Origin of the sequence: Gardnerella sp. DNF00109 (assembly GCF_049262845.1) — a bacterium.
Classification (GTDB): Bacteria; Actinomycetota; Actinomycetes; order Actinomycetales; family Bifidobacteriaceae; genus Bifidobacterium; species Bifidobacterium vaginale.
On record NZ_CP058406.1, the window covers coordinates 1384116 to 1499458 of the forward strand.

The 115343-nt window shown below is 43.0% G+C and carries 83 protein-coding genes, 8 tRNA genes and 1 pseudogene (2 of these 92 cut by a window edge); 7 read left to right on the top strand and 85 right to left on the bottom strand.

Annotated elements, in window-relative coordinates; translation table 11 throughout:
• The 3 genes from HXT20_RS05425 to HXT20_RS05435 form a co-directional block, all read right to left on the bottom strand.
• A protein-coding gene (locus tag HXT20_RS05425) for a glycoside hydrolase family 25 protein (RefSeq protein WP_422114304.1) crosses the window boundary here: on the bottom strand, positions 1-1714 show its 5' portion. Its footprint begins 188 nt before the window's first position; the window shows 1714 of its 1902 coding nt (coding positions 1-1714); its start codon is at positions 1712-1714; its stop codon lies beyond the left edge, outside the window.
• Between the two features lie 172 nt (positions 1715-1886).
• Positions 1887-1960 (bottom strand) — tRNA-Gly (locus tag HXT20_RS05430).
• 216 nt (positions 1961-2176) lie between these two features.
• Positions 2177-2653 (bottom strand): holo-ACP synthase, encoded by a 477-nt coding sequence (locus HXT20_RS05435; protein WP_004573780.1) that lies wholly within the window; start codon positions 2651-2653, stop codon positions 2177-2179.
• 574 nt (positions 2654-3227) lie between these two features.
• Here HXT20_RS05435 and HXT20_RS05440 point away from each other — a divergent pair.
• Positions 3228-12425 carry a Rib/alpha-like domain-containing protein gene (locus HXT20_RS05440; RefSeq protein WP_422114305.1) on the top strand — a complete coding sequence of 3066 codons (9198 nt, stop codon included), beginning with the start codon at positions 3228-3230 and terminating at the stop codon, positions 12423-12425.
• A gap of 1203 nt (positions 12426-13628) precedes the next feature.
• Here HXT20_RS05440 and pulA read toward each other — a convergent pair.
• From pulA to HXT20_RS05460, 4 genes are all read right to left on the bottom strand, one after another.
• Positions 13629-19658, bottom strand: coding sequence for a type I pullulanase (gene pulA / locus HXT20_RS05445; protein ID WP_422114468.1), 6030 nt, complete (start codon positions 19656-19658; stop codon positions 13629-13631).
• 595 nt (positions 19659-20253) lie between these two features.
• Positions 20254-29814, bottom strand: coding sequence for a fatty acid synthase subunit beta domain-containing protein (locus HXT20_RS05450; protein WP_422114306.1), 9561 nt, complete (start codon positions 29812-29814; stop codon positions 20254-20256).
• 142 nt (positions 29815-29956) lie between these two features.
• Positions 29957-31609 carry an acyl-CoA carboxylase subunit beta gene (locus tag HXT20_RS05455; RefSeq protein WP_422114307.1) on the bottom strand — a complete coding sequence of 551 codons (1653 nt, stop codon included), beginning with the start codon at positions 31607-31609 and terminating at the stop codon, positions 29957-29959.
• Complete coding sequence (locus HXT20_RS05460; RefSeq protein WP_422114308.1) at positions 31606-33453, bottom strand: biotin carboxylase N-terminal domain-containing protein; 1848 nt, start codon at positions 33451-33453, stop codon at positions 31606-31608. The genes HXT20_RS05455 and HXT20_RS05460 overlap by 4 nt, the downstream gene beginning before the upstream one ends.
• Before the next feature lie 150 nt (positions 33454-33603).
• Here HXT20_RS05460 and HXT20_RS05465 point away from each other — a divergent pair, with 150 nt between their 5' ends.
• Positions 33604-34257 (top strand): biotin transporter BioY, encoded by a 654-nt coding sequence (locus HXT20_RS05465; RefSeq protein ID WP_422114309.1) that lies wholly within the window; start codon positions 33604-33606, stop codon positions 34255-34257.
• Between the two features lie 258 nt (positions 34258-34515).
• Here the strand turns inward: HXT20_RS05465 and HXT20_RS05470 are convergent, their stop codons facing one another.
• The 4 genes from HXT20_RS05470 to HXT20_RS05485 all read right to left on the bottom strand — a co-directional run bounded on the left by HXT20_RS05470 (position 34516) and on the right by HXT20_RS05485 (position 40313).
• Positions 34516-34974: a Panacea domain-containing protein gene (locus HXT20_RS05470; RefSeq protein ID WP_004116604.1), complete on the bottom strand. Its 459-nt coding sequence runs from the start codon at positions 34972-34974 to the stop codon at positions 34516-34518.
• Between the two features lie 310 nt (positions 34975-35284).
• A complete protein-coding gene (locus HXT20_RS05475; RefSeq protein WP_174190899.1) occupies positions 35285-36946 on the bottom strand; it encodes an ATP-binding protein in 1662 nt (553 codons plus the stop codon).
• Positions 36947-37288: 342 nt separating this feature from the next.
• Complete coding sequence (locus HXT20_RS05480; protein WP_422114310.1) at positions 37289-38584, bottom strand: hypothetical protein; 1296 nt, start codon at positions 38582-38584, stop codon at positions 37289-37291.
• A 493-nt stretch (positions 38585-39077) separates the two neighbouring features.
• The gene (locus tag HXT20_RS05485; RefSeq protein ID WP_004116253.1) at positions 39078-40313 is read right to left on the bottom strand and encodes an ROK family transcriptional regulator; all 1236 of its coding nucleotides are present in this window, start codon (positions 40311-40313) and stop codon (positions 39078-39080) included.
• Positions 40314-40548: 235 nt separating this feature from the next.
• Between HXT20_RS05485 and HXT20_RS05490 the strand changes: the two genes are divergently transcribed.
• Positions 40549-42057, top strand: coding sequence for a xylulokinase (locus HXT20_RS05490; protein ID WP_422114311.1), 1509 nt, complete (start codon positions 40549-40551; stop codon positions 42055-42057).
• A 196-nt stretch (positions 42058-42253) separates the two neighbouring features.
• On the opposite strand, the gene mmsB is transcribed toward HXT20_RS05490, so the two are convergent.
• The 52 genes and pseudogenes from mmsB to HXT20_RS05750 form a co-directional block, all read right to left on the bottom strand.
• Entirely contained in the window at positions 42254-43483 is a 1230-nt protein-coding gene (gene mmsB, locus HXT20_RS05495) for a multiple monosaccharide ABC transporter permease (protein ID WP_004116257.1), read from the bottom strand.
• 66 nt (positions 43484-43549) lie between these two features.
• Positions 43550-45094, bottom strand: a complete 1545-nt coding sequence (locus HXT20_RS05500; RefSeq protein ID WP_032836432.1) for a sugar ABC transporter ATP-binding protein — start codon at positions 45092-45094, stop codon at positions 43550-43552.
• A gap of 131 nt (positions 45095-45225) precedes the next feature.
• A complete protein-coding gene (locus tag HXT20_RS05505) occupies positions 45226-46338 on the bottom strand; it encodes a sugar-binding protein (protein WP_116772978.1) in 1113 nt (370 codons plus the stop codon).
• A 220-nt stretch (positions 46339-46558) separates the two neighbouring features.
• On the bottom strand, positions 46559-47908 hold the full coding sequence (gene xylA / locus HXT20_RS05510) for a xylose isomerase (protein WP_004116263.1): 1350 nt from the start codon (positions 47906-47908) through the stop codon (positions 46559-46561).
• A gap of 757 nt (positions 47909-48665) precedes the next feature.
• On the bottom strand, positions 48666-50786 hold the full coding sequence (locus tag HXT20_RS05515; protein ID WP_285060154.1) for a glycoside hydrolase family 36 protein: 2121 nt from the start codon (positions 50784-50786) through the stop codon (positions 48666-48668).
• Between the two features lie 49 nt (positions 50787-50835).
• Complete coding sequence (locus HXT20_RS05520; protein ID WP_004116267.1) at positions 50836-51885, bottom strand: LacI family DNA-binding transcriptional regulator; 1050 nt, start codon at positions 51883-51885, stop codon at positions 50836-50838.
• 84 nt (positions 51886-51969) lie between these two features.
• The gene (locus tag HXT20_RS05525; protein WP_020760477.1) at positions 51970-52743 is read right to left on the bottom strand and encodes a carbohydrate ABC transporter permease; all 774 of its coding nucleotides are present in this window, start codon (positions 52741-52743) and stop codon (positions 51970-51972) included.
• A 128-nt stretch (positions 52744-52871) separates the two neighbouring features.
• Positions 52872-53759, bottom strand: a complete 888-nt coding sequence (locus HXT20_RS05530) for a carbohydrate ABC transporter permease (protein ID WP_004573746.1) — start codon at positions 53757-53759, stop codon at positions 52872-52874.
• A 133-nt stretch (positions 53760-53892) separates the two neighbouring features.
• Entirely contained in the window at positions 53893-55236 is a 1344-nt protein-coding gene (locus HXT20_RS05535; RefSeq protein WP_020760201.1) for an ABC transporter substrate-binding protein, read from the bottom strand.
• Positions 55237-55822: 586 nt separating this feature from the next.
• Complete coding sequence (locus HXT20_RS05540) at positions 55823-57298, bottom strand: hypothetical protein (RefSeq protein ID WP_422114312.1); 1476 nt, start codon at positions 57296-57298, stop codon at positions 55823-55825.
• Positions 57299-57914: 616 nt separating this feature from the next.
• Positions 57915-58000: transfer RNA gene (locus HXT20_RS05545), tRNA-Ser, on the bottom strand.
• Positions 58001-58099: 99 nt separating this feature from the next.
• Positions 58100-59032: a tRNA pseudouridine(38-40) synthase TruA gene (gene truA, locus HXT20_RS05550; RefSeq protein WP_422114313.1), complete on the bottom strand. Its 933-nt coding sequence runs from the start codon at positions 59030-59032 to the stop codon at positions 58100-58102.
• A 98-nt stretch (positions 59033-59130) separates the two neighbouring features.
• On the bottom strand, positions 59131-60447 hold the full coding sequence (locus HXT20_RS05555; protein ID WP_422114314.1) for an Mbeg1-like protein: 1317 nt from the start codon (positions 60445-60447) through the stop codon (positions 59131-59133).
• Positions 60448-60600: 153 nt separating this feature from the next.
• A complete protein-coding gene (gene rplQ / locus HXT20_RS05560; RefSeq protein WP_004114389.1) occupies positions 60601-61035 on the bottom strand; it encodes a 50S ribosomal protein L17 in 435 nt (144 codons plus the stop codon).
• Between the two features lie 79 nt (positions 61036-61114).
• Positions 61115-62110 (bottom strand): DNA-directed RNA polymerase subunit alpha, encoded by a 996-nt coding sequence (locus HXT20_RS05565; protein ID WP_004114387.1) that lies wholly within the window; start codon positions 62108-62110, stop codon positions 61115-61117.
• Positions 62111-62189: 79 nt separating this feature from the next.
• Positions 62190-62588: a 30S ribosomal protein S11 gene (gene rpsK / locus HXT20_RS05570; RefSeq protein WP_004105468.1), complete on the bottom strand. Its 399-nt coding sequence runs from the start codon at positions 62586-62588 to the stop codon at positions 62190-62192.
• A gap of 83 nt (positions 62589-62671) precedes the next feature.
• Entirely contained in the window at positions 62672-63049 is a 378-nt protein-coding gene (rpsM, locus tag HXT20_RS05575; protein ID WP_004105472.1) for a 30S ribosomal protein S13, read from the bottom strand.
• A gap of 132 nt (positions 63050-63181) precedes the next feature.
• The gene (rpmJ, locus tag HXT20_RS05580) at positions 63182-63295 is read right to left on the bottom strand and encodes a 50S ribosomal protein L36 (RefSeq protein WP_003842636.1); all 114 of its coding nucleotides are present in this window, start codon (positions 63293-63295) and stop codon (positions 63182-63184) included.
• A gap of 21 nt (positions 63296-63316) precedes the next feature.
• Entirely contained in the window at positions 63317-63535 is a 219-nt protein-coding gene (gene infA, locus HXT20_RS05585) for a translation initiation factor IF-1 (protein ID WP_004105485.1), read from the bottom strand.
• 148 nt (positions 63536-63683) lie between these two features.
• Positions 63684-64244, bottom strand: coding sequence for an adenylate kinase (locus HXT20_RS05590; RefSeq protein ID WP_004114385.1), 561 nt, complete (start codon positions 64242-64244; stop codon positions 63684-63686).
• 63 nt (positions 64245-64307) lie between these two features.
• Entirely contained in the window at positions 64308-65648 is a 1341-nt protein-coding gene (gene secY, locus HXT20_RS05595; RefSeq protein WP_004116039.1) for a preprotein translocase subunit SecY, read from the bottom strand.
• A 202-nt stretch (positions 65649-65850) separates the two neighbouring features.
• Complete coding sequence (rplO, locus tag HXT20_RS05600; RefSeq protein WP_004114381.1) at positions 65851-66306, bottom strand: 50S ribosomal protein L15; 456 nt, start codon at positions 66304-66306, stop codon at positions 65851-65853.
• 2 nt (positions 66307-66308) lie between these two features.
• Positions 66309-66491: a 50S ribosomal protein L30 gene (rpmD, locus tag HXT20_RS05605; RefSeq protein WP_004114379.1), complete on the bottom strand. Its 183-nt coding sequence runs from the start codon at positions 66489-66491 to the stop codon at positions 66309-66311.
• Positions 66491-67219: a 30S ribosomal protein S5 gene (rpsE, locus tag HXT20_RS05610; RefSeq protein WP_004114377.1), complete on the bottom strand. Its 729-nt coding sequence runs from the start codon at positions 67217-67219 to the stop codon at positions 66491-66493. Before rpsE ends, rpmD begins: the two co-directional genes overlap by 1 nt.
• A complete protein-coding gene (gene rplR, locus HXT20_RS05615; RefSeq protein ID WP_004114376.1) occupies positions 67216-67587 on the bottom strand; it encodes a 50S ribosomal protein L18 in 372 nt (123 codons plus the stop codon). The genes rpsE and rplR overlap by 4 nt, the downstream gene beginning before the upstream one ends.
• Before the next feature lies 1 nt (position 67588).
• Complete coding sequence (rplF, locus tag HXT20_RS05620; RefSeq protein WP_004114374.1) at positions 67589-68128, bottom strand: 50S ribosomal protein L6; 540 nt, start codon at positions 68126-68128, stop codon at positions 67589-67591.
• 16 nt (positions 68129-68144) lie between these two features.
• Positions 68145-68543 carry a 30S ribosomal protein S8 gene (gene rpsH / locus HXT20_RS05625; protein ID WP_004114372.1) on the bottom strand — a complete coding sequence of 133 codons (399 nt, stop codon included), beginning with the start codon at positions 68541-68543 and terminating at the stop codon, positions 68145-68147.
• 82 nt (positions 68544-68625) lie between these two features.
• On the bottom strand, positions 68626-68811 hold the full coding sequence (locus tag HXT20_RS05630) for a type Z 30S ribosomal protein S14 (protein ID WP_004114370.1): 186 nt from the start codon (positions 68809-68811) through the stop codon (positions 68626-68628).
• A gap of 1 nt (position 68812) precedes the next feature.
• Complete coding sequence (gene rplE, locus HXT20_RS05635; protein WP_004114368.1) at positions 68813-69385, bottom strand: 50S ribosomal protein L5; 573 nt, start codon at positions 69383-69385, stop codon at positions 68813-68815.
• On the bottom strand, positions 69382-69717 hold the full coding sequence (rplX, locus tag HXT20_RS05640; protein WP_004114367.1) for a 50S ribosomal protein L24: 336 nt from the start codon (positions 69715-69717) through the stop codon (positions 69382-69384). Before rplX ends, rplE begins: the two co-directional genes overlap by 4 nt.
• 1 nt (position 69718) lies before the next feature.
• Positions 69719-70087, bottom strand: coding sequence for a 50S ribosomal protein L14 (gene rplN / locus HXT20_RS05645; RefSeq protein WP_004114366.1), 369 nt, complete (start codon positions 70085-70087; stop codon positions 69719-69721).
• A 90-nt stretch (positions 70088-70177) separates the two neighbouring features.
• Positions 70178-70444, bottom strand: a complete 267-nt coding sequence (gene rpsQ / locus HXT20_RS05650) for a 30S ribosomal protein S17 (protein ID WP_004114365.1) — start codon at positions 70442-70444, stop codon at positions 70178-70180.
• Between the two features lie 2 nt (positions 70445-70446).
• Entirely contained in the window at positions 70447-70698 is a 252-nt protein-coding gene (rpmC, locus tag HXT20_RS05655) for a 50S ribosomal protein L29 (protein WP_004105502.1), read from the bottom strand.
• Positions 70698-71117 carry a 50S ribosomal protein L16 gene (gene rplP, locus HXT20_RS05660; RefSeq protein WP_004114362.1) on the bottom strand — a complete coding sequence of 140 codons (420 nt, stop codon included), beginning with the start codon at positions 71115-71117 and terminating at the stop codon, positions 70698-70700. Before rplP ends, rpmC begins: the two co-directional genes overlap by 1 nt.
• Positions 71118-71121: 4 nt before the next feature.
• Positions 71122-71937, bottom strand: coding sequence for a 30S ribosomal protein S3 (gene rpsC / locus HXT20_RS05665; RefSeq protein ID WP_004114360.1), 816 nt, complete (start codon positions 71935-71937; stop codon positions 71122-71124).
• Between the two features lie 2 nt (positions 71938-71939).
• Positions 71940-72299 (bottom strand): 50S ribosomal protein L22, encoded by a 360-nt coding sequence (rplV, locus tag HXT20_RS05670; protein ID WP_004114358.1) that lies wholly within the window; start codon positions 72297-72299, stop codon positions 71940-71942.
• Positions 72300-72315: 16 nt separating this feature from the next.
• Positions 72316-72594, bottom strand: a complete 279-nt coding sequence (rpsS, locus tag HXT20_RS05675; RefSeq protein WP_004114357.1) for a 30S ribosomal protein S19 — start codon at positions 72592-72594, stop codon at positions 72316-72318.
• Between the two features lie 15 nt (positions 72595-72609).
• A complete protein-coding gene (gene rplB / locus HXT20_RS05680) occupies positions 72610-73440 on the bottom strand; it encodes a 50S ribosomal protein L2 (RefSeq protein ID WP_004114355.1) in 831 nt (276 codons plus the stop codon).
• Between the two features lie 34 nt (positions 73441-73474).
• On the bottom strand, positions 73475-73771 hold the full coding sequence (gene rplW, locus HXT20_RS05685; RefSeq protein ID WP_004114354.1) for a 50S ribosomal protein L23: 297 nt from the start codon (positions 73769-73771) through the stop codon (positions 73475-73477).
• 5 nt (positions 73772-73776) lie between these two features.
• On the bottom strand, positions 73777-74442 hold the full coding sequence (gene rplD / locus HXT20_RS05690) for a 50S ribosomal protein L4 (protein ID WP_004114353.1): 666 nt from the start codon (positions 74440-74442) through the stop codon (positions 73777-73779).
• Positions 74443-74447: 5 nt separating this feature from the next.
• Positions 74448-75098, bottom strand: coding sequence for a 50S ribosomal protein L3 (gene rplC / locus HXT20_RS05695; protein ID WP_004116043.1), 651 nt, complete (start codon positions 75096-75098; stop codon positions 74448-74450).
• A gap of 15 nt (positions 75099-75113) precedes the next feature.
• On the bottom strand, positions 75114-75422 hold the full coding sequence (gene rpsJ, locus HXT20_RS05700) for a 30S ribosomal protein S10 (RefSeq protein ID WP_003808013.1): 309 nt from the start codon (positions 75420-75422) through the stop codon (positions 75114-75116).
• 365 nt (positions 75423-75787) lie between these two features.
• Positions 75788-78493, bottom strand: coding sequence for a bifunctional acetaldehyde-CoA/alcohol dehydrogenase (gene adhE, locus HXT20_RS05705; protein ID WP_246979510.1), 2706 nt, complete (start codon positions 78491-78493; stop codon positions 75788-75790).
• Between the two features lie 372 nt (positions 78494-78865).
• Entirely contained in the window at positions 78866-79354 is a 489-nt protein-coding gene (gene rpsI, locus HXT20_RS05710; RefSeq protein ID WP_004114350.1) for a 30S ribosomal protein S9, read from the bottom strand.
• 20 nt (positions 79355-79374) lie between these two features.
• Positions 79375-79824: a 50S ribosomal protein L13 gene (rplM, locus tag HXT20_RS05715; protein WP_004114349.1), complete on the bottom strand. Its 450-nt coding sequence runs from the start codon at positions 79822-79824 to the stop codon at positions 79375-79377.
• A 266-nt stretch (positions 79825-80090) separates the two neighbouring features.
• The gene (gene malQ, locus HXT20_RS05720; protein ID WP_422114315.1) at positions 80091-82259 is read right to left on the bottom strand and encodes a 4-alpha-glucanotransferase; all 2169 of its coding nucleotides are present in this window, start codon (positions 82257-82259) and stop codon (positions 80091-80093) included.
• Between the two features lie 109 nt (positions 82260-82368).
• Positions 82369-83037, bottom strand: coding sequence for a hypothetical protein (locus HXT20_RS05725; protein ID WP_004138770.1), 669 nt, complete (start codon positions 83035-83037; stop codon positions 82369-82371).
• Positions 83038-83131: 94 nt separating this feature from the next.
• Positions 83132-83773 carry an IMPACT family protein gene (locus HXT20_RS05730; RefSeq protein ID WP_020759949.1) on the bottom strand — a complete coding sequence of 214 codons (642 nt, stop codon included), beginning with the start codon at positions 83771-83773 and terminating at the stop codon, positions 83132-83134.
• Between the two features lie 78 nt (positions 83774-83851).
• On the bottom strand, positions 83852-84145 hold the full coding sequence (locus tag HXT20_RS05735) for a metal-sensitive transcriptional regulator (RefSeq protein WP_004114342.1): 294 nt from the start codon (positions 84143-84145) through the stop codon (positions 83852-83854).
• Between the two features lie 180 nt (positions 84146-84325).
• Complete coding sequence (locus HXT20_RS05740; RefSeq protein WP_422114316.1) at positions 84326-87637, bottom strand: hypothetical protein; 3312 nt, start codon at positions 87635-87637, stop codon at positions 84326-84328.
• Positions 87638-87957: 320 nt separating this feature from the next.
• A tRNA-Ser gene (locus HXT20_RS05745) sits at positions 87958-88044 on the bottom strand.
• 119 nt (positions 88045-88163) lie between these two features.
• Positions 88164-89100, bottom strand: a pseudogene (locus HXT20_RS05750) (EamA family transporter).
• Between the two features lie 113 nt (positions 89101-89213).
• On the opposite strand from HXT20_RS05750, the gene dinB reads away from it, so the two are divergent.
• Positions 89214-90548 (top strand): DNA polymerase IV, encoded by a 1335-nt coding sequence (gene dinB, locus HXT20_RS05755; protein ID WP_004573715.1) that lies wholly within the window; start codon positions 89214-89216, stop codon positions 90546-90548.
• Here the strand turns inward: dinB and fdxA are convergent.
• The 10 genes from fdxA to HXT20_RS05805 form a co-directional block, all read right to left on the bottom strand.
• On the bottom strand, positions 90545-90865 hold the full coding sequence (fdxA, locus tag HXT20_RS05760) for a ferredoxin (protein ID WP_004114327.1): 321 nt from the start codon (positions 90863-90865) through the stop codon (positions 90545-90547). The genes dinB and fdxA overlap by 4 nt on opposite strands.
• Before the next feature lie 180 nt (positions 90866-91045).
• Positions 91046-92656 carry an APC family permease gene (locus tag HXT20_RS05765; RefSeq protein ID WP_004116076.1) on the bottom strand — a complete coding sequence of 537 codons (1611 nt, stop codon included), beginning with the start codon at positions 92654-92656 and terminating at the stop codon, positions 91046-91048.
• Positions 92657-92869: 213 nt separating this feature from the next.
• Entirely contained in the window at positions 92870-94153 is a 1284-nt protein-coding gene (locus HXT20_RS05770; protein ID WP_101886617.1) for an FAD-binding protein, read from the bottom strand.
• Between the two features lie 88 nt (positions 94154-94241).
• Complete coding sequence (gene rpmG, locus HXT20_RS05775) at positions 94242-94412, bottom strand: 50S ribosomal protein L33 (protein ID WP_004114322.1); 171 nt, start codon at positions 94410-94412, stop codon at positions 94242-94244.
• A 50-nt stretch (positions 94413-94462) separates the two neighbouring features.
• A tRNA-Met gene (locus HXT20_RS05780) sits at positions 94463-94536 on the bottom strand.
• Between the two features lie 4 nt (positions 94537-94540).
• Positions 94541-94612 (bottom strand) — tRNA-Thr (locus tag HXT20_RS05785).
• Position 94613: 1 nt separating this feature from the next.
• Positions 94614-94695 (bottom strand) — tRNA-Tyr (locus HXT20_RS05790).
• Between the two features lie 128 nt (positions 94696-94823).
• Positions 94824-95918 (bottom strand): histidinol-phosphate transaminase, encoded by a 1095-nt coding sequence (hisC, locus tag HXT20_RS05795; protein ID WP_004573708.1) that lies wholly within the window; start codon positions 95916-95918, stop codon positions 94824-94826.
• A 148-nt stretch (positions 95919-96066) separates the two neighbouring features.
• Positions 96067-96360 carry a co-chaperone GroES gene (gene groES / locus HXT20_RS05800; RefSeq protein WP_004114319.1) on the bottom strand — a complete coding sequence of 98 codons (294 nt, stop codon included), beginning with the start codon at positions 96358-96360 and terminating at the stop codon, positions 96067-96069.
• A 192-nt stretch (positions 96361-96552) separates the two neighbouring features.
• Entirely contained in the window at positions 96553-97596 is a 1044-nt protein-coding gene (locus HXT20_RS05805; RefSeq protein ID WP_004114317.1) for a hypothetical protein, read from the bottom strand.
• Positions 97597-97836: 240 nt separating this feature from the next.
• Between HXT20_RS05805 and HXT20_RS05810 the strand changes: the two genes are divergently transcribed.
• Both HXT20_RS05810 and HXT20_RS05815 read left to right on the top strand, forming a co-directional pair.
• Positions 97837-98013, top strand: a complete 177-nt coding sequence (locus HXT20_RS05810; protein WP_004114314.1) for an FmdB family zinc ribbon protein — start codon at positions 97837-97839, stop codon at positions 98011-98013.
• 171 nt (positions 98014-98184) lie between these two features.
• On the top strand, positions 98185-98856 hold the full coding sequence (locus tag HXT20_RS05815) for a hypothetical protein (RefSeq protein WP_014554343.1): 672 nt from the start codon (positions 98185-98187) through the stop codon (positions 98854-98856).
• Positions 98857-98863: 7 nt separating this feature from the next.
• Here HXT20_RS05815 and HXT20_RS05820 read toward each other — a convergent pair whose 3' ends face one another.
• The 9 genes from HXT20_RS05820 to HXT20_RS05860 all read right to left on the bottom strand — a co-directional run bounded on the left by HXT20_RS05820 (position 98864) and on the right by HXT20_RS05860 (position 109028).
• The gene (locus tag HXT20_RS05820; protein ID WP_004114310.1) at positions 98864-99067 is read right to left on the bottom strand and encodes a hypothetical protein; all 204 of its coding nucleotides are present in this window, start codon (positions 99065-99067) and stop codon (positions 98864-98866) included.
• Positions 99068-99091: 24 nt separating this feature from the next.
• Positions 99092-102913 (bottom strand): hypothetical protein, encoded by a 3822-nt coding sequence (locus HXT20_RS05825; RefSeq protein WP_004573706.1) that lies wholly within the window; start codon positions 102911-102913, stop codon positions 99092-99094.
• A gap of 18 nt (positions 102914-102931) precedes the next feature.
• Positions 102932-104374, bottom strand: coding sequence for an FHA domain-containing protein (locus HXT20_RS05830; RefSeq protein WP_422114317.1), 1443 nt, complete (start codon positions 104372-104374; stop codon positions 102932-102934).
• 489 nt (positions 104375-104863) lie between these two features.
• A tRNA-Gln gene (locus tag HXT20_RS05835) sits at positions 104864-104935 on the bottom strand.
• 40 nt (positions 104936-104975) lie between these two features.
• A tRNA-Glu gene (locus tag HXT20_RS05840) sits at positions 104976-105048 on the bottom strand.
• Between the two features lie 186 nt (positions 105049-105234).
• A complete protein-coding gene (gene gltX, locus HXT20_RS05845) occupies positions 105235-106797 on the bottom strand; it encodes a glutamate--tRNA ligase (RefSeq protein WP_004116095.1) in 1563 nt (520 codons plus the stop codon).
• Positions 106798-106824: 27 nt separating this feature from the next.
• The gene (locus HXT20_RS05850; RefSeq protein ID WP_422114318.1) at positions 106825-107772 is read right to left on the bottom strand and encodes a hypothetical protein; all 948 of its coding nucleotides are present in this window, start codon (positions 107770-107772) and stop codon (positions 106825-106827) included.
• 90 nt (positions 107773-107862) lie between these two features.
• On the bottom strand, positions 107863-108495 hold the full coding sequence (locus HXT20_RS05855) for a histidine phosphatase family protein (protein WP_248898801.1): 633 nt from the start codon (positions 108493-108495) through the stop codon (positions 107863-107865).
• Positions 108496-108518: 23 nt separating this feature from the next.
• Entirely contained in the window at positions 108519-109028 is a 510-nt protein-coding gene (locus HXT20_RS05860; protein ID WP_016636012.1) for a GtrA family protein, read from the bottom strand.
• A gap of 136 nt (positions 109029-109164) precedes the next feature.
• Here HXT20_RS05860 and HXT20_RS05865 point away from each other — a divergent pair, with 136 nt between their 5' ends.
• Entirely contained in the window at positions 109165-109512 is a 348-nt protein-coding gene (locus HXT20_RS05865) for a phenylpyruvate tautomerase MIF-related protein (protein WP_004114298.1), read from the top strand.
• Between the two features lie 121 nt (positions 109513-109633).
• On the opposite strand, the gene brnQ is transcribed toward HXT20_RS05865, so the two are convergent.
• From brnQ to valS, 3 genes are all read right to left on the bottom strand, one after another.
• Positions 109634-111190: a branched-chain amino acid transport system II carrier protein gene (gene brnQ, locus HXT20_RS05870; RefSeq protein WP_013399771.1), complete on the bottom strand. Its 1557-nt coding sequence runs from the start codon at positions 111188-111190 to the stop codon at positions 109634-109636.
• A gap of 215 nt (positions 111191-111405) precedes the next feature.
• A complete protein-coding gene (gene argS / locus HXT20_RS05875; protein WP_119675923.1) occupies positions 111406-113202 on the bottom strand; it encodes an arginine--tRNA ligase in 1797 nt (598 codons plus the stop codon).
• 167 nt (positions 113203-113369) lie between these two features.
• A protein-coding gene (gene valS / locus HXT20_RS05880; protein ID WP_004116108.1) for a valine--tRNA ligase crosses the window boundary here: on the bottom strand, positions 113370-115343 show its 3' portion. It continues 795 nt past the right edge of the window; the window shows 1974 of its 2769 coding nt (coding positions 796-2769); the start codon falls outside the window, past its right edge; the stop codon is at positions 113370-113372.

Below are 115343 nucleotides of genomic sequence, written 5' to 3' on the forward strand. Positions count from 1 at the left end.
TAGCACCTAGTAAAACATTGCTACCGCGCCAAGCCGCATAAGTGCCAGAAATCACGGTATCACCTGTAAAAACAGGAGCCGGTGCATTTTGAATCTCATAATGGAAAGCAATTGTTTTGTTACCCAAAGGCTTCTTAGTGAACGAATCACGAACATCACAGTGAAGCCAATAATCACCGTTGCTTGTCACCCAAGAAGCCCAATTGCTAACAGACCAGTCAGAAATAGTCTTCCACTGCTTATTAAGCAAATCGTAAGCAAGCCAACGGTATTCCATATGATTGTAAATACTACTACTTGCTGCAGCGCCTACAGCTATATCGTTACTGCGAATAATCCACGTAAAATCGATGTGAGCGCGGCTTGTAGGCGTAGTTGGCCTAGTACCAAATGCATTTAAATCAACATTACCTTGAATTCCAGATACAGAACCGCTAGAAGTGTACTGCCAGCCGCCTAATGGTGTTGTAATGTTAAAAAGCGTAGTGGCACCATAGCTAGCAACCCAGCTTGTACGATCGTGAATATATTGGGAATTAAGCGGACCGTTTAAATAATTAGCATAAGAATAAACACCTAGATTAGTGTATCCAGCAGAAGCCAGCTGATTCCACCACGATGCGACAATATTCTGATAAACGTATGGATCAGTAGGTGGTTGATGCCCTGCCCACTCCCATCTTTCCAAATCGTAGTAAACAGGGTATGAAAGGTCACTTGGATTAACTCCAGCACCTTGCAAAAGCCTTGCCACATCGGCACCTTCGGAAGCGCCATCAGAAGGCGTTTCAGCGTAGGAATAAACATAAACTCCAAAAGGAATACCTAAACGCTTGCATTCGTTGATATTTCGTACAGCATACTTATCGTAGCCATTATCCCAACCGTAGCTGATGCGAATTATTGCACCTTCTACTCCAGCGGCTTTAGCAGCAGCCCAATCAATTTCATGCTGATGTTCAGAAACATCTATAACACCTCTAGCGTTATAAGCAAACATGTTTCCGTTGCCATCAAAGAATGATTGAGAACCATTGTAATCTTCCCATTCCACACCATAATTTGTTACAGGCAAATAGGCTTTGCGAACAATACCATCAGTTGTTGTGGCTGTTTTAGAAGACAATATTGTTGAATCTTTTGCTTTAGCAGAAGATTTAGACTCGTCTGGAATAGGCTGATTTGAGCTTATTAGACGAACTTTGGAAGGATTGGCAGAATTCGTAGAATTGTAGCGCTTAATTGCTTTTCGCAAATCTCCAACAGTAATAGGCGTAAAACGTCTTCCATCGCTCTTAGCAAGAGGATCTGGCTGCTTGTCTTTAGTGCCAATAATTTTAGGATCAGTAACAATATCGCCAGTTTTAAGAGATTTCAAATGACCAGTAGATGTAAGAGCATATTTTGAAGAAACTACTTCGTCACTATTCTTAAATGACGACGCCACTTTTGAAGGCAACTTAAAATCAGGATTATTGGCATCACCATCGGCAAAACCATTCAAACGATTATCTTCAGCAGAATTACTATTCCCATTATCTGCACTTTTTATTGCATTATTTTTGGCACTTCTTAATGAACTTCTTGATGAACTAGAAGCAGAGCCTTCAAAAACACCACGTCCTTCAACATTAATAGATGGAGAAACGTTCATAACAAATGCAGCAGCAACAGAAACTAAACTTGCAATTACACGTACAATAATTTGTCCCACAACTCCTCCAGAGATATGCTTTTACGTGTTTTTACCTCATACAACCATAGCAATATGCGCAAACAGTAAAGAATCAAATCGCAAATCAGAATAACGAAAAAACACAAAAATAACTATGACTAATCACGATATATTTAGAACAATCGGAATCAAAGAAATCACAGAAATCAAGTGGAGCGGATGACGGGAATCGGACCCGCGTCATCAGTTTGGAAGACTGATACTCTACCATTGAGCTACATCCGCAATTGCACGTAATGGAATTTTTATAAGACCCCAAAACAGCGACTCGAACAATTATACAGATGATTTTGACATAAAACAACTAACGACACTCCACTTAGATTCTCAAGAGCGTTGTACCACACAATTAACATTCCCGTGTTTGTTCCCTTTTTATGCAAATACGACAACAAACGCGGGAAAAATACACAAAACCATACAGTGCAAATTGCAAAATATCTAAGCTATTTCTAGAATCACAAACGCAGATGCGATTGCAGATGCGTCTTCAAGCAAACCATCGTGGCTCAAAGAAACATGCCATCTAATAGAAAAGCCATTCTGTGCATTAATCATAGGAACCGTGCCTAAAGATTGCATAAGCTTTTCATTAACAGCATCATCAAGATGAACACTTGGGCAACCATAAGAATCATCTAAAATCTCAATACTCGCCCACGGTGTGTTATCTAGCGTGTAAGGATATTTTGCATCTCCAAACGAAGATAAAGCCTCACACCAAGATTTTATAACCGCCTCTTTTCCAGCCCAGCGCGCTGCAATATGCATCGCCTCAGCGTCGTTTTTTGAGTGCGCTCGCATGGCGCACTGTCTAAGCTCTCTCTGAGAAAACAGAGCACGCCAACCATCGCCATCATGCATCTGCTGAGCGAATTGTGCAACGTTTACCAAGTCGTGCCCTATTCCTGCAATCATACACACCTACTTTTAGTACATATACATACTTTTTTATGTTCTACGCAAAAATACTATATAAAATCTTGTATAAAATATATTTAAATCAACAATCACTTGCACGCTTTTACTGCAGTAGCAAACGCCGAAAAAGTCACCGGCAAATGTTTTCCAAAACTACAAAAACGACAGCAAACGCCAGAAAATTACGCACGCTACTACCTGCTTAAGCATGTGTACAAGAAACGCTACAAGTGTGATTAATTCATATGCGAATAAATTACTATAAAACGATAAAATTTTAGATAATTTTAAACAATCCGTCGTTATGACAATATTTTATACATAGAGCACCCCCCCCCCCCCGCAGGAAATTTTACAGTTATGGAACACTTAACAATAAAAAAATTACGACAAAATAGTAAAAATACGATATAATATTATGCAGCATGTATATAAGCGTACTTATTGTCTACCGTTGCTTTATGCAAACACAGAATTCGTATTTGAAGAAGAACTAGACACAAGTTTATATACGACACACATTAAGGAACGTTAAATTAAGAAGCACAAGAATAAAGGATTACGGATTATTATGGCAAATAACAACCGCAAAAAGCATGCACGCGAGCAAGTTGAGAGCTCGTTTAAAAACGTTGATTCATCTTCTGCGTATGCAACCATGCGCAAGGTTTCATTGAGCACACTTGCCACAGTTCTCACTGCAGCAACCTGCTTGGGTGGTCAGCCAATCCTCGCATCCTCTAATATTCTTCTTCCTCCAACTACGGCAGCTTTTGCGCAAGAAGTGCGTAACGCTGATCCTACTCCTTGGCTGCATACGCCAAACATTCTTGAGTTCCAAAGGTATCGCTTTGCTAACAGCAATGGAACAATCGGTCAAATAGGATCCGACGGTTTGGGTGATTACAGTAATACTACTAAAAAGTCGGATATGTATGCACACCTTGAAGAAAACAACGGTGCTAAGTATTTAGTCTTCGATGTGTTCTTTAACAACGACGGTAAAGATATGACTGGCGCTTCCAAGCAACAACAGTATGTTTGGCAAATTCCTTTTGCAGTTGCTGACTTAAATAATGGTTATTACAATGGAGACACATTAAGTGATTTAAGCTTTGATTTTTATAAACGAAATGGCACTAGTCCACAAACAACAAACGCTGTTCTTTCACGCGATTTTTCATTATTCACTAAAGAAAATAGCCAATCAGCAACACTTAGTAAGCCTTTGCAAGATGACCAGCACCTTGGAAATTCTATTTACAAAATAACCTTAGGCATAAGAGGAGGAAACAGCAACAAGCAAGATTTGAGTGATACTTTCCACAAGAATGCAGGCGACGGGGTTATTAGCAATGCTACAACATTAACAGGCGTATATAAGGGCAAGAGCTACGGCATCGGCTTAAGAACTACGAACGTCGACTATGCAGTACACATGCATTGCAAAGTAAAGTTACGTCAAGGAGTCACTCTTGATGACATTCAAGATGCTTATACATGGGCAAATACAAGTACTTATGGTAGAACGACTAACTCAGCATACACCTTTATTTCTGGTCGCGAGCGCTGGAAAGAACCAAATCTTAAGCGCACAAAAAGCGATAACACTGCTCCAAAGCTGTATTTTAATGGCAAAGAGATTAGCGATTCCAACAACAGCATTACCGTGTATCAGGGAGATATTCCTACAATCACTTTCGGCACATCAGATGACAGCGGAAAGGTTAATAGCTTCTCAGTTAAGGGTCTTCCTAACGGTAATGGAGATGTCACTGAAAACAGTAATGGCATGGAAGCAACTGAAGCTAAGCATCACAACCATGTTGTTAATAGAGTTAAGTTTGAATATAAGAACGGCAACACGCCAGCAAATACTGACTACACGGTTACTGTCTCTGCAACCGACGCTTCTGGAAACAAAGCAGAAAAACAAGTAAAAATAAAACTTGAAAACCTTAATAAAAAGTACAAGGAGCCAACTGCTACACCAATTACTGTTGATTGGGGGCATAAGGCAACTAATGAAGAATTAAAGAAACATGTTTCTAATATTGAAGGCGGTGGACAACTAGATTTCAATACTTTCCCAGAGACTAAACTACCAGATATAGCTTTTAATGGAAAAGACACTGCTACAACATCCACATCAGCAAAAGTAATATATTCAGACAATTCGTACCATATTGTTAAGATTCCTGTAATTGTCAGAAAGCCGCTCGCATTGCAACACAAAAGCGAGCTGAAAGATCACGAAGTTAAAGTAAATGTTGGCGACCCTCTTACTAAAGCAGGAAACAAGGTTGACGCTAAGGAATATCTTGGTATAACCGATAAGAAGGTTAAAGATAACATCAAGAGCGCAGAGTGGGTTAATGGCGAGCCTTCCACAGCTGTTGCCGGAAAAAGAGAGTACACTGCTAAAGTCACGTTTAGCGATGGCAGTACAGCGGAAGAAAAGGTTACTTTCACAGTTCGCCCTAAGAAACCTACAATTGAAACTGATTTGACTGGTGTTGCAGGCGTAAAAGGCAAGGAAGTTGTAGTTGACGCTGGTCCTGGCACAGCTGGAAGCACTGTAACGCTTAAAGATAGCAAGGGCAATCAAATTGGAACTGGAAAAGTTGGCAACGATGGCAAAGTTACGATTACAGTTGCTAACGGCATTCCTGAAGGAAGCATTACTGCAGTAACTACTACTGCAGATTCCGTAAGCTCTGACGCAAGCGACGCTAAGAAGGCTACTAAGGATGACAAAGCTCCAACGCTTACTGCTGATAAAGATAGCGTTACCGTAAAAGTTGGCGAAGATCTGAAAATTCAGCTTACTGCAAAAGATGATGTAAAGATTGAGTCTATTGACACAGCAACAGCAACGATGGCTCTGTTTAAAAATGACCCAACAAAGCTGCTTAGTAACCCAACTCGCGCTGGAGTCAAGTACGATTCTAAGAATAATACAGACACACAGAAGAAACTTACTTATACATTCTCTGGCTTTAAGCCTGAAGAAGTTGGCACTTATACTCTTACGTTCTCCGCAACTGATGCCGCTGGTCACAAAACAGAAAAAACTGTGACTGTAAAAGTGGAGAAAAAAGAAGACATTAAGTCAAAGAATATTGCTGTTGACTTAGGTCACAAGCTCACCGAAAAAGACGCCGAAAAAGCTATTGCCAACGGAAGAAAGCTTAAAAAAGCAGGCGCAACCTTCAAGTGGAGCACTGAAACTGGCGGAACTCCAGACACTTCCACTGTTGGCAAGGAAAAGACTGGAAAAGTTATTGTAACTATTCCTACTAACGACAAAAATCACCCACGCGTTGAAACTGTTGCTGTTAAGGTAACTGTTAGGGATAACGAAAGTCCTAAAGTTGCGATTCAGCAAAAGGGCGACGGTGGTACATATAACACCATTGATCCTGGATATCCAGATGGTCCAAAATACCCACCAGTATTTACTATCACTACGTACCGCGGTGATAAAAACGATATTAAGATTACCGCAACAGACAATAGCGGAGAAGTTACAACTCTTACTTTAACGCCTAAAACTCCAGGCGAGACAGAAAAAGCTCCTACTGGAACTGGCGCAACTGCAGATCCTAAGACTTTGACGCTTGACGGCACTACTCCACTCAACACTAAGCCTGGCGAGTATACGCGTACCTTAAAAGCGGTGGATCCTTCGGGCAATCCTAATGAAGTAACTGTTAAGTTTATTGTTAAGCCGCAATCCGACAAATATGGTGATGTTAAAGGCACGCCTGTTACGTACAACATGGGCAGCGGCACAAAGCATCCAGATCCTAAGAGCGGTATTGATCCAGAAGCAGTGAAGAAACTGCCTAAGGACGCTAAGTATTCTTGGGCTAAGGAACCAGATTGGAATAAGCCTAGCAAAGATACAACCGCTACAGTTCGCATAACGTTCCCAGACGGCTCAACTAAAGACGTGGAGACAAAAGTTACCGTTAATGACAATATCGCGCCTGTTATTGATAACCCTGCTACAAATCAGGTGAAACATGACGATAAACAAATGTACTACCAATTTAAAGTACATAAAGATAAGCCTTTTGATATTGAAATTAAGTCTTACGATAACAGCGGCAAGATTAGTAGCGCAACAATATCAACATTCCCAGGCTACGACGGAAAAATCACTGTTGACAATCAAAACGGAAATTCTGCAGAAAAGCCTGCAACTATTCATATTAAGGGCACTGGAAAGCGAGATCCGAATATAACCAATTCGTCAGACAATAAGTGGTCTCGTGAGCTTGTTGTTACAGACGAAGCTGGCAACGAGTCTAAGCTTAAGGTTCAGATTTCCGTATACACGGATGCTGAAGAGCATAAGGCTACCGCATCTAAAGTTGATAATCCTAAAAATAAAGATGCAATTAAAAACGCTATTAAAATCACTAAATATGACAATCCAAATACGCCAATCAATAAGACTGGCATAACATTTGACGTTGGAGATATTCCTACCCAAGATGGAAATTACGCTATTCCTGTAACTGTTAAATATCCAGATGGATCTTCCAGCAAGATTGAAGTGCCTATTGTCGTTAATAGGGAGTCCAACAACTATGACCCTGTTGGTAAAACTATTACAGTTCCATGGAATTCAAAAGAAGATCTTTCCAATAAGATTAAATCCTTCGGTGAAAGCAATGGCTTGAAGTGGAACGGCGACTCTCCAAAGCAAGATCCAACAGTAGAAATCGTCAACACGAAAGACGTTCCAAGCACCGATAAGCCTGGCGAAAGCCAAGTGCAGGTTAAGGTTACGTATTCGGATGGCTCTAGTGACGTTGCAACAGTAACTGTTAAAGTGCTGAAGCCACAAAGCGAAACTTATACGCCAGAAGGTCAAACAATTAACATTGACTACAATAAGACGCCGAATACAGGTATATCCAGCAAGATTACCGGCGTTGGCAAGGATAAAGGCATTAGCTTTGGTAAAGATAAGCAAGGCAAAGATATAACGCTTCCAGAAGGCGCAAGTATTGCTATTGACGACAAAGCTAAGACTGTTCCAGATGGCACTCAGCCTGGTACTTTCGATATTCCTGTAACCATTACATATAAGGATGGCTCTAAAGATCACGCAACAGTAAAGGTTACTGTAGGAAAGCCTCAAAGTGAAACTCATACGCCAAAGGTTGACGGCGGAATCACTAAGAAGTATGGAGAAAGTGGCCCTTCTGACAATGACATCATTGCTAAAGTCACTGTTCCAAACAAACCAAATGGTACAACAATTACAGTTGATAAAGGTCAAACACCTATCGACACTAAGACTCCTGGAACCGTAAACGTTAAGGTTACTGTTAAGTATCCTGACGGTTCTGAGGATCACGTGGAAGTTCCTGTAACAGTTGGCGAGCCAGATAACGAAACCTACAAGCCAAGCGCAGAAGCTATCAACAAGAAGCGTAATGAGAAAGCTCCTGATGCTGATGAAATCAAGAAGGCTGTAAAGACTTCTACAGTTAAGAACAAGACTGCTCCAAAGGAAACAAAAGTAGAGCTTGTAGATCCAAAAACTCCTCTACCAACTACAGATAAGACTGGCACAACTAACGTACCTGTTAATGTCACATATCCAGATGGTTCCAGCACTGTTGTGCAAGTGCCTGTAGTAGTTACAGATACCGATGCCACTGCAAACACTCCTGCAGTTGACCCTGTAGAAGAGCCGTATGGCACTGGTAAAGAAAAGACCAAGAAAGCTGTTACGGATGCTGTAACTGTTCCTGATTTTAAGCCAAAGAAGGATGGCGATAAGCCAAAAGTCACCATCACCAGCAAAGATGAGGATATTCCAGACGGCACAAAGCCTGGCACTTATCACGTTAAGGTTAAAGTCACGTACCCGGATAACACAACTGATGAAGTTACTGTTGATGTGACTATTAAGAACAAGCAGTCGGATACTTTCGAGCCAAAGGTAACACCTGTTGTTAAGCCGTTTGGCAAGCAGGTTACATCTGATGATGTAACAGGCAATGTAACTGTTCCTAATTGGTCAAAAGATTCAAAGGAACAACCAAAGATTGAGTTGAACGAGCCTAACACAAAGCTTCCAGATGGTAAGACTCCTGGAAACTCTACTGTTAAGGTTAAAGTCACCTACCCAGATGGCACGACTGACATTGTTGACGTGCCAGTAACTATTAGCAATAAGCAGTCTGAACTTTACCCACCTAAGGCAGATAATCTTGAAAAAGATAATGGTCAAAAGCCTTCGGACGACGAAATTATCGGCAAAGTAAGTGTTCCTACCTGGCCAACGAACGAAACAAATAAGCCAACTTACTCTATTGCTGATGGCGATAAGTCTAAGATCCCTAATGGAGATAAGGCTGGCAAGTTTGAAGTGCCTGTAACAGTTACGTATCCGGATGGATCAACAACTGTTATTAACGTACCTGTAACTATCAAGGCTCCAACTGCTACAGCTAAAGTTGTGACTGTGCCAAAGGGCGTGGAGCCTAAGCCAGAGGACAGCATTGTCAATAAGGATAAGTTCCCTAATGGCACTAAGTTCGAGTGGGATAACAACGGAAAACCAGACACATCTAAGGAAGGTAACAGCGTAAAAGGCAAAGTAAAGATTACTATTCCTGGATCTGATACTCCTCAAGAAGTTGAAGTAAAGGTTAACGTTGTTGACCCAAGTGCATCTGAAGTCAACGTGCCACAGGGCAAGGATTTGCCAGAAGCTAAGGATGTTATTAAGGATTCTCACGATACTAGTAAGTTCCCTAATGGCACTACGTTCGAGTGGAAACCTGAAGATAAACCAGATACTAACAATCCTGGCGCAAAGAATGGCAAGATTATTGTTACTATTCCAGGTCAAAAGCCTGTGGAAGTGTCTGTAACAGTGAACGTTTTGCCAAAGCCAGAAGCGAATGTTGTGAACGTTCCACAAAATGGCACATTGCCAGAAGCTAAGGATGTTATTAAGGATTCTAGCGATACCAGTAAGTTCCCTAATGGCACTAAGTTCGAGTGGGAAGATAGTGGCAAACCAACTACAGATACCGTTGGAGAAAAGACAGGCGGTAAAGTAAAAGTCACCATTCCAGGTGTAAATGGCAAGTCTGGTTATACGATTGATGTTCCTGTAACTGTGAACGTAAACCCTGCGCCTATAGCAAAGGTAACCACCGTTGCACAGAACAGCAATCCTGATCCTAAGAACAGCATTGATAACAGCACCAAACTCCCTAAGGGAACCACCTTCGAGTGGAAGAAAGATGCTGCTCCAAAGACCGACAAGCCAGGCACTGCTAGTGGCACAGTGATTGTCAAGATTCCAGGGCAAGCACCTCAAGAAGTGCCAGTAACAATTACTGTGACACCAGAACCTGTCGCAAACGACGTAACTGTGTTGCAAAAGAAGAATGGTGACACAACTGACACTACTCCTAAGCCAGAGGATGTTATTAAGAATCATAAGGATCTACCTAAGGATGCTAGTATTTCTTGGAAGAAGAAGCCTGATACATCAAAGACTGGCAACCAACCAGGCGTTGTGACCGTTAAAGTGCCAGGCGAGCCAGATGTTGACATTTCAGTCAATGTGTTCGTTGTGCCAAATCCAGCCGGTAAAACGGTGAGCGTACATGTTGGTGATTCTCCAAGCGCAGAAAACAGCATTGCCAATAAGGATGAGTTACCTAACGGAACCAAGTTTGCTTGGGCAACTAACGGTACTCCAGATACCAAGACAGCTGGAAACAATAAGAGCGGCACTGTCGTGGTAACTATTCCGGGTATCGCAAATCCTGTGAACGTACCAATAACAGTAAACGTTGTGGCACAGAACAAGCCATTTATCAACGATGGTAAAGCCGAAAACAAGCCTGGTGATAAAGGTTCTGCAGATAATGGCAAGACAACTATTACTGGTAAGGGAACTCCTGAAGCCACTATCAAGGTTCAAAACAGCAATGGCACCGCATTGAAGGATGGCGATAAAGAAATAACTGTCACTGTAGATAAAGATGGCAACTTTACCGTTGATGTTCCTCATCAGACCCCTGGCACAACACTCAAGCTTGTTCCAAACAAGGGTGGAGTTGATGGTGATGCAACTACTGTAACCGTCACTGCTAAACCACAAAAGCCAACGATTACGGTACCAACCGACAACCAGAAGAACGACGGAAACGTAACTGTAACTCCGCCAACTGATGACACAACGGTTGTAAAGATTGAAATCAATGCTAAACCGAATTCAATCAATGGTCCAGAACAGCCAGTTCGCACAATTATTGCCAAGAAGGATAACGATGGTAAGTGGAAGATTGACGGAGACGCTCCAGATGGCGTAACTGTTAATCCAAATACTGGCGTTGTTACGATTCCAACAAAGAATTTGGAAGACGGCAGCACTATTACTGCAGTATCTAAGAACAAGACGGACAAACCATCTGATCCTGCTACTGCTGTAACTGGCTTTAAGACTCCACAGATTAGTGAGCAAACGCTAAAAGACAATCCAGATGATTCTACTAAACAAATCATCACTGGAAAGACTCTTCCGGGCGCAACAGTAACTGTTACCGATAACAATGGCAATCAAATCGGAACTGGTACCGCAGATAAAGATGGCAACTTCACTATTACTATCGACAAGCAAAAGCCTGGTGCCATCGTCACCCTCACACCAACCAACGGTAAGGGTGATGGTGCAAAGACGGGCGATAGCGTAAATATTACTATTGGCGGAAATATTACTAAGCCGAATATTGACACTCCAACCAATGGTGGTGCTAGCGTGACGCCTGATCTCACGGATACGCGCGTGAACAAGGTTGTAGTTACTTACACTCCAGAAGGCAGTGAAACAACCGCAACGATTACTGTTGTTGCTGAAGGCGACAAGCATGAGTGGAAGATTGACGGAGACACTCCAGAAGGCGTAACCGTTAATCCGCAAACTGGCGTTGTTACGATTCCAGCAAACAAGATTAAGCACGGTAGCACTATTACTGCGCAATCAGAAGACAGTAGCGATAAGACTGGCAAAAGCAAGTCAGAAGTGGTAACTGCTAAAGTTGGCGAAAAGGAGAAGCCTGCACCAGAACCAACGCCAACGCCTGCGGGTGAGCCGACTATACTCACGCCACAAGATGGTGTTGAGCAAGGTTCCGCAACTGTTACCCCACCAGCAGATGCTGATACTCTAGAAATCACGTATATTCCAGAAGGCGATACAACGACTCCTGTAACAATTACCGTGAAGAAAGATAAGAATGGTAACTGGACTATTAACGGTAATACTCCAACCGGCGTGACTGTTGATCCTAAGACTGGTAAAGTCACCATCCCTGCAACCCAAATCAAGGATGGTAGTACGATTACCGCGCAAGCCAAGAAGAATGGTCAACCATCCAACAAGGCAAACGGTAAAGTAGGAAACAACCCAACCAAGAAACCAACACCAACGCCAGAACCGGCACCGACACCGGAACCAGCACCTGCGCCAACCCCAGAACATGAATCTGGTTCTCATGATTCTGATGAACACACTGGCAACAGTGAAAACAACAGGAATAAGAGCAATAACACTCAGTTACAAGCTCCTAAGTCTCCTGCACATCACTCCTCCGGTCATGTTGCGCAATCAAAGTTAACCAATACAGGCTCTGCAATTGCTGCAGCAAGCACTGTTGCTGCACTCGCAGGCGCAATAGGTGCTGCACTCGCAGTCATTATTCGCAGGAAGAAGCGCGACTAAACGTTGGTGGTGCAACAAATATTAAAATTGAATAAATAATATACATATGCTCCGTGATAAAAGGGTTCGCAAAATTTACGACAACTCTTCAACCACGGAGCATTGTTATATCTGTAAAGCTATAGAACTGTAGGCTACAGAGGTATAAGCTACAGAGATATAGGTGCGACAAATAGATGCCGTTAAATGATCTGGGTACTGGTAGCGGGTACTGGTAGCGAAATAGCATACCACTGCGATAATGACAGCGTACTACTGGCATTAGGTAATATCAGGCGACATACGCAATGCTACACGTACTAAATATGGCATACTGAACTACAGAGCTACTTACGTAATTTTTAACGCAACTCCAATCGCCTTACATTTTCCTGCAAATGTGGTCAAATAAAGCCAGAGCGAAAACAGATGCCGTGGAATAACACAGCAAATGTTTCCACATAACGCCAAAACGACTACAAACGCCGGAGAAAATTCCCCGGCGTTTGTAAGTAAGCAGCAGCTCAGCAGTAGCAGCCGCTGGCATCTAGGCGAGCGTCTGGGTTTAGAGCGTAGTACGGTTTCCTTACTTGGTATTGCGCGAGGTTTGAGTATTTCTCTCCTCGCAAATCCCGTCGCTACTCTCCTCTTTTATTGCTCGTATAGAAATACATCAAACCTTCTGAATATCTAGAACTTTTGCGTGGTTTTTATCACCGAGATTCTCGATTTTTCTTGCTACTTCAGCGAATCACCATCAAAGAGCTGCGAATCGACTTGCTTGAGCGCTTAAAGCGTAGCGCGCGAATGCACTTCGATTCGCTGAGCTTGCTCAAAGTTGAAAGCAAAGTGTGCTTTCAACGCAAGCGAAGACGTGAGCGCGCTGTAACGCGCGAGCGATACGCTTCATTCAGTGCGAAAAATCTCGAATCTATACCTAACTTGGCGCAACCTTGTAGTGCGTTTGTACCTGATTTACGGCGTGTCGTCATACAATCGCACTACAAGGTTGATCGTCGTTCGCGCGGATTAGCCGTGTGATTCCGAACGTCTATTAGTAGCCGCTCGGCTGATCTGGCGCGTAAAGTCCACTGGACTTTACGTTTAAGCCAAATCACGCTTTGAAGGAGCTTGAAATGCGTTATGAAATTTCAAGCTCAGTCAAAGCAAACGCACTACAAAAGTGCTCTCGCGCGCGACGCTTTAAAACTCAAAGCCACAAATCTATCTAAATGCAACTTTATAACGAGCAATAGCTGCAACAAATGTAAGTATAATGAACAGCGCAAAAGTATAAACAATGTTGCTTCCTGTTTGAAGCATAGATCCACCACGCTTTGAAACACCATTATCTACAACAGTTACTTCAGTCCATGCGATTTGTTTGCCACTCTCGTCTACAAGTAGAACAGTGTGTTTACCAGAGTATCCAGCTGGGAATATTGCATCGAATTGAGGCACGCCATTCACCATTCGTACAGTAACATACTTTGAACCGTCGGAGCCTTTAAGCAATCGCGGAGACGAGTAGATGTATGCGTAAGCATATGCAATACCTTCACGATTCAGACGTTCAATAAACTCGCCGTTTTGAATGCGAATGTTTACTTTGTTCACAACTCCAGCATTCGCAACATTATTGTCTCGTACTAGCAGAGTTCCTCTTAGCTCTGACTTAAGCTGCTGCACTGTTGCCGGTGCAGTAGGAGTTGGAGCAGCTGATGATGGCTTAGCAGGCGCAGATACAGCAGAATTTGAGGAAGATTCAGGTTTTGTTTTAGCTGGTTTAGACTGATCTGAATTTTCATGCACATTCTGCTTAGGTTTTGAATGAGTTTGATATTCAGAAGTAGAGTGAGACTCAGCATTAGGCTTAGATTCAATACTATTATTAGGTTCATGAGCAGGCGTATTAGACTTAGAGCCTTGCTGGGATGCAGAACCTGATTCGGAATTACTAGGAGCAGTACCCACATCTGGGACTAAAGTATGTGGAGCAGGATGATTTTCAGTATCAGAGTCTCCAGGAGTTTGCTCACGACCAGGCGTAGATGAATTTGGCTCATGAGTTCCAGGATGAGTTTCTCCAGGAGTTGGAGTTGGAACTGGCGCTGGCTGAGGAGCCGGATTCACAGGATTAGAACCAGGCTGAGGATGAGGGCCAGGCGCTGGAGCCGGATTTGGCACTACAGGACCAGGAACAGGTGGCTGAGGTGATGGAGTAACAGTACCAGGAGTTTGTTCATGCCCAGGAGTAGATGGATTCGGCTTCTGCGTACCAGGCTTAGATTCATCCTTCAACTTATTGATATCCAAAGGATTCATCTTATATTTGAGAACATCATCAACATTAATATTTGCAAAAGGATTGTCGTTCTTCTTTTCAGCATCCTTCACAAGTACTGAAGTCGAAAGAGCAGAAACCTTGTAATTTCCATTGTCATCTACAATAATTTCAGGAACGCTAGATTCTTTAGCCTTTCCATCGGCAATGCGCACGCGATACTTTCCTTTGCCAATATTCACAGTAAATTCACCACTATTAGCATTGAAAATAAACACATACGTTTTACCGTTGTTGTCAACACTAAATGCGTTAATACCATCGCTGCTCTTAATCCAATGCATATTATTGTTAACATCAGAATATTCAGAATCTCGTAAAGCTGGAATCTCGTTTCTTAGCTTTATCAACGCTTTGAAGTACTCGACAGCATCTTCATTCGTTTTAACTAGATCCCACTTAACGGAATTGTCACCGTCGCCAGCATTGTAACTATTAGCATTACCATTCTTGCTTCGTAAGAACTCTTGACCAAGCTCAAAGAATGGCATGCCATGCGCAAACATTACAAGCGAATTAGCAAGCATTACTCGCTTCTTAAGATTCTCTTCTGTCTCATTAGGCAAGGATTTCTTCAACTTATCGTAAAGATTAAGATTGTCGTGAGCTTCAACATATTGCACAGTCTGACCAGCATTCGCGTAGCGCCTACCAGTGCAGCTTGCGTTTCCAGGCTGGCAGCCGTAAAGATTTTGCATTACAAGATTGTCGCTGCCTCTGTTTCCAGACACGAATCCAGCAACATCATCATCTCCTTGACCCTTTACAGCATCACGGAAGGAATCGTTAAAGAACGCAACGCCATTATTTTCAGCAAGCTTATACGCATTAGGCTGAATAGTGCGGTTTTCATAAGGCAATTGGCTCATATCCCAGCCTTCGCCAAGAATAATCGAGTTCGGGTCAATTGCATGAACAGCTTCACGCACTTCCTTAATGGTTTCAAGGTCAATCAATCCCATCAAATCAAAACGGAAGCCGTCAATACCGTACTCTTTAGCCCAATACTTTACAGAGTCAACAATATACTTTCGCATCATTTTGCGCTCTGAAGCAGTATCGTTTCCGCAACCAGATCTATTAGACAAGCTGCCGTCATCGTTGTAACGGAAGTAGTAGCCTGGCACAGTTTGGCCAAAAGCGTTCTTTTGCGCGTTATAAACGTGGTTATAAACCACATCCATAATCACGCGCAAGCCAGCCTTATGCAAACCTTCAACCATTTGCTTTAGCTCCGTAATACGCGTAGCAGGATTTGCTGAATCAGACGCATAGGAGCCTTCTGGAACGTTGTAGTTTATTGGATCATAGCCCCAGTTTTGATGAGGATTATCTTTGTCGTTCTTATCAACATAACTCAAATCTCCTGCTTCATTAACAGAACCAAAATCATACATTGGCATGATTTGCACATGAGTGATGCCGAGGGACTTCAAATAATCAAAGCCAGTTGTCTTGCCATCTTTTTTAGCACCAGATTGAATTACACCAAGATACTTTCCGCGCTTTGCAACATCTACGCCAGAACTTTCATGAATCGAAAAGTCGCGAATATTCATTTCTGCAATAGTCGCATCAGTTGGACGCTTTCCAAATGATGCCTTACGAGATACAGGTGTTGCCATGTTGCCACCGAATACAACGGATCTCATTCCATTTCGCACAGCAGCTTTTGCATAAGGGTCTGGAGAATTATTAACAGTGCCATCTGCAAAATAAACCTTGTATGTATAAGCAGTGCCAGCTTTTGCATAACTCGTAGTAATACTCCACACGCCAAGCTTTCCATCTTCTGTGCCAAGAGTCATATCTTGCTTTTTATCTTCTTGCGCTTTTTCATCAGTTGACTTATAAGTTACTAACTCCACTTTTGCAGCAGTTGGCGCCCAAAGCTTGAAAGTCGTAGAACCATCTTTTACAACAGCACCCAAGTCATCGCCTGTGTACGCATACTTTTGATCAAACTCATCAGTGCGAACAATCTTAGAACCTTTAACAGTTGAAGCAGACACTGTTTTAGGCATTCCACCAACACCCTTAATGTTGATTTCATACATTTTCTTAAGATCTAATTCGTTCTTTGCAGTGATTACGATCCTATTATCCACAACAGCAACTTGCGAAATATCTACTGTCTTGTGTTGATTTTTCTTTGAATCTGTAACATCAGTTACAGTAACATTTTTCTTCTCAACTTCCGAAGGGTCGCCGCTCACGTTTACAGTAAATTCCTTAAAAGACGTAATATCAGCATTAATAGCATTAGCCTTCGTGTTGATTACGTTTGGGCTTAAGTAAACTCTACTATCGCCCTGCATAAGCCAGATTTCAGCATTACCAGTGTTACCATCTTCGCTTAAGGTAATTGCTTTTGCAGGAATTGGGCGATCGCCTTCGCCAGGATCTTTAGAAACCCAATCGTTGCCTTGCATAGAATAGCGCACAATAAACTTTGAATCTTTTATGCCAGAATCATTGTGGAATGTATATTCTGCAATCTTACCGAAATCATCATGAGCCGTAAAATCTTGCTTTACGCCCTTCTCACTACCGTACCAAGTCCAAAGATTCCAACCAGCGTAATCCTTATTTGTTCTGCGGTAGTGAACAGTAACATTTAATGTTTTAATGCTATTAAGCTTGTTAGAGACTTCAGATGGAGGTTCTGCAAAAGTATTTGAATCTCCTCCGTAAACCCAAGCTTCGCCAACACCATCTTCGATTTGCCAGATATTACGATCTCCGCCGTCCTTATGCCAGTCCTGACCATCAACGGGTTTCTCGGTAATAATAAATCCGACTTTTCCGCTCTCGTAAGTGCCATCAGCTTCAACTGCGTAAGTCTTACCAAAAGCGTCTTGACCATTGAATTCATGCCAAGCACCTTTTATCTCTTGACCATCTGCATTTTTAAGACCCCAGATATAGACGCCCATATGGCGATTGTCACCATATTTTTGCTTATAGTGAATAACAATCTTTGTCTTTAATTCAGTAGGCTTTGAAGATGTGTCCTCAACCTTGCAAGGAATGCTAGCAGATTCAGAACCTTTCCAATCGGCATCTACTACATAAGTTTTCGAACCAGCTTGAATTTCAAAGTTTGCTCCAGACTGATTGTTCTTGTTATACCAATTACTTCCACCGTCATTAAATACAGCAGTAATTTGCTTGCCATTATTAGGAATTGTTCTTGCAAACCAACCATCGCAAACTTTGCGCATTGGTCTACCAGGAACTGCAGTCCAAGATCCATTGCCGATTTGATAATGAATATTTACAGAACTTGGATTACCTGCTTTATTTTTAGCATTAAAATAGACAGTTGTTGACTGGTCTTTAGCATCGTCAACATTGTATTTTGGATCAGATTCATCACGTGCTGGACCAGCTTTACTAGCGCTATCTGCTTTAGAATCCACATGCAAAGCAATTGCAGAATAAGGAGCAATAGTCGCAGCAACCTTGCCATCTGTAACTTTAACAGTCTTAGAGCAATTCCCCGCAGCATAAACGTTGCAATACTCACCATTTGGCAAATCAGTAGTATACAAAACTTTCTTTGCGTTTGGAGTATTGTTAATTGCTAAGAAGCCCTTGCCTGCGCGGCTAAATGCAATGTTATTATTGTCACTCTCCTGCCAATTAGTGACTTGAGCACCATTTACAGCATTAAAGAAGCCAACCATTCCACGAATCGAAGTCCAACGCTGAGTGCACTGCCAACCAGTTATTGGAGAACAATCTACATCTTCAACTTTATCTTCAGTCGCTCCAGGCGCACCATCATCCTTATGACCATTCTCAAACCTATACCCCGAGTAAATGTTTGGGTTTCCATATGGGTAGCCAAGCATAAACGCGTTTGCAAGCTCGTAGCGAGGACCATCCTTATAGGTAAGCGTGCGCACATAATTTTCGCGAGGAGTATCCCAATTAGTAACAAAAATCGAAGCTTTATCACTTGGAACAAGTCCATTAGTAATATTCTTTAGATTCGAAATTGAACCATAAAAATTGCTCTTTAATCGGTAGGAATACTGGAATTCGTTGACTTCACCTTCGTTTAAATGCTGATCTGGCTGTATTTCTTTAGCTTCAGAAGGATCACCAATCGTCTCCTGCATCCACCAAATCTTGTCAGGCGTAGTGTGCGCAGCATCAGCAGCAGCTTTCTTAATCGCAGCCATATCTGTTGGAGAAATATGTTTTACTGCGTCGATACGGAAGCCAGCAACACCAAGCTTGAGCAAATGAGCAAAGTACTTACCTAAAGTCTCTCGCACATGCTGCTTTGACGTATCCAAATCAAGCAAGCCAACAAGCCTGCGATTCCACACTTCCTCAGCATTGTTATAGTGCTCAATATTCCTAGCATCTTGATGGAAATCATCCTTTTTATATCCAGCATCTGGGAAATCTTCTTTAGCAGCGCTATATTGGCTTCCACCAACACCCTCTGTATGAGTGTCACCAGCACCAGTCATGTGATTAATAACAGCATCCGCAATGATTTCAACGCCTGCAACTTTGCAAGTGTCAATCATGCTCTTAAACTCATTTTCAGTACCGAGTTTTGACTTTAATTTATAGCTCACAGGCTGGTAAGAAGTCCACCACTGAGTACCCTTTACATGCTCATTTGGAGGAGACACCTGCACATACTTAACACCCTCAGGACCATAAGTTGTTTTGCATTCTTGAGCAATACTCTTCCAATTCTGCTGGAATGCAGTAACAATAACGCCCTTACGGTTAAGAGTTAGATTGCTAGATTGAGGATTACTAGATTCACTACTAGACTCACTACTAGCGCTTGCATTGCCAACAACAGCAAAACCTGTTATTAACATTGCACTCGCTGCAATCATAGAAACTATTTTCGACGCAAGGTGGCGATGAGTGACCATCTGCATATCCTTTCCTCCGTTGGCACAAACATGCTTCTATATTGTTTTATTCCATGCAAAACATGAAAACTATAGGTGACACAACTATGTTTCACTTCTTATTACAACCAACTTTGGTTTACACATAAGATTGCTTATTTTGAACGCAAATCGCCATAAGCACATTGAATTTTTCGCAATTTTGCACGTAAGGAGCTATTGTAACACTTTTGCAATTTTTACAAAAGTCAAAAATACAACTGCGATATTAGTTGCACATGTAGTGCGAACCCGCACAAGCTTGTGTGCGAATCGACTTGCATGGGCGCTTTGACTGATCTTGAAATTGCATAACGCATTTCAAGCTCCTTCAAAGCGTGATTTGGCATGTAAAGTCCAGTGGACTTTACATGCCAAATCAGCCTAACGGCTACTAATAGCCGTTAGGAACAGCGCGGCTAATCCGCGCGAGCAACATTTCCGCATTTTGTTGTTGATTTTGCCGTTTTGAGCAACATTCTCGGGAAAAATCTCCCGACTTTGTAGCTCAACACGCCGATTTGAGCAACATTCTCGGGAAAATCGCTATTGCAGATTAGCCACACTCATGTCTACGCTAGCAGTAGTAGCCGCTTGCATCTAGGCGAGCGTCTGGGTTTAGCAGCATAGCTTTTTCTGCTTCGTGACCATCGTAGCGAGTGCCATCCGGAAGGCGCGTGCCATCCTTCAGCAAGTGACGATTCTCAACAGGCTCGAACAAAGCAGATCGACCCATCATGCCTTCCTCAAATCGTCTCTGGCCCGCAGCCAAACGCGCATTCGCCTTGGTACGCCAATTCTTAAGCGCATCCGCACCAGCGCTAGCTGCCACAGAAGCCTCAAACGCACCAGGGTGAACTAATGCCACAAATCCGCTAACGTGACCGAAGCCGAGCGAAGTTGCGAGAGCAGCCTTCACTGCACAAGAACCTGCACCATCACCAATGCGCATCGGCTCACGCAACCAAACCATGTGGTCGTCGCGCGCAAGCTTAGGATCCACGCAGTCAAGTGATGCGTTTCCAGGGATTACGCCACTTCTAAACAGTTGTGTCAAACCGTTGATTTGGAAGATGCACGCACCACCCTTTGCATGTCCGGTCAGCGTCTTTTGGCTGATTACGAACAGTGGATTTCCGTCCGTGCGTCCGATTGCGTGCGCAAGAGTATTGTGCAGCTCGGATTCGTTCGGATCGTTTGCATTCGTAGAAGTATCGTGCTTAGAAACCACAGCAATATCGTCCGGAGTAACGCCGAGAGCTGCCAAATCACGCACGAGCTTAGACTTAGCTCCACCCATGCCCGCAGCCAAAGCACCCAAGCCCGGAGCAGGAATAGAAGTGTGAATGCCGTCAGCATACGAATGAATGAATCCGACTACGCCAGCAACAGGTAAACCAAGCTTCAAAGCAATATCGCCGCGCGTAACCAAAATCGTACCGCCGCCTTGTGCTTCAAGGAAGCCGCCGCGTCTGCGATCGTTTGCGCGAGAGAAGAATCGTGGATCGATGCCCTTCGCATACATTTCTTCGCTATTGGCAGTTGCGTTCATATTGCCGAAGCCAACTACGGATTCCACACCGATATCGTCAATTGCGCCAGTTACTACGAAGTCAGCTTTGCCGAGAGCAATCTTGTCGACGCCTTCTTCGAGCGAAACCGCTGCAGTTGCGCATGCAGACACCGGCTGAACCATATTTCCGTAGCCGCCGATATAGGTTTGCATTACGTGAGCTGCAACAACGTTTGGAAGCGCCTCTTGCAATACGTCCGTAGGAATTTCGTGGTTAAGGAAGCGATCCAAGTACAGTTTGCGCATTGAACTCATGCCGCCGAAACCGGTTCCTTGCGTGGAAGCAACCATCGACGGATGCACAGATTGCAAAATCTCCGAAGGCGTGAAACCAGCAGAAATATAAGCGTCTACAGTTGTGACAATATTCCACAGCGCAATCGTGTCAACACTTCCAACCATTGAAGCTGGAATACCCCACTTCAGCGGATCGAAGCCCTTAGGGAATTGTCCACCGACGGTTCTGGTCATTGCAGCCCTACGCGGCACGCGAATCATAGAACCTGCCTTGCGCGTAACAGTCCATTCGCCAGATTCTGCATCGCGAGCAATCTCAGTGTGCGATTCGTCAAGCGCCACGTATTCGCGCGCAATTGTTTCTGTTGGAACGCTGAAACTCACGTCGTGATCGAGGAAGATTTCTGCTTCTTCTTCGTTCGCTCCATCCTTGTAGTCGCCGCCCATGCCGGTTTCGAATGGTCGAATACCGGAGCGCGCCACTACTTCATCGCGATATTTCTCTGCAATATCTTCTTCTGGAACAAGCGTGCCGTCCGCATCATACCAGCCTGGCTTTGGTGAATCCTGCCAAGTAAGCAAGCCCATATTCCAAGCCAATTCCAGTACTGCTCCTGCAGAAAGCTCCACGGATCCATCTTCGCGAATTCCAAGTTCTGCTTCGAAACGAGTACGTCCAGAACCCCATGGTCCAAGTTCGCCGACTGAGACGATTACAATTTCGTCTTCTGGACGCGCTGTTACGTTCTTCCAATCAGCCAAGTTGACTCGCGGCTGAGTTGGCACGTAAGGCGTTGGAAGTGCTTTGTTGGTTGATTTAGCAGTTGATTTAACAGAAGATTCTGCAGCTTCTTCTGCAGCTTCTTCTGCAGCTTCCGCAGCTTCAGCACGCTTCTGATCTTCCAGTGCTTCTGCACGAAGAGCATTCAAATCAAGAGGCTCCTTGCCTAATCCACCCGTAAGATCAACGTTCAAAGGCGCGATTGCGGCCTGTTCGCGCGCTTCCTTCGTGCACAAATCGAGCAAACGATCTGCCATTTCTTGCGTTGAGTAGGTAGTTAATCCATGACGTTCAACTACAGCCACAAGCGGATCATTTCCACCCATTAAGCCGGTTCCACGCACCCATCCAATCTTAGGATGCGCAAAAGTCACGCGATCCGACCACACACTTTCTGCATGCGCACGGTTCACAATCGCGTCGAAAGCACTCTTGACTTCGCCGTAAGCACCATCGCCGCCGAACATACCTCGGTTTGGAGAGCCAGGTAACACAACGTGCATACGATGTTGTACATCTGTATCTGCTCCAATCTGTGCAAATCCGGCGATTGCACGCTCCACACCCCACAGCATCAAGCGCGATTGCGATTCAAAAAGCGAACCAGAATCAGCCAAAGTACCGTGAACTGGTGGAGCTGCAAACGGGAAGAACATGCTCGGCTCGTAAGCAGGCTTCAAAATAGTAGTAGTTGCGCCGCTAACTTTCTTCGAAACTGTGCCAACCCACTTTACAAGCGCGTCAACATCGCGATAACTAGACAAGTTTGCTGGAACAAGCCACAACTTTGCGCCCATTTGAGCGTTTTCGCGATACGCTTTCTTCGCCCAAGACTTAACGCTCGGCTTGAAACTGTGCGAAGTTGCGATAACCGTAGCTCCACCCTTAAGCAAGCCCGTTACTACGCGAGCAGCAATCGAATTAGGAGCAACGCCTGTAACTACTGCAACTTCTCCTGCAAAACGAGTTGCTTGAGCAGTATCGGCGTTGTTTTGCGCAAGTTTAGTGCGAGAATCGCGAACAATACCATTAAATATTGTTGCAAGATTGTTTAATTCGCGAGATTTAGAAAGACTTGCAAACCACTCAGCTTCCGAAGCTACTGCTTCCCCTGCACCAAGGAAACTACCAAAATCATTTAAGATTTCAGAAACTTCATTTACCTGAATATCAACATTCTTTCCAGCATACTTGTAGTACAAGCGAGCAACGTCTTCGCGAGCCGAAGCCCAGCGGTCGTCGAAAAGAATTGCCTTTCGCTCATCAAATCGAGGAGCCACCTGCTTTGGCCAATCTGCACCAAGCTCAGCTTCAACAGCAGACACAACAGCAGCATTTTCGTCACTTTCAGTTTCTGCTTTAGGAGCCTCAACACCAAGCTTTGCTAGCACAAACTTAGCAGTTGCAGCAAGTATGCCATCTGCGCCAACAACCTGCTGAGCGAAAGCGTCAAGAGCTGCAGAATCAACAACAGCACCGCCGGCTGCGCCAGCAGCACCAGGCTGAGAAACGCTAACGCCATGAGCTTGAGCAACTTGTGCAATTGCTGCGTCGATTAAAGCGTCAGCTGCAGCAGTATTCTTTGCAGGATCAGTTGAAAGTTGCGCAAGATTTTCACCGCGCACGCTAGCACCTTCACGCGTTTGCAAAACCAAAGCCGCAAGAACGTGCGCACGCCAGCCTTCTCCAAGTTGCCAGACTTCAGAGATTCGCTTGTCAATTTGCGCTGGTTTCACACCGGCTGCACCGAAAAGCGCACGCAAACGTTCGCGCACAATATCGGAAAGCACGGCACCAAAAGCTTTATAGCGAGGAGCAACCGAATCAACTAACTTTTTAAGCGCACTCATTGGAGCTTCTGCAGCACCGTCCACGCTTGCCACGCCAAGCTCGGAACTAATATCCATAAGAAGCTGGTTTCTGCGCGAAGATACGCCATTTGTAAGCGTATCAGTTGTATCAGTGTCGCCGATTTGGTCAAGACGGATTTTTGCACTATACGCAATAAGCATTGAGATTGCGTCGGATGCTTTGAATGGCAAGTCTGCTACAGGTCCGCTTGCGGCTGCATTAGCTGCAGGAGCAGCAGAGACAACATTTGCTGCAGGAGCTGCAGGAGCAGTAGTCGCATCAGCAGTGCTACTTGCTTCTTGACTATCTTCCTCAGTAAACACTTCAGGCACAAGCGAATCAGTGTCAGTCATATAAACGCGACCTTCGTCACGACCAACGTTGTAAACAGTCACTTTTTCGCCACTAAACTCCGGCAAAGCAAGAGTTTTAGCACCAAGATTTGCCAAAGTTGGCGCGTTTCCTAAACCAACTTCAACGTACTCTTCAACGCCAAGACCACCGCGAGCGCGATCGGCAAACATAAGAGCCTGCGTTTCAATCCAACGAACTGGAGAAGCGAACTGCCATGAAAGAAGCTCCGTAAGAAGCAATCTACCGAGCTTCTGCTCATCCTCTGCATAAGATTTCCACGTAGTTTCATCTTCCAAAGCTGCTTCAATGCGCTCAGATGGCACAACATCCAAAATCTTTTGCGCAAATTCTCGCGTAAGCTCAAACGGGCAAGCCACGAGGTTTGGAATGTAACGGCCTACAAGCACAGAGTAATCAATATGCTTCGGCAGCAGCGAATCGAGCTTGTCGCGGAATTCTGGCACACCCTTTCGAAGAATTCGAGAGTGGAACGGCACGTCAATTCCTGGCACAAGCATAAATGGAGGCTTACCGCCATACTCTTTAGCCCTCTTGGTAGAATCTTGAGCCAAAGCTTTCAAACCTTTTATTGTGCCTGCTATTGCGTATTGTTGACCTGCCAAGTTGTAGTTTACGATTTGCAAGAATTCGCCAGTTTGCTTAGAGATTCCTTCAACGTACGCGTTTACACCATCATCGTCCACACCGAACTGGTTTGGACGCAAAGCGCCCATTCGATAGTTGGATCGGCCTTGCTCATCTCGCTCAATCAAGTGATGCATTGTAGATCCGCGGTGGAACACGAGTTCCAACACGGTTTCTAGCGGAATAATTTGAGCGAAGGAGCTTAGCGCATTGTATTCGCCAAGCGAGTGACCAGCAAAATACGCAGGCCAAATATCGCATCCTGCTTCTCTTAAACGCGCGGTTTGCGCAAAAGCAACAGTAGCGAGCGCAACTTGAGTAAATTGCGTTAAGTTGAGCAAGCCTTCTGGATGACGATATGTTACGCCATTTGCTGTTAATTCCTTAGGATTATCTCGCACTACAGCAAGAATTGAGAATCCTAGTTTTTCGCGAGTGAGTTTGTCTGCGCGCTCCCAAGTTTCGCGCACAGCTGGCGATTTGGCGCGCTCATCCAATGACATTCCTTGTTTTTGGATACCCTGACCTGGGTATACGAATGCTGCTCGCGGCGCGCGTGTAAGTGCGCTCGCTTTAGAAACTATTTGCCCGTTTACTCGGCATGTGATTTCTAGCGCTAGCCCTCCGCGGCGTACTTTCCCTACTCGTTCTACGGTAATTTCTACTTCGTCATCAAGCTGCACCATGCCGTACATGTTGTACGTCCAGCCAACAAGATCATAGTGTGCGCCTTTTTCATCCAATGCTTGAGCAACATGCTGAGCTGCTGCTGAAAGCCACATTCCGTGTACTAGAGGTGCGGAAAGTCCAGAGATTGCGGCTCCTCTTTTGGATGTGTGTATTGGGTTAAAGTCACCTGATGTGCGCGCAAAAGCTGTCATGTCTTTAGGTGCGCGAATTACGACGCGTCTAAGCGCTCTTCTAGGCGTGTTGTCTACGCTAAATCCGTGTAATTCTGCCGCATCTCCGTATTCTGGAGCAGACTTTGGTAGTGCTGCACTGTAGCTTCGTCCACGAATCGCGAATCGTTCTGTTTCGTGCGCGATTTTTGTTCCGTCTTGCGCATTGTGAATTATGTGTATTGTCACTACTCGCCCAGAAGCTGATTCGGCGTAATCTTCTGCCCAACCAGTGAGGTTTATGCGTGTTCCAACATATTTTTGCAGGTCGTCTGTAGATAAATCTAGTTCTATTAGGTGGTCTAAATGTACTGCGTTGAGTAGTCCTTCAATTACTGGGTATCCGTCTACCATTACGGATCCTAGTGCTGAGTATATTGTTGGCCATGCTGGACCTACTAGCGCGTCTGGCACGATTCTTGATGCTTGCAAACCTTCTGGCAGGCGTCCAGCTGTAGCAGATTCGTGGTCGATTCCTAGGTTTCTAGAAAGCGTGTATGCTGATTTAACCACGCCAAATGGTATTTCGCAGGCTGTTTCACATGTTGTTTCACAGGATGATTTGTTAGCTTTTCCACAAGCTATTTCTTTTTTAACTTGCTCGCACGCTTCTTGGCTTGCGTCTACTTTTGGCATTTCACTTAAAACATCTCCAGTAATCGCAGTATTTCCAATGCCTGCGGTTGCTGCCAACATGTTATAAACGTGTTTTGGTAGTCGCTCGCGGTCGACTACTGGTATGCTTCCAGCACGCTTTGCGTCTACAATAAGCGGAATTACGATATCTCTAACAGCATGATTTTTGCCGCTGTTCTTTACGCTATTTTTACCACTATTTTCATTGCAGGCTTCGTGCTCATCCCAGAACGTGTCTAGTTTAATGTCTAGATCAAGCTTAATTACGCTATTTTCTTCACTTATTACGGTTATAACATAGTTTTCACTATTATTTTGCGTCTTATAAGCAGGATTATTGGTTACGTGACCAATCCAAGAAATATTCGGACATGAGCGCACATATTCTTCAACATTTTGCGCACAGTCTATTTGGCTAAACGCGTTTTGATTAAAGCCCAGAGGCAAGTCGCAAGCAACCGAACGATTTATAACCGCAGCCTCAAATCTTCCTAAAATATCCGCGATTGGCTCATCCATTGTGATTATGCCTGCAACAGAAATAGGTCCTGGAATTACTCGCACAGCATCCGCAGAATATCGCGAATCTTCCGACTGCCAAAGCTGATCCTGACCCCACCAGCGAAGAAGATCATTGTCAATTACTGGCACAAATGGCATCGGCTTAGGATATTCACGCACCAAGGTTGGGAACCACGCAGCATCCATTGGAACAACGTTCATCGTGCTCGCATTAGGAAAAACTTGCACAAGAGAATCGAGAGCAGACTGAGGATTTTCAGCAACCTGCTTAATATCTGGCAAAATCGAAGTAAATTCGCCAGAATCTTGGCTTATTAAACGCGCTTCAATACGCTGTAACAAATGCAGGTAGCGATCCGCGTAAGTAGGATCTGCCCAAGGATAGCTTAAATCAAGGAATCGCTGCGCAAACTGGGTATATGTCATATTTTCAACATCGCCAAAATATGGTTTTGCAGTAGAGTTAAGCGCGCGAATCACTTCATCTCTGCGGCTAGAAAGCTCTTCTGGATGCTTCATCATATGAACAAGAAGACGACCACAGCGCGCGGACGCATTCTCAATCTCGTAAATATCCGCGTGCAAATGGCTTAATCCGCTTGTTACTCCGCCAACAACCTTTCCAGAAGGCACCCAGCGCTCTCCAATCGGAGCAAACGGATCTTCACTTGCGCCAAGACCTTCCACACACGCATCATTTGCTTCTGTGATTCCAGGCGTTTCCACCAACATGCGCTTAACTTGCGCGCTTGTGTGCGCTTCCTTTGCCGTCATTGCTGCAGTGCCAATCATCACAGCATCTACAGGCATATTTGGCAAGTCGTACTTATTGGACCATTCGCCACTAATGTAATCGGCAGCGCGCGAAGGGGTGCCGATTCCGCCACCTGCTACAAGCACCAAATTATTGCATTCGCGCACTTGAGCATAAGTGCTAATCAGCAAATCATCTAGCGACTCCCAAGAGTGGTGGCCGCCTGCAGATCCGCCTTCTACTTGCGCAATAATTGTTGCTGGCTTAACAGCTTTTGCAATGCGAACTACTTGGCGAATCTGCTCTACTGTTCCTGGCTTAAAAGCAACATACGGGAATCCGTCGGCTTGAAGAGTTTCAACAAGTTCCTTCGCTTCGTCTAACTCTGGGATTCCTGCAGAAATTACTACGCCGTCGATTGGCGCTCCAGAAGCACGCTTTTTTGGAACTATACGTTTGCTGCCAAATTGCAAATTCCACAAATAGCGGTCCATAAACATGGCGTTGAATTCTACGGTTGCTCCTTCTTGCAATTGCTTGCTCAAAGAGTCCATGTGCCTGTCGAATACTTCTTCTGTTACTTGTCCACCGCCTGCAAGTTCTGCCCAATATCCTGCGTTGGCTGCGGCGGCTACAATTTCTGGGTCTACTGTGGTTGGAGTCATGCCGGCAAGAAGCACAGGAGCTTTGCCTGTTAGCTTGCTGAATTTTGTTACAACTTTCTTTCCAGCTGGAGTATCGATTACTCGCGGCGCAAAATCCTCCCAGCAGCCAGTACGCAATAATTCAGCTTCTGCAGCGCTAGTTGTGCTTGCTTTTGCGCGCGCGTTCATTGTCCCGACTTCTACTACGCCAGCTCCGCTTCCTTGTAGTAGCACGTTTGTTAGCTTGCCAAGCACTTCTCCTGGACCCATGTCTAGTACGTATAGCTCTCGCGCATTCACGTTATTTAAAACTTTTTCTATTTGCTTCGCCCAATCTACTGGCTCTACTAGCACAGCGTTTGCAAGCTTTAGTGCAAGTTCAGCATCTAATCCTGCGTCCTTTGCCCAGGCTTCAACTTGTTCTACAGCAGGTTTCATGATTGGAGAATGGAATGGCACTGTAACATCTAAATACTCTGCGATTGGCGCAAAAACCGATCCGCCTCGTTCCTTCATTTCGCGCATTTTTTTGGAGCGCTGCGACTCTTTCTGTGCCTGATTTTGCACGGCTTCCATGTCTTCTGGATATCCTGATAGCACAATGTGATTTCGCGAGTTTTTAACTGCGATTGATATAACGCCTCTGGTTCTTTCTACTCGCTTAATCAAGGCTTTTGCCTGTTCAAACGTAACGCCTTTTAGCGATAGCATTGGTGTTTTTTCGCCGTTTCCACTGATTTCTAACATTCGCGCTTCGCGGTCTGCTGCTGCTCCGATTATGTATGCGATTGCTATAAGTTCAGCTATTTGGTTTTGCGCGTTTTGCCATGACCCTGCTTTTATACGAGCTTCTACTATTTTTGCGGCTATTATGCCTTGAGAGTGTCCAAGGCTTGCAATTGGCTTGTTTACTTCAAAGTTGTAGCCTAGGTTTGTTAAGTCTTTTACGCTTGCAAGCTGAGCAATTGTGATTCCTGGTACGCTTAATTGTGCGCTGGCTGTGTTGATTTTAGAATTTTCTAAAGCATCGAATACGTTTATGTCACTTCCAGCATTTGCTAATAACTGTGGATATATGTTTGATAGTAAAGTTTTTGCTAATTTGTTATATTCGCGTAATTCTTTATTTAATTCTGCATCGTTTTGTGTTTCTTTTAAGGCTTGCACCCATGGTGTGGATTGTCCTGCGAAGGTAAGAATGTGTGGTGTTTGTGCGAGCTGGTCAAATAAGTATGTTGTCATTTTATTTTCCTTTGTTCGTGGGTTTAAGTTTTATTTTTAAAATTTATTTGTGTTTTTTGGATTTATTTATCTTTGGTCGCTTTACGCGCGGTTGCTGGCGACTTTTGAGTGTTTTCCAAATTATTCCCGAATTATTCCCAAATCACATTGGCTGGTTTCCATGATGCTTCCCTGTTCTCGAAACACGTTTTTTACTTCTTAAAATCTTCAAAGAATTAGCAATAACATCTCTTGTTTGCTCTGGATCTATCATTGCGTCAATCTGGCCAGTTTCCAGAGAAAGATTCGCGTTTACAGTGGTATTTTCGTAATTCTCAACAAGCTTTTTTCTTAAAGCGTCAACATCTTGTCCGCGCTCTTTTGCTTTTTGCAAATCCTTGCGATGAATAATGTTCACAGCTCCTTGAGCACCCAAAACCGCTATCTGGCTAGTAGGCCAAGCGTAGTTAAAGTCTGCACCCATAGACTTTGAGCCCATTACAATGTATGCTCCACCAAAAGCTTTGCGTAAAATCACAGTGACAAGCGGAACTTGCGCGTTTGCGTACGCGTAAATCACTTTTGCTCCCCTGCGAATAATGCCCGCGTGCTCCTGATCCGACCCTGGCTTGTATCCAGGAGTGTCTACAAGAGTTACAACAGGAAGATTAAACGCGTCACACAATCGCACAAATCGCGCTACTTTTTCGGAAGAATTAACGTCTAGAATTCCAGCATTGACTTTAGGCTGATTTGCCACTATTCCAACAGGATGACCTTCTATGCAAGCAAAACCGACTACTGCGGATGCTGCGTAAAGCTCTTGAACTTGCACAAATTCGCCATAATCTACGATTGCGCGAATAACGTCTAAAACGTCGTACGGCTGGCGATCGTTGCTCGGAACAATAGTCGCAAGCTGCTTAGCGGTTTCTCTGTCTGCGCGCGTGGCAGCGTATGCGAATGTTGGCGGATTTTGATTGCAATTTTGCGGCAAATAAGCCAAGATTGTGCGCGCATAGTCAATGGCGTCTGCCTCGTCTTCGCCCAAATAGTGAGCAACGCCCGAAGTGGAGTTATGCACATATCCACCGCCTAAATCGTCCATGCTAATCGACTCGCCAGTAGCTGCCTTAACAACATCTGGGCCAGTTACGAACATGTTGGAGTGTTCGCGAGTCATGATTATAAAATCCGTAAGAGCAGGGCAATAAACTGCACCACCAGCGCAAGGTCCAAGAATTAGTGAGATTTGCGGAATTAAACCGCTTGCTTCACAAGTTTTTTTGAAGATTCTGCCATATTGCGTAAGCGCGTTAACGCCTTCTTGAATGCGAGCGCCACCCGAGTCGATTAGGGCAACAACTGGAACTCCAAGCTGCAACGCCATGTCTAGAAGATGGCATATTTTCTGTCCTTCAGCGCGTCCAAGTGTGCCTCCTCGAACGGAAAAATCTTGAGCATAAACTGCTACTTTTTTGCCGTACACTTCGCCAAAGCCAGTGATTACAGCACATCCTGCAATATCGTTATTTATGTCTCCACCGTTAAAGCGGCCGATTTCTTCAAACGTTCCCGTATCAAAAAGCAAATCCAAACGCTCTCTTGCCGTGGATTTTCCCTTTGCATGCTGGCGCTCTAAAGCATTCTGTTCAGCGTCTCTAGCAAGGCGAGCCGCGTGTTCTACGGCTGATTTTCCACGCTGAGGCTGCGTAGGCTGCGCATTTTGCATAGTTTGTGCGTCTTTACTAACTTGCGCAGCATCTTTATTAACATCTTTTGCAACTTGTGTAGCATCTTTAGTAAGCGCACTCATTTTGCACTACCGCCTTTAGTCACGTCAATTGTTACAAGCTTTTCGCCTGCTTCTACACCATCTCCAGGCCCTACAAAAATGCCAGTAACTACGCCAGCTGCAGGTGCGTAAACGTAGTTTTCCATTTTCATGGATTCAAGAACAGCAAGTAAATCGCCTTTTGCTACGTTCTGACCTTCCGCAACGTTTACGCGTGTAATCACAGCTTGCATTGGAGCAGAAATCACTCCAGGAGCATCCTTTGGAGTTTCCGACTTGTGAGTATCTCCTCTTAATCCTCGTCCTCTAAGCGGCTGCGATGCGCGAACTGTGCTTCTAACTCGTGCAGAGCCAGTAAGATTGTCTACAATATCTTGCGGAATCGTAAGTTTTACGCGCTTATTGTCTACTTCTATTACAAAAGACTCCATTTTAGTTGGCTTATTTTGCGCGTCTTCACCAGACTTATTGGAATCCAAAGAAGCAGGCTGTCCGCCATTTGCCGCTGCAGCAGTGCGGTTCAAATACTTGTGTTCAAGCCATTTTGTAGAAATATCAAAATCGTGATCTTGCGCTGTAAAATCAGGATCGTTAAAAATTTGCTCAAAAAGCTTAGCAGGAGTAGGCACTCCCTCGACGCAAAGCTCCTTAAGCGCGCGTCTTACGCGAGCAATCGCCGCATCGCGATTTTGAGCCGTAACAATAAGCTTGCCCATCATGGAGTCGAATTTTGGAGACACGCTATCTCCAACTTCTACTCCAGAATCCACACGGATTCCAGGTCCAGATGGCCACTCGATTTTTGTTAGTGTGCCTGCGCTAGGCGTAAGATTCGTTGCTGGGTCTTCCGAAGTGATTCTAAGCTCAAAGCTATGCCCGCGCGAAGGGTGATTTTGCGTAAGCTCACCGCCGTCAGCAATCGTAAGCTGTTCGCGCACAAGATCTAGTCCGCTAACTTCCTCACTAACTGTGTGCTCCACTTGCAATCGTGGGTTCACTTCCAAGAAGTAAACTTTGTGTTGAGATGTCACCATATATTCGCACGTGCCCAAACCAACGTAGTCAACAGCTTCAAATAGGTTACGAGAATATCGGTGAAGCTGCGCGTTCTCGTCATCGGTAAGGAATGGCGCTGGTGCTTCCTCAACCAACTTTTGGTTTCGGCGTTGCACCGAGCAGTCGCGCGTGGAATATATGGTGAAGTTTCCATGCGAATCGCGGCCAACTTGTGTTTCCACATGGCGCGCCTTGTCTATAAAACGCTCAATAAAGTACTCGTCAAGGTCGCCGCCTTGCAAAGCGTCGTGGTTCATGTAGAATCCGCGAAGCTCGTCATCGTTGTGCACAACGGTTATTCCGCGACCGCCGCCGCCATCCGTGCGCTTCATCATAACCGGGTAGCCGTGTGTTTGCGCAAAAGTCAACAATTCTCGAATGTCTTTTACAGGCTCCGATATGCCTGGTACGGGCGGCACTTTAGCGCGAGTTGCCACGCGGCGAGCGGTTATTTTATCCCCTAAATCAATAAGCGCTTCTGGCTTCGGACCAATCCACACAGCGCCAGCATCAATCACCTTTTGCGCAAAACTCGCTACTTCCGATAAAAATCCGTAGCCTGGGTGCACAGCATCCGCTCCGCTTTTATGCAAAATGTCTATAATCGCGTCTTCGTTTAAATAAGTGTCTCTGTACGTGTCTCCAGAAAGCGCGTACGCTTCGCTTGCCATCTCAACATACTGTGCTTGACGGTCGGATGCCGCATAAATAGCTACAGTTTGTATTCCCATTTCTTGAGCAGTGCGAATCACTCTAAGCGCGATTTCGCCGCGATTTGCCACAAGTATTTTTTTGATATTCGTAACCATACGTTACAAGTTATAGGAAATTTGGCTTATAGTATCCGTGAATTTGAACAAAACATTATGCGATTTTTTGTAAACTTCTCCAACGCGCGACTGGTGATTTTTGTCTAATCTTTGATTCAGCAACGAAAAACAATACGAAAGAAGGATATCGTGGCTAATTTTGAATCTAACTCTGATGCAAACTCTAGCGCAGTTGCATCTAAGGCTTTTGGCGTTAATCGTTTGGCTGTTCCATTTGCTAAGGCGTTTTTGTTTACTGTTCTTATTAGCGCTGCAACTATGGCTGGCGCATTGCCGATTCCTGGAACTCCTGTTCCTGTAACTTTGCAAACTTTGGTTTTGGCTTTGGCAGGTCTTACTTTGACTTGGCGTCAGGCTGTTAGCTCTGTGCTTATGTACCTTGCGATTGGTGCTGCTGGAATGCCAGTGTTTGCAGGCGGAAAGAGTGGCGTTGTGGCTTTTGCAGGCCCTAGCGTTGGATTCCTTGTTGGATTCGTGTTCGGCGTAGCTGCGATTGCGCTCGTAAAGTCTGAGCTCGAAGGCGTTGTTAATGCCGCTATGCCAGAGGATTCTGTTGCTAAGAAATTTGCACGATTTGGCGCGTATTTTGCCGCATCTGTTGTTGGTTCTCTTGTGATTTACGCATTTGGATTTGTAGGTCAATCGCTTATGATGCACTTGCCTGTTTGGGCAATCGCCGTTGCTTCTACTGGCTTTATTGTTGGCGATATTATTAAGGCTGCAATCGCTAGCGCCGCTTGCGCAGGATTGTATGGCGCGTTTAAACGCAATCACAATGCGTGATTAATCGCGATAAATCGCATGATGCGTAATGCGTGGTTCGCAATTCGCGATTCGTAATGCATGATACGCAATGCGCAATTAATCGCAAGCGTAACGCGCTAACTATCTAAGACCGCAGTCTCGTCGCTGCGGTCTTTTTTGTTCTAAACGCTAATCGCGCAATCCATAATCCCGCGTTTGTTCCCTTTTTAAGCAAATTCGACAACAAACACGGGCAAAAATAAACAAACGCGGGCTAGCGTAATCAACAACGTAAATTTAAAACAAAGGATTACGAGTATAGTACTCTTTCAAAGAATCTTTAGTAATCACTTTAGAGCAAACAGCCGAGTCATCAACACCTTCACGCAAATCACTCCATGGAGCTTCTTTGTGCGTTCTTTCACTCAACTGACTGCCAGTATACGCACCAAATTTATCGCATACTTTCTCAATAATACGCTTTTGATCATCAGTCAAAATATTGGAATCAGACTGCTCAATATCCGAAAGATTAATCTCGCCTTTACGAATCAAAAACTTACCGCGATGGCGACTAAACAGAGTCGGGGCCACAGGACCATTTCTCCAAGCCTGAAAATTCTCACAAAACAACGGATTTCCAGTAGTGGCTAAACAATAAGCCTGCGAATAATAAGCCAACTTCTGCAACTTCATAGTAGTAACAGTTCCAGTAAGCTCAAGGATATACGCAGCCACATTAAAAATTGTTGTCATACGCACCTCCTCTTTAAACAGCGAATATTTTATAGTATACTTGAATATCATATTTTTAATCTATAAAAATCGAATTGGTAACATAAAACTATTTACTAACAAACAAAGCACTGAAAATATTTTTACTTAAAAAAATAATTGCGTCTTTTATTATTTTCTCAACATTATTTTATACATTATTTGATTAACAATTTATCATGTTTATACGCACTAAGCACAAACAATTATGCTCTTGTTTAAACCTATTAGTGTAAACAAGAGCATAAGATTAAGTAAAAATAACCTGAATAAATTGAATTTATACTATTCTTCACTCATCCACGATGTCACTACTATTTTCATTTTTGTCATTAAGATTAATATAAATATTTCTCATTTCTTCTATTGACTTTGACAATTCTTCTTCGGTATACATAGGATTTAACTTATTTTCAGGATGGTGAATACGATTTCTTATGTATGTTTGCAACGTTACCCTGAGAGTACCATTACTATAATCCATTTTATAGTCTTTATTCTTTTTGATACCTTTTTCGTTTAACCAATTGTCAAACTCCTTTTCGTTAATCCTCTTAGTAGCACCTTTATCAGATTTACCGTCTTTTTGATTGTCATTTTCTTCACTGCATTCAAGCTGCAATGCACCATATAGTTCATCGTGATACTCTACACTTATTTCGTTAAAGGCTAAATAATTTACCTCGTTTAATGAAGGATACTTTAAACAACTTTTTTCTGCAGATAAAATTTTTTTTCCATCATTTTTATTATCACTAATAATTCTTAAATTGGCGTAATCTAATTTCTTAACAATATACGCGCTATGTGTTGTTAATATAACTTGCGCCCCTGGTTCTTTGGCTATTTTTACAAAAGATTCAATTAATGTATTTTGATTATCCGTATGCTGAGACGTTTCTGGCTCTTCTACAGCATAAATTATGCCATTTTTAGCTTGAGATGTTTTGCTTTCTTTAGCCAATCTTTCTGCTTCACTTGTGAAAAAGCTGATAAGTATTAATCTTTTTACTCCACTACCTCTTTTATTGATTGGAATATTGTCATCTCCTGAAATAGATACAGATTTGAATACATCGAACCACTTTAATTTATCTGCAGTCGGTATAACAGGTGATAGGTTGGTAGCTACTTCTAAATTTAAATCTTTCAATTTTTCTAGTGTTCTATTTGACACTTCACGCAAGTTTTCTAGAACTTTTTTGGAAACTCGCTCTAAAATTGCTTTAATTTCAGGATCGCTAAGTATACGTTTTACAGCCTCTTTTAATGGATCTTGTACTTCTGAATCACTATCTGTATTTGATCTATCTGCTTGGAACAAGCTGTAAACTGGCATTTCTATAGATAATTTATCCCATATTTGCTTAGCATCTTCTTTTGAAGCATCTATTTCAACTTCTCTTAATTTCAGACCATCTTTGTCATGTTTTTCATAATAATTCCAAATTGCAGTTCTCATTATAGAATTAACTGTCATATTAGAACACTCTATATTGTTTTCTTTGATTATACTCTTTAAACTAGTGTTCTTTTTAAGTAATAATTCTGAACAATTTTCATTTGTTGGATGCTTAGCTTTAATATACACTTTTGGCGAGCCGCCATCATGATATTTCTTTATTATCTCTAGACAGTCATCATTATTTAATAAATATTCTCTTCTTAATGATGTTTTAAAAGATGAATCAATTTCTATTTCTTTAGGTAAATCTGTAAAAACTACTGATATAACTGTTTCTAAATCTCCATCTTCTCTAGATCTAACATTTACATCATTTTTATCTATTTTGATTATATTCTTACCATCATTAAAGAATATATCTAATGCTTCTAGAACAGTGGATTTCCCTGAATCGTTTTTTCCTACTAATACTGTTAGATTCTCGAAGTTAATTGTAGTCTCATTTTTATAACCGCGAAAATTCTTCAATTTAACAGTTTTTATTTGCATATTAAACCTTCTATATAATATTTATACTTAAAATTTTTAACTAAAAAACGCAGCAACATCTTAATTGCACTATTTAATAGTTATGAACCTCAGTTGGTATAACTCTCTTTTACTTTTACACTTACGAAAGCGCGTGGCACAACAACGTACCACTTTCGTTATTTTATAACCGTTTTTATAAAAATCAAAGCCATAGGAAGTTTTATAGCAAAGGGGTGAATGGTTATATTAACCACTCACCCCTTTACTAATTTCGTATACACTAAGAACAAGTCTTTAGATAATTCTTAACAAGCTATAGAACCACAACCAATTAAGACCAAAGACAAGTTCAAATAGTGCTTAGTGACGCATCTTGCGAACAGCAGCACCCATACCAGCAAGCATAGAAGCAGCCAAAGCAGTCAAAGCAACACCAACACCAGCATTACCAAGCTTCTCGCCAGACTTACCATGACCCTTAGCACCCTTAGCAGCAAGCTCACCCTTAGCATCAGCCTTCTTAGCAGCAGCCTGCTGAGCAGCCTTACCAAGCTTGCCACTAGCAGCATCATTCATAGCCTTAGTAGCACCTGGAACATCCTCAAAATTAGGAGCCAAAGGATCAGAAGTCACAACAGGAGGAAGCTTAGAAGCCTCAACACCGAAAGTCACCGCATCGTTATAGCAAGCCTTGTACTCAGCCAAAGCAGCATTATACTTAGCAGTAGAAGCAACAGCCTTAGCCTTAGCCTCAGCATAATCCTTATTAGCCTTAGCAGTCTCAGCAACAGCAAAAACAACCTTAGCCTGAGCACGATCTACAGCATCAGCAAGACGCTGAGCCAAAGCAGAATCATTCTTAGCAGAAACATTATAAGCTTCCAAAGCATCCTGAGCAGCCTTCAAAGCCTTCTCAGCAGCTTCCTGAGCAGCTACCTTACCAGCCAAAGTAGCCTTAGCCTTCTCATACTCAGCATAATCCTTAGTATAAGCAGCAAAAGCATCATCAAGATGCAACTTAGCAGTCTTCACAGCCTCAACAGCCTTAGCCTTATCAGCAGCCTTCACATGAACATGCTTTGCTTCACCTGGCTTAGTTGGCTGTGAAGTTGTAGTCTTACCACCAACAAGTTTAGCAAGCTCTTCCTTCAAAGCCTTAAGATTAGCAACATCCTGAGTATAACCAGAATTATATGCCGCTAACGCTTCCTTAGCTTTATCTAATTCTCCCTTAGCCTTGTTATAAGCATCTTGCGCGGTAGTAAGTGCAGTATTCAAGTCCTTACCGCTCTGATTCTTTTCAGCTCCGTAAGTCTTATCAGTATCTTCGCTGTCGAAGTCATCAGTCGTCTTTTTATCATTGCCTTGCTTTGCTTTATACGCCTTAAATCCAGCGTCATAAGCAGCGTAAGCAGCAGTAAGAGCCTTATCAGTCTCTTCAAACTTAGCCTTAGCCTGATCATAATTGTTCAGAACATCCTCAGATGGCTTAAGATTGTTATTCTTCATCTTTGTCTCAAGAAGAGCAATAGACGTCTTAAGATCTGCAATCTTAGCATCAGTATCAGCATCAGCCATTGCTGGAGTTGCCATTGCGAAGCCGGCAAGCAAAGTAGCGCCAGCAGCGAAAGCGGCGATAGCCTTCTTATTCATCATTTTAATTTCCTTTCTTCTTCTCCTCCGTGCTAGGAACACGAAAAAGAATTTGCCTTATGCGGTTTCCCGCGTAGCACCAGTTGAACTAGGGATTCACTGGTTGCTGATTCAAAAGATACAACATGCTTTAACAAAAATCAACCAAAACATTCAGCTTACATTCAGGTTTGTTTTGAAGTTTTTCTGAAAATACACAATAATATACCCAATAAAACGTAAAAATTACGATTAATCATATTTAAAAACAGAAAAATATCCAAGACACGCCGTATATAGACTTTTTTTAAGATTCTTTCAGGTTTTTTTAAGGTTTGCATTTAATTGGCGTGTCGTCTATGCCACACAGCAATAGTTATTGCTATTAAAAACTACACAACAATATCTATTCAGACTCATCTACACAACTACAATCAAACAAAATTACGATAAAAACAAGAAAACTACTATAAAAATAAGATAATTATTACAAAAGTTAAAATTATAAACTCTCACTTCATTCGTCAATGCTTGATTGCTCAATATAATCTAATGGTTTATCAATAAACCTTCGAAGCGCGACTTGTGCTGCTCCAAGCAATGCAGACCTTCCACCAACTTCTGACATTAATACTCTAACATTTACAGCTTCGCTGCATAATACTTCAGAAGTAAGTTCTTTACTAATTCTTTGCGTAAGACAAACACCAAATCTCTGCCAAATACCACCTAAAATGACCGTATTAATATCCAGTAGATTAACAGCAGACCCAATTACAGATACTAAAGCTTCTACTGCTTTATCGACAGCGCTGACAACTATCTCATCACCAGATTTCCAACGTTCAAGTAAAACATTTACAGCTTCAATTTTTGTTGCATCACACCCACTAGCAATACGAGCAGTTTCAACCAATGCTCTCCTACCAGCAAACGCTTCCAAACATCCGCGTCTTCCACACCTACAAATAGGGCCATCTAAAGACACAGACACATGACCTATTTCTCCAGCAAAACCATTTTCACCATAAACAACATGCCCATCTCTAACAACAGCACCACCAATACCAATATCTGTTGATATGTATATAAAAGAATCCGAAGGCTTCATAATGCTATCGTTTTTACGCTGCGTAGCAAAACCAGGAATCTGCGCTATAGCTGCAAGATTAGCTTCATTCGCAGCAAACACATTAAGTCTCTCAACAAGCTCATATTGTCCAAGATTAAGGTTTTTCCATCCTAAATTCGGCGACGCCAACAAGATAGATCCATCAATCACAACACCAGGCAAAGCTAATGCACCGCCGAGTATAATGTACCCTAATTCTCTAGCTTTTGTTTCACTATCAAGCACAATATTATTTAGATTATCAAAAACTTCATTAGCAGTGAGCTGCTCCATATCACAATCAACCCATTGCTCGTCAATAACATCACCATTTATATCAACAGCAGCAAAACCATAACCATCAGTATTTATTTGTAATCCAAAAGCACAAAAACTTCCAACGCTCACAGCAAGTGACGTACCAGGACGACCATAATGCACAGAAACGCTATCTGCCTCATGAAGAACCTTACTAGATATAAGTATTTGCACAAGCAAAGATATCGTAGCCTTGGTTAAACCAGTTGCGCGAGCCAATTCTGCACGAGTCATAGGCTCTACAGAACGCAAAATAGTGTCTAAAACAACAGACAAATTATGATTGCGCAAATCATCCTGATTTATACTTCGTAAAGCTGACATGCTACCTCTTTCATTACTGGACAAATTCTAATACAACACATAAATCTAACGCACAAGTAACCAACCTATAGGTCACAATACTAATAGAAAATTCTCCTAAACCGTGCTAAGCTTTAGTTTAGTTCATTCATCTAACTAATTGCAAATCAGCGAGTGCAATTTTTGCGCAATTGCCTTCAGATGAATAGAAAAAATAAAAATGTCAAAAAGAATAACAGTCTACACAGGAGTAACTATGAAACAAATACTTGTTGCTGGAATTGACACATCAACTCAATCAACAAAAATACGAATTACAGATGCCGAAACAGGAAAATTAGTACGTTTCGGACAAGCAAAACATCCAGAAGGAACTAGCATACACCCAGATAGATGGTGGGAAGCGTTCCTAAAAGCAAAAGAACAAGCCGGAGGACTAGATGACGTCAGCGCACTGTCAGTCGGAGGTCAACAACATGGTATGGTACTTCTAGACAAGCAAGGAAACATTGTTAGAGATGCACTACTATGGAATGATACTCGCTCAGCACCAGAGGCTACACAGTTAATCGAGAGTCTACAAGGTAAATCAGAAAAAAACACTGATAAACAAAGCCAAACCCTTGAAGGAAAGCGTAACTGGGTTCGTGCAGTTGGATTATCCCCTGTAGCGTCATTCACTGTAACAAAAATTGCTTGGGTAGCCAATCATGAACCTGAACTAGCAAATAAAGTAGCGGCTATTTGCTTACCTCACGATTGGCTAAGCTGGAGAATTGCAGGATATGGTCCATCTAGCACTTCTAATCATTCTTGTAGGGATACTGTTGGACTTGATAAACTTTTCACGGATCGCTCAGACGCTTCTGGCACAGGATACTTTGATCCAACCACTAATAACTACAGACGAGATTTGATAAAACTTGCATTCGGTAGAGACGATGTAATTTTACCTAAAGTTTTAAACCCTAACGAAATAGGAGCATATGCAGATCCAGAAATAGCAGGTAAAAATGTAGCTGGAGGATGCTTAATAGCTCCCGGAGGTGCAGATAACGCTATGGCTGCTTTGGGTTTAAACATGGGAATTGGAGATGTATCTATATCACTAGGAACATCAGGAGTAGCCGCAGCCGTTTGTCAAACACCAATATACGATATGACTACTGCAGTTGCAGGTTTTGCCGACTGCACTGGGCACTGGCTTCCATTAGCATGCACAATTAATGGTTCGAGAATAATAGACGCTGGATGCAAAGCGCTAAGCGTCGACTACGAACAATTCGCAAATCTATCAGCACAAAGCATACCAGGAGCACAAGGAATTACACTTATACCATATTTTGACGGAGAACGCACTCCAGATAGACCAAATTCTACGGCTAGTATATATGGGTTAACATTAGCAAACACAAAACCTTCTAACATAGCGCGCGCTTTTACAGAAGGATTGTTATGCTCTCAACGCGATTGTTTGGAATTAATAAAATCACTAGGAGTCACAGTAAAAAAGATTCTACTAATTGGAGGTGGCGCAAAATCATCAGCAATACGAGCATTAGCACCATCTATATTAGGAAGTGATGTCACTTTACCAAAAACCGACGAATATGTTGCTATCGGTGCTGCAAGACAAGCAGCTTGGACTCTTTCAGATAAAGAGTATCCACCTATTTGGCAGAATGAAATAGAAACAACTTTGTCTGGAGAACCTAACGAAGAAATATATAAAAAGTATTTACATTACCGCAACTTAGAAAAATAAATAAAATAAATATTCCAATAAGACATTTATTTGAAAATGCTCTGTTATAGCACATTGTTCAATGTAACATAACAGGGCATTTTAATATATGCATGTGTATTTAAAAATATAAAAAGTGCATGCACCTTACGATACATGCACAATTTTGATTACAATAATTTAATTACAATAATTACTAAAGCTACAATTACTAAAATTACTTTTTGCGCTTCTTGCTAATCAAATCATAAGCAACAGCAGCCACAACCACCAAACCTTTAATAGTTTTGACAATAGCGGCATCCGCACCCATAATAGACAAACCCTGATTGAGAACACCCATAATTAATGCACCAACCATAGCGCCAGGAATCGTACCAGTTCCACCAGAAACAGCAGCACCACCAATGAAGCATGCAGCAATAGCATCCATCTCAAATTCTTGCCCAGTTGCAGCGGTAGCAGATGCAAGTCGAGACAATGTTACAACAGACGCTATTGCTGTAAGAACACCCATCGTTAAGAAAATCTTGAAATCAACCAATTTAGTATTTATGCCAGAAAGAATAGCTGCTTTTCTATTTCCACCAACAGCATAAATATCACGACCAAAAATCATGCGATTCAACACGAACCAAAAAACTCCAACGAGAACCGCAATAATAACCAATACTATTGGAATACCGCCTTGCTGAGAATTTCCAGAAGATGCCAATAAATAAGTAATAAAACCAATAGCTGCAACAGATACAACAATTTTCGTAATAGTAAACGAAAGTGGCTCAATCAATAATCCAGTCTTCAACGACTTCGCTCTCTTACGCAGTTGCACAACAATTACACCTACAATGGCAAGAGCACCTACAACGATAGTTAATCCATCATATCCGCCCCAGAATCCAAAAATATTAGGAAGATAATCTTTTGCAATAGCTCTGAATTCGCGAGAACGTAATGGAATAGACTCACCCGCAACAACAGTTGCCAAACCTCTAAAGATCAACATGCCACCTAAAGTGGTCACGAATGCAGGAACTTCAACATACGCTACCCAGAATCCATGCCAAGCACCTATTAGTAAACCTATGAAAAGCATGAAAGCGATTGCAAGCATCCAATTCATTCCCCAATGCTTCATAGCAAAAGCACCTAAGCCACCAATGAATGCAACAGCAGATCCAACAGATAAATCAATATGTGTAGCAACAACAATCATAAGCATCCCGATTGCCGTAATCATAACATATGCATTTTGTTGGAATAATGCAACAACATTATTTGGATACAACAACCTATTTCCAGTCAACACTTGGAAAATAATGATAACAGCAACGAGAGCAAGATAAATACCGTAAGAACGAGCATTCCCCAGCAATAGCTCTTTTAATCCAGGAGCACCAATAGCTGTATTTTTCTTCTTTGAATAAGCAGATATTGATCCAAACATAATATCCTCTTTCTTTGCTACGCAACGATGCGAAGTTTAATTACTAATAAAATCTGATAGATTGAACTATTCAACGGTAAATGACTTCTCATATTCCAATGGAACATCACAAGTCATATACTTCATTAATTCTTCTTGATTTGTCTCATGAGCATTCAAACAAGCTGTAATTTTGCCTTGACTCATCGTGTATATACGATCACATATACCAAGCAATTCTGGCAATTCCGAAGAAATAACAATTATTGCACTACCAGAATCCGCTAACTTGTCGATAATCTCATAAATGTCATACTTAGCGCCTACATCAATGCCACGCGTAGGCTCATCAAGGATAAGAAGCTTAGGCTGAGTTGCCACCCATTTTGCCAATACAACCTTCTGCTGATTACCACCCGAAAGATTGCCAACAGGCATTTCAATAGTGTTACACTTCATACGAAAATCGTGACGATATTCTTCAGCAACTTTCGCTTCCTTATGTCTATCAATAACACCCAGATTACTAACTGACTTTAAATTAGCTAACGACGTATTTTCTCGAATAGAAGCTAATAAATTCAATCCGTAAACTTTACGATTTTCTGTAGCGTATGCCACAGCATGATCAATTGCAGAACGAACAGAATTGAATTTAACCTCTTTGCCACTTAAGTACAATTTACCAGATGCATTAGTGCCATATTGCCGACCAAAAACACTCATCGCAGTTTCAGTTCGTCCTGCACCAATCAATCCAGCTAAGCCAACAATCTCACCCTTACGCACATTGAAACTAACATCATTAGCAACTAATCGTTTTTCATCCAACGGATGATGCACTTTCCAATGTTCTATTCGAAAAGCCTCATTACCAATTTTTGCAACATGCTCAGGATACCTATTAGTAAGAGGACGACCTACCATATGGCGAATCAACTCATCTTGATCCAATGGATGCTGATCATCAACATCAATATGAGTAATTGTCTTACCATCACGTATCACTTGTACAGCATCAGCAATATAAGCTATTTCATTAAGTTTATGGGAAATAATAATAGCTGTAATACCACGCTCACGACGCAAACGATCAATCAGATGAAGCAAATTTGCAGAATCCTCATCATTTAAGGCTGCAGTAGGTTCATCAAGAATTAAAAGCTTTACATCTTTAGTCAAAGCTTTTGCAATCTCAACAAGCTGTTGTTTACCGACACCAATGTTAGCAATAAGATTACTTGGATCTTCATCCAATCCAACAGTTTTCATAACTTCGCGAGCAATACGATATTGTTCAGTATCATCTATAGCAATTCCCTTTTTAATCCTATTGCTGAGGAAAATATTATCAGCAATACTCATATACGGCACTAAAGCTAACTCTTGATGAATGATAACAATTCCTTTTGCCTCAGAATCACGAATCGTTTTAAATTTACAAACATTACCTTCATAAATAATGTCTCCCTCATACGTTCCATGAGGATATACACCAGAAAGAACATTCATCAACGTCGATTTACCAGCGCCATTCTCTCCACATATTGAAAATATTTGTCCACGTCGAACTTTCAATGTTACGTCTTCAAGCGCTGTAACCGAACCAAAACGTTTCACGATATGACGCATTTCAAGGATGACATCTTGTTTGTCAGTCACTGATTTTTCCTTTCTTAATGAAATACGATATTGTCGTAACTGAACCAGTATCAAATGCACTCAGCTACATAATTGATTAGCAGCCGAGTGCTCGACTAGTATCACAAACCAGCATCAGCTGCCGAAATATAGCCAGAATCAACAAGCTCTTTCTTGGCATTCGTTTTATCTACAGATACTGGTGACAGAAGCATAGAAGTAACATCCTTATTACCGTTATTAAAGACATCCTTTGTATTTGGCTTCTTACCATCAACAAGATCTTTAATCATTTTTGCTGTAGCCTTAGCGAGCTTACGCGTATCTTTATACACTGTCATAGTCTGTTTGCCTTGAACAATTGCAGCAACATTAGCCTTTTCAGCATCTTGACCAGTAATAATTGGGAAATAATTCCATCCAGCAGACTCAACAGCGTTAACAGTACCCAACGCAATAGCATCATTTGGAGCAAGAACTGCATCTAACTTCGTACCATCGTTATAGAAGGAATTAATGCGGTTTTCCATTTCAGCCTGTCCCTTTTGCCTGTCCCAATTGTCAATACCTATTGACTTCCAATCATCAAGACTCTTTGGAACTTTGCCGGACTTAGATTTCAAGACACCAGATTTAAAATAAGGCTCTAGCACTTTCCAAGCACCTTCATAATAATATCTAGCATTATTATCTGTTGGAGATCCAGACATCAATTCGACATTAAATGGTCCCTTTTTACCTTCTTTAAGACCAAGCTTGTCTACAATGTACTCTCCCTGCATGCGACCGACATCTGTCAAAGAGAATGTAGCATAATAGTCAACAGCATCGGTGTTCATAATCAAGCGATCATAGGCAATAACTTTTGCACCATTAGACTCAGCAAGCTCAGCAGCAGCACCAGTAGCAGTTCCATCGATTGATGCAATAACTACATAATTTGCACCTTGATTTGCCATATTCTGAATTTGAGAAGACTGTAAATCAGTTTTACCATCAGCATATTGCAGGGTGACCTTATAGCCAAAATGCTCAAGTTCTTTCTTAAGATTCTCGCCGTCAATCTGCCAGCGTTCCAATTGCTGTTCTGGCATAGAAATTCCAACACTAATCTTTCCACTCTTATTAGCAGCCCCACTAGCACCACCACGCGTAGAAGGAGCTCCACAAGCAGCAAATGGCAACAACATAGCCAACGCACCAGCGATACCAATGATCTTTTTCCACTTTTTCATCATTATCCCTTTCGGCTTTGAACGGAATATTATTTAGTAAATAACGACAAATTGTAAAATATCTTTTTCAAATACTTACATACAACCAAGCGTGTCACCCCGAAAAATCAGAGCGACACGCCAAGTTAGGAGGAAGGAAGAGAATGACGCAATAACTCTAACAAATATTTTGTTATTAAATATTCACACTTTTACTCAGTTATACTAGATACAGTTTGAATCACCCTTCTCTTAGAGCATCAATAATGTAATTGTTAATCGTTGCCTTCACTGATTCAAGATGATCAGATTTAGTTGCAGCGATCAACTTTTCTTGAGGAATATCCAAAGCATATTCTTCAAGAGATGACAAGCTGGCTGTGCCATTTTCTACAGTTAATCCAATACCAGAATCGTATGAAGAGTACCGATCTGCCTGTAAATTCTCAATGAATTTATCTTCATGCATTTTTGCAGCGACCAATAAGCCTGCTGCAAATGAATCCATACCAGCAATATGAGAACGGAACAAATCCTCAGCATCAAAAGACGTACGACGTGGCTTAGCATCAAAATTAAGACCACCATGAGGACCAATCGACCCTTCTTGCAAAACTTCCCACATTACAGTTGAAGTTTCATAAAGATCAGTTGGGAATTCATCCATATCCCACCCAATAAGCTTGTCGCCTTGGTTTGCATCCAAAGATCCAAGAACACCTGCTTCTCTAGCAGTACGAATCTCATGTTGATAAGTATGACCAGCTAAATTAGCATGATTACCTTCGAGATTCAGCTTAAATACATCCATCAAATCATATGTTCTCAAGAATGCGATTGCAGTCGAAGCATCAAAATCATACTGATGCATCGTAGGCTCTTTAGCCTTTGGCTCAATCAAGAATTGCGCATCAAAACCAATTTCCTGCGCATAATCATGGCACATGTGGAAGAATTTTGCCATATGTTCTTGTTCGCGCTTCATTTGTGTATTCCACAGGTTTTCGTATCCTTCACGACCACCCCAGAATACATAATTTTCAGCACCTAAGCGTTTGCCAATCTCTAAACTATGCTTTAGCTGACCTGCAGAGTATGCATAAATATCTGCAAATGGAGATGTTGAAGCGCCAGACACAAATCTAGGATTTGTAAACAGAGATGAGGTATTCCATAGCAATTTAATACCTGTTGACTTCATGTTCTCTTCAATTTTATCAACTACACGATCGAGATTGCGATTTGTTTCACGAAGAGTATCGCCTTCTGGAGCTATGTCGCGGTCATGGAAGCAGAAATATCCCACAGACAATTTCTGGAAAAGCTCAAATGCATAATCGACTTTAGCTAAAGCCTCATCCATAGGATCACTATATTTGCCATAATACGGTCTATGAGCCGTACCAGTTCCAAATGGATCAACAAGAGTTTGGTCGAAAGTATGCCACCATGCAACAGCAAAGCGCAACCAATCTTTCATCTTTTTTCCAGCTACAACTCTATCCGCATCGTAGTAGTGAAAAGCTAGACCCTCCTTTGGACCTTGCGCTCTACCTACATATTCGATCTTATCAATATTCCATAAACTCATATTGCTCCTTTGCTCAAACCAGCACGACTTCATGCCGATATCAATATAGTAAAATGATTAACCTAAGTTTGTCAAATGATTTTACTATTTCGGCGTTTCTTACAAATTTACTTGAGACTAGAAAAATAGCTTAATTAAATCAGCAAGCAACACACGCCAATGGACCGATAACTCACAAATGTAAATTGCACACAAAATCAATGAATTATACGATACCAAATACACAACAATATGATCAAAAGGTCAAAACATAAGAACATAAACCCGCGTTTGTTCCCTTTTTTAGCAAATATAGAAACAAATGCGGGAATACTTGCCCGTGTTCGTTTACGCATTTGGCGATTTTGGGAACAAACGCGGGCGAATCTACGACTTCGAGCTTAACGCGCAGCACGCGAATGCACTTCGATTCGCTGAGCCGCTCAAACGTAAAGTCCAGTGGACTTTACGTGCAGCGAAGACGTGAGCGTGCTTAAACCGCGCGAGCAGCATGACCACACTTTACACCAGATTCAACACAAAACATGCACAAATACAAGCAAAGCGGCATGAAGCTCATGTAAAACACAAACTTCATGCCGCCCTATAGGAGAAAGCTACGAGAATTTTGGTTTGCCACTTATACTGTCCACCATAAATCACTCGTAGCCGCGATGACAATGAATCAATAAGTCACATATATAAACCCTTAATTCCGAATTATTAAAAACATATCAATTTTTAAACGCTATATTAACCCCTGCAAAATTTTCTCATTTTAGTCAAAAACAATAACAGCCGCTTCAAAATCATGAAGATTACTTATACACAAGCTATCGCCATCGAACGATATTTTTATACTTTCTGACATAAAAGTTTCTATATTTTTATCCACAAATTGATGTGGAATAGGCAATATAACTTTACAAGGTGATTTAGCAAAAGTATGCAGCACAACAAATAGAGGATTATTACAATCCATAGGTTTCCTTATGATTGCTTGCCAACCTTTAGGACTACGATAGCTGACTATTCCACTACCAATCCAACTACTTATACCGCGATCAATTGTTTTATTAATTTTTTGATACAGACCTATAGCCTTATCTATTAACCTCCATTGCCAATCAGATAAACTTTCAACATCCCCAGATAGGCACAATCTACCTAGAAAACCCGTACAAAGCCTATAAATGACAGCATTCTCATCGAGATTTTCCCTCATCACTGCCCAAATTTGCGATTGTCTCGGCAAAATCATCCTATGCATATTGGCTGCAATGATAGGAGATTCAATACATTCATGTGCATCAGAGAAGCTGGCCATTGAAGCAATTTGCATAAAAGATTGAACTAATCTATGACCACCAGCTGAGCATATTTCAATAACAAGATTAGGTAAAGATTTTCGTATTTCATCAAAGAAAGACATAGTAGCTTGAATATGCGAGTAAAGACCATCACCAAGAGAGTTATAATCACACCTATAATCGCAATCTACGGTTTCACAACCTATGCCTATAGAGTCATTGTAATCCACTTTAAGGTAATCAATTTTATTTTCTTTCAAGAAATCAATTACTCGCACACGTAAGTATTCTCTTACATTTTTATTTCTCATATCCCAAAAACGACGTTGCCCTGACGTTATAGGAACACCATCCCTTTTAAGCAGCCATTGCGTACGATTGAATAAGGATTCTTCATCTTCTCCCACTGCTTCAAATTCAAACCATATTCCAACTTTTAAACCTAAGTTATGAAGCCTTTCTACAACATATTTCATACCGTGAGGAAAAGATTGTTTATCAACACACCATTTACCGAACCTTATTGCAGTATCAAACGACTCATGATCAAACCAACCAGCATCAATAACAACATAGTCAATATCATGCTTACTTATTATTTTAGATTGCGAAAGAACACTTTTCTCAGTAGGCAATCCCCATGTTGAGCAATATTCATTAAAAATTATAGGAAGATATGCCTTCTCATTTTTCGGCAGAGATAAATTCTCACGAGTATGTTCCAATAAACATTGAGATGCTAAGTCAACTCCACCTTGCACTACAGTTGCGATAGCAGAAGGAGCAGTAAAAGATTCCCCAGGGTTAATTGTATGCATCCAATGACCAAACTCACGATCTGCAATACCTCCAGATATAGAAAGACCATTATCGCGCCTATATATTTCCATCTGCCAGCTAGAAGCATGAGTTGTTGATACAGCCCATGTAACATTATTTACAATATCTTCTATTGCAATAAAAGGAGCCCACTCTCTCACGGGGAAAGACCCTACACTTCCAAACCGTAAAGAATTTGCACTATGCTGTTGCCAATCAGGCTCTAGCTGAAGATCTTCTGGTCTTTCTGTGATTAAACGTCCCTCTGCACTCCAAGTACTATGAAGTCTGTGTATTCTCATGCTTTCTGCTGCAAGACCTGTCAATAATGGCGATAGAGAACCTAAAGTAAAACTCGACAACATCTCTAACGTAACGGGTTTATTTCCACAATTTTTTACTTCTGTAGTGATCTCTATAGTTGACGAACAAGCTCCAAATTGCAAATTATGAATATACTGTACATGTCTACTGTCTTCTAATACTGTAGTAATAAACGAAGATTTGCCTCTCATAACGCAATTCTGAGAAACGAAATGCATGCCCTGCACCGTAGATGAATTTCTCATTGTTCTGCCTTGCGCGAAACCATCTGGATAAGAATCACCAACGATTTTCGCTTGTATTAATGGTTCTGGCTTGCAATCATCACGCATTGCTTTATCGGCAAATTTCTCTGGAACCAATATAAAATCAACGTTATCGCAACCTATATTTCGATAAATAACCGATATCCCATTATTTGTAAAAATTTTAGTTTTCAACATCATATTTATTCTTTCACCTGATTAACCACTAGCAACACAAAAGCCATATAAACTATCCATTTTTACGATAACGAGTAGATTCACGAATAACTAATTGCTCTGTATTATGACCTATAAAATGTGGCTCATCTTTATCTATTACTGCTTTACCATTTGACTGATCTAGAATTATCTGAGCAGCATAAGCTCCAAAAAGTTCAAAATCTTGGTGCCATGTCGTTAATGCTGGAACAGATAATCTAGCAATTGGGTTATCGTCAAATCCAATAACATTTATATCTTCAGGAACATGTTTACCAACTGAATATAAACCACGCATAACTCCTAAAGCAATTTCATCATTACCAGCAAAAATAGCAGTTACATCATTGCGCCTGCCAAGAGATACACCAATTTTTTCAGCATCTAATGGATCCCACGAGGTTTTATATGGATTTGGTATTACTGCTCCAGCTTCCTCTAAGGCTTTTTTCCAACCAGATTGCCTAGTTTGCTCTTCATCTTCTTCTGGAGGCGCAACATAATAGACAGTATCTGATCCAAGAGATAACAAATATTTTGTTATCGCATATCCACCCTGATCATCGTGAGTGAACAATTGATACTGTCCCTTACGTCTATTCCCACCAATAAGAACAATTGGTAAATCTTTCTGCGCATTTCTGATAATTTCATCACACGCTATTCCATATCGAGGTTGATCAATTATTATTCCCAATGGATTAGTACTTAATGCTGACTTAATACATTGCTTAAGAGTATAAGGAGATTGATGCTCATCAAACAAAATAACGTTAACCACAACTCCTGATTGCGAAGCTATTCTTTCAACGCCTTTTATGCAACCAACAACGCCATATAGTAAATCTTGACCAGCGAAAAATGTTATTACATTAGATCGCTTTGAAGCTAAACCTTGCGCAAGCAATGACGGATGATAATCAAGTAATTTAATAGCATTAGCAATACTTTCCCTCTTAGCTGGCGTTAAACTCTCAGAATGATTAAGATACCTAGATACAGACGATGTAGATACTTCAGCAAGCTTAGCCACATCACTAATAGATGGCGGTTTATTATTATTGTTCGACCTCTTTGTCACAATATAATCTCCCATCAAAACCACAATTTAATATTAAAACTACTAATTAAATCTAACAACCAATGCAACCACAAATAGCAGCTACTACTTTACTGCACCTCCAGTAATACCACTGATTATCTTTCGCTGTGCTATACCAAAAACTATAAGCAATGGCAGACTCATAAGAACTATATACGCAAAAATCAAATGCCAATTATTAAGATACAATCCAGCGCTAGCAACATTATACAAATTAAGAGGCAATGTACTCATCTTTCCAGAAAGTATAAATAGAGCGTAAAAAACGTCATTCCATATATAGAGTATAAGAAGAATGGTTGCAGTAGCAATTGTTGGTGCAAGAAGCGGAAGAATTAGCATGAAGAATATTCTAATAGGCGAAGCACCATCTACCCTCATCGATTCTTCTAAAGCCGTAGGTATAGTACGAATAAATCCAGTTACAAAGAATATAACTGTAGACAAATAAATACCAACATAAACGCAAATCATTCCTACTGCAGTTCCAGAAAGACCAATCATTTTCAACAGCATCATTACTGTAACTACGGCAGGAGGCAATATTAGCCCAGATATACCTACAACATACAAAGCTGCAACAGGCTTAGTTGCACGTCTTGCTAAAACCCACGAAGCCATTGACCCGACAAATATAGCAATAAACACAGATGGTAATGTAACAATTATAGATCCAAAAAATGCCGCTAACATTTTCCCATCACGTATAACAGTCAAAAAATTTTCAAGCAAATGCCATTGTTTAGGAACAGACATACTAAGTTTCAGTGCTTCACTCTGTGTTTTACCAGCGGTAATTATCAACAGCCAAAATGGAATTGCAAGAAATATAATCATGATAAAAATTACAAAAATATCATGAACTACACGTCGAGCAACGCGATTAATCTTTGATAATCTAACAGAACTATTGGAATTTACAATCGTCTGATTGCGAAAACATAAATTTAACAAACGCATTAACATCAGAAAATATTCCTTTCCCTACGGCGTAGAATATATATAACAGGTAAAGCAATAAGTGCTACTAAAATGAAAAGAATCATACTCATTGTTGTCGATTGAGCATATAATCCTTGCCCAAATGTACGCCAAATAAAGATGTTAAGAATTTCTGTAGAACCACCAGGTCCACCCTTTGTCATAGCCTGCACCATATCGAATCCATTTAATGAACCAAGTAAACTTGTCGCAACATTAAACGTGAATGCGGGAGCTAACAGAGGGAATTTAATTTTCCAGAAAATCTGACCGCTACTTGCACCATCAATATAAGCAGCTTCAAGAACATCTGAATCAATAGTTTTTAATCCTGCAAGGAATATAAGCATTGACAAACCCATCCACTTCCATCCTTGAACGAACGCAATTGTAATGATTGCAGTATGGGTATTAGCCAATAATCCAGTAGTTATACTATGACCAAATATACCTGAGAGAATCTGATCTAGCGCACCTGAATTTTTTAAAACTGCCTGCCAAATATATCCAACAGCTAATGCAGACATAATTACAGGGATAAAAAACATTATTCTTGCTAATCTATTTAACAGAGTATCCTTTTCTAACAAAACAGCCAAGAATAATCCAAATACATTTTGAAAAATAGCAATACATATGGCATAAAACAATGTTATTTGTATATCTTTCATTAAGATTCCGTTTTGGAATAATGAAAGAAAATTATCAAAACCATTAAAATTAATAGTATTTTTAAAAGCAGACCAATCAGTAAATGCATAAACAAAATTCATAATTGTTGGAGCAATAAAGAAAACTGTCAGCATAACACCTGCAGGAATCAAAAAAGCTAAGGGGTAATTTTTTCTCATTAAACTACTATGAGTACCCATAATAAATACCTTTCAAATAACTTCACGCAGACAGATGAATATAATTCAATACCCGCTATAGGTGATTAAGAGATTTAAAAAATAAATCTCTTAATCACCTCATTAATGAATATTTTTAAGAATCAAAACTCTGTTAGAATCCTTTTGCACCCTGGGCTTTTGCAATCTGGGCAAACTGATCTTGCGTTGCTTTAGCTACTTGTTCTGGATTCACAGTTCCATTTATCATGTTAGCGAGATTCAAATAAAGATCTGGATTAGCAATAGCAGCTGACTGCATAGATGGAGCACTATGACCAATAGAATTAGCAGCATCAATCAAAGCTTGAGGAACAGTTGACGGAGAGTCAACAGTCTTAAGAGCGGAAACAAGGTTACGATCATTAACAAAATTCTTATAACCAACAGACATCCAGAAATTCAAGAATTGTCGTGCTGCAGATTCACGTTGCGCGTCACCAGTCTTGAAAGCTACTACTGCGCTTGAAGCTCCAGGAGACAACGACGAGATATTACCAGAAGCAGAAATCGGCAAGAACCCTAAAGTATCATCTATAACTTTCTTATCATTATTGGCTAATGCAGCAGCAATATTAAATTGAGCGTTATTACCAAAAATCATACCTGCTTTGCCTTCAAATAATGCTGCAGCTTGATCATTAAGCGTTGCAGAACCAGCATCATTATTAAACAATCCATCATCAAATAACTTCTTATAATTCTTTATAGCAGTCATAATGATCTTGTCTGTAAACTTCTCTTTGCCGCTATTTACACGATCCCAAAGTCCAGCACGAGCCGATTCTGCAAGTTGAACCTGAACACCCCACTGAGTACCCCATTGAGAACCACCCATTTCGAAGAATGGAGACTGTGCTGCATGCGTCTTTTGTATTTTCTTAGCAGCCTCGAGCAGCCCATCCCATCCTTTAGGAAGATCAGTAATACCAGCTTTTTCAAATACTTTCTTGTTGTACCAAACGCCCATAACATTAACCGGGGATATTAAAGCTGCATATCGATGACCCTTTGTTTTTCCTAAATCAGAAATACCAGACGCATAATTTTTAACCCATGGAGCGTGATCCAACTTCTGTAATTTTCCTGTACTAACAAACCCAGCAAGCATGGAATTTGTAGGTTCCCAAGTTGCCAAATCTGGCATATCTCCAGTAGTAATCTTTGTTTGTACATTATTTTCATAAGTGTCTGGAATTGTTTGTAAATCAACTTTTGCGCCAGTAGCATGTTCAAAATCTTTTATAACACGCACAGGTACTTTATTATCAGATTGACCAACCCAAAAAGTCAGCTTAACTCCTGATAATTTCCTATTTGCATTCGGCCAATAATTTGCAGAAGTTGTAGACTCATCAGAATTATTACTCATAGCAGCAGGATTACCACATCCCGACAAAGTCAATCCTAGACTGAGTACACCAACTAATGCCAGCTGTAGAATAGTTTGCCTTTTCATTGAATTCTCCTTTGAACCTTCTTGGCAATAAACTCATACGCCACTCGACAAAGCTTGTGACACCTTTATAGTAACGCATATTGTTTGAAAGCGCTACCAAAATAATAAAAATAATAAAAATATGATTTTTTCTTTATATATAATGGCTTTATTGCAGTTAACGATAAACTTAATAATAAATTTGAAAACGTTTTCAAATAAAAATCGTTGCACCATTAAAATCAATAATTATTATTAAAAGCTCAAAATTTATATAAAAATTAATTTTTAAATTCATCTATCGAGAAAATAATACTCATAGAGTATTAATTATGAAAGCTATCACACACAATAAGCCCTTAAAAACAAAAAAATGCTTTCGGTTTTGCAAGCCCCTAGTAGCAAACAAAACCGAAAGCAACAACACTCAACACCCAAAACCCAAAAAGCTAAACGAATCAACACTGGGAAGAAAAGAAAAACAATAGCAAACCAATGTTAAAACAATAAAACCAAAGAGAATCGGGAATAAACCAGTGTGATGCTTCCCTACAAAACACCACACTAGTCGTTGAGCGCAAACCTTAAATAAGGTGGTAAATAATGCTTAGTGACGCATCTTGCGAACAGCAGCACCCATACCAGCAAGCATAGAAGCAGCCAAAGCAGTCAAAGCAACACCAACACCAGCATTACCAAGCTTCTCGCCAGCCTTACCACCATGGCCATTGCCACCCTTGGTGCCCATACCAGCAAGCTCACCCTTAGCAGCAGCCTTACCAGCAACAGCGGCTGGAGCAGCAGCCTGAGCCTTAGCCTCAGCCTTAGCTTCAACCTTCTTAGCCTCAGCCTTAGCAGCAGCAGGAGCAGCAGGGAAATCAGTAGAAACTGGGTTCAAAGTGTTAGGATCAGCAAAGCCCTTAACAGCAGAAGCCTCAACCTCAACAGCCTTATTATAAGCAGCACGATAATTCACAAGAGCAGCATTATAAGCAGTAGCAGCAAGCAAAGCCTTACCACTCTTCTCTACGAAATTCTTCTCAGCATCAGCATACTCATGAGTCCTATAAGCATTAGCCCTAGACTGAGCAGCCTTCAAATCAATAACAGCAGCCTTGTAAGCATCAGTATCAGTCTTACCAGCCACGCGAAGAGCCTCTTCACGATCAGCAGCAGACTTCACCTGAGCATCCAAAGCAGCCATCTGAGTCTTAGCAGCCTCAAAACCAGCCTTAGCCTTAACAAACTTATCCTGAGCATCCTTATTAGTAGCATCAGCCTCAGCCAACACAACCTGAGTACGCATCAACTCAGCAGAAGCAGCAGACTTAGACGGATCAGCAGTCTGAACAGGCTTAGTCTGATCTGGCTTGGTCTGATCAGGCTTAGTCTGATCTGGCTTGGTCTGATCAGGATTGGTCTGATCTGGCTTAACATCTCCACCAGTCAAAAGCTTCAAATACTGCTGATCAAAATTAAGAGTAGTCTGAGCAGCATCAAACAAAGCCTGTTCAGTCTCAACATTAGCCTGAGCAGTATCAGCAATAGTCTTAAGTGCTTCAGTTACTTCACTAAGCTTCTTATTCTTTACAGTGACTCCATTAGCACCAACATAAGAGTGATTCGAAGCATCAACCTTAGCCTGAGCAGCTTCTACAGCCTTAGTAAGCTTTTCGCGTTCAGCCTTAACGTCATCATCGGTATCATATGCCGTTTTCCACTCATCGAAGTTCTTAGTCTTATTAGTATCACCCTTAAGTTTCTTCTCAGCGTAAGCAGAAGCAGCATCATCTTTAGCCTTCTTAGCATCCTCAACAGCCTTATCAGCGGCATCAGAAGCAGCCTTAGCAGCAGTATAACGACCATTTGCAACAGCAAGCTCACCCTTAGCAAGAGCAAGTCTACGAGCAGCCTTATTAAGCTCTCTTTGAGCCTTGTGAACATCCTTTTGAGCACGGATCACAGTGAGTTGATCATGAAGATGCTCAGTCTCTTCACTAGCCATTGCAGGGGTTGCCATTGCAAAGCCAGCAAGCAAAGTAGCGCCAGCAGCGAAAGCGGCGATAGCCTTCTTATTCATCATTTTAATTTCCTTTCTTCTTCTCCTCCGTGCAGGTACACGAAGAAAAATTTTAAACATCCAACAACATTCAAAACATTGTGGATAACCACCATCTAGAGCATCTAGCTAGCAGCTGTTATTAACATACCCCCCCCCCGTTTAAAAAAGTCAAGAGGCAGCCATACAAAACAAACAGAAAAAAATAATGTTACACACAAACTAATCCACAATAAAAACTATTTTCACCATAATATTTGTGGATTAACACTAATAAAACCGTAAAAACACATTGTTTCAAGGTTTTTAAAGAATTTTCCCAGACTTTTCTCAGGAAACTACTCAGACAAGAACACTAGCACTACTAAACCATTGAAAAATCAACATTCCACACAACCCACACACGCAACACGCCGACACCCCACCAACACAACACCTACTATCCCGCGTTTGTTCCCTTTTTTAGCAAATATGACAACAAATGCGGGCAAAAAGAAACGAAAGCAAGAACATTTTCCCGAGATTGTTTACGTATTTGGCGATTTTGGAAACAATATCGGGCGAAAAGAAACAAACGCAGGCAAAAATACACAAACGCAAACAAAAAGGGCTTCTAGCCAATCGCTAGAAACCCTGCTTGCGGATGAAGCGAGATTTGAACTCGCGGAGGGTGTAACCCTCACACGCTTTCGAGGCGTGCTCCTTAGACCGCTCGGACATTCATCCATTTTGCGCAAACTGCAAAACGCAGAAAGAAACGCAACTTTTCAATTGTAAACCAACCCTAGAATATACACAAATTTGTGTTGAGAATTTTGCAAACAATCAATCAAGTTCTTCAAGAGTTCGACGAGCGCGAATCGCATTAGCCCTAACTTCAAGTTGATCTTTCGGAGGATATTCAACATATTCCAAAGTCAAACCATTAGCCGCAATAGGACCAGTAGATCCTTCTCGAATCGGATTTTCAATCTTATCCTTAAACCAGTCAACGGAACGCTTACCGCAACCAACTTGTACACAAGCCTGAACAAGAGAACGAACCATATTATGTGCAAACGCATCAGCAACAATAGTAAACTCAATCAAACCATGCTCAATAGGCGGAATATTGCCAGTTGATCTAGAAACAATATCCGAACCAACAGACGCGCAACCATCCAAACAAACGCGATTCCAAACCGCTTTTTTAACGCAGCGAATCGTAGTTCCACCAGGATTTGGACGGGCGAAAGACCCAAAATCGTGCAAACCAACAATCATAGCTGCTGCCTGATCCATGGCATCAACGTTTAAATCGTAGTCAAGTTGTAACACAAAACCACGCATGCGCGGATCCAAATTCTCGCGATTTGCCGCATCACTAATCCTATACACGTATGTGCGATCAAGCGCAGAAAAACGAGCATCAAAACCGCTTGGTGCAATGCTTACACTGTGAATCGAAATATCTTTAGGCAAAACACCACGAAGCCTATATTCTAAAGCTTTTACAGGCGTCAGATTTGTGTGGCAAACACAATTTTGTAAAATATCATCTTCTACATCTAAATGACAAACCTGATAAGAAGCATGAACACCAGTATCCGTGCGCCCAGCAACTGTTAGTCGAAGCGGAAAACAAGAATCGCCATCATGTACACGCAAAACTTTATATAAAGCGTCTTCCAAAGTGCCTTGAACTGTTCTTAAATTCGGCTGCCTAGCCCAACCGTAAAAATCACCGCCATCATAAGCTAAATCTAAACGAAGACGCATCAAAAAAACCTTCCAAAAAATTATACAATTATTAGAAAAAAAAACCGAATATTAGTCGCCTTAGTCGCCTTAGTCGCCAGACTGCAACGATAATCTTTTCAATTCTTATGTTCTGCTCCACCAACACCAGTAAACGCACCCATAATATTACGAATTAACTCATAAGTCTTTGAATCCATATGCGTTGCTATGCTCAATATTTTCGGCAAAAGCTCAGACCAATGCGCAGAAATTTCATCAAAAGTAGGATATCCTAAGCTAGTTAAAGCGTTGTAAACACTATCGATTCTGCGTTTTCGCTCTTCGAAAGGCAAATTCAACATCCAATCATTAGCAGCTTTAGAAACAGCAAGCGCACGCGGAGTTACATGATCACAATAGTCAAAATCTCCGTCTTTAACCTGCCAATACATGCCAAAATGTTGCATCAATCCAATCGACTCAGCAACCGTAACTTTATACGGTACGCCAGTATCCATAATCAATCCAATAAAAGCAGATTGCGGAACAACTTTTTCGATTCTGGAAACAACGCGAGAAAAAACCTTTGGATCAACAACATCCGAGCCAAAACTAGGACCGTCCATAGAATAAATTTTACTGACAAGATCACCAAGTTGTTGATTTTCTGCATCCAAACGCATTGCCGCATATGCAGCCATATTCCCGCCTTTTGAATGACCCACAACAAATATTTTAGGATTATCACTTAAATCGCAATCATTGCTATTTTCTAGATTGCTATTCTTATTATCGCTATTTTCTAGATCGACCTTATCCAGATCGATATTCTTAAAATCATTCTTCTTATTAAACAAATTCGCGAAATAATCGGCAACACTGCTACAAATCCCACGAATACCGCCACTTTTGCAAGAATCTTTACACGCGCGCCTAGATATAGAGAGCAAATATTCTGCAGCAGACTCTTGAGCTGGAACTGGGCAGCGAAAAGCCATATTAAAATCTTCCTTCCACCCAACAAGAGTGTTATCAGTCCCCCTGAAAGCAACAACAAAACATCTATAGCCAATACAATCAGTCAAATCAAAAGTAACTGCAGCAAACTGCTGTTCACACGAATCATCAACCTTCGACTCATCAAAACGCTCAAGAACCTCGCCGACTCGCATTCCCCTATATCGCGGACTAGCTGCAACAGCGAGAAGAAGACTCTTTCGAAAATCATCAACTTTAGCTGAACCAGAGCTAAACATTGAAGAAAAATCCTCACCGCGAAGCAATTCGCTTAAAGGAACGGTTGCTAGTGCGTTAGAATCGTCATTATACTTTGGAATCGATTCAGGCATGCAAACATACGCCAACTCGCATAAAATAAGCGAATCTACGGCGTTGAATTTTCTATCTTTAAAGTTAGTAAAATCGTTATTCACTAAATCGAGAATATTTGTCATATTTCAATAATAATTGATACCAGATATAGAAAAGATATATCAGATATAGAAAAACGGGCTGGAGATAAAACTCCAACCCGTTCAATAAATCTAAAACACGACGACTACTCGTAGAAAGATTTACTTACCGATGCATCAAGATGCTAATCTAAGCTACTCGGCTGCTTCTTCTTTAGCAGCAACTTTAGCAGCAGACTCAGCTTCCTTAACGACAGCCTTCTTTGGGCTTACTGGCTCAACAACAAGCTCAATAATAGCTTGTGGAGCAGTATCACCACGACGAGGAGCCATCTTAACGATGCGGGTATAGCCACCTTCACGCTGCTTCATCTGCTCAGCAATTTGAGTGAAAAGCATGTGAACAACGGACTTATTGCGGATCACGCGCAACACACGGCGGCGCGAATGCAAGTCGCCACGCTTAGCGAATGTTATCAAACGCTCAGCAAGTGGACGAAGACGCTTTGCCTTTGGCAAAGTAGTCACAATACGACCGTGCTGGAAGAGGCTAGTAGCCATGTTGGCCAGCATCAGGCGCTCATGCGCTGGGCTAGAAGCCAGACGAGGCCCTTGTTTCGGTGTAGGCATTATTACTCCTTATTGTCGCAGAATTCAGGTGGGCAAAAACCCGAACATCCAAAAACCACGACGATTGGCGGTGGACTGTTTACTCGTCTTCTGGCGAGAAGAACGTGCCACCTTCGAGATTATTGGCGTCAAAGCCAAGCGGCGAGGCCTTAAGAGACAATCCCATAGACTGCAATTTCTCTTTAACCTCATCGATGGATTTCATGCCGAAATTACGAATATCGAGCAAATCCTGCTCAGTGTGTACTACCAGCTCACCAACAGTGTGGATTCCCTCACGCTTCAAGCAGTTGTAGCTGCGCTGCGTAAGATTCAAATCCTCAATCGGAGTAGCCATCTGAGAATCAACTTCTCCCATGACTGGAGCTGGACCAACTTCAACACCTTCTGCATCGACGTTAAGCTCACGGCAAAGACCAAAAAGCTCAACCAAAGTCGAACCAGCAGATGCAACTGCATCTCGTGGTGTAATAGCTGGCTTAGTTTCCACATCCAGGATGAGCTTATCGAAGTCCGTGCGCTGTTCCACGCGGGTAGCTTCGACCTTATAGCTCACCTTCAAAACTGGTGAGTAGATCGAATCCACTGGAATGCGACCGATTTCGCTGTTTTCCTGCTTGTTCATCTGAGCAGGTACATATCCACGACCGCGCTCCACGGTGAACTCAATTTCAAGCTCACCATCTTCAGCAAGTGTAGCGATATGCATCTCTGGATTGGCAATAGTGACGCCAGCAGGAGGAGTAATATCTCCAGCTGTTGCTTCACCCTTGCCGCTCTTGCGAAGATACATCACTACTGGCTCGTCATACTCACTTGTAAGTACGATACCCTTAATGTTCAGCAGGATTTCAGTGACATCCTCTTCAACACCTGGCAGAGTCGTGAACTCATGGAGAGCACCAGAAATGCGTACCGAAGTTACGGCAGCACCTGGAATGGAGCTCAATAGGGTACGACGCAGCGAATTGCCGAGCGTGTATCCGAAACCTGGTTCCAACGGCTCAATTGTAAAGCGAGAACGCTGGGGATTCAGTGATTCCTCGGTAAGTGTTGGACGCTGTGCGATAAGCACTTTTGTATCCTTTCAGCTTCTGGTCGGTGGTGCACTCGCCGCCCATAAGCGGGTTGGATGGATGGATTCGTAAGAGTGCTCAGACGCGGCGACGCTTTGGTGGGCGAACGCCGTTATGCGCTTGTGGGGTGACGTCGGTAATAGAACCGACTTCAAGACCCGCGGACTGAAGGGAACGGATAGCGGTTTCACGACCGGAACCTGGACCCTTAACAAACACGTCGACCTTCTTCAGGCCATGTTCCATTGCCTTACGAGCAGCAGACTCAGCAGCCATACCTGCAGCGTAAGGAGTCGACTTGCGGGAACCCTTAAAGCCGACATCGCCACCGGAAGCCCAAGAAAGGACTGCACCCGATGGATCGGTGATGGAAATAATCGTGTTATTGAATGTTGATTTAATATGCGCCTGCCCAACCGGTACCGACTTGCGGTCCCGGCGACGCGGCTTGCGCGAGGCTTGCTTTGCAGCTGCCATTGACCCTCGTTTCCTAATGACGAATTAGTTGGTATGTCTAGGCGATGAGAATTAACTCGTGGCCTAGAGCCGACCACCGACTACTATCTGGTGGCCTTCTTCTTCCCGGCGACAGTACGCTTCGGACCCTTACGAGTACGAGCATTAGTCTTAGTACGCTGACCACGCACAGGAAGACCCTTGCGATGACGCTGGCCTTGATAGCAGTTGATCTGAATCTTACGACGAATGTCTGCATCGATTTCACGACGCAAATCGCCTTCAATCTTATAATTAGCTTCAAGATAATCACGCAAAGTGATTAACTGTTCATCCGTAAGATCCTTGACGCGGGTATCCGGATTAACACCGGTCGCGGCAAGCGTTTCCTTAGCGCGAGTACGGCCTACACCAAAAATGTAGGTGAGGGCAATCTCAATGCGCTTCTCATTGGGAATATCTACTCCGGCAAGACGTGCCATTGTAATTCCTTTACTATTACGCAGGTCGTGCACCAAGTCTCCCGCAATCCTGCGGCCTGGGCCTGCGCACCCAGGGTTCAGCTTTAGCTGCGACTTAGCGCCTTATCCTTTATCTTCGCGGTGGGGATCCACTCAGCCCTGACGCTGCTTATGACGTGGGTTGATGCAAATCACCATGACGCGACCGTGACGGCGGATCACGCGGCAATTTTCGCAGATCCTCTTCACGCTAGGGCTGACCTTCATGGTTTTCCTTTGCTTGTACCTTTACTTATAGCGGTACGTAATACGACCACGGTTCAAATCATAAGGGCTCATCTCCAGCACAACACGATCTTGAGGAAGAATACGAATATAATTCTTACGCATCTTTCCAGAAATCGTAGCCAGTACAATGTGCTCGTTCTCAAGCTGAACGCGAAACATCGCGTTTGGCAGTGCTTCAACTACCGTGCCTTCGACTTCAATCACACCGTCTTTTGCCATGAGCCTCGTTCCGTTCCTTGGACGTACTACTTTACGTATCCGAAGACACGCCAATCTTCTATGATACAGTAAATGCGCCCAATACAACACTCGGCGTGTCGCAAAAGGCGCATTATAAATACGAGAAAATCTAAATTTTAAATAAATCTCATACCAAAGACTCAACTATGCGATTGTTGATTTCAGCAATATCGCCAACACCATCAACCTCAACAAGCTGACCACGGCTTTCATAAATATCAAGAAGAGGAGCAGTTTCCTTCTCGTAAGTTTCCAAACGAGTAGCAATTACCTCAGGAGTATCATCTGAACGACCCTGCTCAATTGCGCGCTTCTTCATACGCTCAAGCAAAACCTCACGCTCCGCTTCAAGAGCAACAACGTGATCCAAAGGAGTACCAAGCTCCTCAAGCATAAGATCCAAAGCCTTAACCTGAGACGCATTACGTGGATATCCATCAAGAATCCAGCCATTCTTAGCATCATCCTGAGCAAGACGATCCTTAACAATGCTATTTGTCAATTCATCTGGAACAAGCTCACCCTTATCAAGATAACCCTGAACCTTCTTACCAAGCTCCGTTTGATTCTTCAAGTTGTAACGGAAAATATCGCCAGTAGAAATAGCAGGAATCCCATAATGCTCTGCAAGCAAAGCAGCCTGAGTGCCCTTACCAACGCCCTGTGGTCCCATAATTAGCAATCGCATATTAATCTCCTTGTTTCTTTATGCTCCATCGCAAATCTTAACAACAAAACCTATCTAGTAATACTATTTAGCAACTTGCTTACTATCGTTATGATCAAACAAGAATCCAGCATATTGGAACTGCTCGGTCTGAGCCTTGGCTTGACGCAAAGTATCCAAACCAACACCTGCGATAATAAGAATCGTAGTACCACCAAATGGAAGCTTCATATTAAGGTGCAAAGACATAATCAAAACTGTTGGAATCAACGCTACGAATAGCAAATAGACAGCACCAACAGTGTTTAATCTATTCATGACATAGCTAAGATAGCGACTTGTAGCACTACCAGCACGAATACCTGGAATAAAACCGCCGTATTCCTTCATGTTATCTGCAGTTTCATCTGGATTAAAAGTAATCTCAGTGTAGAAGAAGCAGAAGAACACAATCATAACTGTGTACAAGGCTATGTACCACACAGAAGTAGAGTTTGCTAAATTGGCATTAATCCAACGCACCCAATCCTTACGACTATCACCGAACTGAGCAAGAAGAGTTGGAATAGCAAGAATCGAGGATGCAAAAATTGGTGGGATAACACCACTCATATTGACCTTAAGAGGTAAGTATGTAGAAGAACCGCCATACATCTTACGACCAATCATTCGGCGCGTATACTGTACAGGAATTCTACGCTGAGCAAGCTCCACGAAATCAACAAAAATAAGAATTACAAGCAGAACGCCACCGACAATAGAGAACTTGGTCCAATCGCCATTAGTACCATTGGTTCCCCAACCAATTTCCCACAGCTTTGGAAGGAAGCCAGAGCAGATAGACATGAAGATTAACACTGACATGCCCTGACCAATACCCTTATCCGTAATAAGTTCTGCCATCCACATGATCAAACCAGTGCCACCAGTCATAATCAAAACCATAACCAGTAAGCTCCACATAGAGCCATCTGGAATAACCTGACCACACTGATAATTAAATAGTGCACCAGAACGTGCAGTAACCAAAATGGTTGTGGACTGTAAAATTGCCAAGCCAATAGTCAAATAACGAGTGTACTGAGTAAGCTTTGTTTCTCCAGACTGACCTTCCTTGTGAAGAGCCTCAAAACGAGGAATCACAACCCTAAGCAGCTGAATAACAATAGACGCCGTAATATAAGGCATAACGCCCAATGCAAAAATAGACAGCTGCAAAAGCGAACCACCAGAGAACAGGTTCACCAAACCAATAAAGTTTTCACTAGAAGAGGCAAGCTTAGCTGTGCAAGCACGTATAACTTTGTAATCAACGCCAGGAATTGGAATAAAGGAACCAATTCTGTAGATGATAATCATTGCGAAGACGAAGAGGATCTTATTCCTCAACTCCTTCGTCCTGAAGGCCTGGATTAACGTTTTCACCTGGGTCTTCCTCCCTTTTTTGCGCTACGATCTAGGCGCAACAGTAAAAAAACAAACTCTGAGGCAATAGTTTATATCACGGTGCATACCGATACAGTCATTCCGTGAGTTTAGACAATAAAAAATAATCCCTCCAGCCAAAACTAGAGGGATTATTAAACAGTCAAATCACTGCGTTAATTAGCATTATCAGCTGAGTACATTACTCTTCGCTAACAGAGCCACCAGCAGCTTCAATCTTGGCCTTAGCAGATGCAGAAGCTTTAACTCCCTTAAGAGTCAAAGCAACCTTAAGATCGCCATCACCCAAAACCTTAACTGGGTAACCATCACGCACAGCGCCCTTAACTACCAAATCAGCAACAGTAACTTCGCCACCATTTGGGAAGAGCTCTTCGAGGGCTGCAACATTAACAACCTGGAACTCTTTCTTGAATGGGCTCTTAAAGCCACGAAGCTTAGGCAAACGCATGTAAAGTGGAAGCTGGCCGCCTTCAAAGCCTGGACGAACTTGGTAACGCTTCTTCGTACCCTTATCGCCACGACCCGAAGTCTTACCCTTAGAGCCTTCACCACGACCCACGCGAATGCGATCCTTCTTAGCTCCTGGAGCTGGACGCAACGTGTGCATGTGCAACATTGGTTCTTCATTAGCCATAATCAGTCAACCTCCTCAACGCTCAGCAAGTGGCGAACGGCCATAACCAAGCCACGATTGACTGGATTGTCCTCGCGAACAACGCTCTGGCCAATCTTGTGAAGACCGAGAGTTTGAACGTTCGCGCGCTGACGCTCGGTGGAATGAACCAAACCGTGCACCAGAGTGATCTTCAAGTTAGCCATCACTCACCATCCTTTGCTTGGGCAGCCTTAGCAGCCTGAGCTTCTTCACGAGCCTTGCGAGCTTCGGCAATGCCTGCAGCGCGCTCACGAAGCAATGCGTCTGGTGCAACTTCCTCGAGGGAAAGTCCACGACGAGCGCAAATCTCCTCTGGCTCTTCAAGCTTCTTCAAAGCATCCACAGTAGCGCGAACCACGTTAACAGCGGTTGCAGAGCCCATGGACTTGGTGAGGATATCGGTAATGCCAGCGCACTCCATAACAGCACGCACAGCGCCACCAGCAATTACACCAGTACCTGGAGCAGCTGGACGAAGCAAAACTGTGCCAGCAGCATCGTGACCCAACACAGGGTGGGTTACGGTACCACGAATACGTGGAACAGTGAACATATGCTTCTTAGCATCAAGCTGACCCTTAGCGATAGCTGCTGGAACTTCGCGAGACTTACCGTAGCCAACACCAACAGTGCCCTTACCGTCGCCAACAACAACAAGTGCTGCAAAGCTAAAGGTACGACCACCCTTGTGAGTCTTGGAAACACGGTTAATAGTAACTACGCGATCCAGAAGCTCTTCGCCGCGGTTTTCTTCACGACGGTTACGACGCTCTCCGCGCTTACCTTCGCCCTTAGAGCGACGGGAACGGCGATCGTCAGTACGCTCCTCGGCGGATGCCTGAGTGTTCTGAGTTTCTTCAGCCACTTGGGTTTCCTTTTCGTTATCGCTCACAGTGCTAGACCTCCCTGACGGGCGCCTTCAGCTACTGCTGCGACGCGACCATGATACTTATTACCGCCACGATCGAAGATTACAGCGGTAATACCCGCTTCCTTCGCCTTGGCAGCGATTAACTCGCCAACCTTGGTAGCAGCTTCAGTCTTCGTACCAGTAAAACCAGCGAAGTCAGAAGTCAAGGTGGAAGCGCTTACAAGGGTAAGACCCTTAGTGTCATCCACAATCTGAGCAACCATGTGACGGTTAGAACGAGAAACTACCAAACGTGGGCGCTCTGGAGTGCCAGAAATGCGCTTACGAAGACGGGCGTGACGACGCAAACGCGCGACTTTGGTACCCTTACCGAAAATCTTAACGCTCATATCACTTACCAGCCTTTCCAGCCTTGCGCAAAATACGCTCATCGCTGTACTTAATGCCCTTACCCTTATAAGGTTCTGGAGCACGCAGCTTGCGAATGTTAGCGGCAGCCTGACCAACGGCCTGCTTGTCAGTACCCTTGACGATTACCTGATTTGCGTTTGGCAATTCAAACTCAATACCCTCAGGTGGCTGAACGGTAATAGTGTGAGAATATCCGAGTGAGAACTCAATGCCCTTACCCTTCATCACAGCACGATAACCAGTTCCAACAATGTCCAAAGTCTTGGTGTAGCCTTCATGCACACCCTTAACCATGGACGCTACGATTGCACGAGCCAAACCGTGCTTTGCACGAGTTGGACGCAAATCATCAGCTGGGGTTAAAACGATCTTGCCATCAGCAACTTCAGCGGTAATACCTTCTGGAATTACATAGGAATCAGAACCCTTAGCGCCCTTAGCACTAAAGGACTGACCTTCAATCTTTACTTCCACGCCTGCAGGAATGTCGACGGGGAGCTTACCAATATGCGATGCCATTTTCAGCTCTCCTTTCTCACCATACGTAGGCGACGATTTCGCCGCCAATGCCTCTGTCGAGGCATTCCTTCTGAGTCAACAATCCCGAGCTGGTCGAGATAATAGCGATACCGAGACCACCAAGAGGCATAGGCAAAGAATCAGACTTTGCGTAACGACGCAAGCCTGGCTTAGAAATGCGCTTGATGCCCTGGATGGAACGCTGACCATTGGAGCCATACTTTAATGTGACTTCCAAAGTCTGTCCAACCTTGGCTTCCTTAGCAGCAAAGTCTTTAATATAGCCTTCACGCTTCAGAATCTCGGCGATATTCGCCTTGAACTTGGAGTACGGCATTTCCACGGTATCGTGCTTTGCCGCGCTCGCATTACGCAGACGTGTCAACATGTCTGCGATAGGATCTGTCATTGTCATGTTGGGCTAACGCCCTTTCTCGCCGTGGTTTCCACCGCCTGTTTTAGTTATTCTTAAAGCAGTGGACCTTCAGCGTCGATATTTACCAACTGGACTTCGTAACACCCGGCAACTCACCGCGATGTGCCTTTTCACGAAGGCATACACGGCACAGACCGAACTTGCGATACACGGAGTGAGGACGACCACAAACCTGGCAACGCGTATAAGCGCGCACCTTGAACTTCGGCTTAGCGGCCGCCTTGTTTTTCAGAGCGGTTTTTGCCATATCAGTTCTCCTTGAATGGGAAACCGAGGTGCTTAAGTAGCGACTTCGCTTCCACATCGTCCTTGGTGGTGGTCACCACGGTGATGTCCATACCACGCTGATGATCAATCGAATCAGGATCAATCTCGTGGAACATTGACTGCTCCGTAAGACCAAAGTTATAGTTACCCTGACCGTCGAACTGGTTGCCATTAATACCACGGAAATCGCGGATACGTGGCAAAGCCAGAGTGAGCAAACGATCCAAGAATTCCCACATACGATCACCACGAAGAGTTACGTAAGCGCCAATAGCCTGACCTTCGCGCAAATGGAACTGCGCAACAGATTTCTTAGCTTTAGTAACCTTTGGCTTCTGACCAGTGATCAAAGTGAGATCCTTAATCGCACCTTCGATAAGCTTGGAATCGCGAGCTGCAGCGCCAACGCCCATAGAGACGACGACCTTCTGCAAACGAGCCACCTGCATAGGATTAGTGTGGCCAAATTCCTTTTCCAAAGCTGGAACGATTTGATCATTGTATTGCTGCTTTAAGCGCGGAGTTGCCGGCGCCTCAACTGTAGTATCGGTCATGCCAGCTCCTTTCCGGACTTCTTAGCTACACGCACGCGCACGGTCTTTACTTTGCCGTCGCGAGCTTCTTGCTTAACAATCACGCCCACGCGGGTTGGTTGCTTGGTCTCTGGGTCAATCACCATAACGTTAGAACGGTGAATTGGAGCCTCAACAGAGACGATGCCTGCCTGCTGACCCTGCTGGGTAGCACGCACATGCTTCTTAACAACCTGAACACCCTCGACGATCAAACGGTCTTCGGCGAGTACACGAAGTACTTTGCCTTCCTTACCGCGATCCTTGCCGCGGATAACCTTTACCTGGTCGCCGGACTTAATCTTGGCTACCATCTCAGATCACCTCCGGGGCGAGGGACACAATCTTCATGAAGCGCTTATCACGCAATTCACGACCGACTGGTCCAAAGATACGAGTGCCCTTTGGTTCACGGCCAGAGCCGAGAATAACAGCGGCGTTCTCGTCGAACTTAATATAGGAACCATCAACACGACGATGTTCCTTGACAGTACGGACGACGACAGCTTTAACTACGTCGCCTTTCTTGACCGACCCGCCAGGAATAGCATCCTTAACGGAGGCGACGATGATGTCGCCGATGCCGGCATAGCGTCGCTTCGATCCACCGAGCACGCGGATGGCAAGCAATTCCTTAGCACCCGTGTTGTCGGCGACATGAAGCCGCGTTTCCTGCTGAATCATTGATTCTCCTTAGTCGAGCTGGTTCTCCCCGCTCACCCGTACCTACTAAACAACAGGCACAGGTGAAGCGCGGAGCCTTGCTGAACTTGTTTACTTGGCGCGCTCGATAATCGAGTCGAGACGCCAACGCTTGGTCTTGCTCAAAGGCCGAGTTTCCATGATACTCACGAGATCGCCAATATGCGCCTCATTGTGTTCATCATGTGCCTTGACCTTGCGTGTGGAGCGGACGACTTTACCGTAAAGTGGGTGTGTCGAACGCTGCTCCAGCTCCACGGCAATTGTCTTGTCCATGGCCTCGGACACGACGTAGCCGCGACGAACCTTGCGGAAGTTGCGCTCTTGGTTCTCAGCCATGCTTACTTCTCCTTGACCTCAGTGGCGCCAGGCTCTTGGCTGATGCCGAGTTCACGCTCACGCAGGATAGTATACATCCTGGCTATGTCGTGCTTGACCGCCTTGAGGCGAGCGCTGTTTTCGAGTTGACCAGTTGCTGCCTGGAAGCGCAAGTTAAAAAGCTCTTCCTTGGACTTCTTTAAGAAGCCTTCGATTTCAGCATTAGTCTTCTCGTTTAAATTCTTGATGGTGTAGTCTGCAGTTCCGACTGGCATCAGATGTCACCGCCTTCACGCGCAATAACACGGCATTTCATTGGGAGCTTGTCGATAGCGCGGCGCAAAGCCTCGCGAGCGACGTCCTCAGAAACACCACCGATCTCGAACATTACACGACCTGGATGGATGTTAGCAATCCAGAATTCTGGAGCGCCTTTACCGGAACCCATTCGTGCACCAAGCGGGTGCTTGGTTAATGGACGATCAGGGAAAACCGTAATCCACACGCGACCACCACGCTTAATATAGCGGGTCATTGCGATACGGGCTGCCTCGATCTGACGGTTAGTGATGTACGCCGGAGCCAGCGCCTGAATACCGAAATCGCCGAAAGCGATAGCGGTTCCACCCTTAGACATGCCGCTACGGGTAGGACGGTGCTGCTTGCGATATTTAGTCCTTTTTGGGATAAGCATCTGCTCACTCCTTCGTTTCCGTTGCGGCAGGAGCTTCAGCAGCTGCAGCTTCAGCTGGCTTCTCAGCCTGTGCTTCGGCAGCCTTCTGCTGGTTGGCAGAGCGTGCGCCACGACGTGGACGACGATCGCCACGGCGACCTTCACGCTTACCCTGCTGGGCCTGCTGCTCTTCGAACTCACGCTCGGTCATATCACCCTTATAAATCCATACCTTTACGCCGATACGGCCGTAGGTAGTCTTAGCTTCAAAGAAGCCGTAATCAATAAGGGCACGCAGGGTCTGCAGTGGAACGCGACCCTCACGATAGAACTCAGAACGGCTCATTTCGGCGCCACCAAGACGACCAGAGAGCTTAATACGGATACCCTTTGCACCTGCGCGCATTGCATCCTGCTGTGCTTTACGCATAGCGCGACGGAATGTAACGCGATTGGTTAACTGTTCCGCAATTCCCTGAGCAACCAATTGAGCGTCAAGTGCAGCATTCTTCACTTCGAAAATGTTGAGCTGTACTTGCTTACCAGTGAGCTTCTCAAGCTTTGCACGAACACGCTCGGCTTCTGCGCCACGACGACCGATAATAATACCTGGACGAGCGGTGTGAATATCAACACGAACGCGGTCACGAGTACGCTCGATAACGATGCGGGACACGCCTGCACGTTCGAGGTCATGGCTCATTTCCTTGCGAATCTTGTCATCCTCAAGGACGAAGTCACGGTAACGCTCGCCGGCTTTAGTAGAATCAGAGAACCACCTAGAGCGATGATTCTCGGTAATGCCCAGGCGATAGCCGAAAGGATTGATCTTCTGACCCATCTTTAGCGATCCCCTTCCTTAAGCGAGACGATAACAGTGATATGGCTTGTGCGCTTGTTAATGCGCGCAGCGCGACCTTGTGCACGAGCGCGGAAACGCTTAAGCGTTACACCCTCATCCACATAGGTTTCCTTGATGACCAAGTCTTGCTCACGGAATGGTTCTCCAGCCTTTTCAGCCTTAACGCGAGCGTTAGCGATCGCGCTTTCAAGAACCTTACGCACTGGTAAAGATGCGTCCTGAGGAGCAAACTTCAAAATGGTAATAGCTTCGCTTGCACGCTTGCCTCGGATGAGGTCGACCATGCGGCGAGCCTTGCGCGGCGTCACACGTACGTGACGAGCGATTGCTTTAGCTTCCATGTGTCCTAACTCTCCTTTAGCGGCGTGCTTTCTTGTCGTCCTTCACATGACCCTTGAAGGTCTTGGTTGGGGCGAATTCACCGAGCTTATGACCAACCATTGCTTCGGTAACGAATACCGGCACATGCTTGCGGCCATCGTGTACGGCAAAGGTGTGTCCAATGAAATCAGGAGTGATCATCGAACGACGCGACCACGTCTTGATGACGTTATGCGTGCCCTTGTCGTTTTGTTCGTCGACTTTCTTCTGTAAGTGGGCGTCGACGAAAGGGCCCTTCTTGATGCTACGAGTCATCTGTTCGACACTCCCTTACTTGCGGTTCTTACCATTCGGACGACGACGAACAATCATCTTGTTCGAAGCCTTCTTCGGACGGCGGGTACGAACCTCGCCCTTGCCCCATGGAGAAACAGGTGGTTTACCACCACGGGTACGACCACCATGAGGGTGATCAACAGGGTTCATAGATTCGCCTCGGGTGATTGGCCTGCGACCAAGCCAACGAGCACGACCTGCCTTACCAAGCTCGATATTAGCGTGGTCAGAGTTGCCAACCTCGCCGATTGTAGCGCGGCAACGAGCGTCCACGTTACGAATTTCGCCAGATGGCATACGCAACTGAGCGTAAGCGCCATCCTTAGCTACGAGCTGAACGGCAGCACCTGCGGAGCGTGCAATCTTTGCGCCACCAAGTGGACGAAGCTCGATTGCGTGCACCACGGTACCAGTTGGGATGTTCTTAAGAGGCAAGTTGTTGCCTGGCTTAATATCAGCCTGGGCGCCAGTCTCAATAACATCTCCCTGGGAAATGCCTTCAGGAGCGATAATGTAGCGCTTCTCACCATCTGCATAATGCAACAATGCGATGCGAGCGGAACGATTAGGGTCATACTCAATATGAGCAACCTTTGCTGGCACGCCATCCTTGTCCCAACGCTTAAAATCGATGAGACGATACTGACGCTTGTGTCCGCCGCCGCGATGGCGGGAAGTCATGCGACCGTAAGAGTTACGACCGCCAGTTTTGCTGAGTTTGCGTACCAACGACTTTTCAGGAGTGGAACGCGTAATCTCGGAGAAGTCCGAAACGGATGCGTTACGACGTCCTGCAGTCGTAGGCTTATAAACGCGGATAGCCATAATGTAGTATTCCTTTACTTTTCTCGGCTAGCCTTCAGTTACCAAAGATATCGATTGTCTGGCCCTGTGCCACGGTGACAATAGCACGCTTCTGATTCACACGACGACCGAAGCCAGTGCGAGAGCGCTTAAGCTTGCCAGCGCGATTCAAGGTGTTAACATTCGTTACCTTGACTTTGAAGATTTCTTCGATAGCCTGCTTGATCTGAACCTTGTTAGCATTTGGAGCTACCACGAAGGTGTACTGACCACGATCGGAAGCTGCATAGCTTTTTTCAGAAACAACTGGCTTTAAAATGATGTCATGTGCTGGGTTATGGACTGCGACCATTTAAATCAGGCCTCCTTAACTTCAGGCTCGGTCTTAGCTGCAACGAAGGCTTCGAAACCTTCCTTGGAGAAGACTACGTACTGAGCGGTGATGACATCGTAGGTGTTGAGCTGATCAGCGAAGATCACATGCACCGTTGGAATGTTACGAACAGACATCCACTCATTGATGTTTTCACGAGAGAGAACAACAGTGGTGAACTGATCCTTAGTTACTGGTGTAAGTGCTGCAACTGCTGCTTTGGTGGATGGAACATCCTTAATACCAAAGTCCACAACTGCAATGCGACCAGCATTTGCACGATCCGAAAGAGCATAACGAAGAGCAGCTGCCTTCATCTTCTTTGGAGTACGCTGATCATACTTGCGAGGAACTGGACCATGTACAACACCACCATGCACCCACTGTGGAGCACGAATGGAGCCTTGACGAGCACGTCCGGTGCCCTTCTGCTTCCATGGCTTCTTACCGCCGCCAGATACATTAGCGCGATTCTTAACCGCGTGAGTACCCTGTCGAGCAGCAGCAAGCTGAGCAATAACGACCTGATGAACCAATGGACCGTGAGCCAAAACGTCTTCGTTGGAGATGCCGAAAATCTCAGCAGGAGCTTCAACAGTTCCGTTTGCATTGCCCTTGGTGTCAGTTACGTTCAGAGTTACGTTTGCCATTTAAATCAGGCTCCCTTCACTGCCGAACGGACGAGAACGATAGCACCTTTAGGTCCTGGAATAGCACCCTTAATAGCTAAAATACCGTTCTCAACATCCGAAGAAACGATTGTGAGGTTGAGCGCAGTAGAAGTCACATGACCCATGCGACCAGCCATACGCTTGCCCTTCAAAATGCGGCTTGGAGTTGCACATGCGCCCACAGAACCTGGACGACGTTCATTCTTGTGCGAGCCGTGAGTACGACGGTAAGACTTGAAGCCCCAACGCTTGATTGTGCCAGCAAAGCCTTTACCCTTTGTAGTACCCGTTACGTCGACTTCGGCACCTTCAGCAAATACTTCAGCGGTCAATTCTTGACCTGGCTTGTAATCTGCTGCATTTTCAGTGCGCACCTCAGCGAGGTGACGACGAGGAGTCACGCCAGCCTTTGCAAAGTGACCAGCCAATGGCTTGGTAACCTTGGTAGGATCAATCTGGCCATAACCGAGCTGTACGGCGCAATAACCGTCAGTTTCTTCGGTCTTAACAGCGGTAACTACGTTAGTAGCGACCTCAACCAGAGTTACGGGGACAAAAAGGCCGTTTTCATCCCAAACCTGGCTCATGCCCAGCTTACGGCCGAGCAAAGCAGTGCGATTCTTATTTTGCGACATTATTTACCCCCCTTCCTACAGCTTAATCTCGATATTTACATCCGCAGGCAGGTCAATGTGCATCAAAGAATCCACAGCCTTTGGCGTTGGATCAACGATGTCAATGAGGCGCTTATGAGTGCGCATCTCGAAATGCTCGCGAGAATCCTTATATTTGTGAGGAGAACGGATAACAACAAACACGTTCTTCTCGGTCGGCAGAGGAACCGGACCCACTACTGTGGCGCCCGCGTTCGTCACCGTCTCGACGATTTTCTTCGCCGATTGGTCGATGACCTCATGGTCATAGGACTTAAGCCTGATGCGGATTTTCTGTCCCGCCATTGCCGTCCGCCCTTTCTAGCGATTCGTTTACTGTTTACCAACCTGTATTAAAGGGCACCGGGAGAATAGACACTAAAGGTCATTCCACATCAGTGCGCAGCCTACAAAAATCAACAAAAATTGCGATTTCTGTTTCTGCGCTCGCTTTTTTGAATTACAATATGCGAGCCTTAAAAACAGGCAACTAAGTAATTAAACCATCAACCTTGGATTAACAAAAATCGGGCGTGTCGGCTATTTTCCAACGAAAAATGGCAGAAAACTACAGCTAGTGCAGCCTCTGCCATTTGCAACTAAATATACAATAATTATTCAATAATCATCTAAATAATCATTCGAAAATCACTTAAATAATTATTCAATAATCACTTAGATTCGCGCTCCAAACGCATACGATGTCCTTCTTCTTGGGAAACACCATAATACGCTGCAATCGCAATATCTTTCATATCTTCGATTTGAGGAATACGAGGATTTGCAGGAGCGCACTGATCTTCGTAAGCACGCATGCCAATCTGATCCAACAAAGACCAATAGTATTCTTCATCCACACCGCATGCCTTAAACGAAGCATCCATACTAAGAAGATTATCTCGATAATTTTCAACAGCGCGCGCCAAATTCTCAACGCCCTCTTGAGGAGTTTTACCAGGATCTATGCCAAGATTCTTTGCAATCTGCTGGTATCGCTCCGGAGCGATGTAGCGATTGTACTTTGGCCAGCTTGTAGGCTCTTGTGGAATTTGACCATTGTAGCGAATCACATAAGGCAGCAAAATTGCATTCGTGTGGCCGTGAGCAACATGGCACAAAGCTCCGATTGTATGTGCCATTGCGTGGCACATACCAAGGAACGCCGAACCAAACGCCATTCCAGCCATAGTAGCCGCATTATGCATTTTTTCTTGAGCTTGAATCTTGCGTTCGGAATTATTGGAATTCACAGAATCGTTAAGATTATCCCAAATCAACTTTGCTGCATGCAATGCCATTGCGTCCGTAAAGTCGTTAGCATAAACAGAAGCAAAAGCTTCCATAGAGTGCGTCAAAGCGTCAAAACCAGAATCGCAAGCCAAGCGACGAGGCTGTGTGCGTGCCAAAACTGGATCCACGATTGCCACCGAAGGCGTAATTGCGTAGTCAGTAATTGGGTACTTGTAGCCAGTCTTATGATCTGTAATAACTGCAAACGGAGTAACTTCCGATCCTGTTCCAGAAGACGTTGGTACACAAATCAAGCAAGCCTTTTTACCAAGAGGCGGAATCTTAAATGCGCGCTTTCTAATATCGAAGAACTTTTCGCGCAAATCAGCGAAGGAAATTTCTGGATGCTCGTAAAGAAGCCACATAATTTTTGCAGCATCCATAGGAGATCCGCCGCCAACAGCAATAATCGTATCTGGCTGGAACTCTTCGCGCATCATTTCGGCGCCGCGTTCAACAGTTTCAACGCTTGGCTCTGGCTCAACGTAGTCAATAATCCTAAACGTTACGCGATTGTCTCTAGCGCGAAGCTGATCAATTACCTTGTCTATAATGCCAAGCTGCTCCATAACTTTATCGCACACAATAACTGCGCGCTCAATGCCATACATGTCTCGCAAATAGCGAACAGCATTCGGCTCAAAATACGTTTTGGCCGGAATCTTGAACCACTGCATATTATTATTCCTTCGCGCTATGCGCTTTATATTAATAAGATTTACTGCTTGAACATTTCCAGAAACAGAGTTTCCACCATAAGAACCACAGCCTAAAGTGAGAGAAGGTGCGATTGCGTTGTAGATGTCACCAACACCACCCAAAGATCCTGGGGAGTTCCAAATGATTCGGCAAGCGTGCATGCGGCTGCCATATTCGCGAGCAAGCTGCTGATTATTAGTGTGAATCACAGCAGTGTGACCAGCTCCGTGAACAAGCATCTTCTCGCACATTTCAAAGCCTTGTTCCTTGTTATCTGCGCGAAGCAAAGCGTGAACAGGAGCCAACTTTTCCATTGTTAGAGGCTCCATCTCGCCAACTTCCTTGCACTCGGCAATAAGTATCACAGCATCTTCTGGAATCTCAAATCCAGCTTCATGCGCAATATATTGAGGAGATTTTCCTGGAACAACTGAATTAAGCTTAGGAGTTTGACCTGAATACGAAGTGCAACCAAACATATACTGTTCAAGTTTCGCTTTTTCATCGGCATTAACGAAATATGCTTTTCTGCGCTTCAATTCCTTTAACAATGGCTCATACACGTCTTTATGCGCAATAATCGCCTGCTCTGTTGCGCAAATCATACCGTAATCAAAATGCTTTGAAAGCACCAAATCGTTTGCAGCGCGCACAACATCTACGTCCGCATCAACATATGCTGGAGCGTTTCCTGCACCAACGCCAAGTGCTGGCTTTCCCGAAGAATAAGCAGCTTTAACCATTCCAGGACCGCCTGTTGCAAGAATTGTTGCAACATCTGGGTGCTTCATTAAAGCTCCCGTAGCTTCGATTGATGGATGTTCAATCCACTGAATGCAATTTTCTGGCGCGCCTGCTTCTATCGCTGCATCGCGCACAACTCTTGCCGCTTCTGCGGAGCATTTTTGAGCGAATGGATGGAAGCCAAAAATAATTGGGCAACGAGTTTTAAGAGCAATTAGCGATTTAAAAATGGCTGTAGATGTTGGGTTTGTGACTGGAGTCACGCCTGCTACTATGCCAACTGGCTCAGCGATTTCATCGATTCCAAGAACATCATCTTCGCGAATAATGCCTACTGTGCGCTGGCCTGCAAGATAATGGGTAATATGCTCGCATGCAAAAATGTTTTTTGTGGCTTTATCTTCAACTAATCCTCTGCCTGTTTCTTCAACAGCCATTTTTGCTAATACTAAATGCTTGTTTAACGCTGCAATAGACGCTTTTGCTACGATTCTGTCTACTTGCTCCTGATTTAATTTTTCAAACTCTTCTAAAGCAACCTTTGCTTTTTTAGCTAATTCATCTACCTCTCGTTTGGCTGCTAATGCGGCTTGCTCTTTTTCATCAAGCACTGTTTCTTGCGCCTTTTCTTGCGCCTGCGCCATTTGGTCCTCCTCGATCATTCATATATTTTTATATTTACATTTCATATGCAGACATTTACATGAAGAATCTTCTTTATAAACACATCTTAAATGTCTAACAATGTGATACAGTTCACAATCTACTTGATTTACTGTACTATTTTGGATTTGCAGCGAGTTGCGCTATTTATGAGCGAGGTTTATCCTCTAATGTTCGTTATTTGTTATTATTTGTGACTATTTATGTGCGATTATCCTCTAAATTTTCTAGAATGTTAGATTTAATGATTACTTATAAACGATTAATAACATTTAGAACATTCAACCGCATTAGATACAAAAATGGCTTCCAGCAAAAGCCAGAAGCCATTGAAAATATAAATTCTTCGCAGCTTAACGCTTTGAGAACTGAGGTGCACGACGTGCCTTGTGCAAACCAGCCTTCTTGCGCTCCACAACGCGAGCGTCGCGAGTCAAGAAGCCAGCCTTCTTCAAGGAAGCACGGTTTGCATCACGGTCAATAGCATTCAAAGCACGAGCAACACCCAAACGGATTGCACCTGCCTGACCAGTGGTGCCGCCACCGTCTACCAAGACGACAACGTCGAACTTACCTTCAAGCTTCAAAAGCACAAATGGGGAATTAACTTCACGCTGCAATAAGCGAGATGGGAAGTATTCCTCAAGAGCGCGACCATTAATAGTCCACTTGCCAGTGCCTGGAATCAAACGAACGCGAGCAACGGCTTCCTTACGACGACCAGTGCCATAGCCTGGAGCAACGGCAGAAGTACCAGTACCTGCGCCAGCGTTTGTCTCAGTTGTATAGCTAGTCAGTTCTTCTTCATTCTCAAGAACCGCGGAGTTGTTGTTATCTACCATAATCATATTCTCCTTACGATTCACTTAGCCTGCTGAGAGACCTGAGAGATCTCGAAGACCTGTGGTTTTTGCGAAATATGAGGATGCTCAGCACCAGTGAACACACGAAGGCGATCAAGCTGAACCTTAGCAAGACGATTCTTTGGAAGCATTCCCCTCACAGCGGAAACGATGATGCGCTTTGGATTCTTCTCCAAAAGCTCAGCATAGCTATCGCGACGAAGTCCACCTGGACGACCAGAGTGAGAATACAATTCCTTGCTCAACTTATTGCCAGTTAAAGCAATCTTATCTGCATTAATGATAATGACGTGATTGCCAGAATCAGCATGAGGAGCAAATGTTGGCTTATTCTTACCACGCAGCAAAATGGCTACCTGGGAAGCCAAACGACCAAGCACCACATCAGTGGCGTCGATAATATACCAGTCATGAGTTAAATCTGCTGGTTTCGGTGTGAAAGTCTTCACAATCGTACCTTTTCTCTATTGTGTTTCGAGCTTTACATCTTCTTGGTTTATAGGAGATATGCTGCTCATAATCCGTGGGCTCCCTGAAAGTCCTCGATGGCGAGTGGGAAAAGCGCTTTGAAGGACCCCTTAGGGAAACACAACAATCTGCAAGTATATCGCCATATGACGACTATTTGCAAGTTTCTATTTTACATACAATGCGGACTGCAACGCTCGCGAATATCAACAAACGCTACAGCCCGCAATTAATCACGCATCTAGAACTACTTATTCATGATTTGCGCTAAAGACTTAACTCTAGGCAAGTCAAATAAGTTGTCTAAAAGAACAGGATTACAATTAGCATCAGCCAAAGGAATACGCCAATTTGGATATTCATCATTGGTGCCAGGCTGATTCTGAGCACGATGTTCACCCGTTGCATCAACAATGGATGCAGCAAGCAGCTTGGAAGGAGCAGCTTTAAGTGCTCGATATAATGCTTCTACAATCTCTTGCTCATGCTCAGATTCATTTTCTAGAGCCTTCTTGTCTAAGAAACCTCCAGAAACAAGCATTTTCAGCATTGCATTATGCTCTTTAACAGCACCAGCGCGGAATTCTTCTACGGATCCCGAAAGAAGATTCAAACGCTCGCGAATATTAACGTGCTCGTAGTTTAAGTAGCCTGCAGCAGGTGGCAAATCGTGAGTATTGACAGAAGCAAGCGTCATTTCGCGCCACTTCTTAGGCTCGCGGAATGCACCATCCCTCTGTTCAAACCACTCAACCGTGCATCCAAGAACCTTATTCTTAGCCAAAACTTCCAAAGTTTCAGCTGGCACAACACCAAGGTCTTCTCCAACTACAACACCATTTGCGCGCGTAGCTTCAATCGCAAGAATGCCAAGCATAACGTCTGCATCATAGTAAACGTAAGCTCCGTCACCTGGAGTAGATCCTTCTGGAATCCACCATAAGCGGAAAAGCCCAAGAATATGGTCAATTCGCACAGCGCCAGCAGACGCAAACATTCCGTGAACCATATCTTTGTACACTTTAAATCCAGTGCGCTCAAGCTCGAATGGATTAAGCGGAGGCTGAGACCAGTTTTGACCCTGCTGATTGAAGTAATCAGGAGGAGCACCTACGCAAGCACCATTGGCAAATCGCTCTGGATTCCACCAAACCTCGGAGCCTGCAGGATGCACGCCAACAGCCATATCCGACATAATGCCAATGCGCATACCCGCATTTTTAGCTGCAACTTGAGCATCATGCAATTGCGTAAACGCAATCCACTCAAGCCAACGATAAAACTCTAGAGTATCTGGGAATTGTTTACATAAAGCGCTAATCTCATCGGAATCTTTAGTAAGATGCTTCTCCCAGCAGTCTTCTCCCTTAGGAGCACCCCACTTATCGTAGCAAAGGCACCAAGTTGCATAAGATTCAAGACGCTCACCCATGTCCTGCTTAAATGCTTCAAATTCTTCGGAGCGTTCAGCAGAAAGTCCAGACTTAAAAATAATCCACAAAGCATGCATTTTTACTCGCCACATGGAGTCACGATCAACAATTTGAGCATCATTATTAAGAGGCTCTACTTCGTTATGAAGATCGTCAACAGTCTTACGATCCTTATCATTAAGCGAATCATATTCTGGAATTATTTCTGGGCGAATATAGGTTACATTAACCATTCCTCTTGCGACTGGCAAATAAGGAGACGGCGTTAATGGTGCAACTGGTTCACCTGCATGCAATGGGTTTACAAGCACAAAATCTGCACCTGTTTTTTTCTTTGATTGCACAAGAAGATCAGCTAAATCTGCGTAATCGCCAACACCCCAAGACTTAGAAGAACGAATGGAATAAAGCTGAGCCATCCATCCCCAAATCTGCTTTCCATCTTTTTCAAGCTTTTCTAGAGTATCAATGCTTTCTGGAGCACTAATAAGTGACGCCTCTTCTACTCGATCCGCAACGCTTATTCGTAGAGTGTGATACCCCATAGGCACGTCTGCTGGAATTGTCAACAAAGAGCTTGCCACAAAAGTGCCATTAACAGGGAACGCAACATCATCTTTACATGGAGAAATCTGCAAGTCACCTTGGTACTGTTCTCCATCTTCCAATATCAAAGTTGCTGTAGGATACTCCAAAATACCTGTGTTGATTATAACAGTGTCTTCTTTACCAACTGTATGCAACACCGTTGGAGCAACTAAACGTGTATGACGTTCCAAAAGAATCTTCTGCATTGATTCTTCAATCGCTTTATCAGTACTTGCATCTACGCACAGAGAGCGCAATACTTTTACAAGCACGTTATCAGCAATCTGATGTTCTATTCCATCCGATCCAACGAATTTGGAGCGCACTCCCATTAACTCAACCAAACGCCTTAATGGGCTTGTTTGCTGAGTACTTTCTTCATTTTTATTGTTCATAGTTTCCATCGTAGTATATATGTGAGTTTTTTATGCAAACGTATGCAATTATTGTTTAATTTAATTTTACACTCAAGACTTATCTAAATTTTTTTATTTATTTAAAACTTTATTTATTTAAAACTTCTAATGCGGCAGAGGAAACATCTGGGTCTTTGTCTTTTGACAAAGCTATCAATGTTGACTGCGACACACCAGGATTAAGCGCCACTGCTCTTCTTACCATTGCGGAAAGTACTGGCGAATCCTTACTTTCTTCACCTACACCAAGTGAGGCTAAGTAATCTAATGTTTGTGCCCCAACGCCTTCGGTTTGAGCACCCTCGAGACGCATTTTCCATGATGTCTGCGGATTGCACAATGCAGCATCTCTAACTTCTCCGCAAGAATCTTTAGTAAGTCTTCCTACTAGCCAATTTTTAGCATTACGATTTTTAGCAACAGCTAAACGAACGTTATCAGATTTATCCTGTGAAAGTTTAACCAAAATATTAGGGAATGGCATCACTGTTGCTAGATGAATACGATCTTCTTCTGGAGTATTTATGTTGCCTGCTACAGCTTCTAGTAATGCCGTAGCCCTAGAAAATTCTGCTTGATCTGCTCTATCTGGGAGTTCTTTTACAGCAAATTCGTGAAGCTCTTTAGAATTACTGGAGTGGCGTAAACGCTCATAAATAGATGTCAAAGGCTCATAAATTTCATGAGAATCGTCATGAGAATTACTATGCGAATCATCATTGTGTTCAAGATTATTTTGATCTTGTATATCACTCATAATCTACTCACCAACCTTTTAGCTACCAATATCCAATATAATGTATCAGTTTTACGACACAAATTCTAAAACCGACAAGGTGAGAAAAACTTTATCAGGAAATCCTACTGTAAACACCACATGATTTAGGAATTATTATAGCTGAAAATGTATTTTTTACTGATTCTAAAAATCTGTCTGACTCTTCAAAAGGAACACAAACCTTTAAATCTACAGAAATTCCGTATTCTTCATCCATAATTTCTGCGTTATGTTTTAACAATAAGCTTTTAAACATTCTTAGCTGAGTATATTCGACTTTGCAAGAAAAACAATTACATTCTATGATATCTGCCATTTTGCTCGACTGTATAGCGCCAGCTGCTGCATGTGAATAAGCGCGCATCAATCCACCAGAGCCAAGCAAAATCCCACCAAAATAACGCGTAACTGTTACAACTGTATCTGTAAGATTAGAAGCCCTTACAACATCTAGAATAGGTTTCCCAGCAGTACCTGAAGGCTCTCCGTCGTCACTCATGCGCTCACACAGTCTGCCATTATTGTCTCCGCACACAGCAGCATAAGCCACGTGCCGCGCCTTAGGATGTTTTAGCCTAATAGACTCTACAAAATCTATTGCTTCTTCAAGAGTTGTTATATGGCAAGCATCTGAAATAAATTCAGACTTCTTTTCCACGAAGGCAAAGTGCGCAGGATTTTCGCATAAATCAGTTACGGTTCGCATATTATTCATACTTAATATTCAAATCGTTTTCAATTCAAACAGTTTAAACGCTATCGATAAATCATACGAAACCGTTAGAATCACAAATCACGATTTATCGTATCTCATTAAATGATCTACAACATCAACAAGTTCAGCAACTTTCTTGTCGGTAACTTTTTGATCTGAAGCATTTTGCGCCGCCTCTAAAGCTTTTGAGATTTCCTGATGAGCAACTATAAGAGCAACAGCTCTAAGAGCTGCAGTAGAAGCAGAAAGCTGCATAAGAATATTTGTATAATCTTCTCCCTTTTCGATCATATTCTCAACAGCATGAACCTGTCCACATACCCTATGTAGACGAACCAACATTTTTTCTTTATCTATGTTGTAGTCGCTCATATAAAACCTCGTAGTATAAACAGTACTTCTTACATATTGTCTATATCAAAATTGTGCGTTGTATAGTATGCATGCATAAACTACGCCGCATCAATAAACTATATCTATAGAAAACGATATCTATAGAATAAATTATGCATATTATACAACGCAACAATTTTATTTGTATTTAATATTTTGTTAATATACAACGCGATATATATTTTTTCCCAAAACTATAGCACCAGCAATAAGTAATACTGCCATAGAAAGCATCAAGACACTCTCAATTTTTATACCAGCATTAAATAAAGATGTGGCACTTACAACACCTGCACGAGCATGCCTGCGCTTATTCCTTTTTGTATTTGTATATTCTGATTGGCTTTCTGCAAGAGACTCAGATCCTAAATCAGATGCTTCTTTTTTAGATTTATTATCATTCTGTTCATCAGTATTTAGGCTGGAAACCGCTGCAGAAGCTGTTCTCTTTGTTGTGCGACCATCTTTTTTATCACTATTCGTATTGCCTTTATGCACAGTTACGCTACTACCAGAATCTTTCTTAGATGACTTATCTGCTTTATCACTGTGAACATTTTTGCTACTCAAATTCTCATTATCGGCATTTTCCGTATTCTCTGCATTCACAGATTTATCTGATTTACCAGCACTACCAGCGTTTCTTGCATTATCTGATTTACCAGCATTATCTGTGTTACCAGCATTCCCAGCATTATCTGATTTACCTGATTTACCTGCGTTTGTTTTATCTACTACGCCAGCATTATTTTCTTTATCACTTTTATCGACTTTGTTACTTTCATTATTCTTTTGCGAAGAACCGTTTACATTTGTATTATCACTATTAACAGCAGAATGAGAATCAGAACCACTCTGAGAACTATCTGCATTAATATTGCTATTTTGTTTACCTTCAACATCACCAGTTTGCTTATGTTGTTTTTGCGAACCAGCATTTTGACCACCTTGATTCTGCGCAGTTTGGGTACTATTGCCTTGACTTTGTGTATTTTGATTAGTATTTGGCTGCGTATTTGACTGAGTATCTTGTTTATTATTTTGTTGCGCACCTTGATCATGAGAGTTTTGCTTGTTGACGATATTGTCTACAACAGCGCCTCCAGCAGACGTTTTTGGATCTATCTCATTCTTAGTGACTTCACCAGATTCTTCTACTTTATTATCATTGTTGTTTACTTTATTATCATTGTTCTTCGTAGATACGTTATCACTTTTATTACCACCATTCGGCTTCGCATCACCACTTGGCTTTACATCACCACTCGGCTTATCACCACCATTCGGCTTAACGTCACCGTTCGGCTTCTCATCACCATTTGGCTTATTACCATTTGGTTTCACGTCATCATTTGGTTTTACATCTCCGACACTCGGCTTAGACCCACCATTCGGCTTATCACCATTCGGCTTTGCGCCACCACTCGGCTTTACATCACCAGCATTACCTGCAGAATTATTATTTACTGTTTTATGCTCTTCTTTTTCTTGAGTAAATATGCTTCTACTGTCTTCATCGTTAAACGCTGTTTTAAACGCTTCTGCTCTAGAAGAACCAGGGAAATCATATACAAACACATACATTCCACTTTCGCCCGAATTGCCAGACTTCAAATTAACAATATCGGCAACTTTCTTTCCAAGCTCTGACTCTTCTTTTTCATTACCCTTTTCACTATTGCCAACAGCACCACTATTACCAGCGCCATCCGCAGAATCTTCCTTTAGCATCACTTTTCCGTTAGCAATCGTATAAACGCCATTTCTAAGCGGAACTGACCATTCGCCAATTTTCTTGTGATTATCGTCTTCCTCAGGCTCTTTATCTGATTTTGGATTTAACTTACTCATAGACTCTTTATCAACAGTGCCATTTTCATACCCAATCCACCACAAGCGAACTTTCATATTTTCATCGCCATCAAATCCATACTCTTTATTGCCTTTAAACATTCCGTAATCTTTTGGCGCGCCACTAACAACAATCGTATCTGATACTTCATTTGAATCTTTATTTTTAGCATTTTTAACATGTTTTATGTTTACTTTTGCCATATGAGTTAAAGTAGATTGTGCTTTACCAAAACCTTCAATAAAATCACTAGAAACAAAATCTTTAACGTCATTATCTTGCTCGTTTTTAGCAATAGTCCAAACCCATGTACCAAATAGTCCAGCATCTTGTTCACCAACTTTATATTCTGTTGCTTTTTCAAGATTTTCTGGTTTCATATCTCCATTTGTTACATGAACAACTGTTTTAGCTTCTTCACCTGATTTAGTAAAGTAAACGTCACTTGCACCTACTTGTCTAATGCTAGAATCAGCGCGCAACTCTTTTATGTAGTCATCTACGCTACTACCCACTGCACGTTCTTTTAGAATATTTTCATACGATCCTACAAAGTAGTATCCGCGCGCACGAATCTTCTTATTTTCAATCCAAGGCTTATTCTCTTCGTTATTAACGCTACTTTTTACATTACCTTCTACAGAATCGCCTAGTTTTAACTTTTTAACTTCAGATTTTGATGTAACAGCTGGGTAAAAATCTCTATGCGCATCAATAGAAATCGAACTATCAATATTATATTTCACAGGAGATTGCGATAATCTAAGCAAGTAGCAACCGCTTTTTGTATCTCTTCTCTCCAAGTTTGGAAGATAATATTCGCCATTAATATCAACTTTGCCTTCTCCAGACGCAACCCAAACAAATTCATCTGAATAATCTTTGTCTGTACGTATAAAACCTTTGCGTTCTGCTTTTAATTCACTATTGTTGTAATAATAGTTATCTTTGAACATAATATTTCCATTCGATGCAGTTATTTTAAAATCAACACCGTCATCACCGTTATATGCTGTTCTTAGAACTCCTTCTGCTTTTACTTTTATTTCACCAGAATTGCCTGAAGTCCCATACAAATTTTCAAATGAAACTTTTGTAGGAATTTTGCTAGCAGCTTCATTCCAAAGTTCATCAGCTTTAGCAGCTATTTCACTAAAATCTTTAGTACTGGTGAACGAATGCTGTTTCGCATTATTCCATTTGTCTTTATCTTCAAAATGTTCATGAATAGCATAAGCAATTGCGACTCTGTCTCTATAGTCACCGCGCCAATACTTTCCATTAACGCTCAGTTTTATCATCATTGCAGCAATCGCAACATCACGATTATTTACTACAGGACCCCAAGAAGTATCTGCAAACGCGTTTCCAGACTCATAAAGATCAACGCAATATGTAATGTCGTCATTAACTGAATACAATCTATGGTCACCTTCAGCTCCGCAACCATAGTAATTGCTTATATACGTAGGAATATCGTCAAACGCATATGCTCCGCTAATTACACCATTTCCAACAACAATTGCAATAGTCGCCAGCAACGCTGTCAGTAAAGAGAACATTCGCGTGCGCTTATTGCGTAAAAAGATTGGAATCTTTTTACATACATGTTTTCCCATATCAACTCCTTAAACGTTGTTTTCTCTTACGTGACAAACGTTTTGCTAGCCACGATGAACGAAAAATCGCTCATGCTCTAACTATGATTTAGGGATTTAATTATGTAAATAAAAATTTATCAATGTGGTTAAAGCCTATTTTAAAGGCGACTTATCCACAGAGTTATCCACAATTCTTGCGGTTGCTGGCGACTATCCAATGAGGAACAGTGGTTATAGCCCAAAATATCTCAAGGAAAAAAAATTGTAATTACGGGAATCTACCCAAAACGCAAAAAGCTCTAAATCACTGAAAAATCAACGATTTAGAGCTAAAACCGCGGAGTCAGAGAGATTCGAACTCTCGAGCCGCTTACACGACTAACACCTTAGCAGGGTGCCCCTATCGGCCACTCAGGCATGACTCCACTTTGTAGCTATTCAAGATAGCAACAGATTCAGACTATATCACCTCTTGAGGACGTGCACAATGCTTCAGCGACACACCAAACACACAAAAGTGGATTGAATAGCCAAACAGCAAAATTTATGCAGGATTATGGTCTCCTGAAAATGTAATCGCAACAGCCAACATAACTAGAGCCATTCCACAAACATCAATCCAAGTTGGCACTTCTCCAAATCCCATTCCAACAACTGCAGCAATAGCAGGATATAAAGCCTGCATAACAGAATATCTTGCCGAAGACACGCGCTTTAAAAGAACTTGATCCAACAGCGTAGGAATAAAAGATGCGCATATCGCAATAACAACCATCAAAGCTAAAAGCTTTATAGAACCGCCAGACTGTGCAGCCCAAGTAGCTCCTGGCTTAGGGTATATAACATGAGAAATCGCAGGAACTGCAAGTACGCTAGACTGCAACAACCATCCAATTAAAATAGCTACACTAACTCTGTCTATAGCATTAGAACCTCTAGCCAACATTCGCCCAGAGACAATATACATTCCCCACATGGATCCGCCAATAAGAATTGCAACTAATCCAACAAGAAAATGCGGACTTTCATTAGAACCCATAGAAGCGCTTGCAAGAAGCACGATTCCACACGCGGCAATAACTATACCAATGCGCTCACGCCACGTTTTACCTGTTATAACAGCAACCATTAAAGGTCCTACAAACTCGATAGTTACTGCGACCCCCACAGCCATGCAACTAATAGCTAAATAAAACATGGTGTTCATAAGAACAACGGAAATTCCTACTGCAACAACAATTAACCATTCTTTTAACGTTTTAGGCAAAGAATTGCGCGCGCTTATGGTGCGAAAAAGGTCTTCTCCAAGCAATCAAAAACAAAGCCATAAATCCAACGCGATACCACACAGAATACAACGGATCGAGCTGACTAAACGCGACTTTCGCTATTGATGTTGCTAAATAAACCATCGCCGCTTCTACAACAACAATCAGCAAAACAGGCATGCGATTTAGCGCGTTCACTATGATTTGTTTCATACAGCATACCCTACACGGCAGTAGTTATATTTGCATATTTTTGACTATATTTTTCGTAAAATTTATTGCGACACACTATAGATAAAATCGAACGTTTGTTCTACCATAAATCCATGAGCACAGCACCGCGAGTTACAGCAGCTAAACGCGACTGGGGGCATGACACGTCTGGCTGCACAATACTTCATATCGATATGGATGCGTTTTATGCATCACTCGAGGCGGCGCGTAATCCTAGGTTACTTGGTAAACCTGTGATTATTGGTACAGGCTCGCGCTCCGTAGTTTCGGCAGCCAGCTACGAGGCACGTAAGTATGGCGTGAATTCAGCTATGCCTACAGCGCGAGCACGAAGCTTGTGCCCTAATGGCATTTTCTTGCCGGTAGATATGCCATACTACGTTTCCATTTCATCTAGGATTTTTAAGGAGGTTTTTTCAAAAATCACAGATAGGGTTGAACGAGTCTCTGTAGACGAATGTTATATGGATGTTAACTCCGCACTTTTACGCTGGCATTCGCCTATTGTTATAGGCGAATGGATACGAAGCGAAGTCGCGCGTAAGTTTCATATCACCTGCTCAGTGGGAATAGCATCCAATAAATTAATAGCAAAAATGGCATCAACAAATGCAAAGCCAAATGGAATGCTGGTTGTCCCCCAGAACCGCAACGCTGACTTTGTGTCAATAATGCCATTACGAGCAATACCAGGAATTGGACCAGCTCTGGCAAAAAAGCTAGCAGCATGGGGAATAAATAGTATAGAAACACTAAGAAATATAGATGAAAAGACTCTGGAACGAATTGCTGGCTCTAAGATTGTTGCACAAATGCTTTATAACACTTCGCGCGGAATCGATAATCGGCAGGTCATGCCCCATGTTCCAGAAAAATCCATTGGTACAGAACAAACTCTCAATTCTGACACCACAGATATTGCAGCAGTGAAAAACCTGATCAGGCACTGCTGCAATGACGTGGCGCAAGAACTACGCAAACGCAATATGGCAACCAAAACTGTCACGTTAAAGCTACGATTCAGCGATTTGCACTATGTTACTAGATCTAAAACGTTAAGAAACGCAACGGATTCTTCCCATGAATTATATAAGCACGTTGACTCATTGTTAATGGATGCAGACCCTATAGTACACAATCATAAATTAGGCGGAAATAATATTTGCTTATTAAGCCCAGTTAGGCTGGCAGGAGTAAGCGCTAGTAATCTTGTGAAATGCAGCAAAACTTTCATTCAGCCAACTATTAATGACATTCTTGAAGAAAGCAAAAGAGAAACCGTAATAAACAACGATACATACAAAAATTCAACATCAATTAGAGAAAACGCAGTAAAAAATACTTATGCACGAATAAGTCACGCAGAACATGTTTTAGATGCTGTAAGAGAAAAATATGGAAACAATGCGGCGCAACTAGGTATTTAAGCATCTCTTTTAGGAAGAGCAGCTACACGATCTTCATCCCAGCCAGATGGACCAGCTTCTTGCGCTCCACCTAAATCACCAAGTTTGTTAAAGTACTCTACTGCAGCGTCTTTATACCATTCCCACTCTTCTGGAACATCGTCCTCGTAGAAAATGGCTTCTACAGGACAAGCTGGTTCACAAGCACCACAATCAACACATTCATTAGGGTTTATATAAAGCGTACGATCGCCTTCATAAATGCAATCAACAGGGCACTCGTCAACACAAGCTTTATCCTTAACGTCAACACAAGGTTCTGCAATAACATAAGGCATAACAAACGCCCCCCTTCTGCATTCTTTTGCTCTAATGAAACAATTTAACTTTTCTATTATAGTGCAAACACGGCGCGCAAAACTAATTGAGTCGACACGCGTAAAACCGCATGCCGACTCAACGTGATTAGAATCAATAAATCTAAAAATAAGATAATATCTTAATTCAAGATTTTATAATCAATTATTACCTGTCTCTTGAGCAGCTTCTGCACGAGCCTGGTCTTCAGATTCTCCCTGAGCCATCTTTTCAGCTGCAACAGCATCTTGAGCAAACAATGACTCTACAGGAACACCAAGCTTCTTAGCCTTGCGTAACTGCCTTCCAAGCAAAGAATTGCGGTAGGAATAGCCGAAGTATACTGCAAAGCCAATCGCAAGCCAAATCGCAAAACGAATCCATGTAAGCACGGAAAGGTTTAGCATAAGCCAGAACGTAGAAAGCGCAGCAAAAATAGGCAAAACTGGATTCCATGGAACCATAAAGGATCGGTGCAAATCTGGTCTACGCATACGCATAATCGGAACACCAGCAGAAACGAGCAAGAATGCAGAAAGCGTACCGATATTCACCATATCAGAAAGAATTCCAATATCTAATGTAGAAGCGATTATAGCAACTACAATGCCAGAAACAATCTGAATACGTGCAGGAATGCCGCGTTTGCTAACCTTAGAGAAGCTACGAGGAAGAAGACCATCGCGGCTCACAGCAAACACGATACGCGTAAGACCAAGAAGAAGAACCATAACAACAGTTGTTAAGCCGATTACAATGCCAAGAGAAATAATCTTTGCTGCCCAAGTTGCGCCTACAAGCTCAAAGCTTGTAGAAAGAGAAGGAGCCTCTTGCTTAGCCAAATCCTTGTACGAAACCATGCCAGTTGTAACAACAGCAACAAGAATGTAAAGAACAGTCACAATCAAAAGACCAAGACCAATGCCCTTAGGAATGTTCTTGTGTGGGTCCTTAGTTTCTTCTGCCGTAGTTGCAACAACGTCGAATCCAATAAATGCAAAGAACACAAGTGCTGCGCCAGAAAGAATACCAGTAACGCCGTAAACAGCTGGCTGCATGCCAGTAAGCCATTGCCAAAGCGGCTGGCTCATTGTGCCAGAAACGTGGATTCCCTTAACGCTAGCAACATCTGTTGCAGGTGGAACGAATGGAGTGAAGTTAGAAGCCTTAATGTAGAAGAATCCAACAACAACAACGAACAGAACAATACCAATCTTCAAGATTGTTAAAGCGCCATCAAAACGAGCAGAAAGCTTTGTTCCAACAACAAGCATAATCGTAAAGAATGCAACGATAACTACTGGAGCAAGATCGAAAGTAAAATTACCCAGCTTTACAGAAGTAGATACATTAAGACCAAACAAGTGCATTAAATCGTTAAGATAAACGCCCCAATATTTGGCTATAACGGATCCTGCCATAAGCATTTCCAGAATCATATCCCAACCAATAATCCAAGCAATAAGCTCGCCTACTGTAGTATACGTAAAGGTGTATGCAGAACCAGCAACAGGAATCATCGAAGCAAACTCCGCGTAGCACATTGCAGCCGTTCCGCAAACAATACCAGCGATGATAAAGCTAATAATAACTGCAGGACCTGCGTGGAACGCTGCAGCCTGAGCACCAACGGAGAAGATGCCAGCACCAACAGCCACAGCTACTCCCATAACGGCAAGATCCCATGCATTTAACGTACGCTTAAGATGGCGATCACCATCCATTGTTTCTGCAATAGTCTGTTCAACAGACTTTTTTCTCCATATTTGCATAATCCAACCTTCTCTAAAACTACGTCTAAAACATTCCATATAAGGGTATATATGTTATTAATCGCAAAAAATACAGTTCAACACACATTAAGTGCCATCAAACAATAATTTTTACGATATTAAAAGAGCATAGTACTGTGTTCAGCGGAAAATCACAACATAAATCGCGATTTATTATGTTAAATTATGCTAAATTTGTGTTAACAACTTACATTAACAATCTAAGTTAATGCCGATTAGAACAGGCTCTGGAACAAGTTTTACGCCAAAAGAATCATAAACACCATCTATGATTTTGCGCGCTAAATCAACAATATCTTTGCATTTTGCGTTATTGCGATTGGTCAATGCCAAAGTATGCAAAGAAGACAACCCAGCCTCACTTTTTATACCATTGTTTTGCGTAAGCCTAAATCCTTTATGGAATCCTGCATGATCAATAAGCCATGCGGCAGAAGTCTTAACACCCTTAGATCCATCTGGCAAAGTGGCGTCAAATCGCGGAGCGTCTTCTGGAAGCAAATCTGCCTGAGATTCTGTCAAAATCGGATTCATAAAGAAACTTCCACAACTATGACGATCGGCATACTTAGAATCGCCGTCTAACAAATCTCCACAAACATAGTCTTCATTTTGAAGACTAATCGCAGACTCAACACCGCTCTCGCTTTTTGCGTAGCACATCCACTTATTTGCGTAACGCATAGCATCTTCAAGCATGCCCTTAGACGCTCTAACGCGCAAAACTTCGCGACGAATCTTAGATGTTTCCATCCTATCGCCAACTTGCACGCCAAGCGCGTGAGCAAGCTGAGAATGAGCCACAACACCCGTTTTTGAATGCTTTAAGCAAAAAGTAACAGATAAAACAACATATCTAGGCGTTGGGAAGAAGCAATCGGCAGCAACACCAGGCGCCTTATACATGCTTTTTTTAAGAACAGACGTGCGGTATCCAAACTTAAGATCCGCAAGATTCATATAAAAAGTTGTTTTATCTTTACGATCCCAAACTTCTACACATTCAACGCTTTGCGCCACTTCCGCACCATATGCGCCAATGTTTTGCACAACAGATGCCCCAACAGTTCCAGGAATACCAGATAGCGCTTCTACGCCTTCTAAGCCAAGCTGAATCGTATGCGATACAAAATCATCCCAATTGCATCCTGCTTCTGCACTAACGTGAACTAAACAATCTCCACTATCCTTATCAACGCCATCTTCGCTAGGAGCCGCCTCATCTAAAACACAAATTTCACGCCGAGCATCGCGCACAACAACTCCGTTAAACAACTCGTCGCTAACGAGCATGTTAGATCCACCACCAATAACACACAATGGCAATCCCGCACAATCGGCATCTTCTACAGCTTCAATAACAGCCACCCTGCTATTAGGCTCTACAAAACGAGCAATACTACCCCCAACCCCAATTGTTGTAAGGTCTGCGAAAGTTGGATTATCAGATTTCGATAAGGATGATTGCATACTCATATGCCTAATCCTAACAGCACTAAATAACAAAAAACCCCGCAAAACGCGGGGTAAATAAAGCTACAAAACTTCGCCGAAGCTCACTCGCTTAGCGAGTCTCGCGATGGAGAGTATGCTTGCCGCAACGTGGGCAGAACTTGCTCAACTCGAGACGATCAGGCGTATTACGACGATTCTTCGTCGTGATGTAATTACGCTCCTTGCACTCCGTGCATGCAAGCGTAATGCCTGGACGGATGTCTGCGCTCTTACTTGCCATTTCGTTCACCTCTAGAATGTTGTGTGTTGACCAACTCCTGCTGGCCATTGTAGCGAGGAAGAGACTCGAACTCTTGACCTTACGATTATGAGTCGTACGCTCTAGCCAGCTGAGCTACCCCGCCAGAGAGCCTCGAGTGAGAATCGGACTCACGACCTCTTCCTTACCAAGGAAGTGCTCTACCACTGAGCTATCGAGGCGTGGCGGGTAGTGGATTTGAACCACTGAAGCACGAAGCAACTGATTTACAGTCAGTCCCATTTGGCCGCTCTGGTAACCCGCCAATGTTTCCGAACGGAGAAGAATATCTCCAAACGGCAACTTTGTTATTTTGCCACGAACGCGAGACTAATGCAAGATTAAGACACGCCGAAAGGCAAAAACCGCATCTAAATGCAGTCAAAAATATGATTATTTAAGCGAAAAACCATCTTTCTTTAAAGACTCGCATATTTTAAGAACACGGTCATTTGCTTCGGTTTCCGCAATTGTTATGCGAATACCTTCTCCAGCAAAAGCTCGCACAGAAAGACCTGCATCAACAAAACGCTGATTAGCTCGCTCTGTGTCTTCACCAAACGGCATCCAGAAGAAATTTGCGTACGGCTCGACAATATTCCACCCTTGTTCACGCAAACCGCTTACAACGCGATTACGCTCCTTAACAAGCGCATCTACGCGATTGCGCATCTCTACGAGTGCTTGAGGTTCTAAAGAGGCAATGGCAGCCACTTGCGCAATTTGACTTACTCCAAACGGAACAGCCACTTTTCTCATGCCGTCTACAACATCTGCAGCGCCAATAGCGTATCCAATGCGCAAGCCAGCTAAACCGTATGCCTTAGAGAATGTTTGAGCAACAACAACGTTTGGATATTCGCGGTAAAGTTGCATGCCATCTGCCGTGCCTTTTGCGTTGTTAAATTGCACATACGCTTCGTCAATAAGCACCAAAACGTCGCTTGGTACAGCATCCAAAACCTTTCTAGCATCCTCATCAGAAAGTTGCGCGGATGTAGGATTGTTTGGATTGTTCAAAATAACAAGACGCGTGCGCTCATTAATTGCATCAATCATTGCGTCCACATCGTGCGACCCATCTGCGCGATTAGGAATTTTAACGCTTGTAGCACCAGCACCCGTAACAATAATTGGATATGCCTCAAAGCTTCTCCAAGGGTATATAACTTCGTCTCCAGGACCAGCGACTAAGTCTACGAGCTGCGTAATAACCTCTGTGGAGCCGCAGCCAAGCACAACTTCATTGGGAGTAACGCTAAACTTTTTAGCTAACTCTTCTACAACTTCTGTTCCACGCATATTTGGGTAACGATTAATAACACCAAGCGCGCGGTTAGAAATAGCGTCTTTTACGCTTTCTAACGGCTCAAATGGGTTTTCGTTGCTCGAAATCTTATATGCGCGAATGCCGTCTAATGCGGGCGCTGGTTTGCCTTGCTTGTAATTTGGCAAACTATCTAGAATACTGCGGTGTTTGTAATCCATGATTTTATAATAGTCGCGTCTTAAACAAATTAAGCAAAAACGCTGAAAACAGCGGCGAACCGTTATTTTCAGCGTTAAATAGATTCAAATATTATTTGATTAATTACAAGCGATTAGCAAAGCAATCAAGCAAACAATTAATCAAAAATCAGCCAAGGATTGCAAGAACGTCACGAGACGAAACAATTAAATAATCTTCGCCTTCGTAATGAACTTCTGTGCCGCCATACTTGGAGTAAAGAACCTTGTCTCCAACTTTAACGTCCATAGGAATGCGCTCACCCTTGTCGTCGCGACGACCTGGTCCAACAGCCAATACTTCGCCCTGTTGTGGCTTTTCCTTAGCGTTATCTGGAATATACAAGCCAGAAGCAGTTTGAGTTTCTGCCTGAGCTTGCTTAACAATAATCTTATCTTCCAACGGTGTGAGCTTAATCGACACTGTCGCCACCTCTTTCTTAAGAGAAATGTAACTATTCGCACAAATAATATTGACGAGGCTGACGATCACGTCAAAACTATCGCGCACTGTGATTTATAATAGCGCGTTTTTAGCACTCTACCAACTAGAGTGCTAAAATTTTGGAAAATTTTTTAAAAATATGTGTATCTTAATCTATTTTTAAACTTATTTTCATGCAGTGCGACGAGCTAAAACATCTCGCAAATCAGCTTTTCCTAATGAATCTTCAGTAATAACTGGTGGTTCCACATTATTATCGGAAGCTTCTTTAGTAGAAAGCGGTTTTTTAGCTGAAATTGCCTTAGCAACCTGCTTAGTGGACTTTATTTCCAAGCTTAACGGACCATTATTCTTGTCATTTGAAGAAGATTCTGTAGAATCAGACCCAAACGAGAAAGATATTAAATCTTGATGAGATTCAGACGAATCAGACGCGCCAGAAGAATAAGATACATCAGGCAAAGACGATGACTGATTACCAGCAGATACATAACCATTAGCATTCTGCGAATTGACGCGTTCTAAAGCCATACTAATTTCACGCTGCTGCATAACAGAAGTTTCTGTATTGTCTTGAGTATTCGACGAATATTGTGTAACAGAACCTGATGAATAATTTTGATACTCTTCTTCATGAGCTACAACAGAATTGACAATTGCGTCAAAAACTGGTTCCACAATAGATTCACTAGATTCGCCATAACCTTTTTTACCATAGTTTTGCGGCACTCCAGCAGATTTGTTATAAGCAGCAACGCGCGCTTCCCAATCTCGCGCATGCTTTGCCGCAATAGAGCCAAAGTAAAGAACTGTTGACACCATAGCGAATGGTATAAGAGCGAACCAAGCAGAATATAATCCAGACAAACCAGCTACAAGAACCACAAGTGTCAAGAAAACAAGCGAAAAAACCAAAATACGGCGACGACGAACCGCAGCGCGACGAAGAGCACGAATACGAGCCACATGTTGCGGAGTAAAATTATCTCTTAACACCTTTGACTTATTGCTCTTATTTTTAGTGTTCTTATTTTTATTCGATCGCTTCTCTGACGGTTGCATTCCAACCCCTTTCGCCATCGCACCACTACACTCATGGAACAGCGAGGCACTACGCTCATCCACAATATGCAGCGAAGGTGAATACCTATCTTCGCTGTGCTCCAACATTGACTTCATGCTGTTAACAGTGCGCTTAGGCAACCAACCAAACATTAAGGCTATGATGATAATTAATACAATTAACGCACTCACCGATTCATAACCCATACGTATAAATATAAAGTGCGTTACGGATGTGAAGAGCCAAAACCAATTCGGCGTGTCGCAATTATAGGAATTATTACATTAAATTTTTACAAATTACTGCATCTTTTTGCATATATTTTAAGTCATCTTTCATGCGGTGCGGGAATGAGCTAGGATATGTGATGGAAATAAAGATCGGAGGAACCGTTGCCTACTTATCATTACCGTTGCAAGCAATGTGGATATGATTTTTCGGAATATCAATCGTTTGAAGATGACCCAATTACAGTGTGTCCAAAATGCGGAAAACCAGAACTTCGTAAGGTGTTTTCTGCGCCACCAATCAATTTTAAAGGTAGCGGATTTTATCGCACTGATAAATAATTTTTCAAGCAGGTACAAACAATTTGTGGAAATGTGCATAAACAATTTCGCTTATTAACCAATTTGTGGAAAAGTGTATAAAAATCATCTGATTTACAATAGAAAATAACCTTTAACCACATTGACAAAAATATCTTGTAGAAGCATCACCTTTTATTAGATGATGCTTCTATGAGCATGATATCAATATTAAAAAACACATCTAGCACGCATGATGCGCACGAAAATCAAGTGCCAGCCATGCTTTTAAAACGCAGGCAGAAAGCACTTTTGTTAAATGCGCTTACCATATTTTTTATTAGCGTTGCAACACTTATTGCAATAAATATGATTACGAGCTGTCAAGAAACGCAAATCATACCTGTAGCAATTAGAGATATATCTAAAGGCACTCTTATTAAACAAGATGATTTGTCTTATGTTAACGTGCCCAAAAACAGTGTTTTTAATCATGTTATTAACAAAGATTTGATCAAAAATGCTATTATCGCAACCTGCAATATCAAATATGGTATGCCTATCTTTACTAGTCAGATTACACAACAAGCAAAAATTCCACCAGGATTCACAACGATTTCAATAAAACTGGCAAGCAACAACCAAGATTTAAACATTGGAGAAAATATTTCGATAGCATTTAGCAAAGTTTCAAGAGGAGATCACAACGAGAATGACATTGTTCAAGAAAATAAAAACATTTCTTTTATCCACGATGTAATAGTAGTCAAAACAGGCAATTCATCTCAAAACGCGTTACTAGCCATGCCTGCAGAGTCTGCGTTACAGATAATAAATACACAATCTATTATTCCAAACCTTGCGGTTATTGCAATACGAGGATAAAACAGCTTTACCTACCACGTTCACTAAAAACTGCCCAATGAGGCGGAAGCTCTCCAAGAATACGATTATCGTCATCTTTAGAGCGCTGGTCTAAAGTCTGAAAATCCGAAGGCTCCAGCTTAACGCCATCAGCATCAAAAAGCTCAGAGCCTTTACGAACTACTCGATTATGTGTTCTAGAACATCTGCGATTGGGATTATAGTCACTCACTTATAGTCACTCACCTATCACGGCTCACTGATCTTCACCATAAAGCTCGCCTATTCTAGAAACAACCCGCTCAACCTCTTTTTCAGGATTTACGAATGCTCCAACGCTCCAAACATTCATAACAGACCAGCCAAGATACTCCAAATCTTGAGCAAACATGCGATGACGTTCACGCGTTGATTCTATATTCATGAATCTCATATCATCCGTTAAAACAGCAAGAGCAAAAGGCTTATCTGGCAAACCAACAACAAGAGGAATACTGTGTTCCTTATCAAATCCGTAATTCACCGCTACGCACAATCCGCGAGCGCGAATACGATCCGCCAAATCAGTAAACAAAACATTATTAAAACTGTCTACTGAAGAATCAAAAGCCTCCGCACGCGCACCTGCAGCTTCTTCCTTATCTTCTGCCTTATCTTGATCATATTCAGATTTTGCTTCATCAAAATCAGTTGGATTTACTGGACTATCATCCAACTGCTCAGCCCAAATAAGCAATTCTTTAAGCAGCTTAGGACCATCCTGATGCAAACGTTCATCTTCCATATCACTAGATTTAAACGCGCAAACAATATCTAAATTCCTACGAGCTAATGCTAACGAATCAAGAAGTATACCCTTACCGCCTTCTTCTTCCAAAACACCAAATTGTTGCAAAAGCCTACCGTGAGAAGTTTTTGCATAGCATAAGGAAAGAATAACATCCGTAGCGGCAGCACCAACAGACTCACTAGCATCTACAAGACGAACATGGCGAAGGAATCTATTCATATTTTCATCTTTAATAGCAAGAGCCTTAAGCTCCGCTCCTAAACGATTCCTAAACACACTCGTAAGAGTTACAACTGCAAGAACATAGCTGGAAGGAACTACCGTGAAAGTCGTAGCACGCTGTTTTATCAAGGAAACAACTTCGTCAATTTCCCTCTGACTACTCTCAATCAAACCAGTAGACATAACAGGAACACCAGAAGCCTCAACTTGGTGAAGCTTAACTTTACCTTGCATTCTATCTACAGGAACATCGTGACGAAGCGAACCATACCCATGATTTTCAAGGAAATTGGCAAGACGAAGCGAACGCCTAGTAGCACGAGATTTAACATGTACAGAAGGCAAAACACTAATCAAATCGTTAACGCTCTGTGAACTTACCGTATTCTTATGAGCAATAACTACAACTTGGCGTGCACGAGCGAGAATGCTAAGAAGCTCAATATTGCTCAAATGCTCAACAGAATCAAGGATCACAATGTCTACAATCGGCTTAAATTCAGTCATCATAGTCAAAGTAGAAGGCATAGCAACCATAATTGGCTTAGCAGCAAGAAGAAGATCTGCATGAGAATTCATCAATTTGGTAAAAGTCACGCCAGAACTATTACTTGCCAGAGTTGTGTGAAGCTGATTAGCTTCCTGAGACCTAGAGAAAAGAAGTTCACACAAACGTTTTAAAGTCTCTTGTTGAACCATAGGCCCCACAGAGCGCACATGCTCAGTATCTACCTGAACAAAACGGTCAGAAGCATCTTGCATAGCCGAACCATCTTGGTTAGAAATAATCGCGGAAGAATTAACGATATCTTCAAAAACCGTAGTCCACCAAGCCAAGTGAAGCTCACCATCTAACGCAGAACCAGTAACATTACGCCTACGCAAATCGCAAACAAGGTCTTCTAAACCAACACCGCGTAAATCGCGCTCAATCACACACCTACCAGGTAAAGTATCTAAGGAAGCACGATTGTCATGTAAAGCCTGTAAACGCTCATCAAGTTTAGTAAACTCAACATTTTCAAGATCAGCACCCAAACGCGTGGTGGAAAGAACAGCATCAAGAGCTACAAGATTACGATCCAAAAGCTCCTGAGTACTAACAATCTCATCTAACTTAGGCGGTAACACAGGCCACCCTCCATGAGGAACAAAAGTACGCCACTGAGCAGCTTGCTGAGCAACAATCTTCAAAGCCTCATGAAGATCATCTACTTTAGCTCCTACACGCAAAAGACTACGAGCTTCTTTAATATGACGTCTACGCTCCCAGAAGCCCATTACTGTACCTTCACGCTTGCGAACAGCTTTAGGCTTACTTGCTTCAATCATCGCGCTAAGATCACGTTCAAAAATATCTGCTTGGAAAACATCTAAAACTCGGCGAAGATTCTTTAACACCGTAACCTGTCTACCCCATTCGCGTGCGGTAGCAGGAACAGGAAAACCGCAGTTTTGAACAGTTGATTTAACATGTTCACGTGCTGCAGGAAGAAGCTTTAGTAGAACATCTACAACGCGCTGATATACAGCAACAGCCTCATTCTCATTGAACAAAGACGCGCCAAACCACGGGGTATCTTCAGGCTTTATCGTAAATTCTCCAAGCTCATCTGCTTGATGTAATTTTTGCGCCCATTCATCTAAATGACCAGAAAGCGATCTTGCAGCAGCAACATCTAGTCTTACATGAGTACAAGGATGAGTAGGCAACATTGCAATAGCAGCAAGATTTTGCATTGTATGATACGCTGACACACCCCAACGCTCATCTACTCCGTGCAAGTCTCCCAAATAACGATTTAAGCGAGTTTTAACACCAACTAACTCGTCACAAACCTGCTCAAAACGGCTAGAAGCAACGCTTTGACGCGCCCCAACTGCAGCTATGAGCTGAGAATCCACATGTTTCGCAAGGTGAGAATCCGAAACGTCTAGCGCAAGCGAAGAAATCTCATTCGCACTAAGAGCATGACGGAATCGACGCTGTTGTTCCATAACATTTGGAACATATAAAATGGACTTTCCAGCAAGAACACAGCGTGAAGAAATCGCAGCCGCGATAGAAGCAGAATCAGATCCAGCATCCACGTCTAAAGCCAGAGAAACGCCATTAGCAGCTAAACCAGATGCATAACGTACAACATTATCTACATCACCGACTTCATATTCACCATGAGGGTCTACATCTAGAGGAGAATACTCTTGCCTATCATTTGCCGCCAACTCTTGAAGCGCACGCTCATCGCCAGCAACCGCATCAATCATAGTGTTTCCAGCATTCCCAACTTTAAGCGCCTGCAAAATCTGAGCGCTTTCAGCCAAAAATCTGGATCCCGAATCAGTAAAACATCCAAGAACAATATCTCGTTCAATATCAAAATCTGGGAACACGCTGCGAGCAGATGCACAAATTGCATCAAAAACAGCTGACGTTTCTGGTGTTCCGCTTTCATAGTTTGCGCCGTCAAAAAGCGCATCTTCACTAAGATTCACGCCTCTCTCTTGCAATCTAAGAACAAGAGCATGGTTTAAGCGCACATTGCCAGAAAAGTAGATTGTTGCGTATGTTTCATCCTTGCCAGAGTCTCGAATAACTCTCACTGGGTATGTTAAAACTGGCACATGATTACCGCTCCACGATGCCACTCCAACAACAAGCGAAAGCTCCGAAACACCATTTTCGTGCGCCTTATTATCTCTATCTTCAAAAACCCTGTCTAGTCTGCGCCCTGCAGCGCGCAACATTCCAGAATCGCGGAATAACGCCTGAAGAGTTACTTTTCCACTCGCAAAAAGTTGCGCTATCCCAGATGGGTGAGCATGCGTTAATTCTAATTGTGCGGAAAGTTTCGTTATGTCTTCAAGCGGCGAAGGCGCAAGCTGTGACTTGTATTGTTCGCGCCAAGAGTTTATTCGCCTTAACTTTTCATCTCGCGAAGCTGTAGCCTGCGCACTTTCATGCTTTATTTGCGCATTCTGCTCGTAAGCTTCTTGATAATTTTGTTCACTCGCATTATGCGCTTGATTTACTTGGCTTATAAAATCATTCTGTTCGCCGCTCATACTACTAAACTCCCCTGTTTATAAACCTACTGCGTTGCGGTAAGCGTTATACCCACTATTTTGCGCTAAAGCTTCATCTACGTCTGCATTGCCTTGAGCTGAAAGCCAAGCGTATAAATCGTCATAAAGACCTGTATTCATGGCTAAAAATGGAAGTAATTCTTGATATTTTGCTATCTCAAACTGCTTAGAGAAATCAGTGGTTTTCTGAGCTTCTTCCGAAGTGAATCCACCTGCTTGTACAATTTCTTTATGCGCGTTGAATTCTCCATTTGACACTTTTTCGAACACAGACCCTGGTTCAAAAGCTGGAGTGTATTGCGAATCTTCTTGAATATTGACTGAATTGGATCGAATGAATTGTTCATGATTTAGTTGAATTTGAGGTTCATCTTGCAATGAATCGTCGGTTGCTTGCGACTCATCTTCTGCCCCATCTTGTAATTCATTCTCATCTTGATAATTGATTTGAATTTCTGCTATCTCCTCTTGTTCAGTATTCTGATCTTGCGTTGTGTGATCCTCGTTTTCAACATCTACATTTTGTGAGTACTGAATATTAGAATCGTCTTGAACATCGTGAGAATCAAAAGAATCATTTGCAACAACACTGTTGTCAGAAATAGCAGCGTTACCTGCAACAGCACTGTTATCCACAATATTATCTGGATTCACAGTTTCATCACTATTAGTTTTGTCACTACTAGCTTGTGATGCATTAGCTTGTGCTGCATCATCAAAAAGATTACGAGGTTCTGCAGCAGACTCAAAATCTTCACGCACAACAGGAAGAACAACCTGATTAGCAATCACGGGATCGCTTTGTTTTACAGGATTTACTGAAATATCAGCCTTGCTTGCACTATAAACATCATCAGCTTTACCGGCGGCATTTAATTTGGACTGATTATCCCACACTAAATTAGGGTGTGAAACAGATTGTGCACGGAAAACGCCTGTTGGCTCTCCAGCACGAATATCAAGAATATCATCGACCGACAAATCCGAAGCATCTGGCTCTTTAATGGAACCGTAAGCAGCATAAGAGAACAAGTCGCGTACAGGCTCCGCACTATTTTCAGCCAAAGGAACTGGCTCTTCTATACGCACAAAGTCAATTGGCACATCTCCAAATTGCATGCGAACAATGCTATCTGGCATATGAAAATCAACATCTGGATCTAGTCGCAGCAAATCTCCGCTTTCGTTTACAAGATAAGTTCCGTTTGTAGAATGCAAATCTCGAATAGTCGCCACGCCACTTGTGTCTACTATAAGAAGCGCATGCCTTTTAGACATTGAGCGCTTATTGTCTACAATGTCTACACGCATAAAACCGTCTTCGCGCAAAGGTCGTATAGGCTTTCTGCCGATCTCCACAGACTGACCCGCTCCAACGCGCGCCTGCTCGACACCACCTACTGTAATCATCCAACGCTGCAAGGTTTGTCGACTTCCCACGGAACCTGCTCCCTTCAAAAAACACACTACATACTATTGTGTCATGCTTTGTGTATATTGCGCGAATCGACAACTCCGAGCTGCATAATGCGCGAGAAGCGCTTTGACTGAGCTTGAAATTGCATAACGCATTTCAAGCTCCTTCAAAGCGTGATTTGGCTTAAATATAAAGTCCAGTAGACTTTATGTGTCAAATCAGCCTCACGGCTACTAATAGCCCGTGAGGAACGATTCGCTGAGTCTATTAGAGCAGAAGCAATAGCTTGCGTTATATTCGTAGCTCACATGATGCGTTTGTAACGTTTTTACCGCAAAAAACGTTACAAACATCTCACCGATGATGCAAATATAACGAAAAACAGCCAAAAAACGTTACAAATGCCTCACACGCGATACAAATATAACAAACAAGAAAAGTACGAGCAATGTAAGCTATATCTTTTATCTTTGAAATACAAAAAAGCCCTCGTAAAATACGAGGGTTATTCGCTGGGGTACCTGGACTCGAACCAAGAATGGATGAACCAGAATCACCTGTGTTGCCAATTACACCATACCCCAATTGGCAGGCTTCGCGGCTCTTGGAACCGTTCCGTCTTTGTACCCCCGACCGGATTTGAACCGGTGTTGGCGCCGTGAGAGGGCGTAGTCCTAGGCCGCTAGACGACGGGGGCTTCATTTATCTGCTACGCCTCTAGACGCAACAAATGTCGACTTTACAACATAACAGCTCAATACGCAACCGCGGCGTGTCGAAAATACGCTAAAACTCCTAAAAAACACAAAAAGCGGAAATGCAGAATTCCACTACATTCCCGCTTTATACAAAATCTACTTAAGATTTAAAAGCTATTTGCGATTTACAAATGCTCACGCAATCCAGCCAAACGCGCCAAAGTCACGTCTTTACCAACAATTTCCATGGACTCAAACAATGGCGGAGAAACGCGACGACCAGAAAGAGCCACTCGCACAGGGCCAAATGCCAATCGCGGCTTGTATCCAGCTTCTTCAACAAGCTTCTTGTTCAAAAGCTCGTGCAAAGAATCCGTATGCCAATCAGAAGCATCAACACTTTGCAAAGCAGCGAGCGCAGCATCTAGCACATCACCAGCAGATTCCTTAAGCTGCTTACGCGCATCGTCATCTGGCTCAATATAGCCATCTTCGCTCAACAAACTGCCAACCATTCCAGCAACTTCACCAAGCAAACGCACTCGAGGCTGAACAAGAGGAGCAGCAGCGGTGAGCACTTCACGCTCACGGTCAGTTAAGGCATCCCAATTGTCCGCGCTAACTACGCCATCCTTATGCAAATAAGGCACAGAGCGATTTAAGAAGTCTTGCGAATCAAGCATGCGAATATGCTCAGCGTTAATGGAAATTGCTTTATCCAAGTCAAAGTGTGCAGGGTTTGCCTTAACGTCTCGCACATCAAACTTTTCAATCATCTCGTCCATAGTGAACACGTCGCGATCAGGCGCAATAGACCATCCAAGCAAAGCCAAGTAGTTCAGCAAGCCTTCTGGAATAAAGCCGTTATCTCTATGCAAGAACAAGTTGGACTCAGGGTCTCTCTTAGAAAGCTTCTTCTTGCCTTCGCCCATAACGTAAGGCATGTGGCCGTAAAGCGGAGTTTCCTTCGCAATACCCATTTCCATAAGATAACGGTAAAGCACAATCTGACGAGGTGTGGAGCTAAGAATATCCTCACCGCGCAAAACAACGTTCACATCCATTAACGCGTCATCAACAGGGTTCGTAAGCGTGTAAAGCGGATCACCATTCGGGCGCACAATCACATAATCTGGAACAGATCCAGCTTTAAAGGTGATTTCGCCACGAATTAAATCGTTAAAAGTAATGTCTTCATTTGGCATCTTCAAGCGAAGTGCAGGCTTGCGACCCTCCTCGCGGAAAGCTTGCTTCTGCTCCTCAGTAAGGTTGCGATCATAACCATCGTAACCAAACTCAGCTGGGCGCCCTGCAGCAATATTGCGCTCTTTAATCTCTTCTGGAGTAGAGAAGGACTCGTAAGCGTATCCTGCATCAAAAAGCTTTTTCGCCACATCCTTATAAATTTCCATACGCTGAGACTGGCGGTAAGGGCCATTTTCTCCACCAACATCAATACCTTCGTCCCAATCAATATTGAGCCAACGAAGAGCCTCAATAATCTGCTGGTAGCTTTCCTCGCTATCTCGCTCATTATCTGTATCTTCAATGCGGAAAAGCAATTTACCATGCGTGTGGCGAGCTTCCGCCCAGTTAAACAGCGCTGTACGAACCATGCCAACGTGAGGCGTGCCGGTTGGCGAAGGGCAAAAACGCACACGAACATTCTTTGGAAGTTCAGGCTTTGTGGATTTTGTTGCATTATTAGCAACTTCTTGAGTTTCCTCTGTATCAGTCATAGGTTCCATTGTGCCGCGCGTTACGGACGTGCCTATCTAGTCAAGCGCTTGCGTTGATTCCTTATTACCTTCCACATGCGCAAACTTTGCGGCCAATGCTTCTCTGGACTTTCTATCGTCTTCTTCTTTTGCAAGCTTCTTAGCCTCTTCTGGATCCCAAAGTACGTCTTCCTTATGCTTTAACCATTCGCTCTCAAGCAATGGGGCTGCAATTTCAAGTAGCGTGCTCATACTATTTTCGCTATTTTCGCCATTTTCGCTAGCTTTACCACTTTTTACGCAATCAACAAGCTCACGCCATTGATTATCCTTAAACATCATTCGCGGAACTCCCGCGCACTCACACACTTCGTTAATATATAGGAATATAGGCAAAGTTTCGTAAATGTTGCTTGTTTTTTCAATAAGACTTTTAAGAATAGACAGTATTGCTGTAATTTTTTGCGATTCTACAGAATTAAGTCCGCAAAAATCACACTCTTGTTTTGCGCATCTAAACGCATCTTGCAAGCTATCAACACTCCAATTACCTGCAACGCTTAAAGAATCCGCAGCACCGTTGATTGCGTTAACATCATTAGAAAGATTTGATTCAAGCTTGTTAAAAATAGCGCTAACATCATTCGTGTTATTTTCTAGCTCTTCTTGCGCTTCGCTGTAGTCTGGTTCGTAGCATAAATCCATATCATCATAAGCGTTTGCAGCAGCCAAAAGCGCGTCAACTATCTCTTGAGGGCGTCCTGGAATTTCGTCTGCACCTTCATACACAAACTCTGCATCTGGAACAGTAACGTCTAAATCTGTAATAATTCGAGCAATAGCGCGAATCGCCCTAACCTCAAGATTTTCAGCATATTTTGCGTCATTATCTAAATGGCGAGCTTCGCTTAAAGGCCACAATTTAGTTAAATCCGCGGCCGACTTTGCAGCAGACTCAAGCAGACTCAAAGCCTTTGAATCCAGCTTTTCTACAGAATCACCCATAACAACGCTCCTTCGCATTAGCTGTAAAAAACAGTTTCTACGCATCTTTTATGCATATTTTAAAGTCTATTGCTTATTATTCCACACGTTCTATTGCACACGCGCCGCAGGATCCACATATGTGATGGAAAGCACATTCATATTTTCGCAATCATATGTAATTGACGTAATTGACGCCAAAGCCGTTTTGCGTAAAAGCATATTGTGCTCCGCATGACCCGTTTCTAACAAATGACGGTAAGACCATATTGGCGATTCGTGCGTTACAGCTACGATTTGTTCACCTGGGTGATTTTTCACTTGTTCGCACGCAAAATCGCCAACGCGTGCAGCAATACTCTTGTAGGATTCTCCCCAACTCGGCTTCCACAAGTTAGATACAAGTTTCCAATTGTTGTTTTTCCACAAAGCGCCTTCGCCGTAGCCGATTCTTTTCCCTCGAAAATTGTTTTCTGCTTCGATTAGACGATTGTCTAAAATAATCGGGCCAATTTGCAAAGCGCTTGCGATTTGTTGCGCTGTTTCTTGCGTGCGCTCCAAAGGAGACGAGTAAATCGCACTAATTCCGCGCATTTGTGGAACAGTCGCAATGTATTTTGCTGTAGCGCAAGCCATTTTTAAGCCGCGATTAGATAAGTGAAATCCTGGGAGCCTCTCGTAAAGCACGTGATTTGGATTTTCCACTTCCCCGTGGCGCACAAAATGAATAGTCGTAGCTGGCATATTTTCTAAACCTACTTCCAAACCTACTTCCACCCTTTTGGAGTGTGACTTAACGACCATTCGCCCAACTTGTGAGCAAAAGTATTGTCTTTAGCGGCATCATAATCAGGTTTTTGCGACTTTGTGTCGTCTAAAAGCCACTTTCTAATAACAAAATTCCACACAGCTACAACAACTGTTGCAATAAGCTTGCCAATGTTTGTGCGAAGCATGTAAATCGCAGTACCACGCAAAGTTTGTGCCATTCCAAGCGTGCTAAGCCAAATAATCGCATCGTTAATAAGCAAACCAATAACTGCAGAAATAACAAAAATCAGCAATTCCATCCAACGAGCCATGTCTTCGCGGTGCTTAAACACGTACTTCATGCTGGCAATGTAGTTAAAAATAAGCGAGATTATAAAAGATATTGTTCCAGCAACAACGTTATTAAGATGCACAAGAAGAAGCAGGTTTAGCAATACTACGTCAATAATCAGCGCAATGATTCCTACGATTCCAAACTTAACAACCTGTTCAATAAGTTTTTTCATACATTCAATTAAACACGCGGAGGCTAACAATTCACTATAATTATTGCGTAACGCAGGTTTATTATTGCGTAACATAAGTTGCGCAGCACAAGTTTATAAACTTAAAAAATTCATAAAACTTAGCAAAGGAGCGATTATGCCAGTTATTCACACTCATGTTTCTGTAAGCACTACACCTGCTCAGCGCGATGCCTTAAAAGCAGCATACGGCAAAGCGATTAGCGCAGTTCCAGGCAAAAGTGAGCATTGGCTTATGTGCCCGTTTGAAGACAATATGCCAATTTATTTTGCAGGAGACAATTCTAAGCCTGCAGCTTACGTTGAAGTGAACGTTTTTGGCTCTAGCGTGCCAGGATCTGCTTGGGAAAAGTTGACAGAGCAGATTATGGCAGCTTTGAATCGCGAGCTTGGAGTGCCACAAGACCGCACTTACATTCGTTACACTGCAACCACCGACTGGGGTTGGAACGGCGGCAACTTCTAGTCGCAAGTCGCAAGCCTAAAATCTCAACTCGCAAAAATCGCCATATCGCAGCTCATATGAGCATTAATATGGCGATTATTTATTATCACAACTATCTATACAAATAGTTGTGAATTAGTCACTAGGATTGATTGCCAAAATTAGGCTCGTCAACAGTAGACTTAGCAGATACAGCGAACGCATCCGACTCGTCAAAATCAGCATCGCTTGAAGAATAATCATCGCTATTAGCAACGCTGCCTTCAAGATCTGGGCCAGCAGCTACGCGAGCCACTTCTTCCATACCTTTGTTGTCACATAAAACCATACGAACATAGCCAACAACAAATCCAACAGCAGCAGGGCAAACCCAAGCCATTCCAAATTCCGAGAACGGCAACCAGTTTTGAGCAACCAACAACATATCGTTCATATGCAATGCGTTGCGCAAAGCGGATGGCAAACTATTTAAAAAGTCAAATACAGCTGCAACACCAGTAAAACCAAGTGTCCAAGCGTACACAACTTTGGAATTTCCAAAAAGTCGACCACACAAAGCCAAAAGAATCAGCACGATTGACAGCGGATACAAGAACATTAATACTGGAACCGCATATTCGATGATTGCGCTCAAACCAAAGTTTGCAAGGCCAAACGAAACAAGCGTAATCAATACAGACCAAACACGATAGCTAGGACCTTTAGGGAATAGCTTAGAGAAAGTTTCCGAACAGCTTACGATTAAGCCAACTGCCGTCTTTAAGCATGCAAGAGTTACAGTTGCAGCAAGCACGAATAAGCCAACGTTTCCAAGATGATAGCGTGCAACTTGCGCCAAAGTTACGCCACCATTTTCCGCAGGTGGGAACAGCGCGCGGCTACGCACACCAACAACAACAATCGCAACGTAAATCAACGCCATAAGCAAGCAGCTAAAGAATCCAGAGCGGGCAGTATTAACTGCCACATCTTTAGGATCTTTTACACCAAACTGACGAATGGTGCTAACAACAACAATTCCAAATGCCAAGCTAGCTAAAGCATCCATTGTGTTGTAGCCATCTAAGAATCCTGTAAAGAATGACTTATTAACATAATTTCCTATAGGAGCAGCATCCGAAGAAGCACCGCTTATAGGAGAAAATAGTGCAGTAAATACCAAAACAGCTAGGAACACAAGGAAGATTGGCGTAAGAACTTTACCAACCCACGTAAGTATGCCGCTTGGTTTCATAGCAAAGAAGAATGCGAGCGCAAAGAACACTACAGAGAACAAGAACAAGTATAGTTGTCCGTTTCCGTCTTGCGGAATAATTCGCTCCAATCCAACAGTGTATGAAGTTGTTGCACAGCGCGGAATTGCGAAGAACGGGCCGATTGTTAAATAAAGAACGCATGTAAAGAACATGCCGTATTTTTTGCTAGCTTTGCTAGAAAGCTCAAAAAGACCGTTTGCGCGACTCATTGCAAGAGCCGTAACGCCCAACAATGGCAAGCCAACGCCAGTAACAATAAAACCGATTGCTGCAGGCGCAGAATTGTTTCCTGCGTTAGCACCAAGGAATACTGGGAAAATCAGGTTTCCAGCGCCAAAGAACATGCCGAACAACATGACCGCCACGTATGCGGATTCAATAATTGTCAAGTTCCTTTTTTTCGGGGCACTGTCTGTGCTGACACTTTGTGTTGTGACGCTCATGCTACACCTCCTATATGGTGAAAAATTGTTTAAGCATATTATTTAACGCATTGAATAACAAAACTGAAACCGAAAAATAATATTAGGGGGTATACTAATCAATCGCATGTACTTAATCGACAAAAATTTGCAATTTCGCGCGTGTCTACTAGTCAAAAATAAAAGGACGCTAGCGTAAAAACTAACGTCCTAAATAAAAAAGCAAATGCACTAAATCACATCTTGTCTGGAGCAGAAACTCCAAGCAAATCAAGGCCAGATGCAATAACTGTGCGAACAGCCTCGTTAAGCTTTAAGCGAGCTGCAGCGCGTGCTGGCTCTGGGCACTTTGCAATGCGCTGAGCTTCGCGCTCTGCTTCTGGCAAACGATTTTCTGGGTCGCTCAACTCCATTGGCACTACGCGCTCAAGGTTGTACCACTTGTGGTAGCTTGCTGCCAAATCTTCAAGATAATGCGCAACTCTGTGTGGAGCACGCAAATCGCCAGCTTGTGCAAGAGCTGCAGGCCATTGCGCCAAAGCAGCCAACACTTCGCCATCTGCCTCAGTATTAAGCAAGCTTAAATCGGCTCCATCTGCACTGATTCCAGCATCCGCAGCGTTACGAGCCACATTGCAGCTGCGTGCGTGAGCGTATTGCACGTAATACACAGGATTATCGTTGCTGTGGGAAGCAAGCAAATCCAAATCAATATCAACGCTTGTGTTGTAGTCGGTGCGCGCAAGCGAGTAGCGAGAAGCATCAACGCCAATTGCATCAACTAAATCGTCAATCGTAATAACGTTTCCAGCACGCTTACTCATGCGCACAGGCTTACCATCTTTCATAACGTTTACCATCTGACCAATAAGAATTTGCATGTTTTCGCCTGGCTCATCCCCAAAAGCCGCGCACATTGCCATCATTCTGCCAATATAGCCATGATGATCCGCGCCAAGCATGTAGATTGCTACGTCCGCAGGATTCTGTTCGCGATGGCGTTTGTTACGATAGTATGCAATATCTGCAGCAAAATAGGCGTAATTGCCGTCAGACTTAATAATTACGCGATCCTTGTCGTCGCCATGCTTAGTAGATTCAAACCAAGTTGCGCCATCTTTTTCAAAAATGTCTCCACGCTCACGCAAATCTGCAATAGCGCGCTCAACTTCGCCATCCTCGTACAAGCTGTTTTCGTGGAACCACACGTCGAAGCCAACGCGAAAATCGCGCATTGACTTACGAATTTCAGCAAACATCATTGGCACTGCGCGCTTGCGGAACTCTTCACGCTGCTCAGAGTCGCCCTCGCCAAGCGGCAAACCTTCCTCGTCTTTACCAAGATCAATTCGAGGTAAGGAAAGAACATCAACGCCGTCTGCTTGCGCTTCTTTTATAACAGCATCCGCGATTTCGTTAATATACGCGCCTTTGTATCCGTCTGCAGGCGTTTCTTCGCCGTGAGCTGCAGCAACTAAAGACTTAGCAAAACGGTTGATTTGCTCACCGTGATCGTTGAAATAGTATTCGCGCACAACTTTTGCGCCGTTCGCTTCCAAAACTCGAGCCATAGAATCACCAACTGCCGCCCAGCGAGTGCCACCAATATGAATTGGGCCAGTTGGGTTTGCGGAAACAAACTCAAGGTTTAGGGTTTTTCCGCCCAAGTGCGCATTCTTACCAAAATCCGCGCCCTGCTTTAATACTTCGTCAACAACAGCCGCTGCAGACGCAGAATCAAGCGTTATATTAATAAAGCCAGGGCCTGCCACTTCTACGCGCGCAATACCTTGCGCTTCTTGCAAACGCTCGGCAAAAAGTTCGGCTAAATCATGAGGCTTCATACCAGCTTTTTTAGCGAGTTGCATAGCAACATTCGTGGCCCAATCGCCGTGTGCGCGATCTTTTGGCCTCATAACTGCGAGTTTTTCGGCAGCAGGAATCAAATCTTCTGTTAGACTGCCAGCTTTACCGCTTGCTACTAAATCTTTAGCAATTTTTTCAATTAATTCACTTAAGCTTTCTGGATTCATGGTTTACAGTCTAGCGTTACCGCGCGATGCTTAGTATTTACAATACACAAAAAGCGATGGAGTCAAAGATTAACTTACAGCGCTTTTGTTTTGCAATTAATCGCGAAGCAGCTTACGATTAGTTACTTCGCGATTAATCATTTTCGATTACTTGCGATTACTGGCGATTACTTCTTTTTTGCAGGAGCTTCACCGAGTTCGCTTTGAGCAACAGAAACGTTTACATTAGTTGCATCAGAATCTGCATCTGCAGACGAAGAATCCGCCGCCGAATCGCCAGCATCCGCAGCCTTAACAGCGTTAAGCTTTACTTCTCCAGTAACGCGTCCCGCTTCCGCAACGTCTCCCAAAGTCTCCTCAACAGCCTTATAAGCATTTTCTGCTACGTTCAAAGTCACTTGCAAAATAGGAGTCTTCATAGAAACCTTTGCTTCAGACTTAATCTTTCGCAAAGTAGCCAAAGCCTCGCCCGCGTAAGCCAAAGTGTCTGCAGAAACACCGTTTGCAGCAGCCTCATATGCCTTAGCACATGGCCAGCTAGAGCGATGCACAGAGCCTTCGCCGTCATGCATCCAACTCCACACTTCTTCCGTAGCATAAGGCAAGTAAGGAGCAAGCAAGCGAGCCAAAGCATCGAGAGCAAGACCAAGAGTTGTGCGAGCAGACTTTACAGCAGCTTCGCTTGGAGTACGTCCAGTGGATTCCGCAGTACCATAAGCACGATTCTTTGCAAGCTCAATGTAATCGTCACAGAACTCCCAGAAGAAGGTTTCGATTGCTTCCAAAGCCTTGGAATGCTCGTAAGATTCAAGCGCATCAGTTGCGGTACGAATAACGGATGCGAGCTTTGCCATAACAGAGCGATCCAAAACTTCCGTAACGTCTGCAAAATCCCAATCCGCACTAGCAGACTCAAGAACTTGATGTTCATCGTTTTCTCGGCCAATCGCGAGCGCAAACTTAGTAGCGTTTAAAAGCTTAATCGCAAGTCGGCGGCCAATCTTCATCTGGCCTTCGTCGTAAGTTGCATCCAAGCCAAGTTTTGCAGAAGTTGCCCAGTAACGCACAGCATCAGCACCAAACTCTTCGATCGGCTTATTTGGCACAACCACGTTGCCTTTAGATTTAGACATCTTCTTGTGGTCTGGATCCAAGATCCAGCCAGAAAGCGCAGCATGCTTCCAAGGCAAGCAGCCGTTTTCGAGATGCGCGCGGTCAACCGTGCTAAACAACCAAGTACGAATAATATCCTGACCTTGTGGACGCAAATCCATTGGGAAAGTAGCCTTAAACAAATCCTGATTTTCCTCGCCTGGCTCTTCCCAACGAGTCACAATTTGTGGAGTTAAGGAAGATGTAGCCCAAGTGTCCATAATGTCTTGCTCAGCAGTAAAGCCGTTTGGCTGATCTCGCTGAGATTCATCAAAGCCTTCTGGAACGTCAATAGTTGGGTCGATTGGCAAACGATCTTCGCTAGGCGTCAAAGGATGCTCGTAATCCACTTCCCCATTTTCGTTTACTGGATACCAAAGTGGGAATGGCACACCAAAGAAGCGCTGGCGAGAAATAAGCCAGTCGCCATTCAAGCCGTGAACCCAATTCTCGTAGCGCACGCGCATAAAGTCTGGGTGGAAGCTAAGTTCTTTGCCGCGCTCAATAAGCTCAGCATTCAGCTTTTCGTCCGTGCCGCCGTTCTTTAAGTACCACTGGCGAGAAGTGACGATTTCCAAAGGCTTATCGCCCTTTTCGTAGAAGTTCGTCATACGCTTTGTTGGCTTTGGTTCGCCTTCCATATCTCCAGCTGCTTGCAAAGCTTCAACAACTTCCTTGCGAGCGGAGAACGTGGTTTTGCCGGCAATTTTCTCGAACATTTCACGGCCAGACTCGTCCGTAATCCAATCAGGAGTCGTCATTACAATGCGGCCGTTTCGCTGAATAATTGGTCGAGTTGGCAAACTCAAGTCACGCCACCACTCAACGTCGGTTACGTCACCGAAAGTGCAGCACATTGCAATGCCAGCGCCCTTGTCCATTTGAGCTGCAGGATGCGCCAAAATCGGGACCTTCACCTTAAACAGCGGTGAGTAAACTTCCTGACCAAAGTACTTCTTGTAACGCTCGTCGTCTGGATGCGCGATCAA

What these genes read in the sequence shown, in the direction of transcription:
- HXT20_RS05435 (WP_004573780.1), bottom strand. Translation starts at nt 2,653, where the DNA reads ATGATTGCAGGAATAGGGCACGACTTGGTAAACGTTGCACAATTCGCT.
- HXT20_RS05440 (WP_422114305.1), top strand. Translation starts at nt 3,228, where the DNA reads ATGGCAAATAACAACCGCAAAAAGCATGCACGCGAGCAAGTTGAGAGC.
- pulA (WP_422114468.1), bottom strand. Translation starts at nt 19,658, where the DNA reads ATGGTCACTCATCGCCACCTTGCGTCGAAAATAGTTTCTATGATTGCA.
- HXT20_RS05450 (WP_422114306.1), bottom strand. Translation starts at nt 29,814, where the DNA reads ATGACAACATACTTATTTGACCAGCTCGCACAAACACCACACATTCTT.
- HXT20_RS05455 (WP_422114307.1), bottom strand. Translation starts at nt 31,609, where the DNA reads ATGAGTGCGCTTACTAAAGATGCTACACAAGTTGCAAAAGATGTTAAT.
- HXT20_RS05460 (WP_422114308.1), bottom strand. Translation starts at nt 33,453, where the DNA reads ATGGTTACGAATATCAAAAAAATACTTGTGGCAAATCGCGGCGAAATC.
- HXT20_RS05470 (WP_004116604.1), bottom strand. Translation starts at nt 34,974, where the DNA reads ATGACAACAATTTTTAATGTGGCTGCGTATATCCTTGAGCTTACTGGA.
- HXT20_RS05475 (WP_174190899.1), bottom strand. Translation starts at nt 36,946, where the DNA reads ATGCAAATAAAAACTGTTAAATTGAAGAATTTTCGCGGTTATAAAAAT.
- HXT20_RS05480 (WP_422114310.1), bottom strand. Translation starts at nt 38,584, where the DNA reads ATGATGAATAAGAAGGCTATCGCCGCTTTCGCTGCTGGCGCTACTTTG.
- HXT20_RS05485 (WP_004116253.1), bottom strand. Translation starts at nt 40,313, where the DNA reads ATGTCAGCTTTACGAAGTATAAATCAGGATGATTTGCGCAATCATAAT.
- HXT20_RS05490 (WP_422114311.1), top strand. Translation starts at nt 40,549, where the DNA reads ATGAAACAAATACTTGTTGCTGGAATTGACACATCAACTCAATCAACA.
- mmsB (WP_004116257.1), bottom strand. Translation starts at nt 43,483, where the DNA reads ATGTTTGGATCAATATCTGCTTATTCAAAGAAGAAAAATACAGCTATT.
- HXT20_RS05500 (WP_032836432.1), bottom strand. Translation starts at nt 45,094, where the DNA reads ATGCGTCATATCGTGAAACGTTTTGGTTCGGTTACAGCGCTTGAAGAC.
- HXT20_RS05505 (WP_116772978.1), bottom strand. Translation starts at nt 46,338, where the DNA reads ATGAAAAAGTGGAAAAAGATCATTGGTATCGCTGGTGCGTTGGCTATG.
- xylA (WP_004116263.1), bottom strand. Translation starts at nt 47,908, where the DNA reads ATGAGTTTATGGAATATTGATAAGATCGAATATGTAGGTAGAGCGCAA.
- HXT20_RS05515 (WP_285060154.1), bottom strand. Translation starts at nt 50,786, where the DNA reads ATGATGTTGAAAACTAAAATTTTTACAAATAATGGGATATCGGTTATT.
- HXT20_RS05525 (WP_020760477.1), bottom strand. Translation starts at nt 52,743, where the DNA reads ATGATTATATTTCTTGCAATTCCATTTTGGCTGTTGATAATTACCGCT.
- HXT20_RS05530 (WP_004573746.1), bottom strand. Translation starts at nt 53,759, where the DNA reads ATGGGTACTCATAGTAGTTTAATGAGAAAAAATTACCCCTTAGCTTTT.
- HXT20_RS05535 (WP_020760201.1), bottom strand. Translation starts at nt 55,236, where the DNA reads ATGAAAAGGCAAACTATTCTACAGCTGGCATTAGTTGGTGTACTCAGT.
- HXT20_RS05540 (WP_422114312.1), bottom strand. Translation starts at nt 57,298, where the DNA reads ATGATGAATAAGAAGGCTATCGCCGCTTTCGCTGCTGGCGCTACTTTG.
- truA (WP_422114313.1), bottom strand. Translation starts at nt 59,032, where the DNA reads ATGCGTCTTCGTTTAGATTTAGCTTATGATGGCGGTGATTTTTACGGT.
- HXT20_RS05555 (WP_422114314.1), bottom strand. Translation starts at nt 60,447, where the DNA reads ATGACAAATATTCTCGATTTAGTGAATAACGATTTTACTAACTTTAAA.
- rplQ (WP_004114389.1), bottom strand. Translation starts at nt 61,035, where the DNA reads ATGCCTACACCGAAACAAGGGCCTCGTCTGGCTTCTAGCCCAGCGCAT.
- rpsK (WP_004105468.1), bottom strand. Translation starts at nt 62,588, where the DNA reads ATGGCAGCTGCAAAGCAAGCCTCGCGCAAGCCGCGTCGCCGGGACCGC.
- rpsM (WP_004105472.1), bottom strand. Translation starts at nt 63,049, where the DNA reads ATGGCACGTCTTGCCGGAGTAGATATTCCCAATGAGAAGCGCATTGAG.
- rpmJ (WP_003842636.1), bottom strand. Translation starts at nt 63,295, where the DNA reads ATGAAGGTCAGCCCTAGCGTGAAGAGGATCTGCGAAAATTGCCGCGTG.
- infA (WP_004105485.1), bottom strand. Translation starts at nt 63,535, where the DNA reads ATGGCAAAAGACGGTGTGATTGAAGTCGAAGGCACGGTAGTTGAAGCA.
- HXT20_RS05590 (WP_004114385.1), bottom strand. Translation starts at nt 64,244, where the DNA reads ATGCGATTGCTAATTATGGGACCACAGGGCGTTGGTAAGGGCACTCAG.
- rplO (WP_004114381.1), bottom strand. Translation starts at nt 66,306, where the DNA reads ATGGCTAATGAAGAACCAATGTTGCACATGCACACGTTGCGTCCAGCT.
- rpmD (WP_004114379.1), bottom strand. Translation starts at nt 66,491, where the DNA reads ATGGCTAACTTGAAGATCACTCTGGTGCACGGTTTGGTTCATTCCACC.
- rplR (WP_004114376.1), bottom strand. Translation starts at nt 67,587, where the DNA reads ATGAGCGTTAAGATTTTCGGTAAGGGTACCAAAGTCGCGCGTTTGCGT.
- rplF (WP_004114374.1), bottom strand. Translation starts at nt 68,128, where the DNA reads ATGGCATCGCATATTGGTAAGCTCCCCGTCGACATTCCTGCAGGCGTG.
- rpsH (WP_004114372.1), bottom strand. Translation starts at nt 68,543, where the DNA reads ATGACAATGACAGATCCTATCGCAGACATGTTGACACGTCTGCGTAAT.
- HXT20_RS05630 (WP_004114370.1), bottom strand. Translation starts at nt 68,811, where the DNA reads ATGGCAAAAACCGCTCTGAAAAACAAGGCGGCCGCTAAGCCGAAGTTC.
- rplE (WP_004114368.1), bottom strand. Translation starts at nt 69,385, where the DNA reads ATGACCGATACTACAGTTGAGGCGCCGGCAACTCCGCGCTTAAAGCAG.
- rplX (WP_004114367.1), bottom strand. Translation starts at nt 69,717, where the DNA reads ATGGTAGCCAAGATTAAGTCCGGCGACCAGGTAAAGGTTATCCGCGGC.
- rplN (WP_004114366.1), bottom strand. Translation starts at nt 70,087, where the DNA reads ATGATTCAGCAGGAAACGCGGCTTCATGTCGCCGACAACACGGGTGCT.
- rpsQ (WP_004114365.1), bottom strand. Translation starts at nt 70,444, where the DNA reads ATGGCTGAGAACCAAGAGCGCAACTTCCGCAAGGTTCGTCGCGGCTAC.
- rpmC (WP_004105502.1), bottom strand. Translation starts at nt 70,698, where the DNA reads ATGCCAGTCGGAACTGCAGACTACACCATCAAGAATTTAAACGAGAAG.
- rplP (WP_004114362.1), bottom strand. Translation starts at nt 71,117, where the DNA reads ATGCTTATCCCAAAAAGGACTAAATATCGCAAGCAGCACCGTCCTACC.
- rpsC (WP_004114360.1), bottom strand. Translation starts at nt 71,937, where the DNA reads ATGGGTCAGAAGATCAATCCTTTCGGCTATCGCCTGGGCATTACCGAG.
- rplV (WP_004114358.1), bottom strand. Translation starts at nt 72,299, where the DNA reads ATGGAAGCTAAAGCAATCGCTCGTCACGTACGTGTGACGCCGCGCAAG.
- rpsS (WP_004114357.1), bottom strand. Translation starts at nt 72,594, where the DNA reads ATGACTCGTAGCATCAAGAAGGGCCCTTTCGTCGACGCCCACTTACAG.
- rplB (WP_004114355.1), bottom strand. Translation starts at nt 73,440, where the DNA reads ATGGCTATCCGCGTTTATAAGCCTACGACTGCAGGACGTCGTAACGCA.
- rplW (WP_004114354.1), bottom strand. Translation starts at nt 73,771, where the DNA reads ATGGTCGCAGTCCATAACCCAGCACATGACATCATTTTAAAGCCAGTT.
- rplD (WP_004114353.1), bottom strand. Translation starts at nt 74,442, where the DNA reads ATGGCAAACGTAACTCTGAACGTAACTGACACCAAGGGCAATGCAAAC.
- rplC (WP_004116043.1), bottom strand. Translation starts at nt 75,098, where the DNA reads ATGTCGCAAAATAAGAATCGCACTGCTTTGCTCGGCCGTAAGCTGGGC.
- rpsJ (WP_003808013.1), bottom strand. Translation starts at nt 75,422, where the DNA reads ATGGCGGGACAGAAAATCCGCATCAGGCTTAAGTCCTATGACCATGAG.
- adhE (WP_246979510.1), bottom strand. Translation starts at nt 78,493, where the DNA reads ATGGCGCAGGCGCAAGAAAAGGCGCAAGAAACAGTGCTTGATGAAAAA.
- rpsI (WP_004114350.1), bottom strand. Translation starts at nt 79,354, where the DNA reads ATGGTAGATAACAACAACTCCGCGGTTCTTGAGAATGAAGAAGAACTG.
- malQ (WP_422114315.1), bottom strand. Translation starts at nt 82,259, where the DNA reads ATGAACAATAAAAATGAAGAAAGTACTCAGCAAACAAGCCCATTAAGG.
- HXT20_RS05725 (WP_004138770.1), bottom strand. Translation starts at nt 83,037, where the DNA reads ATGAGTGATATACAAGATCAAAATAATCTTGAACACAATGATGATTCG.
- HXT20_RS05730 (WP_020759949.1), bottom strand. Translation starts at nt 83,773, where the DNA reads ATGAATAATATGCGAACCGTAACTGATTTATGCGAAAATCCTGCGCAC.
- HXT20_RS05735 (WP_004114342.1), bottom strand. Translation starts at nt 84,145, where the DNA reads ATGAGCGACTACAACATAGATAAAGAAAAAATGTTGGTTCGTCTACAT.
- HXT20_RS05740 (WP_422114316.1), bottom strand. Translation starts at nt 87,637, where the DNA reads ATGGGAAAACATGTATGTAAAAAGATTCCAATCTTTTTACGCAATAAG.
- dinB (WP_004573715.1), top strand. Translation starts at nt 89,214, where the DNA reads ATGAGCACAGCACCGCGAGTTACAGCAGCTAAACGCGACTGGGGGCAT.
- fdxA (WP_004114327.1), bottom strand. Translation starts at nt 90,865, where the DNA reads ATGCCTTATGTTATTGCAGAACCTTGTGTTGACGTTAAGGATAAAGCT.
- HXT20_RS05765 (WP_004116076.1), bottom strand. Translation starts at nt 92,656, where the DNA reads ATGCAAATATGGAGAAAAAAGTCTGTTGAACAGACTATTGCAGAAACA.
- HXT20_RS05770 (WP_101886617.1), bottom strand. Translation starts at nt 94,153, where the DNA reads ATGAGTATGCAATCATCCTTATCGAAATCTGATAATCCAACTTTCGCA.
- rpmG (WP_004114322.1), bottom strand. Translation starts at nt 94,412, where the DNA reads ATGGCAAGTAAGAGCGCAGACATCCGTCCAGGCATTACGCTTGCATGC.
- hisC (WP_004573708.1), bottom strand. Translation starts at nt 95,918, where the DNA reads ATGGATTACAAACACCGCAGTATTCTAGATAGTTTGCCAAATTACAAG.
- HXT20_RS05805 (WP_004114317.1), bottom strand. Translation starts at nt 97,596, where the DNA reads ATGTTTGGTTGGTTGCCTAAGCGCACTGTTAACAGCATGAAGTCAATG.
- HXT20_RS05815 (WP_014554343.1), top strand. Translation starts at nt 98,185, where the DNA reads ATGAGCATGATATCAATATTAAAAAACACATCTAGCACGCATGATGCG.
- HXT20_RS05825 (WP_004573706.1), bottom strand. Translation starts at nt 102,913, where the DNA reads ATGAGCGGCGAACAGAATGATTTTATAAGCCAAGTAAATCAAGCGCAT.
- gltX (WP_004116095.1), bottom strand. Translation starts at nt 106,797, where the DNA reads ATGGAACCTATGACTGATACAGAGGAAACTCAAGAAGTTGCTAATAAT.
- HXT20_RS05850 (WP_422114318.1), bottom strand. Translation starts at nt 107,772, where the DNA reads ATGGGTGATTCTGTAGAAAAGCTGGATTCAAAGGCTTTGAGTCTGCTT.
- HXT20_RS05855 (WP_248898801.1), bottom strand. Translation starts at nt 108,495, where the DNA reads ATGCCAGCTACGACTATTCATTTTGTGCGCCACGGGGAAGTGGAAAAT.
- HXT20_RS05860 (WP_016636012.1), bottom strand. Translation starts at nt 109,028, where the DNA reads ATGAAAAAACTTATTGAACAGGTTGTTAAGTTTGGAATCGTAGGAATC.
- HXT20_RS05865 (WP_004114298.1), top strand. Translation starts at nt 109,165, where the DNA reads ATGCCAGTTATTCACACTCATGTTTCTGTAAGCACTACACCTGCTCAG.
- brnQ (WP_013399771.1), bottom strand. Translation starts at nt 111,190, where the DNA reads ATGAGCGTCACAACACAAAGTGTCAGCACAGACAGTGCCCCGAAAAAA.
- argS (WP_119675923.1), bottom strand. Translation starts at nt 113,202, where the DNA reads ATGAATCCAGAAAGCTTAAGTGAATTAATTGAAAAAATTGCTAAAGAT.